Raw genomic sequence first — 113,624 nt, 5'->3', positions numbered from 1 at the left:
TCGCTGCGTCCCGCGCGATCGCATCGCGTACGGCCCGCGCGAGTTGCCAGCCCTGTTCGAGGCCGACGACATTGTCGGTCGCGCGCGGGAACCGGTTGGCGGGATCGGGCACGACCGTGATGAAGCGCGCGGTCTCGCCACCTAGCGTTGCGTCGCTACTCCAGACGGGCGGCCGGCTGGATGAGTCGCCGGCGAGCGCGTGGAACCAGAGCGCGCCGCGGCTGAGTGTTGTGTCGCTCATGCTTGCTCCTTGCGCGCTGCGTTTTGCGTTTGCGCGTTGAACACGTCGCGCATGGATTCCGGCGTAACGCCGGCGGGATCGATTCGCGTGAGGCGCTGCAGAAAAGCCTCGACCTGCTCACTGCGATGCGCGCCCGGCACACCTTGCGCGAAGGCGGCGCGCACGGCGGTGCTGACCGCGTCGGCGTCGTCGTCGACTAGCCGGTCTGCCAGCGCGGTCGCCGCTCGCTGTTCGCCGCCGATCAGATGCCATATGCGGCGCCGGTCGCTGGAATCGAGCTCCTCGATGCCGGCTTCCTGTTCGATCACTTCGGGGCCGTTCATGCCAAGCCGGCCTTGCTTCGTCACAACCAGATACGAGCACAGCGCAGCCGCGAGCGACATGCCGCCAAAGCAACCCACCATGCCCGCAATCACGCCGACCACCGGCACATGCCGGCGCAGCGCGACAATCGCCGCCTGAATCTCTGCGATCACGGCGAGACCGAGATTGGCTTCCTGAAGCCTCACGCCACCGGTTTCGAACAGCACGACCGGGCGCACGATCTTGCCGCGTTCGCAATCGCGCAAGGCAAGCTCCAGCGCCGCGGCAATCTTGCTGCCCGACACTTCGCCGATACTGCCGCCCTGGAACGCGGACTCGATCGCCGCAACCACAGCCGGTTCGCCATCGATGGTGCCACGTGCGATCACGCAACCGTCATCCGCCTGGCAAACGATGCCTTGCAGCGGCAGCCACGGCGACTCGATCTTGTCGAACGGGCCGAGCAGTTCGCGGAAGGTCCCCGGATCAAGCAGCGCGCGGGCGCGCTCGCGCGCCGGCAGTTCGATGAAACTGTTGCGCAGCATCGATGCGGGAGAAGTGGTCATCGCAACCGTGTTCATGCGTCGCCTCCCTGTTCCGCGGCTTCGACGGCTTCGGCCAGGCGCAGCGCCACTACACCTGGCGTCGCGCCGAAGTCGTTGATTTCGATTTGCGCGGCGCCGTCGTAGCGCGTGAAAAAGCGGTCGAGCACGCTTTTCCAGATGTGGCTGTAGCCGTCCACGCTGGTGCGCACAACCACATGCGCGGACAGCGCGCCGTCCTGCGTGACGGGCGAGAGCAGCACTTCCAGGTCGCCCGAGCCCACCACGCCGACATGGGCGCGGGTCGTGACGGCGCGTTGTGCCGGATAGTCGAAGGTCAGATGTTCCATGATTCCGGGCTCCGGCCGGCGTCGTGATGCGCCAGCATGTCGAGAAAGAGAGTGGCGGCGAGCAGATCCGCTGCGCCGCCAGGCGAGGCGTTGAGCGACAGCAGTGCGTGTTCGAGTGCGGCAAGTGCGGCGCGGCCCGCGGGCGTCGAGCTTCCTCCGGCCGCGAGCACGCGTTGCGCGCCGCGCTGCCCGGCGTGCAAACCCGCCAGGCCGGCACGGTGCAGCAGGCAGGTGTCGTCGAGTGTCGCGATGATCGAGAGCAGGGCGTCGAGACGCGCGGCGTTTTCGTGGACGCCGCGTTCGCGCGCCGCGAGCAACGCGGGCAGGCCGGTATGGATGACGTGCGGGAAGCCGTCCTGCGCTTCACGGCGCGCGCCGCCTACCTGGTAGCGCTGACGCGCGCGCTCGCCGTGACTGTTGGACGGCGCGGCGAAGCGGTCCGGGAAGCAGGCGATCTGCGCGGCGCGTGCGGCGATTTGCGGCGAGGCGAGGCGCGTCACGCCGCCGGGCAGCGCCGCGCCCGCGACCAGCAAGCCGATGATCCAGATCGCGCCACGATGCGCGTTGCTGCCGCCGGTTGCGAGAAGCATGTCCTGCTCGCCGGCTCGGCCGATTTGCGCGAGCTCGGTGCGCAATACGGCGGACGGTTCGCCACGGTGCCGCGCGGCGCGTGCGAGGGCCGCAAACGTGGGTTCGAGCGCGTTCGCCGAGCGCAGCATGATGTCGAGATCGAGGTCGCGATGCGCGCCGCTGCCGCGCTGGTCGACCAGCGCGGGCTTGGGCGTGAGCCGGGCTTCTTCGATCAGCGCGGTGACGGCGTAACGGGCCAGTTGCGCGTCGCTGGGCGTGGACGCGATGTGGACGGCGCGGGCTGCAGCGTGCAGCGCGTTGGCGACGTCTGCATGTGCATCCGGCGGCGTCACGCCTAGGGGACGAGCGCACGGCGCTTGCGCACGAGAAAGCAAGGCAGCGGGCGCCATGCTTACCAGCTCCTGAAGCGCGCCGGCGGCGCGTACAGACCGCCCGACCACGTCACCAGATCGTCGATGCTGCGTGCCGCCAGCAGCGAACGCTTCGCTTCGCCGCGCCGAATGCCGAGATCCTCGGGATAAGCGACGACACCGCGCCGGCGCAGTTCCGCCGTTTTCTCCGGCTTCGCGCGCAGCCCGATCGGCGTTACGCCGGCTACGGCGGCGAGCGCCGCGCGGCGCTCGTCGACACCTTCGGCCTTGTGCAGATGCGCGATGCCTTCTTCGGTGACGACATGGCTGACGTCGTCGCCGTAGATCATGACGGGCGCTATCGGCATGCCGCTTTTTGCGCCGACCGCCACGGCGTCGAGTTCATCGACGAAAGTCGGTTCACCGCCTTTCTTGTAGGTCTCGGCCATCTGCACGACGAGCTTCTGGCCGCGCGACACCGGAGCCTGATCTTTCAGCAGCTTGAGCCACGCCTCGCTCGAATGGCGCCGGCCGCGCGGATCGTGGCCCATGTTGGGCGCGCCGCCGAAACCGGCCAGCCGACCGCGCGTGACGGTGGACGAATTCGCGTCGGCATCGATCTGCAAGGTCGAGCCGATAAACAGATCGACGCCGTATTGGCCGGCCAGTTGGCACAGCACGCGGTTCGAGCGCAGGCTGCCGTCGTTGCCGGTGAAAAAGACGTCGGGACGTGCCTCGATGTACGCCTCCATGCCGACCTCGCTGCCAAAGCAGTGAATGCTCTCGACCCAGCCCGACTCGATCGCGGGAATCATGGTGGGGTGCGGATTGAGTGTCCAGTTGCGGCAGATCTTGCCCTTCAGGCCGAGCGACTCGCCATACGTGGGCAGCAGCAATTCGATCGCGGCGGTGTCGAAGCCAATGCCGTGATTGAGCGACGTGACGCCATACGGCTCGTAGATGCCGCGAATCACCATCATGGCGGTGAGCACCTGCAGGTCGCCGATATGGCGCGGGTCGCGTGTGAACAGCGGCTCGACGGCGAAGGGCCGATCCGCCTGCACGACCACGTCCACCCACGAACCCGGAATGTCGACGCGCGGTAGTTCGTCGACGATCTCGTTGACCTGCACGATCACGATGCCGTGACGGAACGCGGCAGCTTCGGCGATGGTGGGGGTGTCTTCGGTATTCGGGCCGGTGTACAGATTGCCGTGACGGTCGGCTTTTTCCGCGCACAGCAGCGCAACCTGCGGCGTCAGATCCACGAACATGCGCGCGTACAGCTCGACGTAGGTGTAGATCGCGCCGATTTCCAGTTGACCGTCTTCGAGCAGTTGCGCGACCCGCAAGCTCTGCGGACCGGCGAACGAAAAATCGACCTTGTGCGCGATGCCGCGTTCGAACAGCGTCAGATGCTCAGGACGACTAATGCTGGAAATCAGCAGGTGCACGTCGTGAATTTTTTGCGGATCGACTTTGGCGAACGAGCGGGACAGGAAGTCGGCCTGCTTCTGGTTGTCGCCTTCGAGGGCGACGCGGTCGCCCGGTTGAATCAGCGTTTCGAGTGCGTCGACGATGCGGTTTGGCGGCAGTACGCCGTCTTCCAGCCAGGGTGCAATGGCCGCGAGGCGACGATTCTTTTCGTCGCGACGCGTAGTCCATGAGCGTGCGGCGGGCGGCGCTTCGGCGGGTCGGTTCATCGGATCAATCACTCCCGGTAGTGGTGCGCGCGCGTCTGCCGCGCGGCCTGGCTTGTTTGGCGAGCGCGGCTTCAGCCTCGGCGCGCTCGGTCAGGAAACGAAAAAGCAGATCGCCGGTGCCCAGCAGGTGCGCGGCGACCAGCGCCTGCGCGGTAGGGATGTCCTGGCGCTCGACGGCGTCGAGTATTGCCGCGTGTTCTTTGTCGGATTCGCCCTTGTGCAATGGCAAGCCGAACTTCAGGCGCAAATATCTTTCACCGCGCCGGTGCAGCGCTCCGATCATTTCCTCGAGTTGCGGCCGGGCAGCCGGCGCATACAGGCTCGTGTGAAACGCGACATTGCGCGCGACGTACAACGAGGGGTCCGCTTCGCGCTCGGCGGCGCGGCACAGACCGGCGGATTCGCTCAGCGTGGCCGCCGTGTGATTGGGAATCGCAAGCCCGATGGCGAGGCTCTCCAGCGCGGAGCGGATCTCGTAGATCTCGCGCGCTTCCTGCGCCGACAAAGGCGCGACCGTTGCGCCTTTATTCACTGCGGCTTTGGCCCAGCCTTCACTCTCGAGCTGCCGCAAAGCCTCACGCACGGGAATAGCGCTGACCGAGAAGTGCCGCGCGATGGCGTCTTGCCGCAGCGGCGCGCCTGGCTCCAGCGTGCCGTCGACAATCGCCGCCCGCAGCGCCTCCGCGATCATGCGGGACGTGCTCTCACGCGGCGCCGCCGCCGGTAAAAGCGAGCTGTGCGCCGGGGCGTCCAGGGGGAAACCATTAATTGCGTCGTTCATGATTTCAAATATTATATATAAAAATGCGCGTTTGCAAGTGAGCGAACCCGGAAGCGCCAGAACTCTGTCTGCTCCGTCTTCTCACCCGAAGGGCAAGGACACCCGATCCATAACAAGCGCGCCATCTCGTCGTTTCAGTTACGTACATCAACCGTAGGGCTGGAGGAGCATGATGAGTTCACTCACCGATCGCACGTCGGTCACGCGGCGCCGCACGCCGCTCAATGGTTCGCAGATTGCAGGGTTTTGGGGTGCCTGGGCCGGCTGGACGCTCGACGGAATGGATTCGTTCATCTACGCACTCGTGCTCACACCGGCCTTGACCGAACTGCTGCCGCGTTCCGGCTATGCGGCCACGCCGGCGAATGTCGGCCTTGCCGGTTCGATTCTATTCGCGCTGTTCCTGGTTGGGTGGGGGCTCTCGTTCATCTGGGGGCCGCTCGCCGATCGCTTCGGCCGCACCAAGGTGCTGGCCGGCACCATCTTCACGTTCGCCATTTTCACGGGGCTCGCGGCGACTTCGCACAACGTGTGGGAGCTTGGCATCTATCGCTTCATCGCGGGGGTGGGCATAGGCGGCGAGTGGGCGCTGGCTGGAACGTATGTGGCGGAATCGTGGCCGGAAGACCGGCGCAAGATGGGCGCCGGCTATCTGCAAACCGGCTACTACGCCGGCTTCTTTCTCGCCGCGGCGCTGAATTACACGATCGGCGTGCATTACGGCTGGCGCGCGATGTTCCTGACCGGAGCGGTGCCGGTAGTGGTCGCGATTCTGGTTCTGCTGCGCGTGAAGGAATCGGACAAGTGGCAGAAAGCCGAAGCGCGGGCTGAAGCGCAAACCGTGCGGGTCACACCGCTGCGCGAGATTATGGGGCCGGCCTACCGGCGCCGTACCTGGGTGGCGTGCATTCTCCTGACGATCGCCATCATCGGTTTGTGGGCCGGGGCGGTTTACGAGCCGTCCGCCGTGATTCAACTGGCGACCAAGGCCGGCATGGCCAAGGGCGAGGCGCTCAAAACCGCGTCGCTGGCAACGGGGCTGCTGTCCATCGGGACGATTCTCGGCTGCCTGGCGCTGCCGCCGCTCGCCGAGCGCATTGGCCGCAAGAAGACGCTGGCGTTCTATTTCATGGGTATGGCGGTGGCGATTGCCGGCAGCTTCGGTTGGGCGTTCTATCTGCCGAACGGACTCGCGCCGTTCATCGCGTGGCTCTTCGTGCTGGGTTTCTTCGGCGGCAACTTCGCGCTGTTCAGCTTGTGGCTGCCGGAGCAGTTCGAAACCCGTGTGCGGGCGACGGCGTTTGCGTTTTGCACCTCGTTCGGGCGGTTCGTGGGTGCCGGCGTCAACTTTCTGCTCGGTGCGGCGGTGCTCCACATGCATACGCTCGGGGTGCCGGTGGCGCTGACCGCGCTCGCGTTTGTCGCCGGCCTGTTCGTGATTCCGTTTGCACCGGAGACGAAGGGCGAAACGTTGCCGCAGTAAGGTTGGCCGTTCGGCTGAGTGGCGCGGCGGGATCTCCGCAGGCATCCTCTCTATCGGTTAGGTGACGTGTTCGGGCGTTGCCTGGGAGTGGCAATTTCGTACAGAGGATTGTACAATGATTGCCGTGTCCCAGCGTTAAGCATTCCCTGGAGCGGCGCGTCGGGTTCGTCGTCCAAGAGTGCATTCATGCAACGGCGAAATCGTCCCTAACTTTTGACAGGAGCGACTGGAGGGAAACCTCTCAGGTCGAGAAAACGAATGAACGTCCTTACTTACAGCGAGGCGCGTGCCGGCTTTAAGCAAGCGATGGACGACGTCTGCCGCGATCACATTCCCACGCTGATCACGCGGCAGAGTGGCGAAAATGTGGTCATGGTTTCGCTCGAGGATTTCAACGCGATGCAGGAGACGCTGTATCTGTTGAGCTCGTCGAAGAATGCCCAGCGGCTCGCCAGGTCTATCGCTCAGTTGAATGCCGGCGGTGCGTCCGCGCGCGAACTGCTGACCGATGAACAAACACAGAAGCCGAAACGAGGAGGCCGCCAAGGCTGACAGTATTTTTATGTTCACCGACGAAGCGTGGGACGACTATCTGTATTGGCAAGAGGCCGACCGCAAGGTCTTGCGCAAGATTAATACGTTGCTTGAGGAGTGCCGGCGCGATCCGTATCACGGCACGGGAAAACCGGAGCCATTGGCCGGCAGTCTGAGCGGGTTCTGGTCGCGTCGCATCACGCACGCCGATCGTCTGGTCTACTTGCCGAGAGACGGAAAGATCTACGTGCTGGCATGCCGCTTTCACTACGACGGCTAAAAAAAACCGGGCGCAACGCCCGGTTTTCCGTTGAGCGTGCCGGCGAGGCGCGGTGCCCGCGTCTCAGCCCGAGTCTCAGTCCGCGTGACGCCGCGCGCGCCCACCGGGACGCCACAACGACAACAGCGGCCAACCGAGATTTACTCCAAGGCTCGCGGTCACGATCAATGCCATGCCCGCGAGTTGCGGCATCGACAACGCCCGCCCGTACACCACCGCATCGACCACGATTGCCGTCAACGGATAGACGAACAGCAGAACAGCAATGATCGGCGTGCTCAGCTTGGGCAGCGCGCCGTAAATCAGCACGTACGAAAGCCCCGTATGCAGCACGCCCATGCCGATCAGCCAGAACCATTGCATCGGGCCGATATGCACGGCGGTGAGCGGCGCGATGAACGGCAGACACACCACGCCGACCGCACATTGCGCGAGCGTGAGCAGATGCGGCCGCAAATCGCCGAGCCCCTTGGCGATCAGCGTCACGCTCGCATAGAGCACCGACCCGGCCAACGCTTCGCCAATGCCGATCAGATAGCTCGTATGGCCCTGTAAATGCTCCGTGGCCGCGACACCCGACGCTAGCACGAGTCCGACGAATGCCGTCGCGATCCAGCCCAGCCGGTCCGCGCCGAGCCGCTCTTTGAAGAGCGCCGCGCCGATCAGCACGACCCAGAACGGCTGCACGTGGAACACCACCGTCGCAACCGCGATGCTGGTGCGATGGATCGCGTCGAAGAAGCCGACCCATTGCGTGACCATCAGCACACCGGAGATCAGCGCCAGCATGGCGGTGCGGCGCGTGAAATGCGCGCGCGTGAAGTAGCCCTTCCACGCGCAATACGCGGCGAGCGAGAGAAAGCCGAACAGGCAGCGAAAGAACACGAGCGTCAGCGCGCCGAGCCGCGCCTCCTCGACGAAGACGCCGATCGTGCCCATCAGCAGCCCGCCGCTGGCCAGCGTGATGGCGCCCTGTTGACGTTGGGTGAGGGACATGCAAAGCGGCTCCGTGAGGCAATGCCCCGAGTATTGCGCGGCTTGCACGCCACCGACAAACGAATTAAATTGAGAAATTCCATAAGCCGGATTGATAAATCATGCACCCCGAATTCGACGTCGATCTGCTGCGCACCTTTGTCGCGATCGTGGAAACAGGCAGTTTCACGAAGGCGTCGGCGAGCGTGCATCGCTCGCAGGCGGCGGTCAGCATGCAGATCAAACGGCTCGAGACCATGCTCGGCACCACGCTGTTCGCTCGCGACACGCGCAACCTGTCGCTCACGCGCCCCGGCAACACACTGCTCGAATATGCGCGGCGTGTGCTGGCGCTGCATGAGGAGGCGTGGTCGGCGATCGTGCGGCCCGAGGTCACCGGGCGCGTGGTGCTCGGCGCACCGGACGACTATGTGTCCTCGCTGTTGTCGCCGGTGTTGCGGCGGTTCTCGAATCTGTATCCGCACGTGGAGATCGAGATTGTTTGCGCGCAAAGCACGTCGCTCGCGCCGATGCTGGCGGATAACAAAATCGATCTCGCGTTCGTCACGCGCGACCGCAAATTGCGCGGCGAATTCGTGCGCAGCGAGCCGATGGTGTGGGTGGGAGCGTCGGTGGATACGCCGGTGCTGGCGGCGTCGCCGCTGCCGGTGGGACTCTACGAGCCCGGCTGTGTGGCGCGCCAGCATACGCTGGCCGCGCTGGACGGCGCGCGCATCCGCTATCGCGCGGCGTTCAGCAGCGCCAGCCTGATGGGCCTCGTCGCAACCGTGGATGCGGGGCTTTCGGTGGTCGCGCTCACGCGCTGTAGCGTGCCGTCGCGGCTCGCCATCCTCGGCGAAGCACAGGGCTTGCCGAAGATCGCACCGCTGGAGATCGTGGTGGCGCGCAGCGCCAAATCGGACCGGCCGACTTGCGATTACCTGGCCGCGCAGATGATGCAGGATTTGTCGTTGCCGGGGCCGATGCGTGGCGCACCGGCGGCGCCAGGTTGAGGCGTCAGCGTCGCAGTCGCTTTGATGAGAGCGTGTGGTGCCTTGAAGCGGCGCTCAGCCCGCCGCGTGAATCATCACCTGAGTCGCCGCCTGACTCGCCGCTCAACTGCGAGCGTAAGCCGTCACCTCGCCGTCCACGACAAGGCGCACCTGCTCGCCCGGTCGGGGGCAGAGATAGCCCGCCACCCTGGCACGCACGACGGTCTGCGTACCGGACTGCAAGCGCAGCGTGACGCTCGCGTCCTGCCCCTGAAAAATCACCTCCGTGACCACGGCGTCATGAGCCGCGGCGCCGTCGGTCACCGTTTCTCCAGCGCGCAGCAGGCGGATCTGCTCGGGCCGCACCATGACGTCGACAGCGCCCTGGTTCATCGGCGCCGATAACGGCAAGTCACCTAGCTCGCAGCTCACGCGATCCTGCATGACGACACCCGGCAGCAACACCGCCTCGCCGATGAACGATGCCAGTTCACGCGTGACGGGCCGGCGATAGAGCGTCTCCGGGCTCGCCGTCTGGATCAGCCGGCCATTCCACAACACCGCCACTTCATCGCCGAGCGAGAGCGCTTCGGATTGATCGTGCGTGACCAGCACGGCGGTCGCGCCGGTTGCGGCGAGAGCGCTCGCCACCGCTTGCCGGGTTTCGAGCCGCAAGGCGGCGTCGAGCGAAGAGAAAGGTTCGTCGAGCATCACCAGGTTGGGTGCCGGTGCCAGCGCGCGCGCCAGCGCGACCCGTTGCTGCTGGCCGCCCGACAACTGCTGCGGCGCGCGCTCGCCGAAGTTCGCCGGCAGGCCGACCAGTTCCAGCAACTCCGCCACGCGATGCCGTGCGCGCCGTTGCGTGCGCGGCAAGCCGAACACAATGTTATCCGCCACGGACAGATGCGGAAACAGCGCGCCTTCTTGCGGCACATAGCCGATATGGCGCAACTCGGACGGGACATGCAGATTGTCGCCGGCCACGCGGCGGCCGTCGATTTCGACGCTGCCGCCATCCGCGCGCTCGAAACCGCACAGGAGGCGCAGCAACGTGGTTTTACCGCTGCCCGAGGGGCCGAGCAGCGCCAGCAGCGTGCCGCGCTCGACGGACAGATCGATGCCGTGCAGCACCGGATGGCCGTCGAACGATTTTTTCAGCCCGCGGATACGAAGTTCGCTCATGTAGACCTAGTGATAAAAGCTTGTCAGGCCGGCCGTTTCAGCCGCGTTCGCCGAGTAGCGCCGATTTGCCGAGCAGCGCGAAAAGCAGGCCCGAGGCGAACAGCGAAATGCCGGTAAGCAGCGCCGCGTAGGGCGCCGCCGCGGCGAACGCCATGGTCGACGTGTCGGACCAGACCTGGGTGGCGAGCGTTTGCGTGTCGATGGGCGAGAGCAGCAGTGTTGCGTTCAGTTCGGTGACGACCGAGATGAACACCATCGCCGCGGCCGCGCCGAGACCCGGCCCCGCCAGCGGCAACACGACCCGCAGCAGGGTTTGCGTCCAGTTCAGGCCGAGCGCGCGGGCGGTCTCTTCGAGGCGCGGCTGCGCCTGCATGAAGGCGGCACGCACGCTGACGAGGGCCACCGGCATGAACAGCATTGCGTACGCGATCACCAGCAGCGTCGCACTCTGATAAAGCGCTTGCAGCGCGTGCACCGTGAGCGACACGACCGCGAGCGCGATTACCAGCCCCGGCACGCCTTGCGCGAGAAACACCGTGCGTTCGAACAGCGTCGCGAAACGGGTGGGGTAGCGCACCAGCAGGAACGCCAGCGGCACGACCAGCAGCGTGGTCAGCAGCGCGGCGGCGAGGCCGAAACCGAGCGACGAGAGCGTGGCGTTGAACAGCAGCTCGGGCGAGACATCGGCCGGCGTGACCGCGGCCGCGCCGGGCTGGGTCAGCCAGTAGCCGATCATGCCAAGCGGCACGCCGAGCGTCGTGATCGTCAGCAGCGCAAAACCGGCTACGACCACCCAGCGCCATGCGCCGAGTTCGTAGCGCAATACCGCGCGACGCGTGCCGCGATCGACGCGTTCATAGCGCGCCGCGCCGCGCACGCGAAACTCGAAGGCCAGCACGATCAGGCAGATCACGATCAGCAGGCACGCGAGCAGCGAGGCGCCGCCGCCGTCGAAACTGGTGCGGAATTCGGCGTAGATCTGCGTGGTGAACGTGCGAAAGCGCAGCAGCGTGAACGCGCCGAACTCCGACAGCACGCCGAGCGCGACCAGCAGCATGCCGCCGAGCAGGGCGGGGCGCAGTTGCGGCAGCACCACGCGAATGAACGTGCTCCAGCGGTTGCAACCGAGCGCGCGCGCGCTTTCTTCGAGCGCGGGGTCCATGCCGCGCAACGCGGCAGCCACCGGCAGATAGACGAGCGGAAAATACGCGCAGGTCAGCACCAGCAACGCGCCGTTGAAATCCTGCAGATCCTGGCTCAGCGACACCCACGCATAGCTGGAAATAAAGGCCGGCATGGCGAGCGGCGCGGCGCTCAACACAGCCCACGCGCGGCGCCCCGGCAAATGCGTACGCTCGACGAACCATGCGGCGGCCGTGCCGATCACGGCGCTGACCAGCGTGGTCGAGACGGTGATCATCAACGTGTTGACCAGCAGTTCGCCGACGAGCGGCCGGAACACCAGGTCGATCGCTTCGCCGGCGCCGTAGCTCGCGGCGCGCCAGAACGTAAACGCAATCGGCAGCAACACCAGCAAAGCGCTGAGTGCTGCTGCGGCAACCAATCCGCGCGGCGCGCGCGCATGGGCGCGCACCGGGGCGGTGGGGACAGCCGGTGGTCCGGCTGACAAGGCGTCGCTCATTTACAGCAGGCCTGCCTGGCGCAGCAGCTTGCCGGCCTGGCTGTCGTCGCCGAGTTGCTGGATCGTCAGTGCCGGCGGGCTCAGTTCAGCGAATGGCTTGAGGATCGGGTCCGGCGCGACGCCCGCGTGCAGCGGATATTCGAACATCACGTGACTTTTCGCCATCAACTGCTGAGCGCGCTCGCTGACCAGATAGGCGAGAAACTTCTGTGCGCCGTCCGTGTTGTGCGCGGATTTCAGCACGCCCGCGCCCGACACGTTCACCGCAGCGCCAACGTCGCCGTTGCCGAAGTGATGAATCGCGCTGCGGGTTTTCGCGTCGCCCAGTTCCGCGTGCAGGCGGTCCCAGTAGTAGTTGTTGATGATGCCGGTGGCCACGCCGCCGCGATTGACCGCGGCGACCACGCCTTCCTCGTCGTCGAAAATCTGCGCATTGGCTTTCAGGCCCTTCAGCCATTGCACGGTTTGCGCTTCGCCCTTCAGTGCGAGGACGGCGCTCACGAGCGGCAGAAAGTCGCTGTCGCTCGGTGCAATGCCGACCTTGCCTTTCCATTCCGGCTTGGCGAGGTCGAACAGCGATTGCGGCAGCTGCGATGCCTGGACCTTGGCGGTGTTGTAGGCGAGCACGTTTTCACGCGCGGTCACCGCGACCCATGCGCCAGTCGGCGAGTTGAAGCGAGCCGGCACGGTGGCGAGCGTCGCGCCGTCCACCTTGTTCAGCAGGCCTTTCTCTTCGAGCAGCATCAGTTCCGGCGAGTTTTCCGTGAAGTACACGTCGGCGGGCGTGGCCGCGCCTTCCGCGACGATCTGCGCGGCCATTGCCGGGCCTTCGCCGTTGCGGATCTTCACCGTAATGCCCGACTCCTTTTCGAAGTCTTTGGCGAGCACGTTGACGACCTGCTCGTGCTGCGCGTTATACAGCGTGATCGACGCGGCGTGGGCCGCCGACGGCAACGACGCGAAAGCGGCCAGCGTCAGCGCGGCGGCGCTGCTGAGAAGGCGCAGGCGGGTGCCAAACCAGGTATGAGCCATGATGCAGAAATCCGTTGTGATGTTGTGATTGATCGGTATTTTATGGGCTACGCGCTCACATTACGTCTCGAACAAACCCGCGCCGATATACGAACCCGGCTTCGCGCCCGGCGGCACGGCGAAAATCGCGCTGCCGACGTGCGTCGTGAACTGGTTCATCATGTCGAACTTCGCGAGCTTGTCGTTGATCGGAATGAAGCCTTTGCGCGGGTCGCTCTGGTGAGCGACGAAAACCAGCCCCGCGTCGTACTCGGTTTCCTGGCGCCACGGCGGCCAGCGCTCGATATAGAAGTCTGTGCTGTCGTTGTACGAGTAAGAACGGCGCAAGATCTGCGCACCGTTGTTGCTCGCCTGATTCGACAGACGCACGTGCGAGTTCTCCGGAATCACCGGGTTGCCGTCCTTGTCTTCTTCCTTCAGGTCCACCGGATCGAACTCGTTCTTCTTGCCGATCGGCGCGCCGCTGTACTTGTGGCGTCCAAACACCTGCTCCTGGAAGCCCACCTCGGTGTTGTCCCAGTGTTCCAGCGTGATGCGGATGCGCCGGAACACGGTGTAGGTACCACCTTCCATCCACGGCGCGTCGTCGGTGTGGCCGGCCCACACGAATTCGTTCATCAACTGCGGCTTCGCGGTGGACGGATTGTTGGTGCCGTCCTTGAAGCCCATCAGATTGCGCGGCGTCTGGCCGCGCGGACCCGACACGAATCCGGCCTGGCCCCAGCGCATGACCGCGGTGCCGGAGGCGAGGCGCGACAATTGCCGGATCGCGTGAAACGCCACTTGCTGATCGTTCGCGCAGGCCTGGATGTACAGGTCGCCGCCGGTCTTCTGGGCGATAAGCTGGTCGCCGTTAAAACGCGGCAGATCGACGAGCGCGGCGGGGCGGCGCGCGGCGAGGCCGTAGCGATCCTTGCCGTCTTTCGTGAACAGGCCCGGGCCGAAGCCAAACGTGATCGTCAGACCGCAGGGGCCGAGACCGAGCACGTCGCCGGAATCGGGTGCGGCTTTGGCGGCCTGGCTGTAGCTCTGGTTTTTGGCCTGGCTGTCGGCGTTGCCGTCGGTCAGGTTGTCGGCGGGCTGGGCGGCTTGGGCCGTTCCACCGGCCGGCAGCGGCGCGGCCGTGTTGCCCTGCGTCATCCGCGCGGCGGCGTCGGTCCAGGCACGCAGCAGCGCAATCACGTCTTCGCGCTTCTCGGTCGTGAGATCGAGCGCGGCGACATAGGTGTGGCTCTGCTGCGGTGTGACGATGCCGCCTTGATGCGTACCGTAGAACGGCTCGACAGCCATCTGCGGATCGGCGCTATGCGCGGCCGTTTTAGCGGTCGCGGCCTGGGCGGCCTGCGATGCCGCGAGACCTGCGCCCAGGCTCGCGCCTGCCGCGACCGCCGCGCCGCCGGCCTTGAGAAACCCGCGCCGTGAGGGCCGCGGGGGTTGATCGTTTGACATGGCTACTTCACCTTCATTTTTCTGTGGGGTGTTTTGCTTATTTCGCGAGCACCAGGGTGTTCACGTCGTCCTGTACGTAGTAGAAACCGTCGCCCTCGGGCGTCATGGCGAGGCCGAACAGATCACCGTTGCCGGGCGGCGATTGCGCCTTATCGGTGTCGATCCAGCGCGCGTAAAGCTGCTTGCCGCCGGCGGGATCGATTTCGACGATCTGGCCGTTCAGCGCGTTGGTCACGAGCAGGTGGCCGTTGGGCGCGCTCGCCATCGCGAGCGGCCGGTGCAGCAGGCCGTCGGCGGTCACTTGACGGCCGACGCCCGCGCTCGTGTCGCGCGTCATGGGTTCGTCGATTTCGGTGATGCGGTTGCCGATCGCGTCGGACACGTACAGCAGTTTCTGATCGGCCGAGAGCGCGAGTCCGGTCGGACCGACGAGGAACACGCCCTTGTCGGCCTGCGCGCCGAAGCCGCTGCCCACCACAGTTTCCTTCTTCACGACCGGCGGCTTGCCGGCCGGCACGTCGAGGTCCAGTCGCAGCACGGTGGCCTGCTTGAACACCGGCGGATTGCCGTCCGCGCCACCCACGCCGAAGCCGGCGTTGCTCACGAACAGCGTGGCGCTCGTGCCGTTGTCGACGACCGCCATGTTGCCCCACGGATCGTTGATGTTCGGGCTGGTGATGGTCGACGCAACCTTGCCCTGCGGATCGATCACGATCAGGCAGCCGGCGCCTTTGGTGCCGGTCGTGCCGTCGTTGCTCGGCGTGCTGCCGACGATCACGTAGCCGGACTTCAGCATCGTCATCGCGGTGGACAGGCCGATACCGCCCGGGCATTCCTTCAGATCGCGCGGCACGGTGGCGAACACCGTCATCTGTTTGGTGTCCGGATGATAGTTGATGATCGTGCTGCCGGTGCCTTGCAGATTGGTCGAATTATTGAAGTTGCCGACCAGCACGTCGCCTTGCTTGACGGTGCCCGCCGAGACCGGTGCGACCACGACCGCGTACGGGTTCTGGTCGCCGTTGTCCGGCACGGTGTTGATCAGCGTGGTGTGATGCTTGACGGTTTCGAGGAAGCCTTGCGGGTCGGCGTGCGCGCTGCCGGCCGTTGCGAAAGCAGCGGCGCTGGCGGCGACGGCGATCAGGGCCCGCGCGGTGCGCGGCGACAACTTGCGCGTGGAAAGAGTCACGATTGAGCCTCCGTGCCTGCGCACAAAGCGGTAGTGGTGGTCATGATCGAAAGCATGGAATCAGATGGGTCGATAGCGTGTGAAGTTGGTGCGAACGTCATCAGAACGTGATGTTGGTCCGCAGGCCGACCACGAACGTGTTGCGCAGCGGTTGCGTCGGGTCGCCCGGATTCTGGCCGGCGCCGGCGTTGAACGTGTATTGCGCGTCGGCTTGCAACTGCCACCACGGATTGACCTGATACTGATAGGTCGCTTCAAGCGTGGTTTCGCTGGTGCGCACACCGTACGAGCCACCGCTGAATGCCAGGTTATCCTGATCGAGCCCGTGAACGTTGTTGCCCACCTTGATGTAGGTCAGCGCGAGGCCCACGCTGTCGTTGTCGCGGCCGCGAAACGGCGCTTTCATCACGACGCCGAGGTTGGCGGCGAGGCTCACCAGGTTGCGGTCGCCGGGCGCGCCCATCACACGGGCGAACACACCGATGCTGCGCGGCTCGTCCGGGTCCGGACGCCAGACCATCTGGTCGGCCACGGCGTAGAAGCTGTAGTCGCCATGATGATTCGCGGCCACGCCGGTGGAGGCCGGGTTCGCGAGCGACAAGCCGGTGTTGTCGAAGCGCTGATCCGCAAAGCTGCCGTTGTTGTACCAGACACCGAGCTTGTAGGTGCCCGGCAGACCGCCGCCGCCCGCGCCGACCATTTCGCCGTCGGCCGGCTGATTGATCGCGTACTGCAGCTCGCCGATGAACAGCGTGCCGTTGTGCAGATTGAAGTTGGTGCCGCTCTTGTTGTTCGGGTTGTTGCCGAGCGGATCGCCGTCGAACACGCCGGCTAACGCCGTCAACGAAGGCGTGATCTGACCGCGCACGCGCACGCCGAGATCGGACAGCGGATAGGCCGGGCCGCCGGACGGCATGTCGTACGAGGGCAGGGCGGGCCAGCCGAACATCGTGTTGACGAACAGCGCCGAGTAGGTGCTGGCGATGAATTCCTGGTCGAGACTCTGCTGACCGATCTTCACGTCGACGCGCTTGTTCAGGAACGACTGCTGGTACCACAGCTCCCACAGGCGGGTGCTGTCATCCGCTTCGATACCGCTTGCCGTATTCAGCGTGCCGAGCTTGTTGGCGCTGAGATTGGCGCCGTGGATCTGCAAGCCGCTGACGTTAAACAGGCCGCCTGGCAGGCCAAACGCTTTTTGCGTGTCCACCTGCACGGTGGCGGTCGTCAGACCGTCGTAGTCCGCGCCGCGCGCCAGACCGCCACGCAGATTGGCGAGCACTTCGCTGGTTTCGGTGAGCGCGAACGTCACGCCATATTTGCCAAGCCACGGGCGCAGCCCGCCGATGTCGCCGAGCATCTGCTGGCGGTTCCAGAAGCCGGTCCACTGGTCCGTCTGGCTTGCCTTGATGTTCAGGTCGGCTTCGGGCGCTTCCGGTGCGGCGTCGGGATTGGCCTCGGCCATCGCGGTGCCGGCGGTTAGCGTTGCCCAGGCGAACGCCGTGCAAAGGACGGTGCGCCGCATGGCGGGCAGACGGGAGCGGCGTGTGGCGCCGGTGCGCTGCGCCGGGTCGCGAAACGGGCGCGCTTGAACGGCGTGGCCGCTGGAGTTGGCGAACTTCATCGAAATCCTTGTTGGTGTTGTATCGACTGTTTGAGTCATCGCGGAGCGTCGCCGCCTTTCCGCTATTTGCCGCATCGGTTCGCGACGCCAGATGCAGCACATGGCGAGATCGTACGCATGCGGAATAATTGCGTCAACACAAATGAGAACGATTCGCATCAATATTACTGCGATGTAATTCTAATTTTTACGGCCCCCAGCTAAAAGGCATTTGTGTGTAAATTAAAAATAATATTGACGTAATTAAATTGTATGGTTGTGGTCTTATCGAACGCCTTCCGGAACGGGGTGTCGAATCCGCACGAGTCCCTCGGAACGCCAATTCAGGAGAGTGAGATGAACAAACATTGGAGCAAACGCAGCCTGCTGATTTCATTGCTGGCGAGCGGCGGTTTGATGATGAGCGGCGTATCGAATGCACAGTTGAACCTCAAACAGTTCGGCATAGGCGGTGACAGCTCAGCGGGTGCCGGCGCGGCAACGTCATCGGGCGGCATGTCGCAATTGCTGCAGACCTATGTCGGCGCGAACCAGCAGGTGTTGAGCGGGCAGTCGGCGCTTGCGTCCGCCATGGGAATGAGCAGCGCCGCAGGACAGGCGCAACAGGCGGCCGGATTGCTGAGCGGTGGGACGCCCTCGGTGAGTCAACTGACGCAGGCGGGCAACACGCAGCAGTCGCTCTCGCAATCGCTGACCCAGGCCTTCGCAAACGGCGCGAGCGGCGGCGCGTCGGCCACGCCAGTCAACAAGCAGGCGTTCACCGAGGGGCTGTCGTCGCTGGGTAAAGGCGTGAGTCAGTATTCGAGCTTGCAGTCGGGGCTGGGCAGCATCGGTCAGATGAGTCCGTCGTCGCTGCTGCAGTCCGGCGCGAATCCGCAGACGGCGCAGGCTGCGGCATACATCGCGCAATCGGCGCCGGGCCAGTTGCAATCGCTGATGTCGACGCTGAGCTCGGCGGTGCAGTACGCGTCGAGTCATGGCATTAGCGTGCCGTCGATCGCGACCTCGGCATTGAAGGGCGGTCAGTGAAACCCATAGTGGATGACTACGGAAACAGGTGAAAGACACCGTCGCGAGCAGGCGGGAAAAGCGGCTATGATCGTTTTCTGACACCGCGCGGCCGCGTGCAGTCCATCGGCGTGCCGCGCCCAAAACCCTATCGGAACCCTGTCGATGTCATACACCGTGAATCTGGACAACTACTTCTCCCGCATGGGTTACGAAGGCCCGCGCGCGGCCTCGCTGGAGGTTCTGCGGGTGCTTCACGGCTTGCACCCGCGGGCCATCCCGTTCGAGAACCTGAACCCGCTCACGCGGCGGCCCGTCAAACTGGACCTCGAATCGGTCGAGCGCAAACTCGTCGCCGAGCACCGCGGCGGCTATTGCTTCGAACAGAACGCGCTGTTTGCGAACGTGCTGATGCAGTTGGGATTCAAGGTCACGCCTTTGCTCGCGCGCGTGCTGTGGGGCCGCGACTCGGACGCCATGCCGCCGCGCACGCATATGGTCCTGCGCATCGACCTCGACAACGAGGCGTGGATCGCCGACGTCGGCTTCGGCAGCGTGACGCTGACCGCACCACTGCGCCTGTCGGCGGGTCTGGCTCAGCCCACTGCGCTCGGCACGTTCCGTCTCGCCGACGCATCGCGTGGCGCGCTGTGTCTCGAAGTACAGGCGCGCGATGAAAGCTGGGCGCGCGTCTACCGGTTCGATCTGCATCCGGTCGAGTGGATCGACTATGAAACCTCGAACTGGTACACGTCCACCTCGCCGGAGGCGATTTTCGCCAGCAACCTGATTGTGAGCCGCGTACTGCCCGAAGCGCGCCTCACGCTGCTCAACGACCAGTTGAACGAGCGCGCCGCGGACGGCGAGATCATCGGCACGCAACGACTGTGCAGCGCGGGCGAACTCGCGGCGTGTCTGCGTGATCGATTCGGCCTGAATACCGGCGATATCGACATTGCCGCGATTTTCGAGCGTGTGCGCACGCCGGCGAACGCGGCATAGCAGGTAACGCCATGGTCACGCGCCTCGTCTTTCAAACGGTGGTCTGGCTGGTGTGCATGAGCGCGCTGCTGTTCGGCGCGGCGGGCACGCTCGCATGGCCGGCGGCGTGGTGGTATGTGATCGAACTGGGCGTGCTGACTCTGTGGGTGGGGCTGTGGCTCGCGCGCCATGATCCCGCATTGCTGGCCGAGCGCTTGTCACCGCTCGTGCAGCAACAGCAAAGCCGCTGGGACCGCATCTTCATGATTAGCGTCGCGGTGGCGTGGTGCGGCTGGCTGATCCTGATGGCATTCGACGCGATGCGCTTTCACTGGTCCGCGCCGCTGCCAGTGGCGCTTGTCAGCCTCGGCTCGGTTTGTGTGTTTCTTTGCATCTTCATGTGCCGCTTCGTCTTCCAGGCCAATAGTTATGCCGCGCCGGTCGTGAAGATCCAGGCGAGCCGCGGTCATAAGGTGATCGACACCGGTCTTTACGCGCACGTGCGCCACCCCATGTATGCCGCGGCGCTGCTGCTGTTTGTCGGCACGCCGTTGCTGCTCGGGTCATGGTGGGGGCTCGCCGTCGTGCCGGTCCTGGTGGCCGGCATGGGTTGGCGCGCGATACGCGAAGAGCGTCTGCTGGCCGCGCAACTCGACGGTTACACCGACTACATGGCACGCGTGCGCTACCGCTTCGTGCCGTTCATCTGGTAGGACGCACCTGCGCGCCATTGCCGCGGGTCGCTGTGTGCACCAACATGTCTAGACAAAACGAGCCACGCTGGTGCACGCGGCGGCTCGTTCCATCTCACCCCCACGCATTAAGAGCTCCCCGGAAAGCCATGCCGGACGGGATTGTCTAGGGGCTTACCCGGTATTCCGGGCGATTTTTGATAAATCCTCTTGCGACGTCTTATTGACTGATGCAGACTTGTCTATACAAATTTAGCGACGATTCAACACTCAGCTCGGCAGGTCTCTCAATCAAAGGAGTTTCGACGTGAAAGTGAAGCGCACGACGGCAGCACAAGCATTGATCGGCGCCGTTCTCGGCGCCGCGGCCATTTTCGCAGTACCGGCGCAGGCCAAAGACTGGAAGACGGTGACGATCGCGCTCGAAGGCGGTTACGCCCCGTGGAATCTGACGTTGCCGGGCGGCAAGCTGGGCGGCTTCGAACCTGAACTGGTCGCGAACCTGTGCGAGCGCATCAAGCTGCAATGCAACCTCGTCGCGCAGGACTGGGACGGCATGATTCCCGGTCTGCAAGCCGGCAAATTCGATGTCCTGATGGATGCGATCTCGATCACGCCGGAGCGTGAAAAGATCATCGCGTTTTCGAAGCCGTACGCGGCCACGCCGGCCACGTTCGCCGTGTCCGACGCGAAGGTGCTGCCCAAGGCGGCGCCGGGCGCGAGCGTCGTCAAGCTGTCAGGCGACCCCAAGGCCGATCAGCCGACCGTCGATGCACTGCGCAAGCAGTTGAAGGGCAAGACCATCGGCATTCAGTCCGGCACGGTCTACACCAAGTTCATCAATGACGGCTTCAAGGACATCGCCACGATCCGCGTGTACAAGACTTCGCCGGAGCGCGATCTGGACCTGGCCAACGGCCGCATCGATGCCTCGTTCGACGACGTGACCTATTACGCCGCCAACATCGACAAGAAGGAAACCGCCTCGATCGTCATGGCCGGCCCGAAGATTGGCGGTCCGATCTGGGGACCGGGCGAAGGCCTGGCGTTCCGCAAGCAGGACGCCGATCTGAAAGCGAAGTTCGATACCGCGATCACCGCGGCGCTCGCCGACGGCACCGTCAAGAAGCTCTCCAACAAGTGGTTCAAGACCGACGTGACGCCTTGATGCGTCAAGCGTTCGCAGAGGCCGGCATGTGCGCCGCAACGGCGGGCGTGCCGGCTGGTTTGATCCGCCGTACTGCATGAGAGGGATGAAATGGCTCTGATAGAGATGCTCGGCTTCGGGCCGGAAGGCTGGGGCGGCGTGCTGCTGCTCGCGGCATTGATGACCGTTGTGCTGACGCTGGCGGCGCTCGCGGTCGGCGCCGTGTTCGGCGCGCTGATCGCGGCGGCCAAACTGTCGCGGTATCGCACGCTGCGCGTGATCGGCGACATCTACACCACGGTATTTCGCGGCGTGCCCGAGTTGCTCGTCATCTATCTGTTTTACTTCGGCGGCTCCACGCTCGTGACCACCGTCGGCCAATGGTTCGGCGCGGAAGGTTTTGTCGGCGTGCCGCCGTTCGTGATCGGTGCGCTCGCGGTCGGCATGATCTCCGGCGCGTATCAGGCCGAGGTGTACCGTGCAGCGGTGCTCGCGGTGTCGCGCGGCGAACTCGAGGCCGCGCGCTCGATCGGCATGCCGACCCTGACCATGGCGCGCCGAATCCTGATTCCGCAAGTGCTGCGTTTTGCGTTGCCCGGCATCGGCAACGTCTGGCAATTGAGCCTGAAGGATTCGGCGCTGATCTCCGTCACGGGGCTCGCCGAATTGCTGCGCGCAAGCCAGGTGGCGGCGGGTTCCACGCACCAGTACTTCACGTTCTTCGTGGTGGGCGGGGCGCTCTATCTGGTCATGACCAGCATCTCGAACCGGGTCTTCAACCGCGCCGAAGCGCGCGTGGGCCGGTCCTTCAAGCGCAACTTTGCGCGCAACTGACGCGGCTATCATGAACTTCGACTTCGATTTTCTGTTCGACACGCTCAAGCAGCTGCTCGCGGCCGTGCCGACCACGCTCGGGCTGTTCTTCTGTTCACTGATTCTCGGCGGCTTGCTCTCGCTCGTGATCGTCACGATGCGGGTGTCGCCGCACTGGCTGCCGAACCGCTTTGCGCGTGCCTATATTCTCGTGTTCCGCGGCTCGCCGCTGCTGATCCAGATGTTCCTGGTGTACTACGGCATGGGCCAGTTCGGCGTAATCCGCGAGAGCTTCCTGTGGCCGGTGCTGCGCGAACCCTACATGTGCGCGGTGCTGTCGCTCGCGCTGTGCACGGCGGGATATACCGCTGAGATCATTCGCGGCGGCTTGATGGCGGTGCCGGTCGGCCAGATCGAAGCAGGGTATTCGATCGGGCTGTCGGGCTTCGCGCTGCTGCGCCGTGTGATCGGTCCGATCGCATTGCGTCAGTGCCTGCCGGCGTATTCGACTGAAGCCGTGCTGCTCGTCAAATCGACAGCGCTCGCGAGTCTCGTCACCGTGTGGGAAGTGACCGGTGTTGCGCAGCAGATCATCCAGCAGACCTATCGCACGACGGAAGTGTTCATCTGCGCCGCGCTGATCTACCTGTTCCTGAATTTCGTCATCGTGCGGCTGCTCGGCATGCTCGAAACGCGCCTGTCACGCCATCTGCGCGCAGCGCCCGCCACGGCCCCGGCAAGCCGCCCGGTGTCGCCGACTACCGAAGCACGCCGCGCCACGCCCTGAACGGCCGCCCCATCTGGATGAATCTGGAGAATCTCATGAACGCTACGGCTCCCGTTGCACTGTCGGTCAAGAACATTCACAAATCGTTTGGCGAACATCACGTGCTCAAGGGCATTTCGCTCGATGCTCATCAAGGCGACGTGATCTCGATTCTCGGCGCGAGCGGGTCGGGCAAAAGCACGTTCCTGCGCTGCCTGAACCTGCTTGAAACGCCGGATGACGGCTCGGTCGCGCTCGGCGGCGAAGAGCTGAAAATGAAGCGCCGCGGCGACGGCAAGCTGCAACCGAGCGATCGCCGCCAGGTGGACCGGGTCCGCTCGCAACTCGGCATGGTGTTCCAGAACTTCAATCTCTGGTCGCACATGACGGTGCTGGAAAACCTGATCGAAGGGCCAATGCGCGTGCAAAAACGCAGCCGCGCCGAGTCGATCGAAGAGGCCGAAGCGCTGCTGGCGAAAGTCGGTCTGGCGGAAAAGCGCGGCCACTATCCGGCGCATCTGTCGGGCGGCCAGCAGCAACGCGTGGCGATTGCGCGCGCGCTCGCCATGCATCCGAAAGTCATGCTGTTCGACGAGCCGACCTCGGCGCTCGATCCCGAACTGGTGGGCGAAGTGCTGCGCGTGATGCGCTCGCTCGCCGAAGAAGGCCGCACCATGCTGGTCGTCACGCACGAGATGGGTTTCGCGCGCCATGTGTCGAATCGCGTGATGTTCCTGCACCAGGGGCAGGTGGAAGCCGACGGCACGCCCGACGAGGTGTTCGTCGAATGCAAGTCGGATCGTTTCCGCCAGTTCGTGTCGAGCCACCAGGACCGCACGACCAACTGATCAGTCATCCCAGGTACTTTACAGAGAAGAGCGCTAACATGGCCGTGATCCGTTCCAACCGTCCTCTCGACTGGGCCCAGGTGGCGGCGGTCGCCGCCGGCGAGCCGCTCGAGCTTTCCGCCGACGCGCGCGCACGCATTGCGGCGGCGCGTGTGCTGGTCGAACAGATCGTCGAGCGCGGCATTCGCGCGTATGGCGTGAATACCGGCGTCGGCGCGCTGTGCGACGTGGTCGTCTCCCCGGCCGAACAGCGCGCGTTGTCGCGCAACATTCTGTTGAGCCACGCGGTGGGCGTCGGCGTGCCCCTCGGTGTCGCCGAAACGCGCGCAATCATGGCCGCGGCCGTCAACAATTTCGCGCACGGTCACTCGGGTGTTCGCCTCGAAGTCGCGGACCGTCTTGTGGCCTTGCTCAACGCGGACTGTTTGCCGGAAGTGCCGGCATTCGGCTCGGTCGGTTATCTGAGCCATATGGCGCATATCTCGCTAGTCTGCATCGGCGAGGGTTATGCGCGCTATCGTGGCGAGCGGCTCAAGGGGCGCGACGCGTTGCAGCGGCTCGGGCTCGAACCGCTGGTGCTCGAAGCCAAGGAGGGGCTGAGCCTCGTCAATGGCACGCCGTGCGTGACCGGTCTCGCCGCTCTTGCGTTGGCGCGTTCCGAACGCCTGCTCGACTGGACCGATATGGTTGCCGCGATGAGCTTCGAGAATCTGCGTGGCCAGCTCGCGGCTTTCGACGAAGATTCGCTGGCCTTGCGCATTTCGCCGGGCCTGAATCTGGTCGGCGAGCGCATGCGCACGGCGCTGGCGGGCAGCCGCATTCTGGCCGCGGTGGTCGGACAGCGCACCCAGGACCCGCTCAGCATGCGGACCATTCCGCACGTTCACGGCGCCGCGCGCGACGTATTGGCGGCGACCGCCGATGTGGTCAATCGCGAACTGGCCTCGATAACCGATAACCCGATCGTCGCCGGCACGCCGGAAGAACCGCGCGTGTATTCGCAGGCACACGCGGTGGGCACCTCCATCGCGCTGGCCATGGACAGTCTCGCGACCGCGATCGCCCAGGTTGCCGCGATGGCCGAGCGGCGCCTCGACCGCCTCGTCAATCCGCTGGTCAGCGGTTTGCCGGCGTTCCTCGCGGAGCCGGGCGGCGCCTGTTCCGGTTTCATGATCGCGCAGTACACGGCGGCCTCGCTGGTCGCGCAGAACCGGCGTCTCGCCTTGCCGGCCAGTCTCGACGGCGGCATCACGTCGGGCTTGCAGGAAGATCACCTGTGTCACGCCACGCCCGCCGCGATCAAGGCGCTGGAAATCGTCGACAACGCCGGGCGTATCGTGGCGATCGAATTGCTGGCGGCGGCGCAAGCCTACGACCTGCAGCGTATCGACGCGCCGCGCGCCCCACACACCGAGACGCTCCGGCAACGCGTGCGCGGCGTCGTGCCGACCTATCGCGACGACCGGCCGCTCGCGGACGACATGAGCCTCGCATTTCGCATGATCGCCGACGAAGCGCCGCCGCCGTTGCCAAACCCCGGTAATATGGGCCCCCGGCCGGTCACGTCCGATGAAGGCGCGGCGCTGGTTGCACGCGCTTCGGTCACGCATCTGGCCGCCGCAGGCAACGTTCGCCCAGCCGCGAGCGTGGCCGCGAATAAGCCAGTCAACGACGGGCAAGCCGCCGCCCACACGGCATGATGGAGACTACGCCGGTGAGCGGGCTTACCCGCCGGCGAACCGGTCAAGGCGTCCCTCAAGGGACTTCCGGCGGGCGAGCCAACCGGGCATAACCCGCGTACCACCCACGAGGTCGGAGTGAATACAACGATAAACGCGCAAACCGTAGAGATGCAGGATTCGCCTGATCGCAGCCGGGAGACACCTGCGAAGGCGACGCCCGCCTATGAGCAGATCAAACGCTACGTGATCCGGCGAATCAGCGAAGGGGACTGGAAACCGGGCGGTTTGATCCCGTCCGAAACCGAACTCGTCAAGGAGTTCGGCGTGGCGCGCATGACCGTGTCGCGTGCGCTGCGCGAATTGACGTCCGAACGCGTGCTGACGCGCGTGCAGGGTTCGGGTACGTTCGTCGCGCCCCGGCGCTACGAATCGACGGTACTGGAAATCCGCAATATCGCCGACGAAATCGCCGCGCGCGGTCATCGCCATTCGGCGCGCGTGCTGACGCTCGAGCCGAGCGACGACCCGCAGGCGCTCGAAGCGCTGGGCCTCGCCAGCGGCCCGGCGTTTCACTCGTGCATCGTGCACAGTGAGGAAGACGAGCCGATCCAGTACGAAGACCGCTACGTCAATCCGAAGGTGTTTCCCGATTACCTGAAGCAGGACTTCACCGTGGAGACGCCGAATCACTACATGGTGCGGCTCGCGCCGATTCAGCGCGCGGAGTTTCGCATCTACGCGCAAAAGCCCGACGCCTACGTGCGGCGGCATCTGATGATGGAAATCGGCGAGCCGTGTCTGCAGCTATGGCGCCGCACTTGGGTGGGCGACGAGGTGGCGACGTCGGTGCAGTTGTGGCACCCGGCGTCGCGATTCCATCTGGCCGGCAACGTCTAGCGCGTTTTGACGCGCACCTTGTGTGCGCGTTCTTTCAACCTTCGTTCAACCCTGGCGCTGCGACGTATCCGGGGAAAATCGGCAACCGAGCCGGTAGCGCGATCCCGGATGCACGAAACGCGCGAACGTCACCGCCACGCCGCTCGTCCACGTGCGGCGCACCAGCGTCAGGCACGGCTCCTCGGGGCGGATCTCGAGCAGATCGGCTTCGGCGTGCGTCGGCAGGCTGGCATCGACCACGTGCTCGACGTCATGAGCCGGCACGAACTCATACAGATATTCCGACGGTCTCACCACCGAAAAATCCTGCCGCAAAAAATCCGGCGCGATGGCGGGATTCACGTAGCGGTCCTCGAGCTGGACCGGCAAGCCATTTTCCCGATGCACGCAAATCACGTGAAAGACCGACGTGCCCGGCGCGAGGCCTAACGCATTCGACACAATCAGCGACGCCGTTTCGCGTTGCAACAGGACCGTGTCATAGCGGTATTCGTGGCCGCGCGAGCGGATCTCGTCGCCGATATGGGCGATCATCAGCAAGGTAGATTGCGGCTTGCTTTGCGCGACGAAGGTCCCCACGCCGGCCACGCGCGTCACGAGCCCCGCGTCAGCAAGTTCGCGCAGCGCGCGATTGACCGTCATGCGCGACATGCCGAGGGCGGTGACCAGGTCCTGTTCGGAGGGCAGCCGGTCACCCGCCCGGCGCTCGCCCGATTCGATGATCCGGCGAATATGGTTCTTGACCTGCTCGTAGAGCGCGGCCGGCGCTTCGTCGGCCGCGCGCGCGGTCTTCGCCGCCGCTGCGGCGGCGGGCTGTTTGTCGTGAGGCTGATGGCGAACGGAGGAGGACATCGGTGGCTCTTGCGCTATCGTCCGCGCGCGGCAGGCGGGAAACGGCGTGTGTTCATAGTGGTTGCGTGTCGTCGGGGCCGCGCGTCCAGAAGGCGTTGCGGTCGAAGTAATTTTGCAGGAACTGCCGCAAACGCGGCTGGCCCGCATCGTGAAAGACGTCGCGCGGTTTGCCCTGCACGGCGATACGGCCTTGATCGATGAACATGACCTTGTCCGCGACCTGCGCGGCGAAACCCATTTCGTGCGTGACCACGGCCATGGTCATGCCGTCGCGGGCAAGCTGCTTCATCACTTGCAGCACCTCGCCGACCAGCTCCGGATCGAGCGCCGAGGTGGGCTCGTCGAACAGCATGATGTGCGGCTCCATGGCGAGCGCTCGCGCGATCGCCACGCGCTGCTGCTGGCCGCCCGAGAGTTTAGCCGGATATGCATCGCCTTTGTGCGCGAGACCAACCGTCTCGAGCATCGCGTTGGCGCGGCGGCGCGCTTCGTCGCGCGACAGATGCCGCACGCGCAGCAGGGATTCCATCACGTTGCCGAGCGCTGTCATATGCGGCCAGAGATTGAACTGCTGAAACACCATGCCGACGTTGCGCCGCACGCGATTGATCTCGCTTTGCGAAGCCCGCACGCGCTTGCCGTTGCGCTCGCTGTAACCGAGCAGTTCGCCTTCGATGCGCACGTCGCCCTGATCGTAGGTTTCGAGCGCGGCAAGGCAGCGCAGCAGCGTGCTTTTGCCCGAGCCTGACGGGCCGATGATGCACACCACTTCGGAGCGCGCGATCTGCAGGTCGACGCCGCGCAGCACTTCGACTTCGCCGAAGTGTTTGCGCAGGCCGCGCACGTCGATCAGCGGTGCAGTGGGAGAGGCGTCGGCCGCAGCGTGGGACGCGGAGGAGGGCATGTCGGCGATGGCGTTCATAAGAGGGTCCAGGTTCCGTTCATGCCATGAAGCGCGCGATGCGGCTTTCGGCCCACATGCCTGCGCGCGAGGTCAGCTCGACCAGGGCGAGATAGCACACGCACAGCACCAGCAGCGTTTCGACGAAAGCAAACGTGGCCGAACCGATGCCGGTCAGCACGAACGTGAGTTCAGGCACGGTGACAATCGACAGCACGGCGGTTTCCTTGCTCAGGACGATGATCAGATTGGTCAGCGCGGGCACGATCAGCACGAGCATTTGCGGCACTTGAATGCGCAAGACAGCCTGCCAGCGCGTGAGCCCGAGACACGACGCCGCTTCGAGATGACCCGGTGGCACCGACTGAAACCCGGAGCGGAAGGCCTCCGCGAAATACGCGCTGCCATACAGGCCCAGCCCGAGCACGCCGGCTGTCATGGGTTCGAGCGTGAGGCCGATGGATGGCCCGCCGTAATACAGCAGAAAGAGCTGCACGAGAAACGGCGTGCCGCGAAACAGTTCGATATAGACGCGCAATACGCCGCGCACCCAGCGTCCGCAAAAAAGTTGCAGCACGGCGATCAGAAAGCCGAGCAGCATGCCGATCGCGACGCCCGCGGCCCAGGTGCCGAGCGTCGTGGCAAGGCCCGCGGCGATCGGCTGAAGGTTGTGGGTGATGACGGTGGGGTCGAGCGTTTGCATGACGGAGGCCCAGAGTCGGTCAGGCGTGCTGCAAGCGATATTCGGCGGCGTGCGCGACGAGCGCGAGCGCACCGCAGATCACGAAGTAAATCAGCCCGGCCGCGAGGTACGCCTCGAGCGGCCGATACGTGCTGGCGGCGATATTCTGCGCAGTGCGTGTCAATTCTGCCACGCCCACCACGGAAATGAGCGACGAGGCCTTGATGAGCAGCACCATCTCATTGACCAGCGAAGGCAGCGTCATGCGAAACGCTTGCGGCACGAGAATGCGGCGCAGCATGTCGAACGGCGAGAGCCCGAGCATGCGCGCGGCTTCCAGATGGCCCGGCGGAATGCTGAGAAAGCCGCCGCGCAGGATTTCAGCGATATACGAAGCGGAGCACAGCGACACGGCGCTGATCGCCGCCACGACCGGCGACACGTTGATGCCCGCGAACGGCAGCAGGTAGTACACCAGCAGCAGCTGCACCAGCATCGGCACGCCGCGAAAGAAGAACACGTAAGCGCCGCCGGCCATGCGCGCCGCGCGATTGGGCGACAGCCGCGCCGAGCATACGCCAATCGCGACGAAGAAACCGATCAGCAGACCCGTCAGCGAAATGCCGATCGTGGCAAGCGCCGCGTGCAGCAGCAGCGGCAAGCCCTGGATGAAAACGGTTGTGCTGAACATAACGTCGCACTCGCTAGAGCGGGGAGGGCGATGCGGCGCGTTGTGCTGGCCGCACCGCATCGCATGCATCAACCCACGCGCACCGGGATCGGAACAGTGGCGTGTGGGAACATCGAGCGGTCAATAGTTCGGCGTGGGCATGGTGGTCGGCGCATCCATTGCGACTCCGAACCATTTCTTCTGCAACGTGGCGAGGCGTCCGTCGTTGTGCATCTTGACGAGCGCGGCGTTAAACGCGTCGGCGAGTGGCTTGCTGTCCGCGTCTTTTCGCAGGCAGTACGCGAAGTACACCTTGGCGCCGAACGGCGGCTGCACCACGGCGAACGTCTCCGGACGCTGCTTCGCCACATACGCGATGTTGGTCATGGAGTTCGCCACGGCCGCGATCCGCCCGGCGGCGAGGTCGGCGTAAGCCTGATTGTTATCGACGTATTCGCGGATTTCAGGCGGTTTCGGCAACGTCGCAACGTAGCTCTTCAACTGGTCGAGCTGGGCCGAACCCTTGCCTGCACCGACTGTCTTGCCCGCGATATCCGCCGATTGCTTCACGGAAGAATCGTTCGCGCGCTTGAGCAGCGCGTCGGTCGCGTCCGCGATCGGCAGGGTGTACGTATAGCGCTCCATGCGCGCCTTGGTGACGGTGAGCGGGCCGCCCACCATGTCGAACTTGCCGGCTTCCAGGCCCGGCAGCACGCTGGGCCACGGCAGATCGATAAAGCGCACCTTCACGCCCATTTCCTTGCCGACCTCGGCGAACAGATCCTTGTTGAAACCCGCTTGCTGGCCGTTTTCAAGGAAGTCGAACGGTGCGAACTGCATCTCGGTGCCGACCACCAGTTCGCCGGCTTTCTTCACTTTGGCGAGCTGGTCTTCCGCGTGGGCGGTGACGCTTGCCGCGCACAACGCCAGCATGACCAAACGACACTTCCAGCCTGCAAGGATGCTCATGGGATTCTCCGGTTGGCAAAGCGGTGTCGCGCGAATCTGATGCACCAGCGTGCTTCGGCGCGATTCATGCGGGGCAGTATATACCGCAGTTTTCGCGCGAAACAAATAAACCCGCAAGTAGAGAAAAGCCCTGACGTGAAGTATCGCAGCGCAACTTGCGAACGCGCTTTTGGCGGTATATACAACGGCAATGCACGGCGTGAATGCTTCATCTCATGGATGAGCCATGCGTCCCTTTCGTCTGTCGATTTCGCCGGCCCTTCAGGAGCAACGCGATGCCTGTGACCCGCATTCCGATCATCGACCTCGCCGGCGTTCGCGCGGGCGACCCTCACGCCTTGCAGCGCGTGGCGCACGAGATTCGCGAAGCGTGCACGACGATCGGCTTCTTCTACATCGTCAATCATGGCGTGCCTCAAGCGGTGATCGACGCCGCCGCGCAGGCGGCGCGCACCTTCTTCGCGTTTCCGGTGGAGACCAAGCGGCGCGCGGCGGTCAATCATCGGCATCGCGGTTTCAATGCACTCGGCGACGCGACCATGTATCAGGCCAAGCGCCCCGACTACAAGGAGTTCTTCAGCATCGGCCTCGAATTGCCGGAAGACGATCCCGACGTGCAGGCAGGCCAGGCATTGCGCGGGCCGAACAACTGGCCGGACTTCATGCCGGAGTTGCGCCCCGCGCTGTATGGCTACTATGAGGCGGTCGCGGCGTGCGGCGCCGATCTGCTGCGGGCGGTGGCGGTGAGCCTCGGTGTCGACGAACATTTCTTTGCGCCGCGCTACACGAAGCGGATGCAGCGCACGCAGATGGTCTACTATCCGCCGCAGCCGCCTCAATCCGACGAAGATCAGTTCGGCGTCGCCCCGCATACCGACTACGGCTGCATCACCTTGCTATGGCAGGATCAGGTAGGCGGCCTGCAGGTGCGCGAAATCGCCAACGATACCTGGGTGGACGCGCCGCCGGTCGAGGGCAGCTTCGTGGTGAACGTCGGCGATCTGCTGGCGCGCTGGACCAACGACCGCTTCCGTTCCACCTTGCATCGCGTGATCAATGCGTCGGGGCGCGAGCGCTATTCCATCGCAACGTTTTATGATCCGACCTACGGCGCGCTGGTCGATCCGCGCGATCTCGGTACGAGCGGCGCCGATCTGAAGTATCAGCCGGTGGCCGCGGGCGACTATATTCTCGGCCGCATCAACGATTCGATGGGCTATCGGAAGAAACATGCGCAGGCAACGGGTGCCTGAAGCAACGCAAGGAACCAGGGCATGACGGACAACAGCACGGCGAGCGAGACACGGCCGCTTTCCGCAACGCTCGGCGCGCTACGCGCCGCGCTCGGCGAAGACAGCGTGCGCGTGGGCGAGCAGATTGGCGAGCGGGCCATGACAGACTGGACGCGCCACGCGCCGACGCGGCCCGCCGCGTTGCTGCTGCCGCGCAGTACGGAGCAGGTCGCGCAGGCGCTCGCCATCTGTCACGCGGCTTATCAGCCCGTGGTGCCGCAGGGCGGCATGACCGGCCTTGCTGGCGGCGCGATCGCGCGTTCGACCGATATTGCGTTATCGCTCGAACGCCTGAGCGGCGTCGAAGAAGTGGACGCTGCCTCCGCCACACTGACGGTGCGCGCCGGCACGACCTTGCAGGCCGCGCAGGAAGCCGCGGCGGACGCCGGCTTCGAGCTTGCGCTGGATCTCGGCGCGCGCGGTTCGTGCCAGATCGGCGGCAATCTCGCCACCAATGCGGGCGGCAATCGCGTGATCCAGTCGGGCACCGCGCGCGACCAGGTGCTCGGTCTCGAAGTCGTGCTGGCGAACGGCGACGTGCTGACCTCGCTTGGCAAGATGGTCAAGAACAATACCGGCTACGATCTGAAGCACTGGTTCATCGGTTCGGAAGGCACACTCGGCGTCATCACGCGCGCGGTGCTGCGGTTGCATCCGCAACGGGCCGCCCGCCATACGGCGCTGGTTGCGCTCGACGGCTATGACGCCGCCGTGAACCTGCTGCGCCGTCTGTCGACGCGGTTTGGCAACGACATCGGCGCGTTCGAGATCATGTGGCCGGACTTTTACGACCTCGGCGTGTCGTGGACCGCGACGGCACGTTCGCCGTTTGCGGATTCGCATCCGCTTTACGCGTTGATCGAACATGCGAGCTTCGATGCGGGTGACGACGGCGGCCGGTTCTCGGCCGCGCTGACCGACGCGCTCGAAGCAGGCGCGATTCGCGACGCCGTGATCGCACAGTCAGTCGCCGACGCTCGCGCGCTATGGGCGATTCGCGAATGCACCGCGGAGTTTCCGGCGCGGCTCGATCCGGTCAACTTCGATGTGAGCCTGCCGATCGGCGAGATCGGCGCGTTCGTCGATCACTGCCGCGCGGCGCTCGATCAGCGCTGGCCGGGCAACGCGTCGTATTTCTTCGGGCATATCGGCGATTCGAATCTGCATGTCACCGTGGACGGTCATTCGATTCCCGGCGTCGATCATCATGCGGTGTACGCGTTCGTGTACGAGATGCTGAGGCCGTTGCACGGTTCGGTCTCGGCCGAACACGGCATTGGCCTGCTCAAGCGCGAGTTCCTGCCGATCTCGCGCTCGCCCGCGGAATTGGCGGCAATGGCCGCGATCAAACATGCGCTGGACCCGCACGGCATTCTGAATCCGGGCAAGCTGTTCTGACCGTGTCGCGCGGCGCGAACCGGCACCGCGCGCGGTGTCAATGCGCGTCCAGGTACTTCACGATCACCGGGTACACATCCACCGCGGCGTTCTTGCCGAAGATACAGTCAATGTGCCCGTAGTCCGGAATCAGATGCCGTTCGTAGGGCTGTTCGGGGAACCGCTCAACCAGCATGTCATACGTGCGTTGCGTGCTGATCGGCAGGTAGGTTTCGTTCTTCTCGCCGTGGATAAACCCGATCGGCAGGCGCATGCCCTCCAGCCCTTTCATGCCGTTCGCGCCGGTCAGATAGACATCCTTGCCCGCGGCGTCGACCACTTTGCCCGCGCGCACCATCGCGGCCAGATGCTTGAATACTTCGACGTCGTGCACGCCGAGCAATTCCTGCAGATTCGCATGAAGCGTCTCGTTCAATTGCGCATGTTCGTAGAGCAAGCCATACAGGAAGGTTGCGCGATGGCAGATCGGGCTGCCGCAGCCTTCCTTGTGGTTGAGTGGATAGAACGGGAGCGCTTCGTCGAGCAGATTCTGCGGCCAGCATTTGTGCTCCGTATAGGCGGTCAGATCGAGTATGCCGAGATGTTCCATGATGTCAGGGATATGCAGCCCGCACTTGATCTTCTCCAGCGTGCCCGGCACCGGATGCGCCGATACCTGGGATATCACCGCCGAACGCACGCCCTCGAGCCCGGACATCAGCGACATGCTGAACGCCAGGCCGCCCAGGCAGTGCGCGAGCACCTGAATATCCGGTGCGCCGGTCAGCTTGCGGATGGTGGCGACGGCGGCCGGAATATCCTCGCGCGCTACCTTGTCGACGTTGGTCGGCACCAGCACGCTCGGCATTTCGATGCTGACACGCAGATCGACGAGCCACACGTCGTAGCCGGACGCGCAAAGATACTCGACAAGGTTGGTCGCGATCAGGTCGGTGGAGAAGATCCGGCTCGATACGCCGGAGCCGTGAATCAGCAGAACGGGGCGCGCCGCTTTGCGATCGGCGTCGAGAAAGCGCGTGAGCCTCAACTTCGTTCCGTCGGGCGTATCGAAGAACACGACTTGGGGCGCGGGTGCGCGCAGCGCGCGCTTCAAACGCGGTTGCGCATTGGGGTTATAGAACTGCAAGGGCGCGGCCACACCGCCGTATTCGTTGAACAGCACGCCCGCGAAAAACTTGCCGAATTTCAAGGTCCATTCGAGGCGCGTCGCCAGATCCGGCGCGTGGGTGACTTCGAGCGTGCGTTGCTCTTTGAGGAAATTTTCCGGGGTGACGACCAGCGTCGCCTTGCCGATCAACGGGGCATCGGCTTGCGATGATTCGCGAAGCTCCGTATAGAGCGTGTTGGTCTGCTCCCACAGATTGATCGGCGACGTGCGCGTGATGATCTTTTTCCCGCTCAGATAGTAGGTCTTGCCTTCGGTCGAATTGAGCGTCATGTGGTAAGTCATGTTGCGCTCATCCACGTCCGATTCGTCGACCACGAACAGATTGAAGGTCCCGTTGCTGATCGTCATGGGCTGCGCCGACAATGCCGGGCAGGTCAGCGTGCCGGCCGTTTGCGCCAGATGCTGCGGATTGCCGAGCATATCGGCGAGATCGTCCGATTCGACAGTCAGCGTGAATTCGATTGGACTGGTGGCGGCATCGCCCGCCACGGCCGGCGTATAGGTGCCGACCATCGTCTCCGTGAAGCGCAGGCCGATCTTCTGTGGCGGCGGCGTGCCGGCGGTGCCCTTCGCCACATAGTCGATGGTCCAGCCATGCGCGGCCGCGAGCAGCGCGCAATTGCGTTCCGCCAGCGCGGAAATCGTCAGGAGCGGATTGACGCCGAGCGACATCGGCATGACGGCGCCGTCCATCACGTACAAACCGTCGTGTACCGCGGCGCCTTCGGTGCCGCTGAAGACGCGGCCCATGTGGTCGATCACGCCGTGTGCCGCGTCGTCGGCCATGCCGCAACCGCCAAGCGGATGCACGGTAACGGTCCGGTCGCCGAGAATATCCGTGGAAATCGGATCACGCATGTATTTGCCGCCGGTGGCCACGGTCGCCTGCTTCAGGACTTCCTCGATCGACCGAAAAACCGGCTGCGTGCCGGCGTTCTTCCAGACGATGCGCGGCTGGCCTTTGCCGTCCACCCTGATCTGGCCGCTTTCGTCGTCGTGGGCCATCACGAGGTAGCTTTGCGTGTGGTTGAGCGCGCCATGATAGGGGCCGCGCAGGAAGCTCTCGAGCACGCGGGCGTCGTAAGCGACTTGCTGTTCGGCCGAACGCGGCGTGACATCGACGCCTTCCAGCGGCGCGGCGGCGCCGAGCGCGCCGACAAGCGCCGCGCCAACCGCCCCGGCGAGCGAGCCTTCCTCGATTACGTAGCCATCCTTCACATTGCCGGTATCGCGGTGATCGATGAGACCGGTGATGGTCGGGCCGACCGGCGGGATCACGCCCGGTTCGTGCGCACCCCAGCCGACGCCGTTGATCACAGGCTCGGTGTTGTATGCGAAGGCGAGCACGTCGCCGTTGCCGGTGAAGTGCTCGCCGAGCATGGCTGAGACACTCAGCCCCCGCTCACGGGAGCGCAACAGCAGGGCGCTCGATCCGATCGTGCCGGCCGACACGATGACGATATCCGCGCTGACGAACAGATCAGGCGCACCGTAGCTTTCGCGGCCGAGGCTAACCAGCTGGTAGCCCACGGTCCATTTCTGCGTGGTCGCGTCGCGCACCACCGAATGCACGGCCGCGCCCGTGAAAATCTGCGCACCGTGCGCGACGGCATCGGGCAGATAGTTCATGTGCGTCGAATTCTTCGCGTCGTAGTTGCAGCCCGAATTGCAGTCGCCGCAGCCGACGCACGCCTTTTGCTCGACGCCCGCGGCGTTCGGCCCATCGGTGAAGGTGACGGTGATCGGCGGGCGGCTGAATTGGGCGTGCAACTCCAGCCCCCGCGCCGACATTTCGAGCGCCTGCAATTTCGGCAGGACCGGATAGTCGTCAGGCACCGGCGACGGTTGCAGCATGGCTCTCGCCCGCGCATAACCCTGATCGCGGCCGGCCTTGTCGGCACGCAGCGCGGCGGGCCAGCGTTCGTCGTCCCATAGGCGCGGGTCGGCTTCGAGTGCGACGTTCGCGTTGATGAGCGAGGTGCCTCCGAGACCGCAGCCCACCACCGCATTCACGTCCTCGTTCACGTGGACTTCGAGCAGTGCGAGCGGCGAGCCGATGTGCGCCAGGGCCGTGTTGTACTGCACCTGCTCCGTGCCTTGAAACGGCGTGCGGGGAAATTCGCCGGCCATGAATTCGCGCCCGCGTTCGAGCACGCAGACGCGGCGGCCGGCACGCGCCATGCGGCTGGCGGCAATTGCGCCGCCGTAGCCTGAACCCACCACGATCACATCGTAATGCGATTGGATTGCCGTCACGGCGCTCGATAAGCGGTTCATCACGACCACCTCGTCAGGAACGGAACACAGGGAAGGGAAGACCTGGACTTCGGATGCAAGACGGCGTGCTGCTGCGGCTTTTGTATCCTAGGTAATGTCCGGCAACAAGCAAAGGTGGGACGTATGCGGCGCGTAGACCCGGCGTGCCGGGCCTACGGCGGGCGCAATCACCGCCAGCGAGCGGCGCGCGCGAGGGTGCTCGTCGAGGCGTGCTTTTAGGCGGCTACTTCATTCAACTCGCTGTCGCTCGACTCAGCGGCGAGCAGGTTCAGCGCAAGCAGGATGGCCTCCCGATTGTCGGCGGCAATCTCGATACCGAGTTCATCCGTGAGCCAGCGGCCGATCTTGGTATTGGAAAATTCAGCGGCGCCGGCCGTCTTTTTCATGGTGACGCCGAGTTTGACGGCACGATAGTGATATGAGGGGACCCGATGTTGCGCCGCGACTGCCGACAAACCGCCTTTGCCTTCGGAGCACCAGCCGAGACTGCCCGCGAGCACGATCCGCTCCGGCTCGTCGAGGCTTTCGATGAAAGCGCGTGCCGAGAGCCGCACGCGCTGTTCGTCGAGGCCGTATTGCAGCAGCACGCTTTCCACCGGATCCTCGAGCGCCTGGGCGTGCAGGTCGATTTCCTGCGCCATGCCTTCGTTTTCCATCGACACGTTGCGCTGATGGCCCGCGCTGCGCAGGCAGTCGATCAGATAGCGGCGGAAATAGGCGCACACTGCGTAGCCGTTGGACGGCGCGCTGTCGGCGCAGGCGTGAGTTTCCGTGTGGCCTGGCGCGAGACGCAGCACTTTCGCGTAAATGAACTGCGCGACCAGTTCTTCCTTGTCCTCGCCAAGCGCCTGCAATTCGAGCGGGTGATAGGTCCGCAGCGCCCGTTTGACCAGTTCGACCATCGAGACCATTTCGTCGCCGGACAGGCTGGTACGCCGGCGCCACAAATCGGGCAGGACCGCATCGTCGAGATTGCGGACGAAATCGTGGCTGGGAACTGCGCCCATGAAAACCTCCATAAGGGTTAGGCAAGGAGCGCGGTGAGCCTGGTGGGCAGGCGGGGTGTGGATGTCGGGGGTTGAAGCCGCGCTGAAATGTGAAATCAGTATGGTTTCCGGCGGCGGCTTCGCCTATATGGATTAAGTGGTAGCTGATGGGTAAACTGCCGGGTAAACCATCTGGCAAATTCGCCATCCGGCAAAAAATGCCGTCTGGCAATAAAACGCGTCTTATTCGTCTGACAATAAAGAAGGGGCTGCACCAGAACACTCAAGGAGACCGCGCAATGCGGGCCGACCCGATCCAGCGTGCCATCGACGAAGACCTGGTGCGCGTGCTGTATGCGCAAGATCCGATCGCTTTCTTTTCGCACTGGTTTTCGATTGCCGTGCTGGTGGCGATCTATTGGCCGGCGATCCCGTCGCCGCACCTGTTTATCGCGTGCTTTGGTTTCTACGCCGCGGCCAATTGCGCCGGCCTCGCGCTGTGGATCTGCAACCGCCGCTATCCGCAGCTCGTCTCGCCGCGCGGCTGGATCTATCTTCACGCGCTGCGCGGCATGCTGCTGTACAGCGCGCCGGGCCTCGCGATCTGGTTCGCGTTTCAGAGTCCGCAAACCGACTTGCCGCTCCTGCATACGGTCATGCTGGTCACGCTGGCTGCGGGCGTGTTCATGTCGAATGGTTTCGACCTGCTAAATTTTTCGACTTCGATTCCGTTTCTGCTGGTTCCGTCGATCGTGCTGCATTTCGGCACGCATACCTTCGACCGTACGATTCTCGCCATCGTCCTCGCGTTTTTCTTCTGTGCGATCAACGTCTACGCATTGAGTTATCGCAAGCTGTTCAGGCAGGTCGTGCAGGCGCGTGTCGATCAGCAATATCTGGCGGAATCGCTGGCCGCGCAAAAGCGGCTGGCCGAAGAAGCGAGCCTCGCCAAGACGCGGTTTTTCGCGGCCGCCAGTCACGATTTGCGTCAACCGCTGCATGCGATCGGCCTGCTCGCGGCCTCGCTCAACGACGCGGCGGCAACGCCCGTGCAACACGCGAAGACAGCCGAGCACATCGTCTACAACGTCGAGGCGTTGAACCAGTTGTTCAATCAGGTGCTCGATCTGGCGCGGCTCGAAAGCGGCGTGACCCAGGTGATACGGCTGCATTTCCGCTTGTCCGAACTGTTTGAACGGGTCGGCAGCCAGTACCGTCCGCAGGCCGCCGCCAAAGGACTGGCATTGCGCATCGCACCGACGGCGATGATCGTGCACGACGATCCGGTGCTGCTCGAACGCGTGTTGAGCAACCTGTTGTCGAACGCGGTGCGCTATACCGAGGAGGGCGCGATCTGGCTGGGCTTTCGCCGCGCGGGCCGGCAGGCGGGCGGCTTTATCGAAGTACGCGATTCGGGCATCGGCATTCCAGTCGAGGAGCATGAGCGCGTTTTCGAAGAGTTCTATCAGGTCGCTAATCCGCAGCGCGACGCGCGCCAGGGGCACGGACTCGGTTTGCCGACGGTGAAGCGTCTGGTCGAACTGCTTGGCGGCGAGTTGCAATTACGTTCGGCGACGGGCCGCGGCTCCGTGTTCCGCGTTCCGGTGCAGGCGGGCGAGGCCGGTGCGATCGTGGCCAGCCTGAACGAAACCGTGGTCGGTGGATTGTCCGCGCAAGGGCGGCGCGTGCTCTGCATCGACGATGAACCGTCGATTCTCGAAGGCCTTGTCAGTCTGCTTGGGCGCTGGGGTTGCAGTGTGCAAGGCGCACGCGACGAGGCCGAAGCGCTCGCGGCGCTCGCCGGCGGCTTCGTGCCGGATGCCGTGCTATGCGACTACCAGCTGGCGAATCACCGCACCGGCGCGCAGGCGCTGACAGCCGTGCGCAATGCGCTCGCGCGTGCGGGCCACGACAATGCGGTGACGCTGCTGATCACCGGCGACATGGCGTCGGCCGAGTTGGCGGCGCTCTCGTTGCAAGGGATTCCGGTGCTTCACAAGCCGGTCACGCCGGCGCGCTTGCGGCGCACGCTGGAAATACTGTGGCAGCAGGCTGGACTGAGCAAGGGGCGGGCGGCGGCCGCGCAGGAATCGCGCGTGGACCCAACGGCGCATGATGCGGGTGGCCAGGCGGGGAATGACGTGATGCGGGCCGCCGGGACTTTGGCGGATGCCGAAGCAAAAGTGGGTGCGCGCAGTCCGTCCCAAAGCGAACCGCAAAAGTAGTTGCAAGCGGGCGGCGCGCACGCCGCCTGTCGTTGGGCTCGCGTTACAGCGTTTTGCCGGCTTCGAGCCAGCCGTTGATCACGGCGATTGCGGTCGAACGGTTGTGCACGCCGAGCGCCCGGAAGATCACCGAAAGGTGCACTTTCACCGTGCCTTCCGCGACGCCAAGATCGCGCGCGATCATCTTGTTGGTCCAGCCGCGATGCACGAGCCGCATGATGTCCTGTTGACGCGGCGACAGGTTCTCCAGCAAATGCTGCTGGTGCGGCTGCAACGCCGGTATCTGCGCGAGCGGTTCGGTGAGCGCGGCGCCGGCCTGGCTGGGTGCGTGCGCGCCCGCGTGAGCCGCCGAGTGGGGCGCCAGTTCGGCGGCCACTTCGCCACGCGCGGGCGTGGCCTGGGGTGTGTCACGCGAACCCAGCAGGCTGAGGGCCTCCATCGGCACATAAGCGCCGCCTGACAGCACCAGTTCGATCGCCTTGAGCATGACGCTGGCGGGCTGGCGCTTCGGCACAAAACCGAGCGCGCCGGCGGCCAGCACGGCGCGCATTTCGTCGGGCGATTCTTCGGCGGAAAGGACGACGAGCGGCAGCGCGGGGTTCGCCTTCAACAGCACTTCGAGCGACGTCGCGCCGCTCATGCCCGGCATATGCAGATCGACGATGGCGAGATCGTGATCGGCGTCGGGCCGTGCGAGGGTGGCGAGCGTTTCCCAGTTGTCGGCTTCGTCGAACTGGGCCTCGGGATCGAGGCCGCGCAGCATGGTCTTGACGCCTTGCCGGATCAGTTCATGGTCGTCGGCCACAAGAAACTTCATGATGTCTCCGCGAGTCGGACCTGCCCGTTGTGGACTACTGCCGTTATGAGGTTTCGTTTTACGTTTCTGCTCGTGAATCGCATCATGGCCGGCTACCCCGTGATCATAGGCCCGATCGGCGGCGCGGTGCACCATTTGGCGTGTGCCCCAGCAGGGCTTGCGCCAGGGCGCCGCCTGAACGGGTTTTTATTTGTATGATCGCCGGCAGGTCCGATGCTCTGCACGATGTGTAAGGCAGGTCTCCCGCGCATAGGTTCCGGCTTGCTTGGTAGACGAGCCGCGAGGGCCAATTTTGAAGCCCGCCATGCAGGATTCCGAAGGTTATGCGCGCCAGATCGAATCGCGTTGGAACAGTGTTTATTTGACTGCAAAAAGCGTTGCATTCATCAGCAGCTTGAACGCGAAGCCGAGCGACATGGCCGAACCCACGCCGACGCACCATAGCGCGATGAACCACAGCCAGCCGGGCAGTTTGCGCGCCGGCGCGGGGGATGCGTTATGAGTTGCGCCGGGCCTGACACCGGCATCGATCTGCTTAGTGATAGTGATGTTGGTCGCCATGACGCACCTTGCCTCGAAACACCCAGTAACCCATCGTCGTATAAGCAATGATGACCGGCAGAATCACCGCTGCGCCAACCAGCGTGAACATCTGACTCGAGCGCGGCGCGGCGGCTTCCCACAGCGTCATGCTCGACGGAATCGCATACGGCCACAAGCTCACCAGCAACCCCGCATAGCCGAGCAGCACCAGCAGCAGCGCCAGCGCGAACGGCGTGTTGTGATGCCGCTCGCGTACCGCGCGATGCATGAAGAATGCGCAGACGGCCACGAGGAACGGCGCCGGCAGCAGGCGGTAGAAGAGGTTGTCGTGGAACCAGCGCTGCGCGATAGTCGGATCCTGGAGCGGCGTCCACAGGCTGACCATCGCGATGAAGCCGAGCAGCACGAGCGTCAGCGGCCAAACCACGCGATGCAGCCGGCGTTGCAGATCGCCCTCGGTTTTCGCCACCAGCCAGCAGCAGCCGAGCAGCGCGTAGGTCACGACGAGTCCGAGCCCCGTGAGCAGGCTGAACGGGGTGAGCCAGCCGAAGGCGTCGCCGGCATAGGCGCCATCGCTCACGGGGATGCCTTGCAGGAACGCGCCCAGCGCGATGCCCTGGAAGAACGCCGCGCCCGTCGAGCCGCCAATAAACGCCAGGTCCCACAGATGCTTCGTGCGGTTGGCCTTGGCGCGAATCTCGAATGACACGCCGCGAAAGATCAGACACACGAGCATGAAGATCAGCGGCAAATACAGCGCGGACAGCACGGTCGAGTAGACCGCGGGAAACACGGCGAACAGACCTGCGCCGCCGAGCACCAGCCAGGTTTCGTTGCCGTCCCATACCGGCGCGACGGTGTTCATCATCAGGTCGCGTTCTTTCTCATCGGGGAAGAACGGGAACACGATGCCGATGCCCAGATCGAAGCCGTCCAGCACCACATACATGAAAAGGCCCAGCGCGATGATCGCGGCCCACACTACGGTTACGTCCATTTTCTCTCTCGCAAGCAGCTAGTGATGCAGGGTAGGTTCAGACGGCGTCGATCATGTGATCGGCGCTCGCGAGCGGGCGGCGCGCGGCCGGGTTCGGCAGGCGCTCCGGCGCGTCATGCGGCGTGCCGTGCGGCGAGTTGTGCGGTCTATTGCCTGGCAGCGCCGGACCCGAGCGCATCAGCTTGAGCATGTAGTAGACGCCGGTGCCGAACACGAGGAAGTACACGACCACGAAGGTCATCAGCGAGACGCTGACTTGTTGCGTGGTCAGCGGCGACACGGCCTGCGCGGTGCGCATCACGCCGTACACGACCCACGGCTGACGGCCGGCTTCCGTGGTCACCCAGCCGGCCAGCAGCGAGATGAAACCGGTCGGGCCCATGGCCACGGCAAAGCGCAGGAACCACTTCGATTCAAACAGGCGTTCGCGGCGGCGCAGCGCCCACGCGGTTGCCGACAGCAAGATCATCAGCATGCCGAGGCCCGCCATGATGCGAAAGCTCCAGAACACGACCGTCGAGTTCGGCCGATCCTGCGGCGGGAATTCCTTGAGGCCGCGAATTTCGCCGTCCCAGCTATGCGTGAGGATCAGGCTGCCCAGGTGCGGAATCGACACGGCGTAGCGCGTGGTTTCCTCCTGCATGTCCGGAATGCCGAACAGGTTCAGCGCGGTGCCGCCTTTCTCGGTGTCCCACAGACCTTCGATCGCAGCGATCTTGGCCGGCTGATATTCGCGCGTATTCAAGCCATGCTGATCGCCGACGAAGGCCTGGATCGGCGTGAGAATCAGCAGCAGCCAGAGCGCCATGGAGAACATCTTCTTGACGGCCGGATCGCGCCGCCCGCGCAGCAGATGCCACGCGCCGACCGCCGAGACCACCAGCCCCGCGACGATGAACGCTGCCAGCGCCATATGCGCGAGCCGGTACGGGAACGACGGATTGAAAATGATCTTGAACCAGTCGAGCGGCACGACGTGACCGTTCACCACTTCGAAGCCTTGCGGCGTTTGCATCCAGCTATTGGAGGCGAGAATCCAGAAGGTCGAAATCAGCGTGCCGATCGCCACCATCAGCGCGGCGCCGAAGTGGGCGCGCGGACTCACGCGCTGCCAACCGAACAGCATGATGCCGAGGAAGCCCGCTTCGAGGAAGAACGCGGTCATCACTTCGTACATCAGCAGCGGCCCGGTGATGGGGCCGGCGAAACTGGAGAAGCCCGACCAGTTGGTGCCGAACTGATAGCTCATCACTACGCCGGAGACGACCCCCATGCCGAAGGCCACTGCGAAGATCTTCGACCAGAACAGGCAAAGGTCTTTGTAGTACGCCTTGCCGGTTTTCAGCCAGCGCCATTCGAGCACGGCGATGAAGCTGGCGAGACCGATGCTGAGGGCCGGGAAAACGATGTGAAACGAGACGGTGAACGCAAACTGGATGCGCGCGAGATCGAATGCCGATAGAGCGGAGTTCATGAGCGTGAAGTGCGTGATGCCCGCGAGGGCGGACTACGCGCGTCGACCGTTGTCGGTGCGCACTGCGCTGGGCAGATGGCGCAAGAGTAGGGGATGAGAGGAATTTTTGCTGCGCCGCGACGTGCGTCAAAAAACCACCTTGTTTTGCGGCGGTTTTCTATTTTGAGACGGCAAACCCTTGATGGGTATCAAGTTTTCCTGATTGCCTTGGTGCGAGGGTTTCGCGCGCTTGCTGCGCAACTGCGGCAATCGACCGCGCTGCAGCAATGCGGCCGGGTTGTTTCCTGGTTGTTTCTCTCATGCGCACGCTGAGCGGCGGTGCTGTGTGGACGTATCCATGCGCGAGGCCGCGTGTGGGCCGAACGAACCCTCAGGCAACCGGCCAGCCGATGCGCGCCGCCCGCTGCAACGACGAGCGGACCACCAGCCGGTGGAACGGTGCGATCACGAGAATGTAGAAGCGGCCGAGCGCATTGTGGCAATGCACGACGGTGGAGAGCACCAGATAGCGCGAGCGGCCTTCGCGCGTATCGCGGGTTTGCTGGAGCAGGGAGACCCGGAAGTCGAGATGGCTGTCGTCTTCGCCGAGGATGATCTCGTGCGCGCTACGGGTGTAGATCCGGAAGAAGTCGACGCGCTCCCTGGCGGCGGCCGGGTCCTGGACGCGCAACTGCGCCGCCGTTTTCAGCCCGAAGCGAGCGACGATCGCATCGCGCAAGCGCAGCAGCTTTGCGATCCAGCCCGCCTGATGCGCGAACACAAAGCGCGCCAGCAATTCCGGATCGTCGATCGCGTTTTCGGGCAGGCGCACCGCGTAGGCATCGGCTAGGTCGGGTTCGTTGTACAGGCGCGCGACAGCCGATTCAGCGGGCAGGGCGACGGATTTCACGGAGCAGTGGGCGGTGAGCATGGTGACGTGCGACGCAAAAAAGAATGGGCTGAAGAGTGCGCCTTGCCGGAGCACGATGGAAGCTCGGCTTCGGCGCAACCGAAACAAGTCTACGCGTGCTTGAGTGAGAATACTCGGGGTCGGCTGACGTGGTGCGGCGAATGGCGACTCAAGGAAACAGGCGACGTTTAAGTTATACGATGTCGCATAAATATGGAAACCCTATGCGCTTGTTTGCTAAGGAATATCCAAAATATTAGGGGCTGGAATAAGGGTAAGTGCCTAATTGAAATCGCGTCTGGCATCGGTAATAGTACGTTATCGTACAACTACGATTTTCCGACGATCCTCCAGTTCGATCGCGCTTGGCGCAGTAAAGGAACCTTATGAAGAAGATTGCTCTGAGTGGAGCCGGCGGCCAGCTAGGCTCGGTGGTGCGCGCTGCGTTGATTGCGCGCGGCACGCCGTTGCGCTCGGCCGCGGGTTCGAAGCCCCTGGTGCCGCTCGTGGAAGGCGAGGACGTGATGCACGGTGACCTGCGCGATCCCGCCGTCGTGGATCGCCTGCTGGAAGGCGTCGACGTGCTGATCCATTTCGCGGGAACGAGCGTAGAGCGCCCGCTGCCCGAAATCATCGAGAACAATCTGCGCGGGCTGGTGGAAGTGTATGAAGGCGCGCGCCGGCAAGGCGTGCGGCGCATCGTGTTCGCCAGCTCGAACCACGCGATCGGCATGTACCCCGTGACCGAGCATCTCGGCCTCGGCTGCGAGCTGCGCCCGGACGGTTTCTACGGCCTGAGCAAGGTGTGGGGAGAAGCGCTCGCCAGAATGTACTGGGACAAGCACGGCATCGAGAGTATTTGCGTGCGCATCGGCAGTTGCCTCGAGCGGCCGACCGAGCCTCGTCATTTGAGCACCTGGTTTGGTCATCAGGACCTGCTGCATTTTCTTGACCGCTGCGTCGAGGCGAAAGACGTAGGATTCCTGACTATCTGGGGCGTCTCGGCCAATACCCGCAGCTGGTGGGATAACAGCGGCGCCGAGCGTCTGGGATATCGCCCCACGCAGGACGCCGAGATTTACGCCGAGGAGATTCTCGCGCGGCCGAATCCGCTCGACGCGCTGAGCCAGCGCTTCCAGGGCGGCAGCTTTGTCGGCATTGACTATTCGCGCGACGAGGTAGGTCCCGATGGCGCGGCCGCTACCGCGGCACGACCTGTTTGAGCAGCAAAGGATTACGAGGAGACGTAGCAATGAAAGTCAAGGGCATCCGCTGGTGGATGGTCAGCCTGGTCGCAGCCGGACTCATCATCAACTATCTCGCGCGCAATACGCTGTCGGTCGCCGCGCCGACATTGATGAAGGACCTTCACATCACGACCGAGCAGTACGCGCACGTGGTGGTGGCATGGCAGCTGTGCTATGCATTCATGCAGCCGGTGGCGGGCTTCGTGCTCGATACCGTCGGCACCAAGCTCGGCTTTGCGGCCTTCGCGCTCGCCTGGTCGCTGGCGTGCGCCGCGGCGGCGTGGGCGACGGGCTGGCGCAGTCTCGCGTTCTTCCGCGGCCTGCTCGGCATCGCCGAGGCGGCCGGCATTCCGGCCGGCGTCAAGGCGACGAGCGAATGGTTTCCGGCCAAGGAGCGTTCGGTGGCGATCGGCTGGTTCAACATCGGCTCGTCCATCGGCGCGCTGCTGGCGCCGCCGCTGGTGGTCTGGGCGCTGCTGCACGGAGAGTGGCAGCTGGCGTTCGTGATCGTCGGCGTGGCGGGGATTGTCTGGAGCGTGCTGTGGATGGCGCTCTACAAGCATCCGCGCAAGCAGAAGCTGCTGGGCGACGAAGAGCGCGAGTACATTCTCAGTGGGCAGGAAACGAAGCACAGCGATCTCGGCACCGCCAAGCGCAGCTGGGTCGCCATGCTCGGCAGCCGCGACTTCTGGGCGATCGGGATTCCGCGCATTCTCTCCGAGCCGGCCTGGCAGACCTTCAACGCGTGGATTCCGCTGTACATGATGACCGAACGGCACATGAACCTGAAGGAAGTCGCGCTGTATGCATGGATGCCGTTTCTGGCCGCGGATATCGGCTGCGTCTTGGGCGGCTATCTGAGCCCGCTGTTTCACAAGTACGCGAAGGTGTCGCTCTTCACGTCGCGCAAGATGGTGTTCGTGGTCGGTGCGCTGTGCATGATCGGACCGGCTTGCGTGGGACTGGTGGCGAGTCCTTACGTGGCGGTGGCGCTGCTGTGCGTCGGCGGTTTCGCTCACCAGACCTTGTCGGGCGCGCTGTATGCGATTACCTCCGATATGTTCGGCAAGAACGAGGTCGCCACCGCGACCGGCATGGGCGGCATGGCGGGCTATCTGGGCGCGGCGGCCTTTACCGCGCTGTTCGGTGTGCTGGTTACGCAGATTGGATACAGCCCGCTCTTCGTGGTGCTGGCGGTATTCGACATTATCGCGGCGGCCGTGGTGTGCCTGCTGGCGAAAAGCGCTGACAAGATGCCCGAGCCGCATTGGAGCCCGGCGGGCGCGGTGGCGAAATAAGTTACGCACTTCTACGCGATGATTCCTGGCCGGTGATCCGGCGGGACTGGAAATGAAATGGCGGCGCCCGAGGGCGCCGCCATTTTTTTGCAGTGCTGCGGTTGTTCTGATCGTTCGTTGCCGCGAATGTCTCTTTTCACTTGACGCGTGTTGTCGAAAACCGTTGGTGGTCAGCCGCATATGCCTCACCTTTGAGGTTTGCTGTCGAGATGTCATCCTAGGTATTTGCAGCAGAACGCCACGAAGTGGGAATGAGACAGTCGCAATAGCAGGACGGCGAAGAACGCGAGCGCGCAAAAGCGCCGCTCGGTCCTACCTTTTCAGGGCAAGACAGAGCGGCGCTTCGGAGAGGAGCGTGCGGCTTAAGCCGGTTGCTGGCCGATTTCGTGATTGGCGAGCACTTCGAGCGCGCGCACCATCGCCGAGTGGTCCCATGCCTTGCCGCCGTGCGCCACGCAGGCGTTGAACAGCGCCTGGCAGGTGGCGGTATTCGGCAGCGACACGCCGAGCGCTTGCGCGGTGGAGAGCGCGAGGTTCAGATCCTTCTGGTGCAGCTCGATGCGAAAGCCCGGATCGAAGGTGCGTTTGGTCATGCGCTCGCCGTGCACTTCGAGAATGCGCGACGACGCGAACCCGCCCATCAGCGCTTCGCGCACGCGCGCCGGATCGACGCCGGCTTTGGAGGCGAGCAGCAGTGCTTCGCCGACGGCCTCGATGGTCGCGGCGACGATCACCTGGTTGGCGACCTTGCACACCTGGCCGGCGCCGACCGCGCCGACCAATGTGACGTTCTTGCCCATCATGTCGAAGAGCGGCTTGACGCGCTCAAACGTGGCCGTTTCGCCACCCACCATGATGGTCAGCGAGCCGGCCTTGGCGCCGACTTCACCGCCGGAAACCGGTGCGTCCAGGTAGTCCGCGCCGTGCTCGCGCACGCGTGCCGCGAAGTCGCGGGTCGCCATCGGCGAAATCGAGCTCATGTCGACCACCGTTTGCCCCGCGCGCAACGCGCTGGCAAGCCCCTGTTCGCCGAACAGCACGCGCTCGACGTCGGGCGTGTCCGGCACCATGACGAAAATCACATCGGCGTGCGCGGCCACCGCGGCCGGGCTGTCGCACGCCACGGCGCCCGCCTGGACGAGCTCGTCAGGCACGCCGCTGCGCGTAAACGCCGCCAGCGCGACGCCGTTCTTGAGAAGATTCGCGGCCATGGGCTTGCCCATGATGCCGAGTCCGATAAAGCCTGCTTTTTGCATGGAATGCTCCGGAGAGGTCATGGCGGCCGTGTTATTGCTGGCCAGCCTGTTTCTGCATGAAGTGTTTCTGAACCGTCTGCGCGGCGCCTTTGAGCAGCCCCATATCCGCGCAAACCGCGATGACGCGGCAGCCCATCGACATATAACGCTCCGCGTCGGCCTGCACCGGCGCGAGGATTCCGCTTGGCTTGCCCGCCGCCTGCGCGCGTTCGAAAACGTGTGCGATCGCCTGCTGCACGTCGGGATGGCCCGCGTTGCCCAGATGGCCGTACGCGGCCGCGAGATCGGACGGACCGACGAACACGCCATCGACGCCGTCCACCGCGAGAATCTCGTCGATCGCATCGACTGCCTTGCGGCTTTCGATCTGCACGATCACGCAGACGTTGTCGTTGGCGATGTCGAAGTAATCGGGCACGGTGGCATAACGATTGCCGCGCTGGCTGACCGAGACGCCGCGAATGCCTTGCGGCGGGTAGCGCGTGGCGGCGACGGCGCGGGCCGCGTCTTCGGCGCTGTCGACGAACGGCACCAGGAAATTCGAGAACCCGCTATCGAGCAGCCGCTTGATGAACACGCTGTCGTTGGCGGGCGGCCGCACGACCGGCGCGCTGGCGCTATCCTTGAGCGCCATCAACTGGGGGATCAGCGTCAGGACGTCGTTCGGCGCGTGCTCGGCATCCAGCAGCATCCAGTCGAAGCCGACCGTGCCAAGCAGTTCGGTGACGATCGGACTGGCGAGCGACGCCCAGCAGCCAATCAGGGTTTCGCCGCCGCGCACCGCTCGGCGGAAGCTATTGGGTAAGGGCTGGTAGGGCGTGACGGCTGGCATGGGCGGATTTCCTCCAACGGCGATGGGTCGGGCAGCTTTCGGCGACAACAAAATCAAGTTATAAGTTGTCGTATGTCTTGCGTGCAGATTAGCACTGGCATGGCAGGTTGTAACGGTCAGGTAAACCCGCATTCCTCACCGGGTAAGCAGTTCCGGTTGCACGCGGGCCTCGTGATGTTGTAGGATGACCTATATCTCAATCCTTCATTCAAAGGAAGCGAAATGTCCATTACCGGTGCAATGCTGATCGGTCGCAAAGCGGTACACGGCGAGGAAAAACCCCTGCGTGCGTTCAATCCTGCCACGGGAACCGACATCGCGGAGCCGGTTTTCGGCAGCGGCTCGGTGGCTCATGTCGAACTGGCCTGCGAACTGGCGCGTCAGGCGTTCGATCCGTACCGGCACCTGCCGCTCGCCGTGCGGGCCGAGTTTCTGGACCGTATCGCCGACGGTATCACCGCGCTGGGCGATGCGCTGATCGAGCGGGCGAACCAGGAGTCGGGCCTGCCGAAGGCGCGTCTGGAAGGCGAGCGCGGCCGCACCACCGGACAATTGAAACTGTTCGCGCAAGTCGTGCGCGCGGGGCAATGGCTCGCCGCCACGCTCGATTCGCCGCTGCCGGAGCGCAAGCCGTTGCCGCGTTCCGACCTGCGCATGCAAAAGATTCCGCTGGGTCCGGTCGCCGTGTTCGGCGCCAGCAATTTCCCGCTCGCGTTTTCGGTGGCGGGTGGCGATACGGCGGCGGCGCTCGCGGCCGGTTGCCCGGTGGTGGTGAAGGCGCACCGCGCTCACCTCGGTACCTCGGAGATGGTCGGCCGGGTGATCCAGCGCGTCGCGCAGGAAATGGACCTGCCGGAAGGCGTGTTCTCGCTGATCGTCGGTGCGGGCAATTCCGTCGGCGAAGCGCTGGTCGCGCATCCGGCGATCAAGGCAGTGGGCTTCACCGGTTCGCGCGCGGGCGGCACCTCGCTGATGCGCGTCGCGGCTGCGCGTGCCGAGCCGATCCCGGTCTACGCGGAAATGAGCAGCATCAACCCGGTGTTCCTGCTGCCGAGCGCGTTGGCTCAGCGCGGCGCGAGCATCGCGAGCGGTTTCGTCGATTCTCTGGTGCTCGGCGCCGGCCAGTTCTGTACCAACCCGGGCCTCGCGATTGCCGTCGACAGCGACGCGCTCAAGGATTTTGTCGCCACGGCAGCCGGCGCGCTGAGCGGCAAGCCCGCGCAGACCATGCTGACGTCCGGCATTCACGCCGCCTATGAAGAAGGCGTGGGCAAGCTGGCAGCCAACAAGGGCGTCGAGGCGGTTGCGCATGGTGTGGACGCAACCGGCCCGACGCAGGCGCGCGCAGCGTTGTTCGTGACCGACGCGCAGACGTTCCTCGCCACGCCGGCGCTGGAGGACGAGGTGTTCGGCCCGGCGTCGACCATCGTGCGTTGCAGGGACGAGGCGGAGCTGCTCGCGGTTGCCGAACACTTTGCCGGTCAGCTGACTGCTACGGTGCAGATGGATAGCGACGACCTGGCGGCGGCGAAAAAGCTGGTGCCGATTCTCGAGCGCAAAGCCGGCCGGATTCTGGTCAACGGCTTCCCGACGGGTGTCGAGGTATCGCACGCGATGGTGCACGGCGGCCCGTTCCCCGCTACGTCGGATAGCCGCGCGACCTCGGTAGGCACGACCTCGATCGAGCGCTTCCTGCGTCCGGTGTGCTATCAGGATTTCCCGGCCGGTCTGCTGCCCGAGGCGTTGGCCGATGGCAACCCGCTGGACCTGTGGCGCCGCCGTGATGGTGAGATCACGCGCAGCTAAGTGACACAACTGAGTGACGCAGCTAAGTGACACCGCCAGTCACGCAATCGCGTGACTTGGCGAAGCAGGCAGGAAAAGAAAATGGCCGGGATATCCCGGCCATTTCTCTTTGCATCCGCTTCAATGAACTGGCGAATCAGCCATTCGTCTCAGCCGTTTCATTGGCGCGCCGCAAGCGCTCGCGGCTATTGGACAGGTGCATGCGCATGGCCGCGCGCGCGCCTTCCGCGTCGTGCCGCGTGATCGCTTCGAGAATGCTTTCGTGCTCGAGATTGACGAGCGACAGATACGCGTCCGGCTCCGCGCGCGCAATGCCCGCCGAGTCGAGCCGGTTGCGCGGAATCAGCGCGCTGCCCATTTGCGTGAGGATGTCGACGAAATAGCGGTTGCCGGTGGCGCGCGCCACCGAGATATGAAACTGCAGGTCGGCGTCGACGCTGTCCAGCCCGTTGTGACGCGTGGCTTCGATCGCGTCGAGCGCGGCGCGCATGCGCGCGAGGTCGTCCGGCTTGGCGCGTTGCGCGGCGAGTCCCGCGCATTCCGTTTCGAGGCTGATACGCAGTTCCAGGATCGACAGCACGTCGCGCAACGTCGTGGCGGGCACCATGTCGATACCGAGTTTTTCTCGCTGCGGCTCCAGCACGAAGCTGCCGATGCCGTGCCGCGTCTCGATGACCTTGCCCGCCTGCAAGCGCGAAATCGCTTCGCGAATGACAGTACGGCTCACGCTCAACGTGACCATGAGCTGCGATTCGGTTGGCAGTTTGTCGCCGGGCTTCAACGCGTTGGACGCAATCTGCTCGGTGACGTAGCCGACGACCAGCTCGGCGAGATTACGAGCGCGTCGTGGCGGTGCTGCGGATGCCAGCGGTGTAGACATCGAAAACGCCCCTTGAATCAGATAGTCGCGGATATTGCGTGATTTTCATTATACCGTCGTCTGACGACTGATTATAGATACGCTATTTCAATTTCGGCGCCATAGCCATTCGGCGGCCAGTTGGGATATCAGCCAGCCAGGCGCGACTGCAGCGGCCGTTTCGCCGCCGCAGAAGTACGATAACCGCGAGCCGCTCAGCGCGGACGCAACTCGACCCGCTTGATGTCCCGCACGATCACGAGGTAGCTGAACACCGTGAGCAGGGCATTGAGACCCACGAACACGAGCGCGCCGTTGAACGAGCCGCTTTTCGCCACGAGATAGCCGATCACGATCGGCGTCACGATGCCGGCCACGTTGCCGAACATATTGAAGATCGCGCCGGACAGTCCGAGCGCTTCCTTCGGCGACGTATCGGCGACGACCGCCCAGCCGAGCGCGCCGATACCCTTGCCGAAGAACGCGAGCGACATGAGCGCGACGACGACCCAGTCGGTCGATACGTAGTTGCAGCCGATGATGCACACCGACAGCAGCATGCCGCCGACAATCGGCACCTTGCGCGCGACGGTGAGCGAATGGCCGCGCCGGATCAGGCCGTCCGAAAGAATGCCGCCGAGCACGCCGCCGGAGAATCCGCAGATCGCTGGCAGCGAAGCGACCAGACCCGCTTGCAGAATCGTCATGCCGCGCGCTTGCACGAGGTAGATCGGAAACCAGGTCAGGAAGAAGTAGGTCAGCACGTTGATGCAGTACTGCGCGAGATAGACGCCGAGCAGCATGCGGTTGCTCAGCAGCTGGCGCACCAGAAACCAGCCGCCCGCCTGTTCGATCGGCTTTTCCGTCGTTGCGGTCCGGGCCTTCGTCTGCCCATTGATCACGCCGCCGCCCTGTTCGATGTAGTCCAGTTCGGCGCGCGACACACCCGGATGATCGGCGGGGTTCTTCATCACCTTCAGCCACGTGAGCGCAAGCAGAAACCCCGTCACGCCCATCACGACGTACACCATGTGCCAGCCGAACGCATGGGTGAGCCACGCCATCAGCGGCGTGAACACGACCGCGGCGAAGTACTGCGCCGAATTGAAAATGGCCGATGCCGTACCGCGCTCGTTGGTGGGGAACCAGCTCGCCACGACCTTGGCATTGGCGGGAAACGCCGGTGATTCCGCCGCGCCCATCGCGAAGCGCAGCACGAACAGCGCGGTCACGGCGGCCGCCGCGCTGCCCAGCAAGCCGATAGCGCTTTGCAGCAGGGTAAACAGCGACCAGAAGAAAATGCTCGCGGCGTAGACGCGCCGCGCGCCGAAGCGATCCAGCAGCCAGCCGGCCGGCAATTGCGACAGCACGTACGCCCAGCTGAACGCGGAGAAGATGTAGCCCATGCGGATCGCGTCGAAGCCGAACTCGGCGCGCATGGCCGAGCCGGTCACCGAGAGCGTTGCGCGGTCCGCGTAATTGAACGTCGTGATCAGGAAGATCAGCAACAGGATCGCATAGCGGACTTTGGTGCGACGCGCGACGTGCGCGGCACTCGCGGTGCGGCTCATTTCCATGGACATCTCCTGAATTTCTTATGCAGGCCGTGGGCTGTGGATTACGCCGGCTGCGCCAGCCGCATTACTGCGGGCCGAGCGTCTTGATGAGCGCGTCGAGCTGGCTCATTTCTTCTTCCGTCAGATCGGTCAGCGGCGCGCGCACCGGACCGGCGCTGTAGCCGACGAGCTTCGCGCCCGCCTTGACGATGCTCACCGCGTAGCCCGCGCGGCGGTTGCGGATCGCCAGGTACGGCAGGAAGAATTCGTCGATCAGTTTGCCGACGGTCGCGTGGTCGTCCGCGGCGATGGCGCGGTAGAAATCCATCGCGGTCTTCGGAATGAAGTTGAACACCGCCGACGAATACACCGGCACGCCCAGCGCCTTGTAGGCCGCCGCATAGACTTCCGCGGTCGGCAGGCCGCCGAGATACGAGAATCGGTCGCCGAGACGGCGGCGGATCGTCACCATGTTCTCGATTTCGCCCACGCCGTCCTTGAAGCCGATCAGGTTCGGGCAGCGCTCGGCCAGCCCTTCCAGCATATCGGCGTTAAGCTTGGAGTTCGCGCGGTTGTAGATGATCACGCCCATGTTCGGCACGGACTTGCAGACTTCTTCGGCGTGCGCGGCGATGCCTTCCTGGCAGGCTTCGGTCAGGTAGTGCGGCATCAGCAGAATGCCGTTCGCGCCGTGGCGCTCCGCTTCGCGCGCATACTCGATTGCGACGCGCGTCGGGCCGCCCGCGCCGGCCAGAATCGGCACCTTGCCCTTGCAGACTTCGGCGGCCGTGCGCACCACGTTCGAATAGTCCTTGTGCGTGAGCGAGAAGAATTCGCCCGTGCCGCCGGCCACGAACAGGGCCGAGGCGCCATAAGGGGCGAGCCATTCGAGGCGCTCAGCATAGGTGTCGGCGCGAAACTCGCCTTGTGCGTCGAAGTCGGTGACCGGGAAGGAGAGAAGGCCTTCCGAAACGATCTGCTTGAGTTCCTGCGGTGTCGTCATGATGTGTATCCAGGGCGGCGGTATGGGTTGATTTGTCGAAATAGGTCGAAACGGAGATTTCTTATACGTCATCGTACAACAACAAATCGGCGAACTCAACGGCCATTTCACGGCATAATGCGTGCCCTAGGGTAAATACGGAACGTCCACGTAATCTTCTGTGTTGTAGGATGACGTATGAATAGCTGGCGCGGCGCGCGTGCAGCGCCATAAGGATCGATGCAATGGAACAATCTCCGCTCTACATTCGCGTTCACCCCAATGACAACGTTGCGATCGTCGTCAACGACGGCGGTCTGGGTGAGGGCGCCGTATTTCCGGACGGCCTCGCGCTGCGCGAGCGTGTGCCGCAGGGCCACAAGGTCGCGCTGGCCGATCTGGCCGAGGGCGACGAGGTCATCCGCTATAACGTGGTGATCGGCTACGCGCTCAAGGCGTTGCCCAAGGGCAGCTGGATCAACGAGCACGTGATCCGCATGCCGAGCCCGCCGGGGCTCGAAGATCTGCGCATCGCCACCATCAAGGCGCCGGAGATGCCGCCGCTCGAAGGCTTCACGTTCGAGGGCTACCGCAACGCGGACGGCTCGGTCGGCTCGCGCAACATTCTCGCCATCACCACCACCGTGCAATGCGTGGCCGACGTGGTTCAGCATGCGGTCACGCGCATCAAGGCCGAGCTGTTGCCGCGCTACCCGAATGTCGACGACGTGGTGAGCCTCGGCCATACCTACGGCTGCGGCGTCGCGATCGACGCGCCCGACGCCATGGTGCCGATCCGCACCGTGCGCAATATCAGTCTGAATCCGAATTTCGGCGGCGAGGTGATGATGGTCAGCCTCGGTTGCGAGAAGCTGCAGCCCGAGCGTCTGATGCCGCCCGGCACGATTCCGATCGCGGCCGCGGCGAATGTCGCGGAAGTCGCGGACATCGGCGACGTCACGGCCGATCTGAACGGCGACGTGGTGGTGCTGCAGGACGAAGCGCACGTCGGCTTCCAGTCCATGATCGAGTCGATCATGAGAATGGCCGAAGGTCATCTGAAGCGGCTCAACAATCGCCGCCGCGAAACCTGCCCCGCGTCCGATCTGGTGGTCGGCGTGCAGTGCGGCGGCAGCGACGCGTTCTCCGGGCTGACCGCCAATCCCGCCGTGGGCTTCGCGACCGATCTGCTGGTGCGCGCCGGCGCCACCGTCATGTTTTCCGAAGTCACCGAGGTGCGCGACGGCGTCGATCAGCTGACCGCGCGCGCAGCCAACGCGGACGTTGCCGCGGCGATCATCCGCGAGATGCAGTGGTACGACGATTATCTGAAGCGCGGCGGCGCCGACCGCAGCGCCAACACCACGCCGGGCAACAAGAAGGGCGGCTTGTCGAACATCGTCGAAAAGGCGATGGGGTCGATCATCAAGTCGGGCAACTCCGCCATTTCGGGCGTGCTGTCGCCGGGTGAGAAGGTCAGGCAGAAAGGCCTGATTTACGCGGCGACGCCGGCTAGCGATTTCATCTGCGGCACGCTGCAGGTCGCGGCGGGGATCAACCTGCACGTGTTCACCACGGGCCGCGGCACGCCGTATAGTCTCGCGGAAGTGCCCGTGATCAAGGTCGCCACCCGCTCGGATCTCGCGCGCCGCTGGCACGATCTGATGGATATCAACGCCGGCACGATCGCCACCGGCGCGGCGAGCATCGAAGAGGTGGGCTGGGAGCTGTTCCGCCTGATGCTCGACGTCGCCAGCGGGCGCAAAGAGACCTGCGCGGAAAAACTCAAACTTCACAATGCGTTGACGCTGTTCAATCCGGCGCCGGTGACCTGAGATCCGCCACGACGATCCGGCTAACTCCGCCAAATTCCGCCTGATGCGGGAGCAATGACACAACCTAGCGACATGACAGACTCGAACCTTGGCCGCGGCGCGGCACAGAAACCTTTCCATCGGCTGCTGCTGACCGGCGCGGCGGGCAATCTCGGCCGGCAGTTGCGCGGCGCGCTCGCGGCGTGGGCCGATATCGTGCGCGTGACCGATATCGCTCCGCTTGGCGACGTGGCGGCGCATGAGGAAGCGTCGATCGTGGACCTCGCGAACGAAGCGGACGTGCACGCGCTGCTCGAAGGCGTGGACGCGGTGATCCATCTCGGCGGCATCTCCGTCGAGGCACCGTTCGAAGATCTGCTCGAAGCGAATATTCGCGGCCTGTACAACCTCTATTCGGCTGCGCAGAAGCAGGGTGTGAAGCGCGTTGTGTACGCGAGTTCGAATCACGCGGTGGGTTTTCATCCGGTCACCGAAGTGGTCGATATCGACTCGCCGCTGCGTCCGGACAGCCTGTATGGCGTGACGAAGTGCTTTGGCGAATCGTTGTCGCGCTACTACTTCGATCGCTTTGGTCTGGAGACGGTGTGCCTGCGGATTGGCTCGTCGTTCGAACAGCCGAAAAACCCGCGCATGCTCGTGACCTTTCTGAGCTTTCGCGACTTCATCGAACTGGTGCGCTGCTCGCTCTTCACCAACCGCGTGGGGCATGCGATCGTCTACGGCGTGTCGGATAACCGCACCAAGTGGGTGGACAACACCAAGGCCGCATTCCTCGGCTTTCGTCCGCAGGACAGTTCGATTGAATTCGAGCACCTCTTTCCCGTCAGCGCACCCACTGCCGATCTCGACGATCCGACACAGCGCTATCAGGGTGGCCCGTTCGTGCTCGCCGGCCCGATGGAGCCGAAACGATGAGCGCAGTGGCGAACCCGCGTGCGGAACGCGTCGAGGCAGCGGGTCAGGCACCTGCATCGGTCGGCGAAAGCCCGGTGTGGCGCGCGGCGGAACAGGCGCTTTACTGGGTCGACATTCCGGCACGCCTGATCGTGCGGCTGCGGATCAATCCGGGCCGGCGCACTGAGTGGCTGCTGCCGGAGAAGGTGGCGTGCATTGCGTTCGATCGTCGCGGCACGGTGCTGGCCGGATGCGAGACGGGACTTTTCGCGCTGACGCTGCCTGAAGCGGAAAGCGCAGCCGCGTCCGGCGGCGGCCCGGTGAAGGTCGTGCCGCGCAAGCTTGCCGCGCCCACCTTCGCATTCGACGACATGCGCTTCAACGACGGCCGTTGCGACCGGCAAGGGCGCTTCTGGTCCGGCACGATCGTGCAGGACATGGCGGCAGCCGTTCCGGGCGGCGCGCTCTACCGGTTCGACGAACGCGGCGTGCTGTCCGCGCCGGTGGTCGATGCGCTCATCACGCAGAACGGCCTGGCGTGGTCGCCGGACGGTTCGACCATGTATCTGTCCGACTCGCATCCGTTGCGCCGGCTGATCTGGGCGTTCGATTACGACATCGAGACCGGCGAGCCGCGCAACCGGCGCGTGTTCGCGGATCTGCACGACTACGCGGGCCGCCCCGACGGCGCCGCCGTGGACGCCGACGGCTGCTACTGGATCTGCGCGAACGACGCGGGCCTGCTGCTGCGCTTCACGCCAGAGGGCAAGCTGGATCGGCAGATTGCCGTGCCGGCCACCAAGCCCGCCATGTGCGCGTTCGGCGGCCGCGATCTGGACACGCTGTTCGTCACGTCGATTCGCCCCGCGGCGAACGCCAGCGAGCATGACGGTCATCTGTTTGCCGTGCGGCCTGGTGTCACCGGGCTGCCCGAGCCTGAATTCGCGGGCATTCTATAAGCGAGGCTGGCTGGAGAAGGGCGCCGTGCATGCTGTCATGCACGGCGCCTTTTTGTTTTGTGTGGCACTAATATTCATCGCTTGTCGTACAACATTGTGGCGTGGAGGCCACATTCACGCCATATTTCCGCTGTGAAAAAACGGGCGTTCAAGCATCTCGCTGACTTCCTCGACGGTCTGACGCTTGCTGGCTCAAGGCCGCCGTGGGCGTGGCGGCGGTCGTAGGCGCCATGTGCCTGCGCGGTGCGGGTAAATACCGTCTGTACAACTCAAAAGGCGTTTTATAGACTTCATATGTCGTCGTACAACGTATAAGTCCAAACAAATTCCTTTCTGCGAACTAATTTTGAGATTGCAGTGCAAACATGGCCGCGTCGACGTGCGCGACGTCTCGCACACGAGATACCGGCCGATGCAGTTGAAGCAAAAGTAAAAGAGTTGAGTTGTCTGACAGGAGTGCTGAGCATCTGCGCCGGGGACGTTGCACAGGCCAGCACGGCAAAGCGTCGTTACTGAAGGTGGTGGCGGGCGCGGTGCCGGGAGACGCAGCGAAACCATGTCGCTTTGCACGCGGCCCTCCTTAAGCAGCCCTCCGCGATCGATTGGATGGTCAATTTTTAAGGAATGTCACGATGAACAAGAAGTTTGCCTCTTCCCGTATTTCGCTGATCGTCGCGGCTTCGGTGCTCGCGTTCAGCACGATGTCCGCACAGGCGCGCGTGTTCCGCGTGTCGGATGTGCACGGCGACACCTATCCGACCAATATGGCCGTGAAGTACATGGGTGACGAGATCAGCAAGGCGACCGGTGGCAAGGATTCCGTGAAGGTCTTTGGCAATAGCGCGCTGGGTTCCGAAAACGACACGATCGACCAGGTGCGCATCGGCGCGCTGGACATGGCGCGCGCCAACGGTGCCGCGTTCAACGAAATCGTGCCGGAATCGATGATTCCTTCGCTGCCGTTCCTGTTCCGCGACATCGACCATTTCCGCAAAGTGATGTACGGCCCCGAAGGCCAGAAGATTCTCGACGCGTTCAAGGCGAAGGGCATGATCGCGCTGACGTTCTACGAGAGCGGCGCACGTTCGATCTACACCAAGAGGCCGATTCACACGCCGGCTGACATGAAGGGCCTGAAGGTGCGCGTCCAGCCGTCCGATCTGATGGTCGACGAGATCAAGGCCATGGGCGGCACGCCCACGCCGATGCCGTTCGCCGAAGTCTATACGGGCCTGAAGACGGGTCTGGTGGACGCCGCTGAAAACAACCTGCCGTCGTACGAAGAAACCAAGCACTTCGAAGTCGCGCCGGTCTATTCGGAAACCCAGCATTCGATGACGCCGGAAGTCCTGGTGTTCTCCAAGAAGGTCTGGGACACGCTGACGCCGCAGGAGCAGGACATCATCAAGAAGGCCGCGGCCGACTCCGTGCCGTACTACGAGAAGCTGTGGACCGCGCGCGAAGCCGACGCGAGCAAGACGGTCACGAAGGGCGGCGCGACGATTGTCGCGGCGTCGCAGATCGATCGTGCCGCGTTCGTGAAGGCCATGCAGCCGGTCTGGGCGAAGTACGAAAAGACCCCGCAGATGAAGCAGCTCGTCGACGAAATCCAGGCAGTCAAATAACAACCGCATGAACGGCGCCGGCTCAACGGCGGGAAAGCTCGTGGCAGAAGCGCCGTGGGCTTTGCCGCCGCGCGTTTGCTGAAGCGCCGGCGTCGAACAGGAGTGCTGGCTAATGACGATAAGTCGAATGACAGACCGAACGGCAGGCTGGTCGAATGCAAGGATGGGGGCAATGCGATTTATCAAACGCCCGAATGATGTTCTGTTCCGCGTGCTGGTCGTGCTGGCGTCGATCAGTCTCGCCGCGCTGAGCCTGCTGGTGATTTACAGCGTCGTGATGCGCTATGTCTTTAGCGACGCGCCGGATTTCGTCGAGCCGATCGCCTTGCTGCTGGTGATCGTGATCGCCATGTTCGGTGCGGCGCTCAAGGTGCGCGAAGGCGGCCATATCGGGCTGGACTCGCTCGTCAAAAAGTTGCCGCCGAAAGGGCAGCTCGCGGCGATGGCGTTTCAACATCTTTGCCTGATCGCGCTGGCCGTGGCGATCTTCTCGGGTTGTCTGCAGATGGTGGAGACAACCATGGACGACCGGATTCCGATTCTCGGCTTGCCCGAGGCATTGCGTTACTGCATTCCGGTTGTGGCCAGCGTGTGCATCGCGATGTTCTCGCTCGAGAACCTGCTGGCGCTTTTTGTACCGAAACAGAACTAGAACAATCATGGAACTCGCCATCCTCTCCGTTAGTTTCCTCGTCTTTCTCGTGCTCGGCGTGCCGGTTTCGTTCGCGCTGGGGCTCTCGTGCGTGATGACGTATCTGTATGAAGGGTTGCCGGCGGCGACCGCCATGCAGTCGATGATCTCCGGCATGAACGCGTTTTCGTTCCTCGCGGTGCCGTTCTTCATCTTCTCCGGCGAGCTGATGCTGCACGGTGGCATCGCCGACCGCATCCTGCGTTTCGCGCAAGCCACGGTGGGGCATTTCCGCGGCGGTCTCGGCATGGCCAACGTGGTCGCCTGCACGTTGTTCGGCGGCGTGTCGGGTTCGCCTACCGCGGACACGTCCGCGATGGGCGGCGTGGTCATTCCGCTGATGAAGCGCGAAGGCTACAGCGCGGCCTACGCCGTCAACGTCACGACCCATTCGTCGCTGGCGGGCGCGCTGATGCCCACGTCGACCAACATGATCATCTATGCATTCGCCGCGCAGGGCATTACCGGTACTTTGCATGGACATCCGATGAGCGGTGTCTCGATCGGCGATCTGCTGTTCTCGGGTCTGCTGCCGGTGCTGTGGGTGATGGGTTTCGTTCTGATCGCCGCATACTGGCAAGCGGTCCGCCACGGCTATCCGCGTCGTCCTGACGGTTCGACCGAGCTGCCGCGCTTTCCCGGCTGGTTCGCGGTGGCGCGCACGTTCCTCGGCGCGCTGCCTGGCCTGATGGTGATCGCGATCATTCTGGTGTGCGTGGCGAAGGGCATTGCAACCGCGACCGAAGCCGCTGCCATTGCAGTGTTTTATTCGCTGGTGCTGACGATCATCGTGTATCGCTCGATGACGCTGAAGAAGCTGTTCCACGCGCTGTCCAAGGCCGCCAAAACCACCGGCGTGGTGCTGCTGCTGATCGGCGTGTCGAACATGCTGCGCTACCAGATGGCTTATCTGGAGATTCCAGACGCGATCGAACATATGCTCGACGGCGCCACCAGCCTGCCCTGGCTGATGCTGTTGTACATCAACCTGATCCAGATTTTCCTCGGCACGTTTGTCGATATGGCGGCGCACATCCTGATCACCACGCCGCTGTTTTTGCCGATGGCGATGCACGCCGGCGTGGGCCCCGTGCAGTTCGGGATCATGATTCTGCTGAATTGCGCGTTGGGCCTGGTGCACCCGCCGATCGGCTCGGTGCAGTTCATTGGCTGCGCAATTGGCAATGTGTCGATTGGTGAAACTACCAAGGTGGCGTGGCCGTATTACCTGGCTATCTTCAGCGCGATCAACATCGTGACCTATGTGCCGATGTTCTCGACATGGCTGCCCAGCCTGATCAACGGCCACCCGGTATTTTGAAGTCCTTAATCCACACTCAAAACCAGTCCCGTTTGAGGACGCTCCGCGGCAACCGAACCACGCCGCAAGCCAAGAATAATTTTTTTAGAGGAGTAAAAATGAAAAAGGTATTAGCAACCTCGGCCCTTGGGTTGGTCGCCCTTGGCGCGCACGCTCAGAGCAGCGTGACGCTGTACGGGATTGTCGACACGGGTATCGGCTATCAGAGCAGCCAGACGGGGCTCGGTTCGACGACTGGCGGCCGCTCGGTCGTGAAGATGGTCAACGGCATCTGGGCGGGCAGCCGTTTCGGTTTGAAGGGCGGCGAGGACCTGGGCGGCGGCACGAAGGCGATTTTCCAGCTGGAAGAGGGCTTTAACAGCGCGACCGGCGCACAGTCGGTTCCCGGTCTGGGCTTCAACCGCCAGGCGTATGTCGGCCTGACGAACGCCAGCTATGGGTCGTTCACGGCCGGCCGCCAATATACGTCGTACTACACGCTGCTCTCGCCGTACAGCCCGACCACGTGGCTGACGGGCGCCTACGGCGCGCACCCGGGCGATATCGATTCGCTCGACACGCTGTATCGCGTGAACAACTCGCTGGTGTACACGTCGCCGAACTTCCACGGCCTGACGGCCAGCGGCTCGTATTCGCTGGGCGGCGTGCCGGGCAGCTTCAACGCCGGTTCGACGTGGAGCGCGGCGTTGCAGTACCTGAACGGTCCGTTCGGCATCGCGGCGGGCTTCCAGCGCATCAACAACTCGACGTCGGGCGGCGGTGCGTGGGGCGCGGACTCCACGGCGTCGAACAACGGCTCGCAGCCGGGCGTGTCGGGTATCAACAACGGTTACCAGTCGGCGCAGGCGCAGCAGCGTGTGGCGGTGACGGGCGGCTACGCGTTCAGCTCGCAGTGGGACGTGTCGTTCTCGTATTCGAACGTGCAGTACGTTCCGGGCACCAACTCGGCGTTCCACCACGAGGCGATCTTCAACACGGCGGGCGCGGTGCTGCACTACAAGCCGCTGACGGCGCTGGATCTGGCCGCCGGCTTCAGCTATACGCGCGCCACGGAGTCGAATGGCATTACCAGCGCGGCGAGCTACCAGCAGTACAACCTCTCGCAGTACTACAGCCTGTCCAAGCGTACGGGTCTGTATGCGCTGGAGGCGTATCAGCGTGCGGGTGGTCAGACGCTGGTGCCGAACAAGGCCGGTACTGCCACCAGCATCATCAATGCAACGGCCGATATCGGCGACGGCCAGAACGGTGCGCCGTCGTCGTCACGCAGCCAGTTTGCTGCGGGTGTGGGCATTATTCACCGGTTCTAACCGGGTAGAGGCGTGGCGGCGTGTTGTTGCGCCGCCACGCCAAGGTCACTATTTGCAGCGCGTGACCCTGCCGGCGCGGCTCGCTCAGGCGCCGGCATCCGACCACAAACGTCCACCCGTTGCCCAGTTTTCACGCTTGACGTCGGTCAGAATAATATCCACCGAGTTCGGTTCGACACCGAGCGATTCGCAGGTGGCTTTGGTAATGGCCTCGACGAACAGGCGTTTCTGCTCCACCGAGCGGCCTTCGAAAAGTTCAATATGAAACGTGGGCATGGTGTGACTCCGTTTTAAGAATGAAGTAGGGACCGGCGCGGCGCGAACTCAATCGCGATAGCCCCGGTCGAGACGGTCGAGCTTGCGCAGCAAGGCCGGCCATTCGAGCGCGCCTTCAATCGCGCCGCCATCGTAGAGTTGTTCGGCCGTGCGAGCGGCAACGTCGTCGGCCGGCACGACGAGTTCCGCGCCGCATGCCTGCGCCTGCAGCTGGATCTCGCAAGCCTTGAGCAGCGTAGCCATCAGCACATAGGCTTCGGCGACTGTGCGTCCGGCGGTCAGCGTGCCGTGATTGCGCAACAGCATGGCGGGCTTGCTGCCGAGATGCGCGACGAGGCGCTCGCCTTCCGCGGGTGTAAAGGCGAGCCCTTCGTAGGCGTGATAGGCGAGCTGGCCGTAGAAACGCAGCGCGTGCTGCGAGGCGGGCAGCAGACCGGCCGGCTGCGCCGATACCGCCACGCCCGCCGTATTGTGCAAATGCATCACGCAGAAGGCGTCGGCGCGCGCCGCGTGAACGGCGGCGTGCAGCGCGAAGCCGGTCGCGTTCACCGGATGCTCGCTCGCGCCGACAATATTGCCTGCAATATCGATCTTCACGAGATTCGACGCGCACACTTCATCGAACGCGAGTCCGAACGGATTGATCAGGAAGTGGCCGGGCTCGCCCGGCACGCTTGCAGAGATATGCGTGTAGATCAGATCGTCCCAGTCGTTGAGCGCCGCGAGCCGGTAGGCGGCGGCCAGGTCGACGCGGGTCTGCCGCTCCGCCTCGGACAGCGGCCCAGCCTCGGCGACACGGCCGCCAGGGGTGTGAGTGAACGACATGTCTGTCTCCCGAAATTGTCTCGAAGGTGCCCGAGCGCCAAGGTGCGGCCGAGCCGCGTGCATGGCGTTACCGGTTGGCGCTAACGCACGCGTCTGGCCGGCACGGCGGTTGTCGTGGCGCGCGCGGTGCCGCTGCGTTTTTTCACGGGATGCGACATGGCGGCGTCGCGCGTCAAGCACTGCCTGGACCATTGCACGCTCCACGTCGCGATGACGAAAGGTGCCGTCATGACCGGCCAGCCAAGGTAGGCGGCCAGCGCCTGCAGTGCGACCGAAACGGCCACGCCGCCTAGCATCATGACCACGCCGCAATCGGCGAGTGCAAGCGCGGTGAGTGCGCCGTTGAATCCTAGCAGGCCGGTGTCGAATGAGCTGGCCGTCGCGCCCAGGAGCAGGTGCGCGATGCTGGCGACCCCCGCGCCGATGAGCGCCCACAGCGCATGCCGGCGTGACGCTGCGGCGATCCCGAGCAACACCAGCAAGCCGGAGAGCGCGCCCGATGCGAAGCCCGTTTGCGCCAGACCCGCGAGCACGCCGCGGCCCCATTGCGCCGCGTTCAGTGCATGCGGCCCGATCTCACTGGCCGGCGCGTTGCCGGACTTGACCAGCGGCAACCAGCACCACGTCACGATCAGGCAGGGGCTCGAGAAAAATCCGAGTCCGCGTGCGCGCAGCCAGCGCGACCACGGCGCCAGAAACCACGCCGTGCCGGTGGCGGCGAGAATCGCCACAGCGGCGGCGGTAGCATTGTCGGCGATGAAGTTGAAGGCGGCGAGGCCCGCCAGCGCGCCGTTGAAGCCGTGCAGCCCCGCGCGTGTGTCGTCCTCGTCATAGCCCGCCAATACCGCGCTGACATTGGCCGCGACCGCGCCCATCAGCGCCGCGCAGGCGAGGCGCGGGTCGTACAGCAGCCACGCGGCGACCAGGCACGCGCCAGTGAAGGCGTTCGATTGCAGCACGATCTGGCCGAGACTGCGCAACAGCGTGCGCAGGGCGGCGGATTGAGCGTGGGTCGCGGCGGCGGACATCGATCGAAGGTGGCGTGAATTCAAAGAAGCGCAAACTGGAGGGCGCGCGTCAGGACGGATAACGGCGAACCGCGAGCATAGCCCAGCTACGCGGCGCCGGGCGCGCCGTCCGTTAATGGTGGTTATTTGCGATTGCTACGTATGCCCCGCAGCCGGCCACGCGCGTGCGGCGCATGACTTGTCGGAGAACCGAAAGCTTTCGCGCTACGATATGAGACCGGTTTGGTCCGACGGAACCCGGCGCACCGGCTGCGCCACTTCACGAGGAGGCAGGCTGATGCGTGAATTACGGTGGGCATCTGAAGAGGGCGACGGCTTCGAACATCTGGCGTTCGAGGCGCATGAGGACGGTTTCACGGTGGAAAGCGTGCTGGTCGGGCAGCGTTACGGCAAGCCGTATGGGCTTCATTACACGGTGCACTGCGACGCGCAATGGCACACGCGCCATGCGTGGCTGAAGATCGTCGGCGGCCCCGAGCTGGAACTGCACGGCGACGGCGCGGGCCATTGGCACGACGGCCAGGGCCTTGCGTTGAGCGCGATTGAAGGCTGCATCGACATCGATATCGCCGCCACGCCTTACACCAATACGCTGCCGATCCGCCGTTTGCGGCTGGCCGAAGGCGAGCGTCAGCCGATATCAGTCGCGTATATCTCGACACCGGATTTGCAGGTGACGCGGGCCGAACAGGCGTATTCGTGCCTCGAGTTGCATCGCGTCTATCGCTACGAGGGCATTTTCCGCAATTTCACCGCGGATCTGAGCGTCGACGAAGACGGCCTCGTCATCGACTATCCGACGCTGTTCAGACGCCTGCCGCTCGTGCGTTGAACGTCGGTGCGGCCGAGCCGCCGGTGTCCGGCCGATGCCGCTCGACAAAGTGCTCGATGCCCGCAGCGATCAGCTCGGGCTCACGCAGCACGACCCAATGGCCGGCGTCGATCTCCGTGCGCTCGTATGCGCCGAGCCAGCGTTCCAGGCCCAGCGACAGCGCCGGTCCGACGTAACGGTCGCGCAGCGGCACGATGAATTGCACCGGCGCGTGCGCATGACGCGCGCGCGGGTGCAGCAGCTTGTCGATGAAATTGGCGCGGTAAAGGTTCAGGCCGTTGATCGCGTTGCGCATCTGCGCCGGATCGCGGGCCGGGCGCACGCGTTCGGTCAGGCGCAGCCACAGCGGCCACAGCTGCACGCCGCCGGTGCGCCACACCAGCTCCGGCAGCCACGGCAAATGAAAGAAGAAGATGTACCAGGACTTGAGCGTTTGCCGCATGCTGCTGCCGAACGGACGCTTGGCAGGCGGGTGGTCGATATGGCCGGTGTCGGCGGGCGCGCCGGCGTCGCCGCGCAATCCGAACGACGCGTGATCGAGACAGGGCCCGGAGATCGACGTGTACGAAGCAATGCGCCCTTTGAACGCCGGATCGGTCACGGCTTCCCAGCATTGAATCGAACCCCAGTCGTGCCCGACCAGATGAAACGGCCGTCCGCCGCATGTGGCATTTGCGACCGCTGCCAGATCGGCGGCGAGAAGCTCGAGACGGTAAGCGTTGCGCGCCGCCGGTGCCTCGGAGGCGCCCGCGCCGCGCACGTCGTAGGCGATCACGCGGTAGCGCGCATCCAGTTGCGCGCGCACCGGCTCCCACACGGCCGCGGAATCGGGGTAGCCGTGCACCAGCACGATCGGCGGCGCGTCGCGCGGTCCGCTCACATAGACGGCGAGCCGAACGCCGCCGGCCTCGACCGACAGCGTGTCGCGTATCACGCGGCCACCCGCACGCCGCGCCGCGTGCTCTTGTGGGCGCCCGGCGTGGCGGCCTTGCCGGCGTCGACCGCGGCTACCAGAGCGTCGATGCGCGTCAGTTGCGCACGATTGTCGTGATCCCACGGATGAAAGCCCGGCCGGAAAAAACTCAGCCATTCGCCTGCGATACGCGGAAATACACCATGGCGCGGACCGTACAGGTACTTCATGAGCCGCCACATGCCGCGGATATGTCCGCCGCGTTTGCGGTCGGCGATCAGCAGACGCACGTGGTAGTCGAACACGATGAGCCAGAACAGCACCGTGGTGGACAGCATGGTGCCCGTGCGCAGCAGATAGCGGCCAAGGCCCGGCTTGAGGACCGTGTTCCATACGTCGTAGGAAACGGCTTTGTGCTCGGTTTCTTCGAGCGCGTGCCAGGTCCACATCTGGTTATAGCCTTCGACCGAGCCGCCGATGCGCGTGGTGTCTTCCAGCAGCAGGCCCGCCAGCATAGCCGTGTAGTGTTCGAGACAGACCGTGATCGCGAGCTGATACGAATGCGGCAGGATCTTGCGGCCGAAGTTGAGGATGACCCAGAGCCGCTTGTCGAGCTTGTGCGCGGGCAGGCCGGCTTCCTGCAGCAGATCGTTGTATTCCACGTGCTCGCGCGTATGCATGGCTTCCTGGCCGATGAAGCCGAGCACCTGCTTTTTCAGCACGGGGTCGTGGATCTGATCGCGATAGTTGCGCACGCTATCCATGAAAAAACGCTCGCCGGCGGGAAAGAGCAGCGACAGGGCGTTGAAGAAGTGTGTCACATACGCGCCTTGCGCGTGCCAATCGCAGGCGCGTTCCTGCGGCAGGTTGAAACGGAGGTCGCGACGAACCGGCATCATGGCCTTTCTCCTTGTGATTCTTGACGTATTGCGCGTTGTGCTGGGTCAGCCAGGTGCATGGCGCTGTATGAGAGGCAGCGCATCACGCGCGCCTGCCGTCCACCTGGGCGGCACGCCGTGCGCGTTTTTCGGCGATGCGCTTCATCCGGCGCGTCTGCATCACGACCAGCGCCTGATAGGCCGCCGGCAGGGTGCGCGCCAGCCAGTCGGCGGCGCGCGCGTCGCGGCCGATCAGCACACGGCGCCGGTTTTTTCGCACGCCGTCGAGAATCACGCGCGCCGCTTCGTCGGCGGTGGTGATAAAAAACTTCTCGAAGTCGTCTTTGCCCTGCTGCTCGGTTTCCAGCATGAAGCCGACCATGTTCGACGAAATCCGGCTCGACTGCGCGATGCTCGTGCGAATGCCGCCTGGATGCACGCAGGTCGCCGACACGCCGCACTTCATCAAATCGAGTTCCTGGCGCAGCGCTTCGGTAAAGCCGCGCACGGCGAACTTGGTCGCGTTATAGCCGCTCATGCCAGGCTGCGAGAACAGGCCGAACACGCTCGACGTATTGACGATGTGTCCCGCGCCGGACGCCTTGAGATAAGGCAGAAACGCCTTCGTGCCGTGCACTACGCCCCAGAAGTTGATGCCGACGATCCACTCCAGATCGGCGTAATCCATGCCTTCGATGGTGCTCGACAGCGCGACGCCCGCATTGTTGAACACGAGGTTCACGCGCTGATGCTGGGCCGCCGTTTCGGCGGCCCAGTCGAACATCGCGGCGCGGTCTGCCACGTCGAGCACGCGGGTCGTGATGCGCAGCGGCGAGCCGACCACATGCGGCGACGCGGCCTGCGCGAGTTTGGCAGTTTCGGCGAGGCTCGCGGCATTGCGGTCGGCGAGCGCGAGATGGCAGCCTTCGCGTGCCAGCTGAATCGCGAGCGAACGGCCCATGCCCGAACCTGCGCCGGTAATTGCGGCAACTCTGTCTGTAAAGTTCTTCATTGCTTATCTCCTCTCTGAACAGTGCCTTATCGTTGTCGTTATGTGGTCTCAGGTTGCTTCGGCCGCCGCCGCGCTGCCGTGCGCATGCACGGGTTGCTGCGCATTCTTTGGCGCGCTTGCCGCTGCCGGCCCGGGCGAATACGCGAGGTAATCGTCCATGCTGAACGTGCTGGTGGCCTGGCGGAACTTGTACGCGAAGCCCGGCCGCAGCGTGGTGTTCTTGCCGGTTTTCGGATCGAGATACCAGCTCTTGCAACCGCCCGTCGACCAGATCGCGCGGCCGAGTTTTTGCTGGATTTTCTCGTTGTAGACACGCTCCACGTGCGGGCGCACCTCGATTGCGGCGGCGCGTTCCGCGTTCATCGTCTTCAGTGCGCGCAGGACGTATTCGACCTGCGACTCGATCATGAACACCATCGAGTTATGGCCAAGACCGGTGTTCGGTCCGACGATCATGAAGAAGTTCGGATAACCAGGCAAAGTCGTACCAAGGTACGCATGCGCGCCGTCGCGCCACGTATCGACGATATCCACGCCGCCGCGCCCGCGCACCACGCCGGCCGGAAACGGATCGGCGACCTGGAAGCCGGTGCCGAAGATCAGGCAGTCGGCCTCATGGCGCGTACCGTCGGTCGTGATCACGGCGTTTTCCTCGATGCGGGCGATGCCGGTGGTCGTCACCGACACGTTCTGGCGCGACAGGGCGGGGAAGTAGTCGTTCGAGATCAGAATGCGTTTGCAGCCCATCGTGTAGTTCGGCGTGAGCGTGGCGCGCAATTGCGGATCGCTCACCTGGCGGCGCAGGTGCCGCTCCGCGACTTTCTGCGCGGTTTTCATCAGCGTTGGATGGATCGCGAAACCGAACGCACGCGATTCGAGCATGCAGTAGAGGGCCGAGCGCATGATCTTCTGCGTGAACGGCAGATGTTTGAACAGCCACTGTTCGAGCGGCTTAACCGGGCGGTCGGCCTTCGGCATGATCCACGGCGGCGTGCGCTGGAACAAATCGAGGTGCGCAACGCGCGGCGCGATCTGCGGCACGAACTGGATCGCGCTGGCGCCGGTGCCGATCACGGCGACGCGCTTGCCTTCGAGCGGGTAGCTGTGGTCCCAGTGCTGCGAATGAAACGCCTTGCCCTTGAAGGTTTCGATGCCGGGAATGTTCGGTATCGCCGCGCGCGACAGACCGCCCATGCCCGAGATCAGCACGCGTGCCGACCATTGGCGGCCGTTCGTGAAGGTCAGTTGCCAGCGGTGGCGCGTCTCGTCGTAAATCGCGCTTGCGAGCTCATGCGCAAAACGCAGGTGCCGCTCGACACCGAAACGCTGCGTGCAGTCTTCGAGATAGGCACGGATTTCGGGCTGCCGCGCGAACATGCGGGTCCAGCGCGGATTCGGGGCGAAGGAGAACGAGTAGACGTGCGATTGGACGTCGCAGGCGCAACCTGGGTAATGGTTGTCGCGCCACGTGCCGCCCACGGAATCGGCCTTCTCCGCGACCATGAAGTCCGTCATGCCGGCTTGCCGGAGGCGGATCGCCATGCCGAGGCCCGCAAAGCCTGACCCGATGATGGCGATATCGGTTTCGATAGGCGTGGACGCGTCGGCCGGGCCAGATGCAGCGGCGTCGTGGGGCATCATGCGTGCGTTCATCCGATCCGTCTCCTTTTTCTCTCTTAACTGTTACATTGTGTGATGTAACAATAGAGGCTGACAACGGATGACGCAAGGGGGCGGTTAGATTGCCACCTCTAGGATCGGATGAACGGCGCGGCTTACTTGGCAGCGAGAGCCGACGCGACCTCGCGGTTCTGCCAGACGCTATCTTTCACGGTAATTTTCTGCGGAATCAGATGAGCGCCGTAGAACGCATCGGCAACGATCTGCTGCGAGCGCACGATTTCGTCCGTGACGGCCGTGGTGCCGTACGGATAGCGGCGCACCCAGGTTTCGACCACCTTCTGATCGAGCCCGACCTTCGGCCCGAGCAGCGCGGCGGTTTCCGCCGGATGCTCGTTGACCCAAACGCCGGCCGTGCGCAACTGTCCAAGGATCGCGCCGATCACATCGGGATGCTGCTGCGCGAAGTCGGGCGTCGCCTCATAGAAGTTCCAGGGATTGTTGAGTTCGGCATAGTCGACCAGCGTGCGTGCTTTCAGCGCGTGTTGCGCGGACGCGTAGTACGGGTCCCAGATTGCCCATGCGTCGACGCTGCCGCTTTCGAAGGCGGCGCGAGCATCGGCGGGCGGTAGATAGACCGCGTTCACGTCTTCGTAGCGCAATCCTGCTTTTTTAAGCGCTTCGAGCAGCAGGTAGTTCGCGCTCGAACCCTTTTGCAGCGCGACGCGCTTGCCCTTGAGATCGGCCACATTGCGCAGCGCCGAATCCCCTTTGACCAGAATCGCTTCCGCATGACGTCCCGATGGTTCCGCGCCCACGTAAACGAAGCGTACGCCGGCGGCCTGCGCGAACACCGCCGGCGGGGCACCCGTGTAGCCGAAGTCGATGCTGTTCGCGTTCAACGCTTCGAGCAGTTGCGGTCCGGCGGGGAATTCGAACCATTTGATGCTATAGCCGAGCGGCTTGAGTTTGTCGTCGAGTGAGCCTTGTGCTTTGAGCACCGCGAGCAAGCCCGATTTCTGATAACCGATGCGCAGTACTTTGGCGGCCTCGCTGTTCGTGTTACCGCTTTGTGCTGCGGCGCTGAAGGTCGTGAATGCCGCGAGCAATGCGGCGGCAAGGTGAAGGGAGTGACGAGGGTGGCGGGCCATGCCGTGAATCTCCAGTGCGATCGATGAGCGGGGCCGCGGCGGTAAGCGCATGCGGCGACGGTAAGGAATCGTCGCATGGACGTTCCGCCGCTCAAACGAAGCAATGCAGATTTGGATATGACGCGCGCTCGAACGCGGTGCCGCACAGGGGCACGCCGGTGGGCGTGTGGATGGGTGCGTGGACGAGCGCGCCGATTGTCGTGAGCACGCCCGCCGGCAGCGCTACTTTTTGGCTTTGTCTTTTTTTGCCGCGACCGGCTTGCTTTCGGCGTGATGGCCGAGCTTCTTTTCCATAATGGCCGCCACGCGGTCGCCGAGATAGTCGCCCGACGCTTCTTCCAGCGCGCGGTTCATTTCGCTTTCGACCAAAACCATGGCAAGCGGCCGCACGCGCCAGATGGCATCGACCAGCGCCGGCACGTCGGCGGGCGGCGGCAGTGCGTCCGCGTCGTAGCGGTCCAGCTGACGGACCACCAGATCGACCAGCGCTTTGGCGACCGCATTGAAATGGGGCCGTGCGATGTTCACGGAGTCGAGCAGATCGGCCAGCGGGATGCCTTCTTTCGCCATGGTCGCGCCGGCGGCCAGCGCCGCGCCGCTGCCCGAGACGAACGAGAGGCCGTCGCGCTCCAGCAGCCCGAGATCGACCGCTTTGCCGAGCGCGCTCGGCGAGGCCTTGTCGCCGAACATTTGCAGGAGTTCGAGCAGCGAGTATTTTTTCGGCCGCTCGCGCGACCAGGGGCCGCCGATCGCCGTTTCAAGTCCGAGGATGGAGCGCAGGTCATGGCCCTCGTCGACCGCCATGATCAGATCCTGAATGTTGGCGAGCGTGTAGCCGCGTGTGAGCAGGTGGTTGATCAGTTTGAGACGCGATACGTGCGTGTCGTCGTAGACGCCGACCCGGCCGCGCTTTTCCGGTGGCGCAAGCAGGCCGCGATCCTGATACGCACGCACGTTGCGCACGGTGGTGTCGCTGACGCGCGCGAGTTCGTCGACGGTGTATTCGTTGCGCGGCGAGGCGCCGGCCGAGGTGTGAAGGTCGGTGCGCAAGGGCGGAACGGGAGGCGGCGTGTTGGGCATGGCGGGATTCTAACGCGGCTGCGCGCACCGCCGCCAGCGCAGGGCTTCAGCCTTGCTGTTGAACTGCACCGTCCGGTGCGGTCGAGTCGCCTTGGCCGAGCGTGCGCTGCATCAGCGTCGTGTCGAGCCAGCGGCCGTGTTTGAAGCCCACCGCCTTCAGGGTGCCGGTCAATTCGAAACCCAGTTGCGCATGCAGCGACAGCGATCCGCCGCTGCCGCCATCCGCGATGACCGCCACCATCTGGCGCCACGGGCCCGACTCGCAACGCTCGATCAGCGCCTGCAGCAGCACGCGCCCCAGGCCCCGGCCGCGATAGGCGTCGTTTACGTAGATCGAATCTTCGATGGTGTTGCGATACGCGGCGCGCGGCCGGTAAGGCGTGGCGTAGCAATAGCCGGCGACTTGGCCGTCGATCTCCGCCACCATGTACGGCAGCCCATGGCTGCGCACCGACGCGAGCCGCGTGCGCAGGTCGTCGACGGAAGGCGGCGTTTCCTCGAATGAGGCCACGCCGGTCAGCACGTGATGGGCATAGATGGCCTGAATCGCGGGCAGATCGGCTTCGGTGGCGTCGCGGATCAGCGGGGCTGCTGTGGTCGATGCATGGGAGGTGGCGGGAGCGGGGTGGGTGGTGCTCATGCGTGGTCCTGTGATGGCCGTTGGTCTGCGGATACGCTTTACTATGCCCCCCGCGCGCGCGAATTTGAAGCGAGTCAAAAATCGCGGCGATTCACGGTCACTGAGTCGTCACTGAGTCATTACCGGCCTGCAAGCACGTGTGGCATGAGGCCGGCGTTGAGCCGTTCAGTTATGCGAGTACATGTCGGGCTGCTTTACATGGCCGCGATGATGCCGGTGATGCTTGGTCTTGTGTGTCGGCGTGGCTTTGGGCGGCAGCGGCGCGGGTTGTCCGGCCGATTGCTGCGGTGCCTGCTGAACCTGAGGAGCCTGAGGCGCGGGCGCGGGATGCGCATTGCCGGATTGCGGCGCGCTTTGGCCTTCGCCGAAATGGAAGGTCTGCGAGGTTTGGGCGTACGCGCCGGCAGACAGCGTCAGAGCCGCAACCGCGACGCAAACTGAAAACTTCATGGGTCCTCCTTCTGAACGAGCCGGTGAGGATACCCGTTTTTTGCCACGCCTATCGGCTACGACGCACGTCACGGGCCGCTTGCCGTGACGCGCATCAAAGGTCAGAGGTCGTCGAACTGATCGAATTCGCTTTGCAGTTCGCGGTTGCGGGCCACGCGTTCGTCGATACCCGGCCCGAGCCGTTCGACGATCGCCGAGATCAGCAGATTGAACAGGCAGGTCAGCGGCGCGAGCGAATCCCAGAACTGGCCGACGTCGGTCTTCACCTGCAGCAGATCGCCGCCGAACTCGCGTGCCCACGGGCAATAAATATCGGTGACGAGCGCGAAGGGCAGGCCGTGGCGCGTGGCGGCTTCGCAATAGCGGCGCGCCACCTTCGAATACGCGCGGGTGTCGGTCACGATCAGATACGGCGACTGGAAACCGGAGTTCAGCGAATCGACGTACGAGCCCGACATGCCGTCGGAATAGAACACGCGCGGGCGGATGTATTCGAGGTAGCTGTAGAACGCGTTGCTGATGCCGCGCGTGGACTGAATGCCGAGAATATAGACGGCATCCGCGTTCGAGATACGCTCCGCCACGCGGGCGAAGACGGGCGATTGCGCGAGTTGGTAGACATGCTGGATCGCCGCGACCTCGAGATCGAGCGAATGGGCGAGCGCGGGGTTGGGCTCGGTGGCCGGCGCGGCTTCGTCGTGCTGACCCGCAGTGCGGCGGAACGCGTCGAGCCGGTCGGTGATCAGCCAGGGACGCTCCTGCGTTCCGCGCAGTTCGCGTTTCAGATCGTCGAGATTCTGATAGCCGATGCTGCGCAGAAAGCGGCCGACCGAAATGCCGCTGGTGCCGGCCTGCTGGGCGATCTGGTCGGCGGTTTCAAGGCCGAGCCGGTCGAGATTGGCCAGCATGTAACTGGCAACACGCTTGGAGGTGGGCGTGAGTTCGGCAAAGCGGGCTTCGACGGTTTGAGCAAAAGCGGTCGGCATCGTGGTCGCGGCGAGGGCCGTGGTGGATCGATCATCGCGATGATGACATATTCAACCGGCCGCCCGTTTCGCGCGGGCCTGGAATGAGGCGCGGCGCGAGCCTGCGTGCGCGTGGGGCGGCTATCAGGTTGCCGGTCGCACCGGCGCGGTTCGCGAAAAGCGCCGCGCGCCCGCCACGCATGCGACCACCACGACGGTGACGAGGATCATCGCGGGCGGCACCTGTTCGTGCAGGAGCAATGCCGCGAGGGTCAGGCCGAAGAACGGCTGCAGCAACTGCAATTGCCCGACACCCGCAATGCCGCCGAGCGCGAGGCCGCGATACCAGAACACGAAGCCGATCAGCATGCTGAAGAGCGACACGTAGGCGAGGCCCCACAACGCAGCGTGACTGACACCGTCCAACGATGCGGGCCGTGCCCACCACGCGAGCGGCAGCATGAGTGGCAGCGACAGCACGAGCGCCCACGAAATCACCTGCCAGCCGCCGAGATGGCGCGACAGGCGCGCGCCCTCCGCATAGCCGAGCCCGCATACGACGATGGCGGCCAGCATCAGCGCGTCGCCCACCGGCGATGCATCGAGCCCTTGACGCAAGGCGAATGCCACCACCGCGCCGCTGCCGAGCGCCGAGAACAGCCAGAACGCCGCTTGCGGGCGCTCGCCGCCGCGCAGCACGCCGAAGATCGCGGTGGCAAGCGGCAACAGGCCGACGAACACCACGGCATGCGCCGAACTGACGTGGCGCAGCGCGAGCGCCGTCAACAGCGGAAAACCGACCACCACGCCGAGCGCGACCACCACGAGCGGAATTAAGTCACGACTCGCGGGGCGCGTCTGGCGAAACACGAGCAGCAGCAACAGGCCGAGCGTGCCGGCGATCGTCGCGCGGGCGACTGTCAGAAACAGCGGGTCGAGGCCCTGCACGGCAATGCGCGTGGCCGGCAGTGAACCGCTGAAAATCAATACACCGATGAGGCCGCTCAGCCAGCCGTTGGTGGTTTTGTCCATTGGAAGAATGCAGACGATGAAATAGAACGCATAGCATCTGCTATCCGGACATGGACAGTAAGGTACGGATCGGCACAAATCTAACAAACTGTACCGAGGAATGGAGCGGTACAGCCGCGGGGTGTTGCGTTGTGCTTCCTACTTGCAGAGCAGCAGCAGTCTTTCCTGATCTGTGCACGTCGCGCGCGGCTTTGCCGCCTGGGCTGCCGTCGCGCTGAGCGCCGCCCCATGGTTCGCGATGCACGCGCGCAGGTGCTTCTCGACCGGCGGATAGTATTTCCATCCGCGCACGAGCGGCGGCAACTCGAGCTTCACCTGCTTCCACTTCGGGTGTCCGTGCTCCTGCAGATTGCCGAAGTTGGCGCATAGCGAGTCGGCAAAGTGATTCAGATTGCCGACTGTATCGCGCAGACCGTAGTCATAGGTGACGAGAAAGGCCTTCACGGTGAGCGTCGGAACGTCCTCTTTCAACCAGTTCGGATAGCTGGCCGCACGAATCGTCGTGGGGAAATAGGTTTGTTTGGCGCGCGTGGTTTCAGGCGCGGCGGGATCGACCTTCAGCAGGCGAATCTGCTGAAGCAGCTCGGGGTTCATGTCGTTGAACAGTTTCGCGGGCTGCCCGACCACGATGATCGCCACGTCCACTTTCTTGACGATCAACGCAGCCAGCGCGTCCTCGTTGCTCAGGTGCTGGATATTCTGCTCGGGAATCGTCTGGCCGAACATCAGGTGGTAAAGCGTGGTGGCCGTCTGCGCGGTGCCGCTGCCGAACAGGCCGACGCTGATACTTTTGTCCTTGATATCGGCAAAGGTCTTCAAGGGCGAATCCGCGCGCACCACGACGTTAATTTCTTCGTCGTAGAGCGGCATGATGAGCCGTAGCGGCCGGATTGTCGTGCCCGCGTCGGCATTGCCCGCATTGGCCATGTCGATGTAGGCCTGATACACGTCGGATTGCACGAGTGCGAGTTTCACGCCCGCCTCGAAGCGCATGCGTTGCACGTTTTCAGCCGAGCCTTTCGACGCCACGACATCCAGATCGATGCCCGCCGGTTGTGCGACCCATTTCGACAGATCCTGGCCGATCTGGATGTACGTGCCCCGTTCCGGCCCGGTGACGATCTTGTAGTGCGCGGGTTCCGCGCCGGCGAGCGACACCACGACCATCAGGGCCAACCCCAGCCATCCCGTAAGAAGTCTCTTCAGCATGGTCCATTCACCTATCGGTCTGTTTGTATCGCTTCGCCCGTCGACCTGCGAAGCACCAGTGAGCCGGTCTGCCGTGTCATGTTCAATGCGCTGCAACTGCTACGTCCGTCTGTTACCGCTCAAACGCCGCGCGAGGATGCGTGCAATTCTCGCGATGATCGGTTAGGAGATCGGTCAGGCGATCTTTTATTTCGATTCGATATCCAAACTATTTATCACCGCCCCGGCGCTGAAGCATGCGCGTTGAGCGGCGCCCAACCTGTCTCGCGAATCACGCGTTCGAGGATGGTCTTCGCGGAGTCGCTGCCCGTATCGATCGCCAGTGCGTCGTTGGCGTGCTGGCGTGCGCAGGGCCACGCCGACTGCGCGACGCAGGCTTGCGCCGCTTGCAGCGCGGCGTCGCGGCGGGCGGTCAGGGATTTCAATTGATCGGCGAGATCCTGGGCGTCACCGTTGTCCGGCTGTAGCGCTTGCGCGGCGCCAAGCGCGGCTTGCGCCGCGGAAAGATCGTTGGTGCGCAAAGCAAGGCGCGCCACCTGCACGGCCTGCGTGGCATTGCGGAATTGCGGCACGGCGGGTTTGACCGGCGTCGCGGCAACGGACGGCGCAAGGGCGGCGGCGGGTGCCGCCGGAATCGCCTGCGCCGGCTTGGCAGAGCTTCCCTGTGCAGCGGGTTTGCCGGCAATGGCCTGATTCGTCGGCTGAGCAGGTGCGTACAGGGCGATAGTGCCGGTGGCCGTTCTGGCATCCTGAGTCGTTTCGCCAGCCTGATCGCCACTGTCGCTCTGTGAATCGCGACCACTCAATAGTGAATAACCGCCATACGCCAGGCCGATTGCGACAGCAGCCACGATGGCATACAACACCTTGCGGACCGGCAGTCCGTCGAAGCCTTTCGAATGGAGCGGTTCGGCGAGCAGCAATGGCGACGTACCTGGCGTAACGAGTGCCCGAGTGCGCGCCGCGGCTTCGGCAGGAGCAGGGGTGTCCACGTGCGCGGCACGTGTCGGGAAGTCGGATTCTACCGGCGTTTCCTGCTCGAGGCTGTTCTTCTGCATCGACGGGCTCATGGCGCTGGCGTAGTGGCCGGGAATCGCAGTGTGCTTGTGTGGATCCGCGTCGAGGGGATTGGCGGCGCCACAATACGGGCAATAGTCGACCTGCCGGTACAATGCGCCGCCACACCGTTTGCAGGGCGTCGGAAAGCTTTGCCCTGATGCTGTCTGGGTGGACATACTGTGGACCCACCTGTGGAAAACGACGCCATGACGGCATATTCCGGGGCATGCAGACGCGGGCGTAATGTCCGCGGAATCACTATCCGCATGCGCCGGAAAGTCCTCGGACGCAAGCCCACGCTTGCGGTGCCGCTGCTTGCAATATGTGGCGTTTCGATGAGAACGTCAATCGCCGTTCCTACCTATCTGATTCCGATGCGTCAGCGCACATTGGTAGGTACGACGAAATACTGCATACGTCCCCAGAACGAACGGACGGAGCCGTTTTTTCATGACGCGCTTCGGTGGAGGACTGGCGACAAAAAAGAGCGACGCCGACGCCTTCGGCGTTCGGCCTCGTCATTAAGCGCTTGCATCAAGCGCTTGAAGTGCGTGAGAAGAGAATTAATGCTTGCGCAACGGATGATCTTTCAGCAGCCATGCGAGCGCGAATGCCAGCACGACCACGCACGCGGCCGACAGATACACGGTGTGCAAGGCGCCGGCGAATGCCTGTAGGTAGTCGTCGCGCAACGCCTGCGGCAATTGGTGGATCGCGGTGGGTCCGAGCGCATGCGGCAATTCGGTGTCGGGTGGAATCAGCTTCTCGAGCCGTGCGGCGAGACCGTTCGAGAATACGGCGCCGAAACTGGCCACCCCGATCGAGCCGCCGATCGAGCGGAACAGTGTCGCGCCCGACGTGGCCACGCCCATGTGTTTGAACTCGACCGTATTCTGCACGGCGAGAATCAGCACCTGCATCACCATGCCGAGGCCGCAGCCAAGAAGCCCCATGTAGAGATACATCACATGAATTGGCGTGCTGATCTGCAAGCGCGCGAGCAGCAGCATGGCGATGGATACCAGCAACGTGCCGGCGATCGGAAACATGCGGTATTTACCGATCTTGCTGATGAGGCGGCCGGTCACCATCGACATCACGAACAGGCCGCCCATCATCGGCAGCATCTGCATGCCGGCTTCCGACGGCGTCGAGCCTTTGACCACCTGCAAGTAGAGCGGTATGAACGTCACGGAGCCGAACAGCGACACGCCGATGATGAAGCCGATCAGGCTGCTCAGCAAAAACGTGCGCTGCTTGAAAAGCTCGAGCGGCATGATCGGTTCGACCGCGCTGCGTTCTTCATGAATGAAGCCCCAGATCGCGATCAGGCCCATTGCCAGCGTGAGCCAGAGTTGCGGCGACGACCACGGCAGGATCGTGCCGCCTTGGCTCGTGAACAGAATGATGCAGGTGAGGGCGCCGGCCAGGAATGCTGCGCCCATATAGTCGATGGTGTGCTTTACCTGGCGAACGTGAGGCTTGAACACCGCGCCGATCACGACGAGCGATACGATGCCGAGCGGCAGGTTGATATAGAAAATCCAGCGCCACGTGAGGTGCTCGACGAGAAAGCCGCCGAGCAGCGGCCCGACCACGGTGGCAAGGCCGAACACGCCGCCGAATACGCCCTGGTAGCGGCCACGCTCGGCCGGTGGAATCACGTCCGCGATCGCAGCCATCGTCACCACCAGCAGCCCGCCGCCGCCCAGACCTTGCAGCGCGCGCAGCACGATCAGTTGCGTCATGTTCTGCGCGACGCCGCATAGCGCGGAGCCGGCCAGAAACACGATGATCGCTGTCTGCAGCACGATTTTGCGGCCGAACAGATCGCCGAGCTTGCCGTACAGCGGCACGACAATGGTCGACGTGAGCAGGTAGGCGGTCACGACCCATGACAGGTTGTTCAACCCGCCCAGTTCACCGACGATGGTCGGCAGCGCGGTCGAGACGATCGTCTGATCGAGCGCGGCGAGCAGCATGACCAGCAGCAGGGCCGGGAACAGCAGCCGGACCGGCGGGTGGCTGGCCGTGTGCGCGGCAGCCTGCGCATGAGGCTGCGTCAGTTCAGTGGCCAGCTCGGCGGGTTGAGTCGAACTCGTTGGGTTCATGGCGTTGCCGCATTGAAATTAATTAATTCGGAGATTAATATATGCGACATCGCAGCCCACGTCAAATTGAATGCAATGGCAAGGATTCCGTCAGACGACCGAGAGGTGAAAAGCAGCCTGCCCGGCACGGCCGCGACGAAGGTGCGCAAGGCGCGCGTCGCAGTCAGGCAGGCCCCTGAGACGCACGCCGGCACACCGGCAGCCGAGGCGCCTGCGCGGCGCCCGGGCAGGCCGTCGGGCGCCGCGCGCGGACCCCAGCAGCGCGACCGCCTGCTCGACGCCGCGCTAGCGCTGTTCGCGCGTCAGGGCATCGTCGACACCACGCTTGGGGAGATCGCGCGCGAGGCCGGTTTCACGCCGGCGATGATGCATTACTACTTCAAGACGCGTGATCAGCTGCTCGACGTGCTGATCGACGAACGTTTCGCGCCGCTGCGCGCCGGGCTTGGCGTGCCGTTTCAGGAGAATCCGGATGACCCGGTGGCGGCGATCACGCAACTCGCGCAGCGGCTGGTGCAGGTGGCGGTCGCCCATCCGTGGTTTCCGTCGCTATGGGTGCGCGAGGTCATCAGCGACGGCGGCCTGCTGCGCCAACGCATGCACGAGCGGTTCGGCAACGCGCATCAGAAGGCGTCGCTGTCAGCCATCGAGCGCTGGCAGAAGGAAGGGCGCCTGAACGCGGGCCTCGAGCCCGCGCTCGTATTTGTCACGCTGCTCGGCCTGACGATTCTGCCGCTGGCCACCTCGAAGCTGTGGCGCAACGATCCCGCGCGCCGCGATATCGGCAGCGAAGAAATCGCGCGGCATGTGGTGGCCTTGCTGGTACAGGGAATAGGTCCGAAGAAAGCCGATTGATTTCCGCGGCGACCCGTTTGGCGGCGACCCTGCCAAGGCACGCAACGTGCTGCTGATGGAGCGGATATGACTGCCGCGCGGTGCCGGCAACGATGGCGGCGCGGTATGAAAGCAGGAGTGTCAGGAACAATGCCGGGCGGGAAGAGCCATGCCAGTCAGGGTTTGCACGTGCCGCCGCGGCGTATCGGAAGTCGGCATCGGTCAGAGAGAGCGCCGGCGGCCAATTTTTCATCGGCGTGCAATTTTGGCGCGTTACCGTGCGCACGCGCTTGCGCTCGGGCCATGTTCTACAATCGTGACCCTGGTTGCAACTCGGCGCATGAAATCGAGTCGGAATCATGAACAGCAATCCCGTAGCCGCGCAAATCGGCGGCAAGCAGCAGGAAGTAAAGTTGGCCACGTCTGACGGCCTAACCGGTTTTTTAGAGCAGCATCGCAAAATGAACGGAGCATTGAGACTCGATCAGACCACGATCGTGCTCGTAGAGGACGACCCGGCCAGCCGGGAATCGCTGACCTTGTTACTCGAAGCGGAAGGCGCGCATGTGGTCGCCGTGGCGGACGCGGAAGCGGGCGTCGAAGCGGCGCTGAGGTTGTCGCCCGACGCCGTGGTCTGCGACCTCGAACTGCCCACCATGGACGGCTTTTACCTGATCCAGCGGCTGCGCGATCACGAGATTCGCGGCGATCACGCGCCGACGGTGGCCGTGGCGTTGACGGGCCACACCGGCGACGCCTATCGCCTGCGGAGTATCGGCGAAGGCTTCCAGCACTTCATGACCAAACCGGCTGTGCCGGAAGATCTCGTGACGCTGCTGCACGACGCGATCGACGCACGTAGTGCGGGTTGAAGCGGGCGGTTGCGCCAGGGTTATTTGGCGATCGCGACGGGCGCGGCCGGTTTTTTCTGGCTCGACGCCGCCGCTTCCGCGGCCTGGCAGGCGGAGCACAAACCCTTCAGTTCGATGTCATCGCTCGCGAGGCGGTAACCCGCGTCTTCGATTTGCGCAACGAGTGCCTGGCGCAGTTTGGGCTGATGCAATTCGGTGACGTTGCCGCATTGCTGGCACACCACGAGGATGCCGTGCTGGCATTGCGTCAGATCGTGGCAGACGGTGAAGGCATTGATCGATTCGATCCGATGCACGAGGCCGGCCGCGAGCAGGAAGTCCAGTGCACGGTAAACCGTGGGCGGCGCCGAACCCGGGTGAATCTGCCGCATCTCGTCGAGCAGCGAATACGCCTTGGTGGCACGCCCGGACTGCAGCAGCAATTCCAGTACTTTGCGGCGGATCGGCGTGAGTTTTTCGCCGCGTTCGCGGCAATATTCTTCCGCGAGTGTCAGCGCGGCTTCCTGCGAATTACCGTGCGTGTGCCCCGGCTCATGAGCATGAGCGGAGGTCAGTTTGTCAGCGGTCGCGGCGGGCTTGGCGGTCTTCATGCGTCGATTATAAAGGCCATCGTGCTTTGCCGTGCCGGTGGCCCGGCACCGGGCCGGGGAATCGGGCCGATAAGCGGGCCGATAAGTGGGTCGATAAGCGGGCCAATAAGCAGGCCGCCAGGCAGCGAGTCGCTAGGCGGCCGGATGGCTCAGGTCAGCGGCAAATCAACGTACTTTTTGAAGCCCGAGCGCGTCGCAAGGCGCGAATACCAGCGTTCCAGATTCGGCAGCGGCGGGCGCTCGATACCTTCGAGACCGAACCAGCGTTTCGCATAGGCACCGATCACGATGTCGGCCAGCGTGAACTTCTCGCCTTCGAGGAAGAAGCGCCCTTGCAGATGAGCATCCAGCATGCGCCAGAGTGTGCCGACCACCTCGACGTCAGCCGCGAGTTTGGCCGCGTCGCGCTCGGCGGCGCGCGTGCGCACGACGGCCCAGAACACCGGGCGCTCGGCGGGTTGCAGCGTGGAGAGCGACCAGTCCAGCCAGCGGTCGACGCTCGAGCGGAGTTTCGGCTCGGCCGGATACAGCAGGCTTGCGTCGGCGTATTGCAGAACCAGATAGCGCAAAATGGAGTTCGATTCCCACAGCACGAAGCCGTCGTCGACCAGCGTCGGAATCTTGCCGGTCGGGTTCATTGCAAGGTATTCGGGCTCGTTGTTGCGGCCGAACTTCAGGCCGGCATCAATTCGCTCGTACGGCAGCACCAGTTCTTCGCAGCACCACAAAACTTTCTGGACGTTGACTGAATTCGCGCGTCCCCAGATCGTAATCATCCGGTCGATTCCTTTCTTGGCGCCCCGCAGGCACTCCTTTGGGGCAGTTGGCAAGCCGCGCCTCGCGCGCGGCGTTCAGCCGGTAACGATACACGATGCGCGCGGCTTTGCATGTGCCGGCGTGCAACCGGCCGCGTGAAAGACAACCGCAATCCCGGCTCGAACCGGCACCCGGAGCACCGATCGGCAATACGCGCGCGTTGCGTACAATGAGCGCACCCGAATCCGACGAGGCACGCATGGCCCGCATTGTTCCCGACGACTGGAAGAGCCTCGCCGCCACCGGCGCGGCGGCCCGCGAACGCGAAACCCTTGCGTTGCTGGAAGAAGCGCTCCCCGACACCTACACCGTTTATCACGGCGTGCACTGGACGCGTTTGAACCAGAATTTTTCGGTGTTCGGCGAGGCGGATTTCGTAGTCGTCAGCCCGGCCGGGCGCGTGATGATCGTCGAACAGAAAACGGGTTTTCTGCGTGAAACGCCGAAGGGTCTCGTCAAGGTGTATCTGCAGACCGAGCGCAATGTGGCGATCGCGCTGGCCCACACCATCGAAAGTCTGCACCGGCGTTTTACCGCGGCATTTGGCGCAGGCACGTATTTCATCGAGGAACTGCTGTACTGCCCTGACCACATCGTCAAGGACGCGGCGATTGCCGGCGTGAACCCGGCCCGGATCGTCGATGCGACGCGCAAGGAGCGGCTCGCGGCGATCATTCGCGAAGCGTTGCCGGCCGATGAGCCGCGCCTCGCCTGCGCGCCGAAAATCCATCACTTCCTCGCCGACGAACTCGCACTCGCGCCCGATGCCAGCGCGCTGGTGGGACAGGCGGGCACGCTCGTCACACGTCTCGCGGGCGGTCTGGCCACCTGGGCGCGGCGTCTCGAGTTCTCGCCGTTCCGGCTGCGTGTGATCGGCACGGCCGGCTCCGGCAAGACGCAGCTTGCGCTGCAGGTTCTGAAGGATGCGGTGACGCGTGGGCAGCGGCCGCTCTATGTCTGCTTCAACCGGCCGCTGGCGGATCACATCGCGCGGGTCGCGCCGGCCGAGGCGAAAGTCGCCAACTATCACCAGCTGTGCGACTGGGTCGCGCGCGACGCGGGCCGCGAGCCGGATTTTCAGTCCGGTGAGATGTCGCCCAAGGCGGCCGCTTCCCTCGGCGCGGCATTCGATCAGCTCGAAGCGACTTTTGCCGAAACACCGATCGATTCACGCTGGCAATTCGACGTGCTGGTTGTCGATGAAGGCCAGGACTTCCAGCCGTCCTGGGTCGCCGCGCTCGAGCGACTGCTGCGCCCGGCAGGCGCATGGTGGTGGCTCGAGGATCCGCTGCAGAATCTGTATATGCGCGATCCGGTCGCGCTGCCTGGCTGGACCACGCTGACGGAAACCACCAACTATCGCAGCCCGCGTGACATTCTCGACTATGTGCGCGAGGTGGTCGGCGCGTCGGTGCCGGTTGCCGCGGCGCTCGCGTCGGGCAGTCCGTTCGACGGCTCGGATATTTCGCTGTCGGTCTACGACGAAGCGAACGCCGCCGAAAGCAGCATCGACACCACCAAGCGCGCGATCACGCAGGCGCTTTCGCTGGGTTTTCGCAAGCAGGATATCGTGGTGCTGTCGTTCCGCGGCCGCGAGGGCTCGGTGATGACCGGGCTGGATCACCTCGGACCGCATCGGCTGCGCAGCTTCACCGGCAAGTACGATCTGTTCGGCAATCCGGCATACCGCGAGGGAGATGTGCTGTTCGAATCGATCTATCGTTTCAAGGGGCAGGCGGCGCCCTGCGTGATTTTCACCGAGGTCGATTTCGATACTTTCGACGAGCGCATTGCGCGCAAGCTATTCGTCGGCGCCACGCGCGCGACCATGAAGCTGATCGTCGTCGCCTCGCAGCGGGCGGCGCGGCATCTGCATTTGCGTGACGGTAAAGCGGAAGGCAAAGGCGCGCAGTGAAGCCTGGAGGTGGAGCCTGGCGTCAAGCCTGGCCCTACTCAAGTCCAGGCACGCGCGCCGACCAGCATGCCGGTGTGCGTGAGCGCATCCCACCAGATTACGCGCAGGAGCGGTGCCTGTTGAGCGATCAGCAGCGCCTGCACCGGATCGCTCTCGACGAAATGCGTGACCCCGCCGCGCAATGCGGCTGTGGCCTTGTGAGCCGCGCTGCCGGCCGGGCTTTCGTCGTGCGTGCCGGGCGTGCGCATCACCAGTTGCAGATGGCCGAATCCGTGCCGCGCGAGCCACGCTTCGGTGCGCACGCGATCCGCCTCCGGCCGCCCGGTGATGATCGCGCGAACCCGCTGCAAGTCGATGCCGGGTAACACCTCGAACGGTTGCAGCGCGTCGCGCTCGGCAAGCGCGGCGGCCAGGTCCTCGTCATAACGCGCGAGCGGCACGTCGGGCAGCAGAATGCCGTCGAGATCGATCGCGTACGTGGCGTATTCGTGATCGTCCGCCATCGCCGGCGCGGTGCCTGCTTCGACGCGCGCCCAGTCGTCGCGATAACGCTCGGTGTAGGCCTGACGCTCCCACGGGAACAATGCGAAGTAGCCGCGTGCATCGATCGCATAGTCGGGTTGAATGCGGCTCAGGTCGTCCACGGCGCCGGTCAGCGTTCTGACTTCGAGGCCGTGCTGCTGCAGGAACGCGATGCAGTCGGCCAGCGTGAATCCGCGCCCCGCGATGTCCTCGCACAGCAGCACCGTCGCGCCCGCGGGCGGCATCGGCAGCGTCGAATCCCACGCAACCGTGCGCGCCTGGCGGTCGTAGCGCAGAAAGGCGACCGGCGTGCCGACGGCATGCGACACCATCAGCGCGAGTGGCGCCCCGCCACGCAGAATGCCGATTGCCATCGTGAAACGCTCCGCCAGCAAGGCGGGTTGCAGCGATTCGATCCAGTGATCGAGTTGTTCGTACGTCAGGGGCAAAACCGGCTTGTTCATGACTCGTGGGACGTCGCGTAGCGCGTGGGAGCGAGTGTCTTCGGTGCGGGAGCGCTGTGCTGCGTTCGGGTGTCAGCAGGGGCCCCGTTTTTGAGACAAGGAATTTTGACGATATTATGCATGCGGTTCGAAGATCGCGCGCCGGGGTGGCGCGGGCCGCCGCAGATAACGGAAATAAGAAAACAGATGACCATGTCGAGCGTAAGGGTGAAGGATGGAACACGCGCAGTCAGGGGCGCGCGCTGGGCCGCGGGCCTGATTGTCGCGCTGGCCGCGTGGAGCGCGCAGGCCCAGTCGGATGTGCCGCCTTTAACGCTCGATGTGACGGGCAAGATCAGCAAGACCACCGACGCGCCGAGTGCAACGTATCACTTCACCGAGGCCCAGCTGCTTGCGCTGCCGGTCCACTCGATCACGACCGCCACCACGTGGACGCCGCGCTCGACCTTCACAGGGCCGCTGCTGGCGGATATTCTGAAGACGGTCGGCGCGTTTGGCAGCCAGGTCGAGATCCATACGCTCGACGACTATACCTATACCATTCCGGTGTCCGACTGCGATCGCTATGGCGTGGTGGTGGCCTACAGCATGAACGGCCGGCGCCTGAAGATCAGCGACTTCGGGCCGCTTTTCCTCATGTATCCGCGCGATGCGTTCCCGGATGAACTCAAGGGCCCCTCGGGCGATTCGAAATTCGTATGGCAGATCAAGGCACTCATCGTCAAATAGTGCGCCGTCCGTGGCGCCGTGTTCTCTACGTGCTGATCTGGCTAACCGCGCTTGCCGCGCCGGCGGGCGCGATCGGCTATCTGCTGTACGCGAACCTGCTCAACCCGCGCGCCACCGAGCAGTTGACCGGTTCATATGACGGCTTCTACTGGGACGCCGCCCAACTGCAAATCGCCTACGCGCGTTTCGAGAATCAGTTACTGCTGTATCAGTCCGGCGTCGATGACGATTACCCGCGGCTGATGCTGCGCTACCAGTTGCTGCAGTCGAAGCTGCACGTGATGGAGGGCTCGACGCGCCGCCTGACCACGCAACTCTCGCTGCTGCAAAGGCAGCTGGACGAAATCCACACCCTCGATCAACTGCTCGGCGGCATCCAGCCTGAAGTCGACGCGTTGCCGAAGGACCGCCGCGGTGCTAACGAGATCGTCGCGCAACTGCGCCAGCACTGGAACGAGGTCAACGATCTGGCGCTGAGCCGCCGCTTTGCCGATGTCGCCGACCGCGAAGCGATGACTCGCGATTTCATCGACAAGCGCCGCATGCTGTTCGCGGGCGGACTGTTGCTGCTGTTGCTGTCGGCGGCGGCGACGTCGCTGCTGGTGTTGAACGGCCGGCGCCGCACGCGCCTGATGCATCAGCAGCACGCGGCGCTCGAGGCCGAGCACCAGGCGAGCCGCGCCGCGCGCGAGGCCAGTCATGCCAAGGACGCGTTTCTCGGCATGATCAGCCACGAGTTGCGCACGCCGTTGCATGCGATCGTGTCGTCGGTCGAGTTGCTGGGTTTCAACTATCACTCCGAGGCGGACCGCAAGGTGATCCAGCGGCTTGAAACCGCCGCGCGGCATCTCGAAGCGCAGATGAAGGATCTGACCGACTACGCGCGTCTTGGCGCCGGCAAGCTCGAGCTGCGCCACGAGAAATTCGATCCGCGCGAACTGCTGGCGTCGATCGTCGACGAACATGCGTTATCCGCCGCCGCGCGCGGTTTGCTTCTCGAAAGCGAGGTGAGCGGCCCGAGCGGCCTGGTGGATTCCGATCCGCATCGCATCCGCCAGATCGTCAATAACCTTGTCACCAACGCCATCCGCTACACGGAGACCGGTACGGTGCGCGTGCAATTGCGGCAGCGGCCGGCGGTGCTGATCTTCGTCGTCAGCGATACGGGGCCGGGCGTGCCGCGCGCGCAGATTCCGCTCATCTTCCAGGAGTTCACGCAACTGGACGCGTCGCGCACGCGCCGCTTCGAGGGCGCGGGGATGGGGCTGACAATCGTGCAGGGACTGGTCAAGCTGTTCGGCGGCACGGTCGATGTGGCGAGCAAGGTCGGCGAGGGCACGACCTTCACGGTGACGATTCCGGTCACGCCCGTGGCGGCAGCCGCGCCGCACGTGGCGGCACGCGCGGAGCCTGGCGGCGCGCGGCCGTGCGTGCTGATCGTCGACGACAACCGCTTGATCCGCGAGTCGCTCAGCGAAATGGTCGCGCACATGAGTTTCGATTCGCACGCGGTCGGCAATGCCGACGATGCGCTCGCCTGGCTCGACACGCGCCGCTGCGACGTGGTGCTGCTCGATCTGCATATGCCGGGGCGCGACGGCTACGCGTTTCTCGCGGATTTCGCCAAGCGCGGTGGACCGTCTTCAGGCGTGCCGGTGATCGTGGTTAGCGCGTACGCGCCGGAAGCGGGGGAGAGCGGGGAGGATGAAGCCAGGGAGGCTGGCTCGGGGCCGTATTTCGAAGCGTTATTAAAGCCGGTACATTACGAGGATCTGCGCCGTGCATTGCAGCGCGCGTTGGCTTTACGGCCGATGCGGTGACGCGGCGCCTGCGGAGTGCGGCAAAGGCAACGGCGGGCGCCTCGAGCCGTGTGTCGTGTGCCGGCGCGGTCAGGGCCGGTTGAGCCGCTTGGACAGATCGGCGACCAGGATCGCCATGCGCGCGGGCTTTTCGTAGCACGCGACGTCGTAGTTGCGGATCACCTGGCTGATCTCCGATTCGCTGGCCTTGCCGGTCAACAGTTCACCGGTCAGCACGAAGATCGGCGCGTCCGGATTTTCCGACGCGCGCACTGCGCGAATCGCGGCCGCCGAGGTCTGCGAGCCGAACAGCCAGTCGATCACGATGCCGTCGAACACCTGGGTTTGCAGCTGTTCGGTGAAGGCCGTGAGTCCGTAGATCGCAACCGCCGTGAAGCCGCTGCGCTCCAGATAGTCGCGCAGGTTGTCGGCGCTTGCCTGGTCGTCGTCGACCACGGCAATGGTCGGCTTGTCGGTTTCGGCGCGGCGCGGATAGATCTCGATCTTGTGGACCTCGTACGCGCTTTGATAAAGCGTGCCGTCGTGACGCGCCACGCGCCATTGGCCGAGCTTGCAGTACGCGACGAATTCCGGTCGGCTGCCCGCCTCGAGCGCGGCGCCGACCCAGGCGGTGCACGCCAGTTCGATCGCGCCGATGCTGAATATCGCCTCCTGGGCGATCGCGCCGACCATGCCCGGATCGAGCGATTGCGCGCCGAACAGCTGGGCGGCCGGTTCGCCAAATACTTCGGCGACTTTCTTGAGCTGCGACAGGGTCCAGGGGCTGTTGCCGCGCAACTTGCGGTGTCCCTGCGAAAAGCTCAAATCGAGGATGCGGCACAGTTCAGTGGTTTGCTGGCGCTTGCCGATTCCGTGCCGGCTCATTAACTCGCGCACACGCTCGGCAACCGCGATGGAGTCAGGTGAGTTTGTTTCGTTGGCCATGCTGCGTGAGAATCCGCCGTCTTAAAGAGTGCTAGGGAAGTGCGATACGACAGGCGCAGCGCTGCCATGCACATTCAATGCGCATTGACACGGCGGCGCAGGGGACTGCAAATGTACCGTAAAAAGTACCGCGACCTGTCGTTTTGTTTGACCGCCGGTGAGTCCGTCAGCGCAGGAGCCGGAACGGACCGCTTCGGCGAATTTTTTATGCATCAAGCATGAGTCTATTTTACCGATGAAACTGTGCCGGATAGGCAGAGAAATATGCAAAGAAATAATTCAGGCGGCCCGATCCGGCTGACCTGTTTACGTGGCCGTCATCTTGTCGAGTTTCGCCGCTGAGCTTGTCAGGCCTTTGAAGATCCGCTCCGCGACTTTGCCTGGAAAGCGCGCCGGCAACTCCGCCGAGACCCGCTCGATCACGTCGGGTGTCTGCTCGATCAGACGCTGGATCAGCGGCTCGGCGTCAGCGCCATATGAGCACTTTAGCGCCATCGTGTTGAAGTGGCGCCGCTGCACGTCGCGGAACGCGTCGTGTTTGCTGCGCGACCACATCCCCATGGCGAGCCGCGCCTTGTACCACGACCACTGGTTCGGGCCGCTGCCTTCCACCGGCCATATCGACATCACGTCGTAAAGCGGCGTCAGGCGATAGTGGCCGCCGGCCAGCAGGCGAATGCTGAAGTTCTTGGCGTGGCCGTCCGGCGCGGCCAGCATCCAGAACAGGATCTGGCTCGCCAGCAGCGTTTCGATGTCGTGCTGTGCCGCGACCGACTGCTGGAGAATCCGCGCGAGGTCGAGCACGCCCGGACCGCCTTCGTTTTCATACTTGCGATGCGACGGCACGCCGTACACCTGGCAAAAGTCTTCCTGTGGCAGGCGCAGCAGCCATTGGCCGCTCGAATGCAGATGCCGGTCGAAGCGCTCCACGCTCAACACGCGCTGCTTGCCGAACGTCATGATTTCCGCGTTCGCGACCGGCAGGCCGTAGGCCTGCAGAATTCGCAGGCACAGCCACTCGTTTTCGACCGAGGTGCTGAGGTCGGCGAGCCTGTTGCCGACGAGGCCAAGCGGCAGCTTGAAGATGTGCGTGGTGGGCGTAGCGCCGTGCGGCCGCTGCCACTTGCCCTCGTGCCAGAGCAGCGCGGTTTTCTCCTGCGCGCCTGCGAGCGAGATGCGGAAGTCGTCGGCCTCGTCCGGTGCGCCGAGCGCCGGGCCGCTGACCGTGCGCGCCAGCATGGACTCGATCTCGCTGTCCGTGAGCGGCGTGCCCTCGATCCGTTCGACGCCTTGCGGTCTGTCGTCTTCGGCGAGCAGCTGGACCGCGCCCACGCAGTCGCGGCCGATGGCTTGCAGCAGATCGAATGCGTCGAGCGTGTCGGTCTGGTAGCGTTGAGCGATGCGCTTTCTGATTGCCTCGCTGTCGGGCAGCAGATTGTCGAAATAGTTGAGGACCCGCGGTCCTTTGTGCGCGAAGTTGCCTGGTGTGAACGGCAGCGACAGCGACAGCGGCCGTCCCGCGGGCGACGCGATCCAGGGGAGGTCGTAGGTGAACTCCATGGGGCCGCGCGTGGGCAGGCGCCAGATGCCGACGCGCTCGCCATTGGCCCACACCGACAATGCGCGTGAGCGTGTTTGCCGGCTCATGCTCACCACTCGGCCACAGGCGCCGGACCGGGCAAGGGCTGGCTCCGGTCGCGCAATTGCAGTTGCAGGCCGTAGACTCCGCACAGTGCCAGCAATTGCTCGAGGGTGAGGGCGGCGGCGTCGGTTTCGAGTGCCGAAATGCGGCTCTGGCTGACGCCGATCCGCGCCGCGGCCTCGCTTTGCGTGAGACCTGCTTGCCGCCGGCTGGCGGCAAGCAGTTGGGCGACCTGATCCGAGGTGGCGATAAGGTTGAGCATGGCAAATTATCCGCGACACGAATAAATGCACTTTATTCGCCACACGAATATTTGTCAAATATTCGTGTGGCGAATATTTCACCAATATCTGCTGGACGAATAAAATGCCAATATCTGCCTTCACTGACTCCTTGTGCGATTGATGAACGAACCGACCTTGCGCCACGCCGGCGTGCCGTACTACACGCAATGGGGCAGCCCCGACTGGGTGCGCCAGATCGTCGAGCAGCACGGCGATCCGTGCGACGACCCTGACTGGCAACGCAGCGGCTTTGCCGATCCCGAGCGGTACCGTTTCTGGGCCAAACGCCTGTGCGGCCTGACGTGCCTCGAATCCGCGCTCGACTACTGGCGCATCGGGCACGCGCCGCGCGCCGTGCTGCTCGACGAAGCCTTGCGCCACGGCGTATACCGCATGCGCGACGATGGCGGCGTCGACGGTTTGATCTACCACCCGTTCGCCGCCTGGGCGGAGCGTGCTTTCGGCCTTCAGGTGGACGTGCTGCCGCAGATACCGCTGGAAGCGATCGCCGCGCGTCTCGCCCCCGAAACGCTGGCCATTGTCTCGGTGAGCCCGGAGATCCGCTATCCCGAACGGGACAATCGGCACCAGGGCGGCCATCTGATCCTGCTCCATGGGCGCGATCGCGACGGCGTGTGGTTTCACAATCCTTCGGGCATCGCGCCGCACCAGGCCGATGTGTATCTGCCGTTCGACACGATGGCGCGTTTCTATGCGGGGCGAGGCATGACGCTCACGCGTGTCGCTCGCGCGGCGCGCCGGGCGTCGTAAAATCTTGTGTTCCCACCCCCTGGATTTTTCCAGTGTCTGGAACAACCAGCTCATGACTCACACAACCACGCAGATTTTCGACGCCGCCGCGACCGCGCGGCTGATCCCGTACGCCGCGCTCGTCGGCGCGCTGAAGCGCGCGAGCATCGATTACGCGGAGCAGCGCATTGCGAGTCCCGAGCGGCTCGTCGTGCCGCTCAACCAGGGCGGCCTCATGCTGTCGATGCCGGCCACCGCGCCCGATCTCGCGATCCACAAGCTGGTCAACGTGTGCGCGAGCAATGGCGCGCGCGGCCTGCCGACCATCCACGGCCAGGTGATGGCCTGCGACGCCGATACTGGCGAGATGCTCTTCATCCTCGACGGTCCGACCGTGACGGGCCGCCGGACGGCGGCGATCTCGATGCTCGGGGTCGAGACTTTCGCCGCTGAAACGCCGCGCGAATTTCTGCTGATCGGCACCGGCACGAAGGCGGCGAACCATCTGGAGGCGATCGGCGAACTGTTTCCCCATGCGCGGGTGTGGGTGAAGGGCAGTGCGCCCGCGCGCGCCGAGGCGTTTTGCGCCGCGCATCGCGGCACGGCGCGCGATCTGCTGCCACTGGCGCAGCCGGACGCGGATATCCCCGCTTCCATCGACGTCGTGATCGCGCTGACCACCAGCAAGCAGGCCGTCTACGACGAAACCGCGCGCCCGGCGCGCCTCGTAATCGGCGTCGGCGCGTTCACGCCGGCCATGGTGGAAATCGGCGCGTGCACGATCGGCGCCAGCGCGCTGTTCGTCGACGACCTGGCCGGCGCGAAACACGAGGCCGGCGACTTCATTCAAGCCGGCGTGGACTGGGCTCGAGTGGGAGGCATCGCCAGCGTGCTCAGCGACGCCTCACGGTTGCCGTCGAATCAGCCGGTCGTCTTCAAGAGTGTCGGCTGCGCGGCGTGGGATCTCGCCGCATGCCGTGTCGCGCGCGAGGTTTTGTCAGGCGGTTGAAGGCCTGGTGAAGGACTGCGCGCGACATGCTCGCGCATGAGCCTCTCAGGAGCCGCCCGCGAATGCGGCACGCGCGGGTGACTGAGCGAAGACGGCACGTTCAGCGCAATAACTCAGCACAAAAAAATGCCTTGAAAACAGGCCCTTACCGCGCCGGGTTGGCATATTGCGCCAACCTGCGGCGCAGGTTGCCGTGCAAACAATCTCAAAACGTTGCACCATAGGTGTTTGCCAGAATAAAGTGCCGGTTGGCTGACGCCGCGCAAGACCGATGTTTTTTCTGCCGCTTGACCGATACCTTATCCATCACGACGCCGCGACCGCGCTATGACGACACAACACGCAACAGCCACTCCCGACCTCCCGCTTGACATGATCATCTTCGGCGGCACTGGCGACCTGTCGTTTCGCAAGCTGCTGCCCGCGCTCTATATGGCGCATCTGCACTGCAATCTGCCGCCTGAAACCCGCATCATCACGATTGGCCGCAAACCTTGGTCGCGCGAGCAGTACATCAGCGAGTTCATGGAGTCGAAGGCGAAGCCCTTCATTGAGAAAAAAGCGTTCGACGCCGCCGCCTGGGACAAATTTCTGGCGATCTTCGAGTACGTGCGCATGGACGTCGACTCGGCCGAGGATTACCTGCGCCTGAAGGAAGCATCGCGCGAGGGCGTGCGCCGCGTGTTCTATCTCGCGACGTCGCCGGATCTGTTCACGCATATCTGCGACAACCTCACCGCGGCAGGCCTCGTGGACGCCAATTCGCGCGTCGTGCTCGAAAAGCCGCTGGGTCACGATCTGGCGTCTGCGCAGGAGATCAACGTCGCGGTCGGCAAGCATTTCAGCGAAGCGCAGATCTACCGGATCGACCACTACCTCGGCAAGGAAACCGTGCAGAACCTGATGGTGCTGCGCTTCGGCAATCCGATTTTCGGGCCGCTGTGGCAGGCGCCATATATCAAGAGCGTGCAGATCACGGTGGCGGAGACGGTCGGCGTAGGCAGCCGCGCGGGCTTCTACGACAAGACCGGCGCGCTGCGCGACATGGTGCAGAACCACCTGCTGCAGCTGCTGTGCATCGTCGCGATGGAGCCGCCCGTGTCGCTCGACCCGGACGCGGTGCGCGACGAAAAGCTCAAGGTGCTGCGCTCGCTGCGTCCCATGACGCCCGAGGACATCGCCCGCGATACCGTGCGCGGACAATACACCGCGGGCGCGGTGGACGGCGAGACAGTCAAGGGCTATCTCGAGGAAGACAACGTGCCGGCGGGGAGCCGTGCCGAGACGTTCGTGGCGTTGCGCGCGCGTATCAACAACTGGCGCTGGGCCAACGTGCCGTTCTTCCTGCGCACCGGCAAGCGGATGCAGAAGAAGATCTCGGAGATCGTGATCGAATTCTCCGAGTTGCCGTTCTCGATCATTCCCAGCGGCGGGCACAACTACGGCAACCGCCTTGTGATCCAGCTGCAGCCGGAAGAGTCGATCCAGTTGCAGATGCTGGCGAAAGAGCCGGGCAGCGGCATGCACATGCTGCCGGTGAATCTCAATCTGGATTTGCAGCAGGCGTTCACGGAGCGTCGCGCGGAGGCGTACGAGCGTTTGCTGATCGACGTGATTCGCGGGCGCCTCACTCACTTCATGCGCCGCGACGAACTGGAAGCGGCATGGGCGTGGGCCGAACCGATTCTGGAAGGCTGGAGCAAGTCGGGCGACAAGCCGCGCGCCTATACGGCGGGCACGTTTGGGCCGGCGGCGTCGACGGCGCTGATGACACGGGAAAATGCCGTGTGGGCCGAAGAGTCGCAATAAGCGCTTCTGTTGCGCCATGAAAAAACGGCCCGATTTTTATCGGGCCGTTTTCTTGTCGATTGATCGGCGCTTAGCTACTACGGCAACGAGATCGTCAGCGTGGCCGATTGCGGGCCGAGCTTGACCACCTGCGAATACGGCGCGAGCGAGCGCAACGTTTGATCGCGCAGATACGTATTCAGGCCGAGATAGGCCAGCAGTCCAACCAGCGCGAACACCGCGCCGATCGACCACAACGGCACCTCGCGCTTGAGGCGGTGCGCGACCTGGTCGGGCAGCGGCCATTGCGGCGCGAACGGTGCGCGCTTGCCTTTCATGTGAGCGATTTCGTCGCCGATGCGCGCGGTCAGATACGCGAGCTTCTCGGGTCCTTCGAGCAGATACTTGCCCTGGAAACCGAGCAGCAGGCACATGTGAAACACTTCGAGCGACTGCAGACGCGCCGCGCCCTGCGCGCGACATTCCTCGAGATACTGGAAGAATTTCTCGCCCGCCAGCTGCTCGCCGAACAGCACCAGTTGCAGCGGCCGGCGCTCCCACTCGGTGCGGATCCTGAAGGTGGACGACAGCACCGATTCGTCGATCGCCGCGCAGAACGCAAACTTCGACGCGTAGACGTCTTCCGCCGACGCGTTGAGCTTTTTCGCGCCGCGCTCGAAATCGCCGAGGAACTGCTGGATGCGCTGGCTGAATTCCTGCGCTTCGCCAGGCTCGCGGCCGTTCTTCAACAGGAACAGCATGAAAAAGCCGTCATACAGCAGATCGAGCAGCGAGCGGACCTGATAAGTCGGCTCGGCGACCGGTGCGGGCGTCGCGGCAGGCGTGCTGCCGCCAAACAGGGAAGGCGCGTAGCTCATGATGTGACGGCAATCAGTTCGAGTTGAAGGTCGTTGATGCCCGACGGCGCGTAGATCATTGCCGACTGGGCCTGCAACATACGGTCATACAGCGCGCCACGCGATTCGAACGAGAAGTAGCATGCACCGGGGCGCACCGGAATGGCGGGCGGCACTTGGGGCGTATAGACGAGCCGCACGCCCGGCATGGCCGAGAGCACCAGCTTGTCGACGTCGTCGGGCGCGCCGACCTTGAAGCGCGCGGGCACCGCTTCGACCAGTTCGGCGGTCGGCATGTCCGCCGACACCGCGATGTAGAACATGGTCTTGTCGTCGATCTTGCCCGAGTCGAGACGGCCCGCATGGAACGACGGACGCACCTCTTCGAGTGCGATTGCGAGGTAGCGGGTGGAGATCACGGTTTCGAGCAGATCGCGCAGGATCGTGTCGAGACGCGCAAAGCCGGGGCCAGGATCGTCATGGCGGTAAGCCGGCAAATCCGACAGCGCATAGCCCTTCGAAAACGTCATCAACTGGCCGGCAAGGCGCAGCAGTTCCTGGAACAGACGCTCGGGATGCAGCGCCGAATGCTGGTACAGATGCGCAAGCGACGCGAACGCCGCGCTCGCGGTGTGCAGCAGCCAGAACGACGCGATGTCGCCCGAACGGAATTCGATGATGTTCTTGGTCGGCTCGCGGTGAAAGCCGTACAGCGCGTTGACCTTGGCCTGCAGCGCGTCGATCAGCTGGCGCAACCGCTGATGCAGGATGGGCGACGCGTCGATGGCGAGGCAGGGCGGCACGAAGCTGTCGTCGATTTCAAAACCGGAGGTGGCTGTGCGCCGCACGCGCACGAGCGGCACCGACAGCAACTGGTCGCGCGGCTCGCTATGCGCGATGAGTTTGACGCGCGTTTTCAGAAAGGTGATGTCGGCTTCGGCGGCGTCGGTGAAATGATCGGCCACCGGCGTCTGCTCGCTGACGTAACGCGACACGAAGCCCGCGTTGCTGTCTTGCGAGTAGTTCGCGCCGGTCTCGCGCAACGGATGCAGCGCGAGATAGAACGTGAATTCGTTGATGCCGTCTGGCAGCGTATCCAGCGCAATAGGCGGCGGCAGGTCGTCGGCTTGCGGCGCGGAGTAGAGCGCGCCATCGGGAAACACCAGCGACAGTTCGCTCACGCGCAACACGTTGCTGCCGAGCGCGTCACGGTCGAAACGAGCCGAGCGCACCCCCCAGTTGTACGGCTGGATCGCCTGGATCGATTCGAACAGGCGCGCCTCGTGATAGGCGTCCTGACGCTGAAAATGCTGTGGCCTGAGAAACAGGCCTTCCCCCCAAAGCACTTTTGCGGAATAACTCATCTCAAACCTGTTATATGCGTTCAGCGTGTGACGCGCCCGGAGATAACCGATTCACGCGCCGCATTGTTAATTCTCTAAAAATGTTAAATCGTATTTGACTCGCATCTTTATCCGCAACTTACCGAAGAAAGCATATTCAGCGGCTGAGCCGGTAATCCTTGCTCGGGCGGTATCACTGTGCCGTTGGTCACGGTCATTGCACAGTTATGCAGGCCGATCATTATGCCGGATTTCTCCGACTTTGCCGGGTCAAAGGCGAATTTCCAGCGCTGCATTGCCGGATCGCGGAATAGAGCGACGATACCGAATGCCTGCGCTTCACGCGAGACTTTTTCGGTAACAACGTAGCGTTGACCTGGAATCAGCGTCACCTCGCGCACGCCGAGCAAATCGCCGCCGAGCGTGGTTTTCTCTTTGGCGGGATCGGTAAATGTGTCAAATGGCGCCTGCTGGAATGAAGTGGGGTCTTTCAGGACATAAAGCCGTACCACCAGCGCCAATGGACGCTGGTCATTGGCGGCATTCAGATTCTGCGCGGCATATAACGTGAGGCCGACATTGCGCGGCGGCTTCTGCGCATCCGGCAGGTCCGGCTTGCCGAGGCCGCTTGCCTGCAAAGCCGCGTTGGCGGCCGCTCCCAGCACGGTCACGCCGGCCGCGCAGCCTCCCAGCAGCAGGCACGCGGCGGCGTTTGCAATCCATAACGACGCATGGCGAACAAGACGCGAATTCATATACTTCGACCGGCTCGGCGCCGTCCCCCGTCAAAACACCACAATAACGATTTCAATCCGGCAAATTTACAGTAATGCCATGCCGCGGAAATCCGCTTTATGCAAGGCGCATGCAACAACCGGTGCGCGGTTGATTGCATCAGGCAAGTGGAAATTTTTTCCGCTTGCCGCATTTACGCTATTGCGACAGGAAGCAATTTCTGCATGCCTCGTTTAAATCATCCGCATGCATTTTTTTTGTGCAATGCTTCTTCACACGAAAGTTGAATTATCGAAAATTGGCCTGTACTATACCCGCGCACTTGAAGCAAAGCAAAACTCCGGTTTTCCTTGAATTAAAATATTCGCACGTCGGTGAAAAACGATGAATGACCGTCTGTTAGTAAAACTATCTGGGGTTGTGTTGGCATGCGGCGTGATGGCCGGTTGCGCGACACAGGGCAACAACACGGCGACCACACCGGAGGCTTTTAATAAGCAACTCGCTGATGCCGATACGGTCGCCAAGGGCGGCGATCAGGATCGCGCCATCGCGCTTTATCAGCAATTGTCCAAAACCGATCCGACCCGCGAAGAGCCGTGGTCGCGCATCGCGCAAATCCAGTTCACGCAGGGCCACTACGGCCAGGCAATCGTCGCCGCGCAAGAAGCGCTGCAACGCGACCAGACCGACCGTCAGGCGAAGAGCGTGCTGGCTGTGGCCGGTCTGCGCGTCGCCACGCAATCGCTCGGCGAACTGCGTCAGGACGCGTCGCTCGCGGGCGATGCGAAGTCGGACGCACAGGCGCTCGCCAAGCAGTTGCGCGACACGCTGGGCGAAGCCACGCTGTTCCCGCCCGACCCGAGCGACAAGCCGGTGGTGAAGAAGAAGCGCATCGTGCGTCACGTCGCGAAGGGCAAGCCGGCATCTGACGCGGCCGAAACAACGTCTGCCAACACTGCCGCTCCTGCCGCCACGCCCGCTGCCGCTCCGGCTGCACCGGCAGCGCCTGCAGCACCGGCCAAGGCCGCGCAGAGCGGCGGCGCGTCCGATCCGTTCAGCGCGCTGCGCTGATCCATTCGCATCCGGGAGCCGACGATGGCGAAGAAGGAAAGCATTCAGAAACGTTTGCAAAAAGTGCGGCCGCCGCGCGTTCAACTGACGTATGAGGTTGAGCGCGGCGATGCGATCGAGGTGAAGGAGCTGCCGTTCGTCGTCGGCGTGGTAGCCGATCTGGCCGGGCAGTCCGAAGTCGAGCAGCCCAAGTTGCGCGATCGCAAGTTCGTCAATATCGATCGCGATAATTTCGACGACGTGATGAAGGCGATCGAGCCGCGTGCCGCTTTCCAGGTGGAAAACCGCCTGAGCGAAGCCGGCGGCAAATTCGCGGTCGACCTGCGCTTCAAGTCGATGGCGGATTTCAACCCGGATGAAGTGGTCGCGCAAATCGAACCGTTGCGGCGCCTGCTCGACGCGCGCTCGAAGCTCGCCGACCTGCGCAACAAGCTGGCCGGCAACGACAAGCTCGAAGACCTGCTGAGCGAAGTGCTCAACAACACGCAGCAGTTGCAAACGCTGGCGAAAGACCAGGGCAACGCGGCGCAGCCGCACGGCGGCGCGCCGGATCACGACAAGCAAGGCGAATAGCCACGGGGTGTGAGATGAATCAGCAAACGGCAGCAGCCCAACTCGCCACCGCACACGGCGGTACGGAATCCACGCTGCTCGACGAAATCGTCGAGAAAAGCCGCGTGGCGAAGTCCGATTCCGAACACGCGCGCGCGAAAGACCTGATCGGCGAACTCGTGAATCAGGTGCTCGACGGTACGGTGGTGGTGTCCGACAACCTGTCGGCCACCATCGACGCGCGCGTCGCGGAACTCGACCGCCTGATCTCCTCGCAACTGAGCGCGGTCATGCACGCGCCGCAGTTCCAGCGCATGGAAAGCACGTGGCGTGGCCTCGACTATCTGTGCAAGGAAAGCAACACCGGCGCAACGGTCAAGATCAAGGCGCTGCACGCGCCCAAGCGCGACCTGGTGCGCGACTTCAAGACGGCGATCGAATTCGACCAGAGCGCGCTGTTCAAGAAGATCTACGAAGAAGAGTTCGGCACTTTCGGCGGCGCGCCGTTCGGCACCATCATCGGCGACTTCGAAGTGACGCGCCAGCCGGAAGACGTGTACTTCATCGAGCAGATGTCGCATGTCGCGGCGGCCGCGCATGCGCCGTTTATCGCGTCGGCGTCGCCTGAATTGCTCGGGCTCGAGACGTTCGCCGACCTCGGCCGGCCGCGTGACCTCGGCAAGGTGTTCGACACGGTCGAATACGCGAAGTGGAAGTCGTTCCGCGACGCTGAAGATTCGCGTTACGTCGGTCTCACGCTGCCGCGTTTTCTCGGCCGCCTGCCATTCAATCCGAAAGACGGCGCCACGGCGGAGGGTTTCAACTTCGTCGAAGACGTGGACGGCACGGATCACAGCAAATACCTGTGGTGTAACGCGGCGTGGGCGTTCGCCGCTCGCCTGACGGCAGCATTCGACGACTTCGGCTGGTGCGCGGCGATTCGCGGCGTGGAAGGCGGCGGTCTGGTGGAAGATCTGCCCACCCATACGTTCAAGACCGACGACGGCGAAGTCGCGCTGAAATGCCCGACCGAAATCGCGATTACCGATCGCCGTGAAAAGGAACTGAGCGACCTCGGTTTCATTCCGCTCGTGCATTGCAAGAACTCCGACTACGCCGCGTTCTTCGCCGCGCAATCGGTGCAGAAGCCCAAGAAATACAGCACCGACAGCGCGAACGCGAATGCCGTGTTGTCCGCGCAGTTGCAGTACATCTTCTCGGTATCGCGCGTCGCGCACTACCTGAAGGCGATGATGCGCGACAAGATCGGCAGCTTTGCGTCGGCACAGAATGTCGAAGTATTCCTGAACCGTTGGATTTCGCAGTACGTGCTGCTGGACGACAACGCGACCCAGGAGCAGAAGGCGCAGTTTCCTCTGCGGGAGGCATCGATCCAGGTCTCGGAGATTCCAGGCAAGCCCGGCGCGTATCGTTCGGTCGCATTCTTGCGCCCGCACTTTCAGCTGGACGAACTGTCGATCTCCTTGCGGCTCGTCGCTGACTTGCCGAAACCGGCTAATTCATAAAGCAACTCAGAAAACCCGGGCTGGCCGCCCGGGTTAGCTGCTAAAACCACCTCTTTGGGGAGTCGATGAGTTATGAAGGACATCTATTTAAAATTCGGCAATCCGGCGATCAAGGGCGAGTCTGCCGATAAGGATCATGCTGGTTGGATCGAAATCGATTCGTGGAGCCATGCGATCACGCAGCCGCGTTCAGCAACGGCTTCGACCTCAGGCGGTCATACGTCCGAGCGCTGCGAACACGCTGACATGCAGTTCACGAAAGACATCGACGTGGTCAGTCCGCTGCTCTATCAACACGCATCGGGCGGCACGACGTTCGACGAAGTCACGATCGACTTCATGCGTTCGGACGGCGAAGGCAACCGCATCAAGTACCTGGAAGTAAAGCTCAAGTACGTGATCATCTCGAGCGTGACGCCGAGTGTGGTAGGCGAAGGCCTGCCGAGCGAACAGTTCTCGCTGAAGTACGCGGCGGTGCAGTGGAAGTACACGCAGCAGAAGATCGGCGGCAACCAGGGCGGCAACGCGCAAGGCGCGTGGAGCCTGACGAAGAACGACAAGACGTACGCGGTCTGATGTTCGGGCGCACGCGGCGCGCCGCCTGAAAGGGCCGGTGCGCGCCGTGCGCGCCTCGCATCGATCCGTTTCTTCGGATACTGATGAAACGCTTCGAACCGAGTTTTCTCGACAAGCTGTTCGACGACGAACCGCATCTGCCGGCTTCCCCGGCGATGCGGCAATTGTCGTTGGACGAATTGAAGAGCACCGTGGCGCGCGACGTCGAGGCGATCCTGAACACCCGCATCGCCCTGACCGAGCACGAACTGGCGGCGCTGCCTGAATGTCAGCGCTCTGTGCTCACGTACGGTCTGAACGATTTCGCGGGCTTGAGCCTCGCGAGCCACTATGACCGCACGTTCATCTGTAAATCGATTCAGCAGGCGATTGCCCGGCATGAGCCGCGCTTGCAGCAAGTGGCGGTCACGCTCGAACTGAACGAACAGTCGACCAACGCGCTGAACTTTGCGATTCAGGCGCTGCTGGTCGTGCATCCGGCGGAAGAACCGGTGAGTTTCGACGCGATGCTGCAGCCTTCCACGCTGCAATACTCCGTGACGCGCGCACGCGCGAAGCTGTAGAAGTTTATTGACCCGTCGCGCCTCGGTTGCACCTGAGTCGCAGTGGTTTGAGTCGTTGAGTTGTGGTTGTTTCAGTACCGCTTTGCTGCTGCCGTCACGCGCAACGGTGGCGATAGATTGGGCGGAAAGGCTTCAGGTTCGGGGAAAGATCGATGGAAGAATTGCTGCCGTATTACGAGCGCGAGTTGTCATTTCTGCGGCGCTATTCGCGCGACTTCGCCGAGCGCTACCCGAAAATCGCGGCGCGCCTCGCCATGTCCGGCGAGCACTGCGAGGATCCGCACGTCGAGCGGATGATCGAATCGTTCGCGCTGCTTGGCGCGCGCATCAACAAGAAACTCGACGACGACTACCCCGAATTCACCGAAGCGCTGCTGGAAGTGCTGTATCCGCACTATCTGCGGCCGTTTCCGTCGTGCTCGATTGCACAGTTGGGCACGTCCGCGGCGCTCAGTCACCTGACCGAACCGGTGCGAGTCGAACGCGGCACCGAACTCAAGTCGCGGCCCATTCGCGGCGTGCAATGCCGCTTTCGCACCGCCTACGACGTTACGCTGGCCCCGATCCGCATCTCGGAGGCGAAGTATACGTCGGTGGCGATGGCGCCGAGCGCCACGGTCTTGCCGGGCAATGCCACGGCGATCGTGTCGATCACCTTTGAATCGACGGCCCCGCAACTCGACCTGGCCGCGCTGAAAGTCGGGACGCTGCGCACGCATTTGCACGGCGAGCAGTCGTTTATCGCCGCGTTGGCGGACTGTCTGTTCGTCAATGCAATGGCGACCTATGTCGAGCCCGACCGGCGCGGTGTGTGGACGCAATTGCGCACGTCGCCGCTCGTCCAGGCAGGCTTCGACGAGCAGGACGCGCTGATCGACTATCCGTCCAAATCGCATCCGGCGTACCGGCTGTTGACCGAATACTTCGCGTTCCCCGAGAAATTCAATTTCGCCGACTTCGACCTGGCCGCGATGACGCGCGCGAGCGGCCGCTGCCAGCGTCTGACGCTGCATGTCGTGCTCAAGGAAGTGCGCAGCGATTCGCATGTCGCGCGCCTGCTGGATGCATTGTCCGCGCATCATTTCCGGCTGTTCTGCACGCCGGTGGTGAATCTGTTCGAGCAACACGGCGAACCGATCCGCATCAGTCATCAGGCGATTTCCTATCCGGTGATCGCCGAAGCGCGCCGTGCGTTTGCATACGAGGTCTATTCGATCGACTCGGTGAAGCTCGTCAGACAGCAGGCGCACGAGGAATCGGTGATCGAGTTCCGGCCGTTCTATTCGCTGCATCACGGTGAAGCGGCGCGTGCGGGACATTACTGGTTCGCGCGCCGCAATGACTGGGTCGCGCAGAAAAGCCCCGGCTACGAGACTGAAATCTCGATTGTCGATATCGGCTTCGAACCGGCCGCGCCGCAAACCGATACGCTGAGCCTCGACCTGACCTGCACCAATCGCGACTTGCCCGCGGGGCTCGCCGTGGGTCTGGAAGGCGGCGATCTGTTTCTGGAGGGCGGCTCGCTCACCGGCAGTATCTCGATGCTGCGCCGGCCCACACCGAGCGTGCGTTTCGAGCGCGGGCGCGCCGCGCATTGGCGGCTGATCTCGCATCTGGCGCTGAATCACGTATCGCTCGCGAACAGCGGTTTGTCGGCACTCAAGGAAATGCTCGTGCTCTACGATTTGCGGCGCACGGCGGTGTCGGCGCGGCATATCGACGGTCTGGTGGGCATCGAGCAGCGTGCCGCCGTGCAATGGCTGCCGGGCAAGCCGTTCGCCACGTTCGTGCGCGGCATCGAGATTCGTTTGACGATCGACGAAGAACATTTCGTCGGCACGAGTCTCGCCTCGTTCGTGCGGGTGATCGACACGTTTTTTGGGCTGTACGTGCATCTGAACAGCTTTGTGCAACTGGTCGTGGTGTCGAAGCGCACCGGCGAGGAGATTCTGCGATGCAAACCGCGCAGCGGCGAATCGATCCTGGCGTAGTCGAACAGCTTCTCGACGAGCCGCATCGCTTTGAATTTTTTCAGGCAGTGCGGATTCTCGAGAAGTGGTTCGCCCAGCAGGCGCCTTCCCAGCCCGGACGTCCCGGCGAGATCGTCGCGCAGCGGATTGCCTTTCGCAATTCGCTGTCGATGTCGTTCCCACCGAGCGAGATCCACGGCGCGCAGTCTTACGACGAGGCAGGCGCGCCGCTGAAAGAGAAAGCGCAACGCACGGCCGCGCTCGCAGACGGCACGCTGGAGAAAGTGGATATCACGCCCGCGTTCTTCGGTTTGCTTGGCGGGCAGGGCGCGTTGCCGCTGCATTACACCGAGCAGATTATCGCGCGCGAGCAGATCAAGCGCGACCGCGCCGCGCGTGAATTCTTCGACGTGTTCTCGAACCGCGCGACGGCGCTGTTCTACGCGGCGTGGAAGAAATACCGCCTGCCGTTTCACTACGAACTGGATCGCGACGAACGCTATTTGCCGTTGCTGCTCGCGCTCGCCGGCGTCGCCGATGATGACACGCGCAACAGTCTGCAAGACGGCGAAGGTGCGTTGTTCGACGAGGCGATTGCCGGGTATGCACTGGCCGCGCGGCATCGGCCGGTGTCGGCGGCCTATTTGCAGCGCACGCTGTCTGAGTACTTCAAGGTGCCGGTGCGCGTCGAGCAGTTCATCGGCAAATGGTACGACGTGCCGCGCGATCAGTTGACCTTGCTCGGCAGCGTCAACGCGACGCTCGGCGCCACCGCGCTGGCGGGCGAGCGCGTCTGGCAGCGCGACATGCGCGCCCGGCTCGTGATCGGACCGCTCGACAAAGCGGACTACGAAGCGTTTTTGCCCGGCGCCGACCGTGCGATCGCGCTCGAACGCATGCTGACCCTGCTGGCCGGCGTCACGCTCGAATACGAGGTGTCGCTGGTGCTGCGCCGCGAGGCAGTCGGGCCGAGCCTGTTGAGCCAGGGCGCGCGCCTCGGCTGGGACGCGTTCCTCTGCACGAAGGAAGCCGACAGCGACCGCGCGGACGCGCGCTATGAATTGCACGTGATTCACTGACTAAAACGATAGAACCTGGACCCGGATCGCACGACATGAGCACGTCCCTCAATACCCTGATCGCCAAACTGAATCCGACCTGCCGGCAGGCGGCTTTGCTGGCGGCGAACAACTGTCTGGCGCGTGGTCACTACGAGGTCGACCTCGAGCATCTGCTGCTGGCGCTGCTGGACGAACCGGCGAGCGATGTCGCGCTGGTGCTGCGCGCAAGCAGGATCGACGTGCACGCGTTGCGGGCGGATATCGAACGCGAATTGCAGCGCCTGAAGACCGGCAATACGCGCACGCCGGTATTCTCGAAGCATCTGATTGAACTGCTTGAACAAGCGTGGCTGATTGCCTCGCTCGATTCGCAGATCGGACGGATTCGCTCCGGGCATTTGCTGCTGGCGCTGCTGACCGCGCCGGATCTCGCGCAATTCGCCGAGCGTATGTCGCCGTTACTGCGCGAAGTGCGCGTGACCGACCTGAAGCACAAGTTCGACGAACTGACGGCGGGCTCGCGCGAAGTCGAGCGCAGCACGGCGGCGCAAAACGATGCGCAGGGCGCGGCTGATCCACTGGAGACCGACGCCGCGCCGGGCGGGCCGTCGAAAACGCCGGCGCTCGATACGTACACCAGCAATCTCACGCAGCGCGCGCGCGAAGGCAAGATCGACCCGGTGATCGGCCGCGAAGGCGAGATCCGCCAGACCATCGACATTCTGATGCGCCGCCGGCAGAACAATCCGATCATGACCGGCGAAGCGGGGGTTGGTAAGACAGCGGTGGTCGAAGGGCTCGCGCTGCGCATTGCCGCGGACGACGTTCCCGCGCCCCTGAAAGGCGTGGCGCTGCACGTGCTCGATATGGGGCTGCTGCAAGCGGGCGCGAGCGTGAAAGGCGAATTCGAGAACCGCCTGAAGAACGTGATCGACGAGGTGAAGAAGAGCCCGCATCCGATCATTCTGTTTATCGACGAAGCGCACACCATCATCGGCGCAGGCGGCCAGGCCGGGCAGAACGATGCGGCGAACCTGTTGAAGCCGGCGCTGGCGCGCGGCGAATTGCGCACGATCGCGGCCACCACGTGGAGCGAGTACAAGAAGTACTTCGAGAAAGACGCGGCACTCGCGCGGCGTTTTCAGGTCGTGAAGATCGAGGAGCCGAGCGAGACGCTCGCGGCGGCCATGCTGCGCGGCATGGCCGCGCTGATGGAAAAGCACTTCAACGTCCGCGTGCTCGACGACGCGATCACCGAAGCGGTGCGCCTGTCGCATCGCTACATTAGCGGCCGGCAACTGCCCGACAAGGCGATCAGCGTGCTCGACACCGCGTGCGCGAAAGTCGCGCTGGCGCACAGTTCCACACCCGCCGCCATCGACGATACGAAGAAACGCCTCGAGCGCATCGACGCGGAGATCGCCGCGCTGGAACGCGAGGTAGCGAGCGGCGCGCTGCACGACGAGCGGCTCGGCGAGTTGCGCGGCCTGCGCGAAGAAGACCTCAAGAATCTCGCGGAAGATGAAGTGCGCTACGACAAGGAGCGTGCGCTGGTGACGGAGATAGTCGGCTTGCGCTCGGAGATCGACGCCGCGCGTGTCAGCAGTGCCGATGCAGAGCAAGCGGGGAGGGCACAGCAGGCGCGCGAAATGCTCGCGGCGCGCGTGGCCGAATTGCAGACGTTGCAAGGCGGCCAGCCGATGGTCCCGTTGCAGGTCGACGGCCACGTGGTCGCTGAAATCGTTGCTTCGTGGACCGGCATTCCGCTTGGCCGTATGGTCAAGGACGAGATTCAGACCGTGTTGAATCTGCAGTCGCTGCTGGCCGCGCGCGTGATCGGCCAGGATCACGCGCTCGACGCGATCGCGCAGCGTGTGCGTACCGCCAGCGCGAATCTCGAAGACCCGAACAAGCCGCGCGGCGTGTTCATGTTCGTCGGGCCGTCGGGCGTCGGCAAGACCGAAACCGCATTGGCGCTGGCCGATGTGCTTTATGGCGGCGAGCGCAAGATGGTCACGATCAACATGAGCGAGTATCAGGAAGCGCACAGCGTCTCCGGACTGAAAGGCTCGCCGCCGGGCTATGTCGGTTACGGCGAAGGCGGCGTGCTGACCGAAGCCGTGCGTCGCAATCCGTATTCGGTCGTGCTGCTCGACGAAGTCGAAAAGGCCCACCCCGACGTGCTTGAAATGTTCTTCCAGGTCTTCGACAAAGGCACAATGGACGACGCCGAAGGCCGCGAGATCGATTTCCGCAATACGTTGATCATTCTGACCTCGAACGTTGGCTCGCAGGCGGTGATGCAAGCCTGTCTGAACAAGAGCGCCGAAGAGTTGCCGGACGCGGACGAACTTGCCGAGACCCTGCGCCCGCAGCTGTACAAAGCGTTCAAACCGGCGTTCCTTGGCCGTATGAAGGTGGTGCCGTACTACCCGATTTCCGACGACGTGCTCGCCGACATCATCGAGCTGAAGCTCGAGCGGATTCGCCGCCGCATCGAGTCGAATCATAAGGCGGTGTTCGAGTGGGACGAGTCGCTGGTCGATGCGGTGCTCGCGCGCTGCACGGAAGTGGATTCCGGCGCGCGCAACGTGGATCACATTCTGAATGGCACGCTGTTGCCCGAGGTGGCGCAGCAGGTGCTGGAGCGCGTGGCGAACGGCGCCGCGATCGAACGCATTTCGGTGCGCGCGAGCGAGGCGGGTGAGTTCGACTACAGCGTGGTGTGAGCGGACGCGCCCACGCGTTCGCCTATCTTTTTTAATGACGTATCGAACCCTTATCGCATTCAGTCATGCCGATTAACCTGAACACGCTGCTGGCGCCGCTCAGCGAAACCTCGTCCTGCGGCGAGGATCTGCTGTTTTCCGCCGACTTCGACGCCATCCTGCATGCGCGCCGATTCGAAGACCCGTCGCTGGATCAGGGCGAATGGGTCACGGATGTCAAGGAGGCCGACTGGTCCTTTGTCGTCGAGCGCTCGGGCAGCCTGCTGCAAACGCAGACCAAGGATTTGCGCCTGGCCGTCTGGCTCACCGAAGCTCTCGCGATCGAAGAAGGCATTGGCGGCCTCACGCAAGGTTTTGCGTTGCTCACGGGCCTCTGCGAGCGTTACTGGGATCACGTGCATCCGCTGCCGGAAGGCGACGACACCGAGTACCGCCTCGGTAACGTCGCGTGGCTGGTCGGGCGCACGGGTGAGCTGCTGCGCGCCATGCCGCTTACGTCATCGCCAGGCAGTTCGTATAGCACGATCGATTGGGATGTGGCCACGCATGTCGCGCAAGCCGTCAAGCGCGACCCGGATCATGCCGACGACATTGCGCGAGGCAAACCCTCGATTGATCAGATCGAGGCGTCGAAGCGTGCCACAGCACCGGCGTTTTACTCGGCATTGCTGATCGATCTGAAGGCATTCGAGGCCGCGATGCTCGCGCTTGAACAGGAGCTGGACCGGCGCGCCGCGGACTCGGCGCCAAGCTTCCGTCAGGCGAAGGACGCGTATCAAAGCGTCTATCGGTTGGCCGAGCGCTTCGCGCGCGAACTGGGCGTGAACGCGGATGCGCCGCCGCCCGCGCAAACGCCCGCGCCGGACCCGCACGAACGGGCCGAGCCCACCTTCAAGACCTCACAGCAACGCGAGGAACCCGTGTTGACGAGCATGCCCACCAGCCCGATCGCGGGAATTCAGAGCCGTGCACAGGCCGTCGCGCAATTACGGGCGGTCGCCAAATTCTTTCGCGCCACCGAGCCCCATAATCCGGCGGCCTATTTTGCTGACAAGGCTGCAGAAGCCGCGGACATGCCATTGCATCAATGGCTTTCGATGGTGGTGAAAGACGATGGGTCGCTCGCGCATATTCGCGAGTTGCTAGGCGTGAAGCCGGAAGAGAGCAGCTAAAACAGGCGTCGGCTAGAAAGCGAAAAGCCTGACCTCGGTCACCACCGAGGTCAGGCTTTTTTATGTGCGCTACGTGACCAACAACTCAGGAGCCCGCACGAAACTCGATGCGCCGGTTCCGCGCCCGGCCGTCGGCCGAGTCATTCGATGCGATCGGCTGATCCGGGCCGACGCCGGTCGTCGTCATCTGTTGCGGCGGAATACCCTTGGCGACCAGATAACCCTTCACCGCATCCGCGCGTGCCTGGCTCAATGCGATATTCGACGTGCGATTGCCCGAGTTGTCGGTGTGCCCGATGATCGCGACGGTCCTGGTCGTCATTTTTGCCATGGCGGCGGCCATCTGGTCGAGAATCGCGCGGCCTTGCGGCGTGAGCGTCGCGCTGCCGGTTTCGAATTCAATCGTGCGGTTCGCGAGCGTCTGGTCGAGCAGCCCTTGCTCCGACGTGCTCACGCGCAGGCCGTTCCTGATCGTGTAGGTTGGGTTCAACGCGTTCGCCATGTCGCTTGCAAGCTGCTGACGCTGCGATTCGTTGTGCACTTCGCCCTTCACGTCGATCTGCGTGCCGTCGATTTTCAACTGGCCTTTGCTGATCTGCTTCAGTTGCGGGCCGATCAGCTTCTGCACGTTGGCCGACCAGTTCGGCGGCGTCGCCACGTCGGCGACTTCGATCTGATCGACGACGTTGGCCGCGCCGTACGTATCGCGCAGACGCGCGAGCACGGCCGCCTTGGTCGCTTCATCCGGCACCTTGCCGCCGACCACCACCTGGCCCGGTGTGGCGTTGGCGGGCGGGGGCGCCGCCGTGATCGCGCCGGTGCCGGCGCCGGTCGTGCTGCTCGCGAGTCCCGCCTGATTCACCGCGGGGCCGGCATTGCCCGCCTGCGCGGACGAAGCCGGCGGCAGGACGGTGGTACGAATCGACATGCCGCTGTTGTCGACCGGCGTGACGCGCGCGGGACCGTCGTTGTCGGCATGCGCGCAGACGCTGACCAGAAGGCCCGTGAGCAACACGGCCATGCGGGCGGAGGTATTCAGCATCGTGTCACGCTCCCGTGAATGCTTCGCGGAACGTGTCGATGCTGACGCGCAGCGACAGTTGCGGTTGGTCGAGGTAGCTGACGAGCTTGCTGATGCCATGATCGTTCTGTGCGTGTTCGTCGATCCACTCGGGGTCGTCGATATCGATGTTGTGTGCCGCGTAGGTCTGCGGATCGACCACGCTATGCAGCGTTTTGGCCGACGCGCCGTTAAAGCCGATGATGAGCCGCTCGCGCTCGGCGATCGTGCCGATGAAAATCGCCAGTTCGAAATCCGCCTGCGCGACGAACGGCGCGATCAGTTCGAGCCAGAATGCGGCAACCAGGCTGCGGTAGAACGGATCGTTCGGCAACGGCAAGGTCAGCCCGCGTTCGAGATGCGACGAACCGCTTTGCATCACCGGACGCAGCAGCGAGCCGAGCGCCAGCATCGCGCCACGCAGGCGCACCGGGTGGCCGCTCGCGAGCAGCATCTGTTCGAGACCCGAGAGCGTCTGATGCTCGACGAAATCGTTGAAGGTGCCGTCGTGCGGATTGCCGGGGCCGCCGCCGATCTCGATCGGCACCTGCGTTTCGCCGAGCGCCTGCAATGCGCCGGGTGGCTCGCTCGCACCCAGCAGCGGTTTCATCTGCGTCGCGACGCGTGACCACAGGCGCGCGAAGGCAAGCGGACTGTGCGCGAGGAACGTGAGCGGCTTTTCGACTTCGAGCGCGGTTGCGGCAAGAAACGGAAAACGCCGCGACGACTGATCCTGACTCGCCACCATGTGTCCAGCGATCGCCAGCCTGCTGCGCGAGCCGAGGAACGCAAAGTGCATCGGCTTGGCGTTTTCGTAGACGATCTTCCAGCGCGGGTCGTCGGTGAGCAGCTTCATGGCTTCCGCAATCCAGCGGTCGAGCGTGGCCAGCAACTGCGGATTGTGCGCGCTCTTCACAAAGTCGCCGCGCGACGGGATCTTGCCGAAGTAGGCGACTTGCGCCTGCACGGTTTGCGTCATTGCGCACCCCCTGTGTTCGAAACCGCGGCGGCGGCCGTGGCCGGCCGTACCGCTGGTGAAGCCGGCGCAATCGCCGGCGCTTGCGCGGGCACGGCGCCCGGTGCGCCCGCGGCTGTCGCGTTGACCGAATTCGCCGCCGCGCTCACGTCCGCCACCGAAGACGGCAGCCGCAAGCCGCGCAGGCTCTGTTGTTGTGGCGCATCGCTGCTGCCGCTCGAAGCCTGCGACGTGCTGATGATGCGCATGCTGACCGCCACCGTCACGTTGCCCTGCGTCCACGACAGATCGAAGGTGCCGTCCGGGCGGCGCTTGCGTTGCGCCGAGTTGATCAGCTTCTCCAGACCGTAGCGGCCCGGTTCGTTGACCAGTTGCAGCGTGCGCCCGTCGAAGGTCGTCGCGTTCAAGGTGGCGCCCGGCGAACCCGACGGATTCGGCCACACGAAGTTGGTCCATTGCGGCGGCGTATTGCGGTAGCGCATTTGCTGACCGTCGATCGCCAGCGTGTATTCCGTCGTGCCGCTGCTCGGCTGCGGCAGGATCTGGAACACGGTCTGCGGCTCGGACGAACTCTGGCCCGCCGCGCTGCCTGCCGCACCGCCGGCAAGCGGCGCCACCCAGCGCGCGAAGCCACTGGTGAAGTCAGGCGTGAGCGCGAGCCCCATATCACCCCAAGTGCGTGCCGTCAGTGTGTCGCCGCGACGCACCGCGAGCGGTCCGAGCGTGGTGCCGACAAACTTGGCGATCGCGCCATCCGGGCCAAACACCTGGGCGATCTCGCCGGCGCCGGCTTCGACCTTGGCGTCGCTGGCGAACGGATACTTGTTCGCGAGCGAACCCTGGAAGGTCTGGTAGACCTGCGCGTTCCACACCTTGTTGACTTCGACGCTGGCGGGCTGGATCACCACCGCATACGCGGCCATCAGCGGACGCACCAGCAGCGGACGCAGAGCCTTGCGCTGCGAGTCGGTGAGGCCCGTGAGCATCTGTTCGTCGACGTACTTCAGCGAATCGGCGAGTTCGGAGCCGCTGCCGTCGAGCGTCTGCTGCATCAGCTGACGCGCGCCCGGTCCCGGATCACCCTGATTCTTGATGACGTTGAAGCGGGTGCGGACTTTCGACAGCGTGTCCATATAGCCTTTGAGCATCGAACCGTTGTCGCCGGTGACGACAATGCGGCCCAGCGCAGAAAACTCCTGGCCGATCGGACCCATCGGCATTTCAACCGGATTGCCGTTGATGTCGATGTTCGCGTTGAGCTGGCCGGTCGGCGCGCGCGAGAACCAGTTCTTGAACCAGCTGGTGACACCGGTTTGCGCGCGCTTCAGGTTCGCATTGAAGAGCGACGGGTTGTCCCACGAAGTCTGGTCGTACGCGGTTTCGAGCACCTTGCGGATCGGCGAATCCTGCGGATCGCCCAGACGGTTCATCGCGTCCACGGCCTGGCCGAAGCTGCCGAAGCTCTGCACCGCAATGCCCTGCATGAACTTCTGCCAGTGCATCGCGTACTCGGTCTTGTACATCGTGACGAGCGCCTTCTGGATCTGCTCGGGGCTGCCTTCCAGCGTCAGATCGTCGTGTGCGGACGTGTTGAGCACCCAGTCCTTCGCCTGCAGTTCCTTGGTGGCGGCGTCGCGAATCGCGGGCTGCACATACTGGAACCAGGCCTCACGCGTGAAGGTGCCGGGGATCGCATAGCTGCCTGCCACCAGCGCCGTATTGTTTTCGCCGACGATGCGCGCAATCGTCATCGGCGCGAAACGGGTCGAGGCACGCGCCTTGATTTCTTCGTAGACGCGCTGACGTGCCGGCATGCCACGCACCACGCGGCGCAGATTTTCACGTGTCTGGTCGACGAGGCCGAGGTTCTGGTCGATCATCGGCCAGTCGTCGTCCGACACGCGCGAGAGGTAGAACGTAATCATGCGTTCGGCGCTGCGGATCATCTCGTCGCGGGGCATGTTGCCGCGATTCGTTTCGAGCCAGCCGCGCCAGAAGCGGGCCACCTGGTCGGTGAGGTGGGCCGTTTCCACGTGACGCTTGTCGCCCAGCATCAGATAGGTCTTGAGCGCGTTATACGCGTCTTCGACGTTGGTCGGCGAGGCATCGCTATACAGGCCGCCCTGGCTGTTCGCCGCCATCGCCGAATGCGCGGACACCGGCATGGCGGCGGCGTCCGGCGTACGGTTCAACGGCGCGAGCTGATCGGGATGCGCGTTGACGTCTTTCAGGAACGACGCGAGATTCTGCGAAACCGGGTCGAGCAGGATCTGACGCACGCCGTTGTAGTACTCGGTGAGCAGGCGCTGTTCGAGGCGGTCGCCCTGATAAAGGCCAAGCGACACGGCGAGCGGCCGGTCGCGGCGGAACTGCTCGAGCTGGTCGATGCGGTCCTCGAGCACGTCCATGGCCTGCAGGCGCGATTGCAGGTCGTTGCGGTTCTGCTGCAGGCGCACCACGTTGTCGAGGTCGGCCTTCACGTTGGCCGTGAGCTGTTCGTTGTTGACCGTCGACCAGGTCCAGCCGCCGAGCGCCAACGCAAGCACTGCCACGAAACCGAAGAAGGTTGCATAGCGCATGCGCGTCTTGGCAGGGCTGGCGAATTGCCTGACCGTTTGCCGGTCGGCAAAGATGACCTTCGAGAACAGATCACGCAGGAAAAAACCGTTCTTCGAGAACGCGCTATGCGGCTTGGGCAGGCT

Annotated in this window: 101 protein-coding genes and 1 pseudogene (2 of these 102 running past the window's edge); 44 read left to right on the top strand and 58 right to left on the bottom strand. The window is 63.9% G+C overall.

Annotated elements, in window-relative coordinates; translation table 11 throughout:
* The 6 genes in view from mdcE to A6V37_RS35620 are tightly spaced (at most 4 nt apart) and all read right to left on the bottom strand, a layout consistent with a single transcriptional unit that may run on beyond the window.
* A protein-coding gene (mdcE, locus tag A6V37_RS35645) for a biotin-independent malonate decarboxylase subunit gamma (RefSeq protein ID WP_064286855.1) crosses the window boundary here: on the bottom strand, nt 1–241 show its 5' portion. Its footprint begins 578 nt before the window's first position; only the first 241 of its 819 coding nucleotides appear in the window; the start codon lies at nt 239–241; the stop codon falls past the left edge of the window.
* Nucleotides 238–1,125 carry a biotin-independent malonate decarboxylase subunit beta gene (locus A6V37_RS35640; protein ID WP_064271801.1) on the bottom strand — a complete coding sequence of 296 codons (888 nt, stop codon included), beginning with the start codon at nt 1,123–1,125 and terminating at the stop codon, nt 238–240. The genes mdcE and A6V37_RS35640 overlap by 4 nt, the downstream gene beginning before the upstream one ends.
* Nucleotides 1,122–1,436, bottom strand: a complete 315-nt coding sequence (locus A6V37_RS35635) for a malonate decarboxylase subunit delta (protein ID WP_064271802.1) — start codon at nt 1,434–1,436, stop codon at nt 1,122–1,124. Before A6V37_RS35635 ends, A6V37_RS35640 begins: the two co-directional genes overlap by 4 nt.
* A complete protein-coding gene (locus A6V37_RS35630) occupies nt 1,424–2,416 on the bottom strand; it encodes a triphosphoribosyl-dephospho-CoA synthase (RefSeq protein ID WP_075643611.1) in 993 nt (330 codons plus the stop codon). Before A6V37_RS35630 ends, A6V37_RS35635 begins: the two co-directional genes overlap by 13 nt.
* A gap of 2 nt (nt 2,417–2,418) precedes the next feature.
* A complete protein-coding gene (gene mdcA, locus A6V37_RS35625) occupies nt 2,419–4,080 on the bottom strand; it encodes a malonate decarboxylase subunit alpha (protein WP_064271803.1) in 1,662 nt (553 codons plus the stop codon).
* 4 nt (nt 4,081–4,084) lie between these two features.
* Nucleotides 4,085–4,861 (bottom strand): GntR family transcriptional regulator, encoded by a 777-nt coding sequence (locus tag A6V37_RS35620; protein ID WP_064271804.1) that lies wholly within the window; start codon nt 4,859–4,861, stop codon nt 4,085–4,087.
* A gap of 172 nt (nt 4,862–5,033) precedes the next feature.
* Between A6V37_RS35620 and A6V37_RS35615 the strand changes: the two genes are divergently transcribed.
* The 3 genes from A6V37_RS35615 to A6V37_RS35605 all read left to right on the top strand — a co-directional run bounded on the left by A6V37_RS35615 (nt 5,034) and on the right by A6V37_RS35605 (nt 7,158).
* Nucleotides 5,034–6,344: an MFS transporter gene (locus A6V37_RS35615; protein ID WP_064271805.1), complete on the top strand. Its 1,311-nt coding sequence runs from the start codon at nt 5,034–5,036 to the stop codon at nt 6,342–6,344.
* A 258-nt stretch (nt 6,345–6,602) separates the two neighbouring features.
* Nucleotides 6,603–6,896 (top strand): type II toxin-antitoxin system Phd/YefM family antitoxin, encoded by a 294-nt coding sequence (locus tag A6V37_RS35610; RefSeq protein WP_064271806.1) that lies wholly within the window; start codon nt 6,603–6,605, stop codon nt 6,894–6,896.
* A gap of 10 nt (nt 6,897–6,906) precedes the next feature.
* On the top strand, nt 6,907–7,158 hold the full coding sequence (locus A6V37_RS35605; protein ID WP_064271807.1) for a Txe/YoeB family addiction module toxin: 252 nt from the start codon (nt 6,907–6,909) through the stop codon (nt 7,156–7,158).
* A 75-nt stretch (nt 7,159–7,233) separates the two neighbouring features.
* On the opposite strand, the gene A6V37_RS35600 is transcribed toward A6V37_RS35605, so the two are convergent.
* Nucleotides 7,234–8,154: a DMT family transporter gene (locus A6V37_RS35600; protein WP_064271808.1), complete on the bottom strand. Its 921-nt coding sequence runs from the start codon at nt 8,152–8,154 to the stop codon at nt 7,234–7,236.
* 101 nt (nt 8,155–8,255) lie between these two features.
* On the opposite strand from A6V37_RS35600, the gene A6V37_RS35595 reads away from it, so the two are divergent.
* Nucleotides 8,256–9,146, top strand: a complete 891-nt coding sequence (locus tag A6V37_RS35595; RefSeq protein ID WP_064271809.1) for a LysR substrate-binding domain-containing protein — start codon at nt 8,256–8,258, stop codon at nt 9,144–9,146.
* 102 nt (nt 9,147–9,248) lie between these two features.
* Here A6V37_RS35595 and A6V37_RS35590 read toward each other — a convergent pair whose 3' ends face one another.
* The 6 genes from A6V37_RS35590 to A6V37_RS35565 form a co-directional block, all read right to left on the bottom strand.
* Entirely contained in the window at nt 9,249–10,307 is a 1,059-nt protein-coding gene (locus A6V37_RS35590) for an ABC transporter ATP-binding protein (RefSeq protein WP_064271810.1), read from the bottom strand.
* A 37-nt stretch (nt 10,308–10,344) separates the two neighbouring features.
* Nucleotides 10,345–11,949, bottom strand: coding sequence for an ABC transporter permease (locus A6V37_RS35585; protein ID WP_064271811.1), 1,605 nt, complete (start codon nt 11,947–11,949; stop codon nt 10,345–10,347).
* Nucleotides 11,950–12,981, bottom strand: coding sequence for an iron ABC transporter substrate-binding protein (locus tag A6V37_RS35580; protein WP_064271812.1), 1,032 nt, complete (start codon nt 12,979–12,981; stop codon nt 11,950–11,952). It lies immediately after the preceding gene.
* 60 nt (nt 12,982–13,041) lie between these two features.
* Nucleotides 13,042–14,430, bottom strand: coding sequence for a Dyp-type peroxidase (locus A6V37_RS35575; RefSeq protein ID WP_064271813.1), 1,389 nt, complete (start codon nt 14,428–14,430; stop codon nt 13,042–13,044).
* A 37-nt stretch (nt 14,431–14,467) separates the two neighbouring features.
* Nucleotides 14,468–15,619 (bottom strand): NHL repeat-containing protein, encoded by a 1,152-nt coding sequence (locus A6V37_RS35570; protein ID WP_100249456.1) that lies wholly within the window; start codon nt 15,617–15,619, stop codon nt 14,468–14,470.
* A gap of 100 nt (nt 15,620–15,719) precedes the next feature.
* The gene (locus A6V37_RS35565; RefSeq protein ID WP_064286854.1) at nt 15,720–17,243 is read right to left on the bottom strand and encodes a carbohydrate porin; all 1,524 of its coding nucleotides are present in this window, start codon (nt 17,241–17,243) and stop codon (nt 15,720–15,722) included.
* Between the two features lie 336 nt (nt 17,244–17,579).
* On the opposite strand from A6V37_RS35565, the gene A6V37_RS35560 reads away from it, so the two are divergent.
* From A6V37_RS35560 to hutC (A6V37_RS35520), 9 genes are all read left to right on the top strand, one after another.
* On the top strand, nt 17,580–18,272 hold the full coding sequence (locus A6V37_RS35560; protein WP_064271815.1) for a hypothetical protein: 693 nt from the start codon (nt 17,580–17,582) through the stop codon (nt 18,270–18,272).
* A 144-nt stretch (nt 18,273–18,416) separates the two neighbouring features.
* Complete coding sequence (locus A6V37_RS35555) at nt 18,417–19,253, top strand: arylamine N-acetyltransferase family protein (RefSeq protein WP_064271816.1); 837 nt, start codon at nt 18,417–18,419, stop codon at nt 19,251–19,253.
* 11 nt (nt 19,254–19,264) lie between these two features.
* The gene (locus tag A6V37_RS35550) at nt 19,265–19,945 is read left to right on the top strand and encodes a methyltransferase family protein (RefSeq protein ID WP_064286853.1); all 681 of its coding nucleotides are present in this window, start codon (nt 19,265–19,267) and stop codon (nt 19,943–19,945) included.
* Between the two features lie 286 nt (nt 19,946–20,231).
* Entirely contained in the window at nt 20,232–21,092 is an 861-nt protein-coding gene (locus A6V37_RS35545) for a transporter substrate-binding domain-containing protein (RefSeq protein ID WP_064271818.1), read from the top strand.
* Between the two features lie 90 nt (nt 21,093–21,182).
* On the top strand, nt 21,183–21,905 hold the full coding sequence (locus A6V37_RS35540; protein ID WP_064271819.1) for an ABC transporter permease: 723 nt from the start codon (nt 21,183–21,185) through the stop codon (nt 21,903–21,905).
* A gap of 10 nt (nt 21,906–21,915) precedes the next feature.
* The gene (locus tag A6V37_RS35535; protein WP_064271820.1) at nt 21,916–22,671 is read left to right on the top strand and encodes an ABC transporter permease; all 756 of its coding nucleotides are present in this window, start codon (nt 21,916–21,918) and stop codon (nt 22,669–22,671) included.
* Nucleotides 22,672–22,706: 35 nt separating this feature from the next.
* Nucleotides 22,707–23,498, top strand: coding sequence for an ABC transporter ATP-binding protein (locus A6V37_RS35530; RefSeq protein ID WP_064271821.1), 792 nt, complete (start codon nt 22,707–22,709; stop codon nt 23,496–23,498).
* A 38-nt stretch (nt 23,499–23,536) separates the two neighbouring features.
* Nucleotides 23,537–25,198, top strand: a complete 1,662-nt coding sequence (locus A6V37_RS35525; protein WP_064286852.1) for an HAL/PAL/TAL family ammonia-lyase — start codon at nt 23,537–23,539, stop codon at nt 25,196–25,198.
* A gap of 150 nt (nt 25,199–25,348) precedes the next feature.
* Entirely contained in the window at nt 25,349–26,077 is a 729-nt protein-coding gene (hutC, locus tag A6V37_RS35520) for a histidine utilization repressor (protein ID WP_064286851.1), read from the top strand.
* Between the two features lie 45 nt (nt 26,078–26,122).
* Here hutC (A6V37_RS35520) and hutC (A6V37_RS35515) read toward each other — a convergent pair whose 3' ends face one another.
* The 5 genes from hutC (A6V37_RS35515) to A6V37_RS35495 all read right to left on the bottom strand — a co-directional run bounded on the left by hutC (A6V37_RS35515) (nt 26,123) and on the right by A6V37_RS35495 (nt 30,151).
* Nucleotides 26,123–26,929 carry a histidine utilization repressor gene (gene hutC / locus A6V37_RS35515; RefSeq protein WP_064271824.1) on the bottom strand — a complete coding sequence of 269 codons (807 nt, stop codon included), beginning with the start codon at nt 26,927–26,929 and terminating at the stop codon, nt 26,123–26,125.
* Nucleotides 26,930–26,981: 52 nt separating this feature from the next.
* On the bottom strand, nt 26,982–27,851 hold the full coding sequence (locus A6V37_RS35510; protein WP_064271825.1) for an amino acid ABC transporter ATP-binding protein: 870 nt from the start codon (nt 27,849–27,851) through the stop codon (nt 26,982–26,984).
* A gap of 19 nt (nt 27,852–27,870) precedes the next feature.
* Nucleotides 27,871–28,533: an amino acid ABC transporter permease gene (locus A6V37_RS35505; protein WP_064271826.1), complete on the bottom strand. Its 663-nt coding sequence runs from the start codon at nt 28,531–28,533 to the stop codon at nt 27,871–27,873.
* 19 nt (nt 28,534–28,552) lie between these two features.
* Entirely contained in the window at nt 28,553–29,203 is a 651-nt protein-coding gene (locus tag A6V37_RS35500; protein WP_064271827.1) for an amino acid ABC transporter permease, read from the bottom strand.
* 120 nt (nt 29,204–29,323) lie between these two features.
* A complete protein-coding gene (locus tag A6V37_RS35495; RefSeq protein ID WP_064271828.1) occupies nt 29,324–30,151 on the bottom strand; it encodes a transporter substrate-binding domain-containing protein in 828 nt (275 codons plus the stop codon).
* 275 nt (nt 30,152–30,426) lie between these two features.
* Between A6V37_RS35495 and A6V37_RS35490 the strand changes: the two genes are divergently transcribed.
* Together A6V37_RS35490 and A6V37_RS35485 are read left to right on the top strand one after the other, a co-directional pair.
* On the top strand, nt 30,427–31,404 hold the full coding sequence (locus A6V37_RS35490; RefSeq protein WP_064271829.1) for an isopenicillin N synthase family dioxygenase: 978 nt from the start codon (nt 30,427–30,429) through the stop codon (nt 31,402–31,404).
* A 21-nt stretch (nt 31,405–31,425) separates the two neighbouring features.
* Nucleotides 31,426–32,841: an FAD-binding oxidoreductase gene (locus tag A6V37_RS35485; RefSeq protein ID WP_064286850.1), complete on the top strand. Its 1,416-nt coding sequence runs from the start codon at nt 31,426–31,428 to the stop codon at nt 32,839–32,841.
* A gap of 37 nt (nt 32,842–32,878) precedes the next feature.
* Here A6V37_RS35485 and A6V37_RS35480 read toward each other — a convergent pair whose 3' ends face one another.
* Complete coding sequence (locus A6V37_RS35480; protein WP_064286849.1) at nt 32,879–36,286, bottom strand: GMC family oxidoreductase N-terminal domain-containing protein; 3,408 nt, start codon at nt 36,284–36,286, stop codon at nt 32,879–32,881.
* A gap of 215 nt (nt 36,287–36,501) precedes the next feature.
* Nucleotides 36,502–37,293, bottom strand: coding sequence for a hypothetical protein (locus A6V37_RS35475; protein ID WP_064271832.1), 792 nt, complete (start codon nt 37,291–37,293; stop codon nt 36,502–36,504).
* A gap of 278 nt (nt 37,294–37,571) precedes the next feature.
* On the opposite strand from A6V37_RS35475, the gene A6V37_RS35470 reads away from it, so the two are divergent.
* Nucleotides 37,572–39,497 (top strand): ATP-binding response regulator, encoded by a 1,926-nt coding sequence (locus tag A6V37_RS35470; protein ID WP_064286848.1) that lies wholly within the window; start codon nt 37,572–37,574, stop codon nt 39,495–39,497.
* 43 nt (nt 39,498–39,540) lie between these two features.
* On the opposite strand, the gene A6V37_RS35465 is transcribed toward A6V37_RS35470, so the two are convergent.
* From A6V37_RS35465 to A6V37_RS35445, 5 genes are all read right to left on the bottom strand, one after another.
* Complete coding sequence (locus A6V37_RS35465; RefSeq protein WP_064271834.1) at nt 39,541–40,314, bottom strand: response regulator transcription factor; 774 nt, start codon at nt 40,312–40,314, stop codon at nt 39,541–39,543.
* Between the two features lie 357 nt (nt 40,315–40,671).
* The gene (locus A6V37_RS35460; protein WP_064271835.1) at nt 40,672–40,875 is read right to left on the bottom strand and encodes a hypothetical protein; all 204 of its coding nucleotides are present in this window, start codon (nt 40,873–40,875) and stop codon (nt 40,672–40,674) included.
* A complete protein-coding gene (gene cydB, locus A6V37_RS35455) occupies nt 40,850–41,854 on the bottom strand; it encodes a cytochrome d ubiquinol oxidase subunit II (protein WP_064271836.1) in 1,005 nt (334 codons plus the stop codon). Before cydB ends, A6V37_RS35460 begins: the two co-directional genes overlap by 26 nt.
* 37 nt (nt 41,855–41,891) lie before the next feature.
* Entirely contained in the window at nt 41,892–43,328 is a 1,437-nt protein-coding gene (locus tag A6V37_RS35450; protein ID WP_064286847.1) for a cytochrome ubiquinol oxidase subunit I, read from the bottom strand.
* 370 nt (nt 43,329–43,698) lie between these two features.
* Nucleotides 43,699–44,238 carry a DUF2867 domain-containing protein gene (locus A6V37_RS35445; protein WP_064272036.1) on the bottom strand — a complete coding sequence of 180 codons (540 nt, stop codon included), beginning with the start codon at nt 44,236–44,238 and terminating at the stop codon, nt 43,699–43,701.
* A gap of 365 nt (nt 44,239–44,603) precedes the next feature.
* Here A6V37_RS35445 and A6V37_RS35440 point away from each other — a divergent pair, with 365 nt between their 5' ends.
* Complete coding sequence (locus A6V37_RS35440; RefSeq protein WP_064271838.1) at nt 44,604–45,440, top strand: NAD-dependent epimerase/dehydratase family protein; 837 nt, start codon at nt 44,604–44,606, stop codon at nt 45,438–45,440.
* A gap of 29 nt (nt 45,441–45,469) precedes the next feature.
* Nucleotides 45,470–46,762 (top strand): MFS transporter, encoded by a 1,293-nt coding sequence (locus tag A6V37_RS35435; RefSeq protein WP_064286846.1) that lies wholly within the window; start codon nt 45,470–45,472, stop codon nt 46,760–46,762.
* A gap of 362 nt (nt 46,763–47,124) precedes the next feature.
* Here the strand turns inward: A6V37_RS35435 and A6V37_RS35430 are convergent, their stop codons facing one another.
* Together A6V37_RS35430 and garL are read right to left on the bottom strand one after the other, a co-directional pair.
* Nucleotides 47,125–48,018 carry a 2-hydroxy-3-oxopropionate reductase gene (locus tag A6V37_RS35430; RefSeq protein WP_064286845.1) on the bottom strand — a complete coding sequence of 298 codons (894 nt, stop codon included), beginning with the start codon at nt 48,016–48,018 and terminating at the stop codon, nt 47,125–47,127.
* Between the two features lie 31 nt (nt 48,019–48,049).
* Nucleotides 48,050–48,850, bottom strand: a complete 801-nt coding sequence (gene garL / locus A6V37_RS35425; RefSeq protein WP_064271841.1) for a 2-dehydro-3-deoxyglucarate aldolase — start codon at nt 48,848–48,850, stop codon at nt 48,050–48,052.
* A 222-nt stretch (nt 48,851–49,072) separates the two neighbouring features.
* Here garL and A6V37_RS35420 point away from each other — a divergent pair, with 222 nt between their 5' ends.
* Entirely contained in the window at nt 49,073–50,656 is a 1,584-nt protein-coding gene (locus A6V37_RS35420) for an aldehyde dehydrogenase (NADP(+)) (RefSeq protein WP_064271842.1), read from the top strand.
* Nucleotides 50,657–50,792: 136 nt separating this feature from the next.
* Here the strand turns inward: A6V37_RS35420 and A6V37_RS35415 are convergent, their stop codons facing one another.
* The 3 genes from A6V37_RS35415 to kdgD all read right to left on the bottom strand — a co-directional run bounded on the left by A6V37_RS35415 (nt 50,793) and on the right by kdgD (nt 54,074).
* Nucleotides 50,793–51,536: a FadR/GntR family transcriptional regulator gene (locus tag A6V37_RS35415; RefSeq protein ID WP_064271844.1), complete on the bottom strand. Its 744-nt coding sequence runs from the start codon at nt 51,534–51,536 to the stop codon at nt 50,793–50,795.
* Between the two features lie 194 nt (nt 51,537–51,730).
* On the bottom strand, nt 51,731–53,092 hold the full coding sequence (locus tag A6V37_RS35410) for an MFS transporter (protein WP_064271846.1): 1,362 nt from the start codon (nt 53,090–53,092) through the stop codon (nt 51,731–51,733).
* 64 nt (nt 53,093–53,156) lie between these two features.
* On the bottom strand, nt 53,157–54,074 hold the full coding sequence (gene kdgD, locus A6V37_RS35405; protein ID WP_064271848.1) for a 5-dehydro-4-deoxyglucarate dehydratase: 918 nt from the start codon (nt 54,072–54,074) through the stop codon (nt 53,157–53,159).
* 224 nt (nt 54,075–54,298) lie between these two features.
* On the opposite strand from kdgD, the gene garD reads away from it, so the two are divergent.
* From garD to A6V37_RS35370, 7 genes are all read left to right on the top strand, one after another.
* Nucleotides 54,299–55,888 carry a galactarate dehydratase gene (gene garD, locus A6V37_RS35400; protein WP_064286844.1) on the top strand — a complete coding sequence of 530 codons (1,590 nt, stop codon included), beginning with the start codon at nt 54,299–54,301 and terminating at the stop codon, nt 55,886–55,888.
* Between the two features lie 72 nt (nt 55,889–55,960).
* Nucleotides 55,961–56,803 carry an NAD-dependent epimerase/dehydratase family protein gene (locus A6V37_RS35395; protein WP_064271852.1) on the top strand — a complete coding sequence of 281 codons (843 nt, stop codon included), beginning with the start codon at nt 55,961–55,963 and terminating at the stop codon, nt 56,801–56,803.
* Entirely contained in the window at nt 56,800–57,741 is a 942-nt protein-coding gene (locus tag A6V37_RS35390) for an SMP-30/gluconolactonase/LRE family protein (protein ID WP_064286843.1), read from the top strand. Before A6V37_RS35395 ends, A6V37_RS35390 begins: the two co-directional genes overlap by 4 nt.
* 632 nt (nt 57,742–58,373) lie before the next feature.
* Nucleotides 58,374–59,366 (top strand): TRAP transporter substrate-binding protein, encoded by a 993-nt coding sequence (locus tag A6V37_RS35385; protein WP_064271855.1) that lies wholly within the window; start codon nt 58,374–58,376, stop codon nt 59,364–59,366.
* 172 nt (nt 59,367–59,538) lie between these two features.
* Nucleotides 59,539–60,018: a TRAP transporter small permease gene (locus tag A6V37_RS35380; protein WP_064271856.1), complete on the top strand. Its 480-nt coding sequence runs from the start codon at nt 59,539–59,541 to the stop codon at nt 60,016–60,018.
* Between the two features lie 7 nt (nt 60,019–60,025).
* Nucleotides 60,026–61,378, top strand: coding sequence for a TRAP transporter large permease (locus A6V37_RS35375; RefSeq protein WP_064271857.1), 1,353 nt, complete (start codon nt 60,026–60,028; stop codon nt 61,376–61,378).
* 98 nt (nt 61,379–61,476) lie between these two features.
* Nucleotides 61,477–62,688 (top strand): porin, encoded by a 1,212-nt coding sequence (locus A6V37_RS35370; protein ID WP_064271858.1) that lies wholly within the window; start codon nt 61,477–61,479, stop codon nt 62,686–62,688.
* A gap of 84 nt (nt 62,689–62,772) precedes the next feature.
* Here the strand turns inward: A6V37_RS35370 and A6V37_RS35365 are convergent.
* From A6V37_RS35365 to A6V37_RS35355, 3 genes and pseudogenes are all read right to left on the bottom strand, one after another.
* Nucleotides 62,773–62,970, bottom strand: a pseudogene (locus A6V37_RS35365) (4-oxalocrotonate tautomerase); the annotation flags it as partial.
* Nucleotides 62,971–63,012: 42 nt separating this feature from the next.
* Complete coding sequence (locus A6V37_RS35360; protein WP_064271860.1) at nt 63,013–63,789, bottom strand: class II aldolase/adducin family protein; 777 nt, start codon at nt 63,787–63,789, stop codon at nt 63,013–63,015.
* A gap of 80 nt (nt 63,790–63,869) precedes the next feature.
* Nucleotides 63,870–64,817, bottom strand: a complete 948-nt coding sequence (locus A6V37_RS35355; RefSeq protein ID WP_064271861.1) for an urea transporter — start codon at nt 64,815–64,817, stop codon at nt 63,870–63,872.
* 277 nt (nt 64,818–65,094) lie between these two features.
* On the opposite strand from A6V37_RS35355, the gene A6V37_RS35350 reads away from it, so the two are divergent.
* The gene (locus tag A6V37_RS35350) at nt 65,095–65,649 is read left to right on the top strand and encodes a putative glycolipid-binding domain-containing protein (RefSeq protein WP_064271862.1); all 555 of its coding nucleotides are present in this window, start codon (nt 65,095–65,097) and stop codon (nt 65,647–65,649) included.
* Here the strand turns inward: A6V37_RS35350 and A6V37_RS35345 are convergent.
* From A6V37_RS35345 to A6V37_RS35285, 13 genes are all read right to left on the bottom strand, one after another.
* The gene (locus A6V37_RS35345; protein ID WP_064271863.1) at nt 65,624–66,583 is read right to left on the bottom strand and encodes an alpha/beta fold hydrolase; all 960 of its coding nucleotides are present in this window, start codon (nt 66,581–66,583) and stop codon (nt 65,624–65,626) included. The genes A6V37_RS35350 and A6V37_RS35345 overlap by 26 nt on opposite strands.
* Entirely contained in the window at nt 66,580–67,461 is an 882-nt protein-coding gene (locus A6V37_RS35340) for a metal-dependent hydrolase (RefSeq protein WP_064271864.1), read from the bottom strand. The genes A6V37_RS35345 and A6V37_RS35340 overlap by 4 nt, the downstream gene beginning before the upstream one ends.
* An 82-nt stretch (nt 67,462–67,543) precedes the next feature.
* Complete coding sequence (locus A6V37_RS35335; RefSeq protein ID WP_064271865.1) at nt 67,544–68,452, bottom strand: SDR family NAD(P)-dependent oxidoreductase; 909 nt, start codon at nt 68,450–68,452, stop codon at nt 67,544–67,546.
* A gap of 48 nt (nt 68,453–68,500) precedes the next feature.
* Complete coding sequence (locus A6V37_RS35330) at nt 68,501–70,105, bottom strand: flavin-containing monooxygenase (RefSeq protein ID WP_064286842.1); 1,605 nt, start codon at nt 70,103–70,105, stop codon at nt 68,501–68,503.
* A gap of 122 nt (nt 70,106–70,227) precedes the next feature.
* The gene (locus A6V37_RS35325) at nt 70,228–71,223 is read right to left on the bottom strand and encodes a sulfonate ABC transporter substrate-binding protein (RefSeq protein WP_064286841.1); all 996 of its coding nucleotides are present in this window, start codon (nt 71,221–71,223) and stop codon (nt 70,228–70,230) included.
* A 222-nt stretch (nt 71,224–71,445) separates the two neighbouring features.
* Nucleotides 71,446–72,303: a MerR family transcriptional regulator gene (locus tag A6V37_RS35320; RefSeq protein ID WP_064286840.1), complete on the bottom strand. Its 858-nt coding sequence runs from the start codon at nt 72,301–72,303 to the stop codon at nt 71,446–71,448.
* Between the two features lie 46 nt (nt 72,304–72,349).
* Nucleotides 72,350–72,943 carry a GNAT family N-acetyltransferase gene (locus A6V37_RS35315; protein ID WP_064271869.1) on the bottom strand — a complete coding sequence of 198 codons (594 nt, stop codon included), beginning with the start codon at nt 72,941–72,943 and terminating at the stop codon, nt 72,350–72,352.
* Between the two features lie 165 nt (nt 72,944–73,108).
* Nucleotides 73,109–73,393 carry a hypothetical protein gene (locus A6V37_RS35310; protein ID WP_064271870.1) on the bottom strand — a complete coding sequence of 95 codons (285 nt, stop codon included), beginning with the start codon at nt 73,391–73,393 and terminating at the stop codon, nt 73,109–73,111.
* A 101-nt stretch (nt 73,394–73,494) separates the two neighbouring features.
* On the bottom strand, nt 73,495–74,379 hold the full coding sequence (gene sapR, locus A6V37_RS35305) for a sap1 transcriptional regulator SapR (RefSeq protein WP_064271871.1): 885 nt from the start codon (nt 74,377–74,379) through the stop codon (nt 73,495–73,497).
* Between the two features lie 123 nt (nt 74,380–74,502).
* On the bottom strand, nt 74,503–75,390 hold the full coding sequence (locus A6V37_RS35300; protein ID WP_064271872.1) for a DMT family transporter: 888 nt from the start codon (nt 75,388–75,390) through the stop codon (nt 74,503–74,505).
* Nucleotides 75,391–75,528: 138 nt separating this feature from the next.
* Nucleotides 75,529–76,599: a TAXI family TRAP transporter solute-binding subunit gene (locus A6V37_RS35295; protein ID WP_064271873.1), complete on the bottom strand. Its 1,071-nt coding sequence runs from the start codon at nt 76,597–76,599 to the stop codon at nt 75,529–75,531.
* A gap of 215 nt (nt 76,600–76,814) precedes the next feature.
* On the bottom strand, nt 76,815–77,657 hold the full coding sequence (locus tag A6V37_RS35290) for a hypothetical protein (RefSeq protein ID WP_244174072.1): 843 nt from the start codon (nt 77,655–77,657) through the stop codon (nt 76,815–76,817).
* A 564-nt stretch (nt 77,658–78,221) separates the two neighbouring features.
* Nucleotides 78,222–79,769 (bottom strand): MDR family MFS transporter, encoded by a 1,548-nt coding sequence (locus A6V37_RS35285; RefSeq protein WP_064271875.1) that lies wholly within the window; start codon nt 79,767–79,769, stop codon nt 78,222–78,224.
* Between the two features lie 75 nt (nt 79,770–79,844).
* Between A6V37_RS35285 and A6V37_RS35280 the strand changes: the two genes are divergently transcribed.
* Together A6V37_RS35280 and A6V37_RS35275 are read left to right on the top strand one after the other, a co-directional pair.
* Nucleotides 79,845–80,624, top strand: a complete 780-nt coding sequence (locus A6V37_RS35280) for a TetR/AcrR family transcriptional regulator (protein ID WP_082902911.1) — start codon at nt 79,845–79,847, stop codon at nt 80,622–80,624.
* Nucleotides 80,625–80,962: 338 nt separating this feature from the next.
* The gene (locus A6V37_RS35275; RefSeq protein WP_064286838.1) at nt 80,963–81,475 is read left to right on the top strand and encodes a response regulator; all 513 of its coding nucleotides are present in this window, start codon (nt 80,963–80,965) and stop codon (nt 81,473–81,475) included.
* 20 nt (nt 81,476–81,495) lie between these two features.
* On the opposite strand, the gene A6V37_RS35270 is transcribed toward A6V37_RS35275, so the two are convergent.
* Entirely contained in the window at nt 81,496–82,065 is a 570-nt protein-coding gene (locus A6V37_RS35270) for a Fur family transcriptional regulator (RefSeq protein WP_064271877.1), read from the bottom strand.
* A gap of 149 nt (nt 82,066–82,214) precedes the next feature.
* Nucleotides 82,215–82,841, bottom strand: coding sequence for a glutathione S-transferase family protein (locus tag A6V37_RS35265; RefSeq protein ID WP_064271878.1), 627 nt, complete (start codon nt 82,839–82,841; stop codon nt 82,215–82,217).
* Between the two features lie 239 nt (nt 82,842–83,080).
* On the opposite strand from A6V37_RS35265, the gene A6V37_RS35260 reads away from it, so the two are divergent.
* The gene (locus A6V37_RS35260; protein WP_064272038.1) at nt 83,081–84,796 is read left to right on the top strand and encodes an ATP-binding domain-containing protein; all 1,716 of its coding nucleotides are present in this window, start codon (nt 83,081–83,083) and stop codon (nt 84,794–84,796) included.
* A 38-nt stretch (nt 84,797–84,834) separates the two neighbouring features.
* Here the strand turns inward: A6V37_RS35260 and A6V37_RS35255 are convergent, their stop codons facing one another.
* Nucleotides 84,835–85,782, bottom strand: a complete 948-nt coding sequence (locus A6V37_RS35255) for a phosphoribosyltransferase (RefSeq protein ID WP_064286837.1) — start codon at nt 85,780–85,782, stop codon at nt 84,835–84,837.
* A gap of 186 nt (nt 85,783–85,968) precedes the next feature.
* On the opposite strand from A6V37_RS35255, the gene A6V37_RS35250 reads away from it, so the two are divergent.
* Together A6V37_RS35250 and A6V37_RS35245 are read left to right on the top strand one after the other, a co-directional pair.
* Complete coding sequence (locus A6V37_RS35250; RefSeq protein WP_082902912.1) at nt 85,969–86,511, top strand: putative pterin-binding protein; 543 nt, start codon at nt 85,969–85,971, stop codon at nt 86,509–86,511.
* Nucleotides 86,481–88,331, top strand: coding sequence for an ATP-binding response regulator (locus A6V37_RS35245; RefSeq protein WP_064271880.1), 1,851 nt, complete (start codon nt 86,481–86,483; stop codon nt 88,329–88,331). The genes A6V37_RS35250 and A6V37_RS35245 overlap by 31 nt, the downstream gene beginning before the upstream one ends.
* Before the next feature lie 69 nt (nt 88,332–88,400).
* On the opposite strand, the gene A6V37_RS35240 is transcribed toward A6V37_RS35245, so the two are convergent.
* The 3 genes from A6V37_RS35240 to A6V37_RS35230 form a co-directional block, all read right to left on the bottom strand.
* A complete protein-coding gene (locus A6V37_RS35240) occupies nt 88,401–89,255 on the bottom strand; it encodes a helix-turn-helix domain-containing protein (RefSeq protein ID WP_064271881.1) in 855 nt (284 codons plus the stop codon).
* A 306-nt stretch (nt 89,256–89,561) separates the two neighbouring features.
* On the bottom strand, nt 89,562–90,902 hold the full coding sequence (locus A6V37_RS35235; protein WP_064271882.1) for a type II toxin-antitoxin system HipA family toxin: 1,341 nt from the start codon (nt 90,900–90,902) through the stop codon (nt 89,562–89,564).
* A 2-nt stretch (nt 90,903–90,904) separates the two neighbouring features.
* Nucleotides 90,905–91,159: a helix-turn-helix domain-containing protein gene (locus A6V37_RS35230; RefSeq protein WP_064286836.1), complete on the bottom strand. Its 255-nt coding sequence runs from the start codon at nt 91,157–91,159 to the stop codon at nt 90,905–90,907.
* A gap of 142 nt (nt 91,160–91,301) precedes the next feature.
* Here A6V37_RS35230 and A6V37_RS35225 point away from each other — a divergent pair, with 142 nt between their 5' ends.
* The 3 genes from A6V37_RS35225 to zwf all read left to right on the top strand — a co-directional run bounded on the left by A6V37_RS35225 (nt 91,302) and on the right by zwf (nt 94,749).
* Complete coding sequence (locus A6V37_RS35225) at nt 91,302–91,952, top strand: C39 family peptidase (protein ID WP_064286835.1); 651 nt, start codon at nt 91,302–91,304, stop codon at nt 91,950–91,952.
* A 52-nt stretch (nt 91,953–92,004) separates the two neighbouring features.
* Nucleotides 92,005–92,940 (top strand): bifunctional Delta(1)-pyrroline-2-carboxylate/Delta(1)-piperideine-2-carboxylate reductase, encoded by a 936-nt coding sequence (gene lhpI / locus A6V37_RS35220; protein WP_064286834.1) that lies wholly within the window; start codon nt 92,005–92,007, stop codon nt 92,938–92,940.
* A 327-nt stretch (nt 92,941–93,267) separates the two neighbouring features.
* Entirely contained in the window at nt 93,268–94,749 is a 1,482-nt protein-coding gene (zwf, locus tag A6V37_RS35215) for a glucose-6-phosphate dehydrogenase (protein WP_064271886.1), read from the top strand.
* A 77-nt stretch (nt 94,750–94,826) separates the two neighbouring features.
* On the opposite strand, the gene icmH is transcribed toward zwf, so the two are convergent.
* The 3 genes from icmH to tssJ form a co-directional block, all read right to left on the bottom strand.
* The gene (gene icmH / locus A6V37_RS35210) at nt 94,827–95,606 is read right to left on the bottom strand and encodes a type IVB secretion system protein IcmH/DotU (protein ID WP_064271887.1); all 780 of its coding nucleotides are present in this window, start codon (nt 95,604–95,606) and stop codon (nt 94,827–94,829) included.
* Nucleotides 95,603–96,949 (bottom strand): type VI secretion system baseplate subunit TssK, encoded by a 1,347-nt coding sequence (gene tssK, locus A6V37_RS35205; protein ID WP_064271888.1) that lies wholly within the window; start codon nt 96,947–96,949, stop codon nt 95,603–95,605. Before tssK ends, icmH begins: the two co-directional genes overlap by 4 nt.
* Nucleotides 96,950–97,056: 107 nt before the next feature.
* Nucleotides 97,057–97,683, bottom strand: a complete 627-nt coding sequence (tssJ, locus tag A6V37_RS35200) for a type VI secretion system lipoprotein TssJ (RefSeq protein ID WP_064271889.1) — start codon at nt 97,681–97,683, stop codon at nt 97,057–97,059.
* A gap of 364 nt (nt 97,684–98,047) precedes the next feature.
* Here tssJ and A6V37_RS35195 point away from each other — a divergent pair, with 364 nt between their 5' ends.
* From A6V37_RS35195 to tssA, 9 genes are all read left to right on the top strand, one after another.
* Nucleotides 98,048–98,737: a tetratricopeptide repeat protein gene (locus A6V37_RS35195; RefSeq protein ID WP_064271890.1), complete on the top strand. Its 690-nt coding sequence runs from the start codon at nt 98,048–98,050 to the stop codon at nt 98,735–98,737.
* 24 nt (nt 98,738–98,761) lie between these two features.
* On the top strand, nt 98,762–99,310 hold the full coding sequence (tssB, locus tag A6V37_RS35190) for a type VI secretion system contractile sheath small subunit (protein ID WP_064271891.1): 549 nt from the start codon (nt 98,762–98,764) through the stop codon (nt 99,308–99,310).
* A gap of 14 nt (nt 99,311–99,324) precedes the next feature.
* Entirely contained in the window at nt 99,325–100,815 is a 1,491-nt protein-coding gene (gene tssC, locus A6V37_RS35185) for a type VI secretion system contractile sheath large subunit (RefSeq protein ID WP_064271892.1), read from the top strand.
* 72 nt (nt 100,816–100,887) lie between these two features.
* Nucleotides 100,888–101,391, top strand: a complete 504-nt coding sequence (locus tag A6V37_RS35180) for an Hcp family type VI secretion system effector (protein WP_064271893.1) — start codon at nt 100,888–100,890, stop codon at nt 101,389–101,391.
* 83 nt (nt 101,392–101,474) lie between these two features.
* Entirely contained in the window at nt 101,475–101,954 is a 480-nt protein-coding gene (gene tssE / locus A6V37_RS35175; RefSeq protein ID WP_007176945.1) for a type VI secretion system baseplate subunit TssE, read from the top strand.
* A 152-nt stretch (nt 101,955–102,106) separates the two neighbouring features.
* On the top strand, nt 102,107–103,945 hold the full coding sequence (gene tssF, locus A6V37_RS35170) for a type VI secretion system baseplate subunit TssF (protein WP_064271894.1): 1,839 nt from the start codon (nt 102,107–102,109) through the stop codon (nt 103,943–103,945).
* Complete coding sequence (tssG, locus tag A6V37_RS35165; protein ID WP_064286833.1) at nt 103,909–105,003, top strand: type VI secretion system baseplate subunit TssG; 1,095 nt, start codon at nt 103,909–103,911, stop codon at nt 105,001–105,003. The genes tssF and tssG overlap by 37 nt, the downstream gene beginning before the upstream one ends.
* 35 nt (nt 105,004–105,038) lie before the next feature.
* Nucleotides 105,039–107,714 carry a type VI secretion system ATPase TssH gene (gene tssH / locus A6V37_RS35160; protein WP_064271896.1) on the top strand — a complete coding sequence of 892 codons (2,676 nt, stop codon included), beginning with the start codon at nt 105,039–105,041 and terminating at the stop codon, nt 107,712–107,714.
* Between the two features lie 65 nt (nt 107,715–107,779).
* Nucleotides 107,780–108,886 (top strand): type VI secretion system protein TssA, encoded by a 1,107-nt coding sequence (gene tssA / locus A6V37_RS35155; protein WP_064271897.1) that lies wholly within the window; start codon nt 107,780–107,782, stop codon nt 108,884–108,886.
* Nucleotides 108,887–108,971: 85 nt separating this feature from the next.
* Here the strand turns inward: tssA and A6V37_RS35150 are convergent, their stop codons facing one another.
* The 3 genes in view from A6V37_RS35150 to tssM are tightly spaced (at most 4 nt apart) and all read right to left on the bottom strand, a layout consistent with a single transcriptional unit that may run on beyond the window.
* A complete protein-coding gene (locus tag A6V37_RS35150) occupies nt 108,972–109,928 on the bottom strand; it encodes an OmpA family protein (RefSeq protein ID WP_064271898.1) in 957 nt (318 codons plus the stop codon).
* Nucleotides 109,929–109,932: 4 nt separating this feature from the next.
* Complete coding sequence (gene tagF, locus A6V37_RS35145; RefSeq protein ID WP_064271899.1) at nt 109,933–110,925, bottom strand: type VI secretion system-associated protein TagF; 993 nt, start codon at nt 110,923–110,925, stop codon at nt 109,933–109,935.
* Nucleotides 110,922–113,624, bottom strand: partial view of a type VI secretion system membrane subunit TssM gene (gene tssM, locus A6V37_RS35140; protein ID WP_064286832.1) — the 3' portion only. The gene runs 1,194 nt beyond the window's last position; only the last 2,703 of its 3,897 coding nucleotides appear in the window; its start codon lies beyond the right edge, outside the window; it ends in the stop codon at nt 110,922–110,924. The genes tagF and tssM overlap by 4 nt, the downstream gene beginning before the upstream one ends.

It is taken from the genome of Paraburkholderia ginsengiterrae (assembly GCF_001645125.1).
In the GTDB taxonomy this organism is placed as follows: domain Bacteria; phylum Pseudomonadota; class Gammaproteobacteria; order Burkholderiales; family Burkholderiaceae; genus Paraburkholderia; species Paraburkholderia ginsengiterrae.
Note: the sequence above shows the minus strand (reverse complement) of the source record. Positions and strands in the feature narration are given on the sequence as shown.

Bases quoted from the DNA above. Each gene is read 5' to 3' on its own strand.
- A6V37_RS35640 (WP_064271801.1), bottom strand. From the start codon at position 1,125: ATGAACACGGTTGCGATGACCACTTCTCCCGCATCGATGCTGCGCAAC.
- A6V37_RS35635 (WP_064271802.1), bottom strand. From the start codon at position 1,436: ATGGAACATCTGACCTTCGACTATCCGGCACAACGCGCCGTCACGACC.
- A6V37_RS35630 (WP_075643611.1), bottom strand. From the start codon at position 2,416: ATGGCGCCCGCTGCCTTGCTTTCTCGTGCGCAAGCGCCGTGCGCTCGT.
- mdcA (WP_064271803.1), bottom strand. From the start codon at position 4,080: ATGAACCGACCCGCCGAAGCGCCGCCCGCCGCACGCTCATGGACTACG.
- A6V37_RS35620 (WP_064271804.1), bottom strand. From the start codon at position 4,861: ATGAACGACGCAATTAATGGTTTCCCCCTGGACGCCCCGGCGCACAGC.
- A6V37_RS35615 (WP_064271805.1), top strand. From the start codon at position 5,034: ATGAGTTCACTCACCGATCGCACGTCGGTCACGCGGCGCCGCACGCCG.
- A6V37_RS35610 (WP_064271806.1), top strand. From the start codon at position 6,603: ATGAACGTCCTTACTTACAGCGAGGCGCGTGCCGGCTTTAAGCAAGCG.
- A6V37_RS35605 (WP_064271807.1), top strand. From the start codon at position 6,907: ATGTTCACCGACGAAGCGTGGGACGACTATCTGTATTGGCAAGAGGCC.
- A6V37_RS35600 (WP_064271808.1), bottom strand. From the start codon at position 8,154: ATGTCCCTCACCCAACGTCAACAGGGCGCCATCACGCTGGCCAGCGGC.
- A6V37_RS35595 (WP_064271809.1), top strand. From the start codon at position 8,256: ATGCACCCCGAATTCGACGTCGATCTGCTGCGCACCTTTGTCGCGATC.
- A6V37_RS35590 (WP_064271810.1), bottom strand. From the start codon at position 10,307: ATGAGCGAACTTCGTATCCGCGGGCTGAAAAAATCGTTCGACGGCCAT.
- A6V37_RS35585 (WP_064271811.1), bottom strand. From the start codon at position 11,949: ATGAGCGACGCCTTGTCAGCCGGACCACCGGCTGTCCCCACCGCCCCG.
- A6V37_RS35580 (WP_064271812.1), bottom strand. From the start codon at position 12,981: ATGGCTCATACCTGGTTTGGCACCCGCCTGCGCCTTCTCAGCAGCGCC.
- A6V37_RS35575 (WP_064271813.1), bottom strand. From the start codon at position 14,430: ATGTCAAACGATCAACCCCCGCGGCCCTCACGGCGCGGGTTTCTCAAG.
- A6V37_RS35565 (WP_064286854.1), bottom strand. From the start codon at position 17,243: ATGAAGTTCGCCAACTCCAGCGGCCACGCCGTTCAAGCGCGCCCGTTT.
- A6V37_RS35560 (WP_064271815.1), top strand. From the start codon at position 17,580: ATGAACAAACATTGGAGCAAACGCAGCCTGCTGATTTCATTGCTGGCG.
- A6V37_RS35555 (WP_064271816.1), top strand. From the start codon at position 18,417: ATGTCATACACCGTGAATCTGGACAACTACTTCTCCCGCATGGGTTAC.
- A6V37_RS35550 (WP_064286853.1), top strand. From the start codon at position 19,265: ATGGTCACGCGCCTCGTCTTTCAAACGGTGGTCTGGCTGGTGTGCATG.
- A6V37_RS35540 (WP_064271819.1), top strand. From the start codon at position 21,183: ATGGCTCTGATAGAGATGCTCGGCTTCGGGCCGGAAGGCTGGGGCGGC.
- A6V37_RS35535 (WP_064271820.1), top strand. From the start codon at position 21,916: ATGAACTTCGACTTCGATTTTCTGTTCGACACGCTCAAGCAGCTGCTC.
- A6V37_RS35530 (WP_064271821.1), top strand. From the start codon at position 22,707: ATGAACGCTACGGCTCCCGTTGCACTGTCGGTCAAGAACATTCACAAA.
- A6V37_RS35525 (WP_064286852.1), top strand. From the start codon at position 23,537: ATGGCCGTGATCCGTTCCAACCGTCCTCTCGACTGGGCCCAGGTGGCG.
- hutC (WP_064286851.1), top strand. From the start codon at position 25,349: ATGCAGGATTCGCCTGATCGCAGCCGGGAGACACCTGCGAAGGCGACG.
- hutC (WP_064271824.1), bottom strand. From the start codon at position 26,929: ATGTCCTCCTCCGTTCGCCATCAGCCTCACGACAAACAGCCCGCCGCC.
- A6V37_RS35510 (WP_064271825.1), bottom strand. From the start codon at position 27,851: ATGAACGCCATCGCCGACATGCCCTCCTCCGCGTCCCACGCTGCGGCC.
- A6V37_RS35505 (WP_064271826.1), bottom strand. From the start codon at position 28,533: ATGCAAACGCTCGACCCCACCGTCATCACCCACAACCTTCAGCCGATC.
- A6V37_RS35500 (WP_064271827.1), bottom strand. From the start codon at position 29,203: ATGTTCAGCACAACCGTTTTCATCCAGGGCTTGCCGCTGCTGCTGCAC.
- A6V37_RS35495 (WP_064271828.1), bottom strand. From the start codon at position 30,151: ATGAGCATCCTTGCAGGCTGGAAGTGTCGTTTGGTCATGCTGGCGTTG.
- A6V37_RS35490 (WP_064271829.1), top strand. From the start codon at position 30,427: ATGCCTGTGACCCGCATTCCGATCATCGACCTCGCCGGCGTTCGCGCG.
- A6V37_RS35485 (WP_064286850.1), top strand. From the start codon at position 31,426: ATGACGGACAACAGCACGGCGAGCGAGACACGGCCGCTTTCCGCAACG.
- A6V37_RS35480 (WP_064286849.1), bottom strand. From the start codon at position 36,286: ATGAACCGCTTATCGAGCGCCGTGACGGCAATCCAATCGCATTACGAT.
- A6V37_RS35475 (WP_064271832.1), bottom strand. From the start codon at position 37,293: ATGGGCGCAGTTCCCAGCCACGATTTCGTCCGCAATCTCGACGATGCG.
- A6V37_RS35470 (WP_064286848.1), top strand. From the start codon at position 37,572: ATGCGGGCCGACCCGATCCAGCGTGCCATCGACGAAGACCTGGTGCGC.
- A6V37_RS35465 (WP_064271834.1), bottom strand. From the start codon at position 40,314: ATGAAGTTTCTTGTGGCCGACGACCATGAACTGATCCGGCAAGGCGTC.
- A6V37_RS35460 (WP_064271835.1), bottom strand. From the start codon at position 40,875: ATGGCGACCAACATCACTATCACTAAGCAGATCGATGCCGGTGTCAGG.
- cydB (WP_064271836.1), bottom strand. From the start codon at position 41,854: ATGGACGTAACCGTAGTGTGGGCCGCGATCATCGCGCTGGGCCTTTTC.
- A6V37_RS35450 (WP_064286847.1), bottom strand. From the start codon at position 43,328: ATGAACTCCGCTCTATCGGCATTCGATCTCGCGCGCATCCAGTTTGCG.
- A6V37_RS35445 (WP_064272036.1), bottom strand. From the start codon at position 44,238: ATGCTCACCGCCCACTGCTCCGTGAAATCCGTCGCCCTGCCCGCTGAA.
- A6V37_RS35440 (WP_064271838.1), top strand. From the start codon at position 44,604: ATGAAGAAGATTGCTCTGAGTGGAGCCGGCGGCCAGCTAGGCTCGGTG.
- A6V37_RS35435 (WP_064286846.1), top strand. From the start codon at position 45,470: ATGAAAGTCAAGGGCATCCGCTGGTGGATGGTCAGCCTGGTCGCAGCC.
- A6V37_RS35430 (WP_064286845.1), bottom strand. From the start codon at position 48,018: ATGCAAAAAGCAGGCTTTATCGGACTCGGCATCATGGGCAAGCCCATG.
- garL (WP_064271841.1), bottom strand. From the start codon at position 48,850: ATGCCAGCCGTCACGCCCTACCAGCCCTTACCCAATAGCTTCCGCCGA.
- A6V37_RS35420 (WP_064271842.1), top strand. From the start codon at position 49,073: ATGTCCATTACCGGTGCAATGCTGATCGGTCGCAAAGCGGTACACGGC.
- A6V37_RS35415 (WP_064271844.1), bottom strand. From the start codon at position 51,536: ATGTCTACACCGCTGGCATCCGCAGCACCGCCACGACGCGCTCGTAAT.
- A6V37_RS35410 (WP_064271846.1), bottom strand. From the start codon at position 53,092: ATGGAAATGAGCCGCACCGCGAGTGCCGCGCACGTCGCGCGTCGCACC.
- kdgD (WP_064271848.1), bottom strand. From the start codon at position 54,074: ATGACGACACCGCAGGAACTCAAGCAGATCGTTTCGGAAGGCCTTCTC.
- garD (WP_064286844.1), top strand. From the start codon at position 54,299: ATGGAACAATCTCCGCTCTACATTCGCGTTCACCCCAATGACAACGTT.
- A6V37_RS35395 (WP_064271852.1), top strand. From the start codon at position 55,961: ATGACAGACTCGAACCTTGGCCGCGGCGCGGCACAGAAACCTTTCCAT.
- A6V37_RS35390 (WP_064286843.1), top strand. From the start codon at position 56,800: ATGAGCGCAGTGGCGAACCCGCGTGCGGAACGCGTCGAGGCAGCGGGT.
- A6V37_RS35385 (WP_064271855.1), top strand. From the start codon at position 58,374: ATGAACAAGAAGTTTGCCTCTTCCCGTATTTCGCTGATCGTCGCGGCT.
- A6V37_RS35380 (WP_064271856.1), top strand. From the start codon at position 59,539: ATGCGATTTATCAAACGCCCGAATGATGTTCTGTTCCGCGTGCTGGTC.
- A6V37_RS35375 (WP_064271857.1), top strand. From the start codon at position 60,026: ATGGAACTCGCCATCCTCTCCGTTAGTTTCCTCGTCTTTCTCGTGCTC.
- A6V37_RS35370 (WP_064271858.1), top strand. From the start codon at position 61,477: ATGAAAAAGGTATTAGCAACCTCGGCCCTTGGGTTGGTCGCCCTTGGC.
- A6V37_RS35360 (WP_064271860.1), bottom strand. From the start codon at position 63,789: ATGTCGTTCACTCACACCCCTGGCGGCCGTGTCGCCGAGGCTGGGCCG.
- A6V37_RS35355 (WP_064271861.1), bottom strand. From the start codon at position 64,817: ATGTCCGCCGCCGCGACCCACGCTCAATCCGCCGCCCTGCGCACGCTG.
- A6V37_RS35350 (WP_064271862.1), top strand. From the start codon at position 65,095: ATGCGTGAATTACGGTGGGCATCTGAAGAGGGCGACGGCTTCGAACAT.
- A6V37_RS35340 (WP_064271864.1), bottom strand. From the start codon at position 67,461: ATGATGCCGGTTCGTCGCGACCTCCGTTTCAACCTGCCGCAGGAACGC.
- A6V37_RS35335 (WP_064271865.1), bottom strand. From the start codon at position 68,452: ATGAAGAACTTTACAGACAGAGTTGCCGCAATTACCGGCGCAGGTTCG.
- A6V37_RS35330 (WP_064286842.1), bottom strand. From the start codon at position 70,105: ATGAACGCACGCATGATGCCCCACGACGCCGCTGCATCTGGCCCGGCC.
- A6V37_RS35325 (WP_064286841.1), bottom strand. From the start codon at position 71,223: ATGGCCCGCCACCCTCGTCACTCCCTTCACCTTGCCGCCGCATTGCTC.
- A6V37_RS35320 (WP_064286840.1), bottom strand. From the start codon at position 72,303: ATGCCCAACACGCCGCCTCCCGTTCCGCCCTTGCGCACCGACCTTCAC.
- A6V37_RS35315 (WP_064271869.1), bottom strand. From the start codon at position 72,943: ATGAGCACCACCCACCCCGCTCCCGCCACCTCCCATGCATCGACCACA.
- A6V37_RS35310 (WP_064271870.1), bottom strand. From the start codon at position 73,393: ATGAAGTTTTCAGTTTGCGTCGCGGTTGCGGCTCTGACGCTGTCTGCC.
- sapR (WP_064271871.1), bottom strand. From the start codon at position 74,379: ATGCCGACCGCTTTTGCTCAAACCGTCGAAGCCCGCTTTGCCGAACTC.
- A6V37_RS35300 (WP_064271872.1), bottom strand. From the start codon at position 75,390: ATGGACAAAACCACCAACGGCTGGCTGAGCGGCCTCATCGGTGTATTG.
- A6V37_RS35295 (WP_064271873.1), bottom strand. From the start codon at position 76,599: ATGCTGAAGAGACTTCTTACGGGATGGCTGGGGTTGGCCCTGATGGTC.
- A6V37_RS35290 (WP_244174072.1), bottom strand. From the start codon at position 77,657: ATGCAGAAGAACAGCCTCGAGCAGGAAACGCCGGTAGAATCCGACTTC.
- A6V37_RS35285 (WP_064271875.1), bottom strand. From the start codon at position 79,769: ATGAACCCAACGAGTTCGACTCAACCCGCCGAGCTGGCCACTGAACTG.
- A6V37_RS35280 (WP_082902911.1), top strand. From the start codon at position 79,845: ATGGCAAGGATTCCGTCAGACGACCGAGAGGTGAAAAGCAGCCTGCCC.
- A6V37_RS35275 (WP_064286838.1), top strand. From the start codon at position 80,963: ATGAACAGCAATCCCGTAGCCGCGCAAATCGGCGGCAAGCAGCAGGAA.
- A6V37_RS35270 (WP_064271877.1), bottom strand. From the start codon at position 82,065: ATGAAGACCGCCAAGCCCGCCGCGACCGCTGACAAACTGACCTCCGCT.
- A6V37_RS35265 (WP_064271878.1), bottom strand. From the start codon at position 82,841: ATGATTACGATCTGGGGACGCGCGAATTCAGTCAACGTCCAGAAAGTT.
- A6V37_RS35260 (WP_064272038.1), top strand. From the start codon at position 83,081: ATGGCCCGCATTGTTCCCGACGACTGGAAGAGCCTCGCCGCCACCGGC.
- A6V37_RS35255 (WP_064286837.1), bottom strand. From the start codon at position 85,782: ATGAACAAGCCGGTTTTGCCCCTGACGTACGAACAACTCGATCACTGG.
- A6V37_RS35250 (WP_082902912.1), top strand. From the start codon at position 85,969: ATGACCATGTCGAGCGTAAGGGTGAAGGATGGAACACGCGCAGTCAGG.
- A6V37_RS35245 (WP_064271880.1), top strand. From the start codon at position 86,481: ATGGCAGATCAAGGCACTCATCGTCAAATAGTGCGCCGTCCGTGGCGC.
- A6V37_RS35240 (WP_064271881.1), bottom strand. From the start codon at position 89,255: ATGGCCAACGAAACAAACTCACCTGACTCCATCGCGGTTGCCGAGCGT.
- A6V37_RS35235 (WP_064271882.1), bottom strand. From the start codon at position 90,902: ATGAGCCGGCAAACACGCTCACGCGCATTGTCGGTGTGGGCCAATGGC.
- A6V37_RS35230 (WP_064286836.1), bottom strand. From the start codon at position 91,159: ATGCTCAACCTTATCGCCACCTCGGATCAGGTCGCCCAACTGCTTGCC.
- A6V37_RS35225 (WP_064286835.1), top strand. From the start codon at position 91,302: ATGAACGAACCGACCTTGCGCCACGCCGGCGTGCCGTACTACACGCAA.
- lhpI (WP_064286834.1), top strand. From the start codon at position 92,005: ATGACTCACACAACCACGCAGATTTTCGACGCCGCCGCGACCGCGCGG.
- zwf (WP_064271886.1), top strand. From the start codon at position 93,268: ATGACGACACAACACGCAACAGCCACTCCCGACCTCCCGCTTGACATG.
- icmH (WP_064271887.1), bottom strand. From the start codon at position 95,606: ATGAGCTACGCGCCTTCCCTGTTTGGCGGCAGCACGCCTGCCGCGACG.
- tssK (WP_064271888.1), bottom strand. From the start codon at position 96,949: ATGAGTTATTCCGCAAAAGTGCTTTGGGGGGAAGGCCTGTTTCTCAGG.
- tssJ (WP_064271889.1), bottom strand. From the start codon at position 97,683: ATGAATTCGCGTCTTGTTCGCCATGCGTCGTTATGGATTGCAAACGCC.
- A6V37_RS35195 (WP_064271890.1), top strand. From the start codon at position 98,048: ATGAATGACCGTCTGTTAGTAAAACTATCTGGGGTTGTGTTGGCATGC.
- tssB (WP_064271891.1), top strand. From the start codon at position 98,762: ATGGCGAAGAAGGAAAGCATTCAGAAACGTTTGCAAAAAGTGCGGCCG.
- tssC (WP_064271892.1), top strand. From the start codon at position 99,325: ATGAATCAGCAAACGGCAGCAGCCCAACTCGCCACCGCACACGGCGGT.
- A6V37_RS35180 (WP_064271893.1), top strand. From the start codon at position 100,888: ATGAAGGACATCTATTTAAAATTCGGCAATCCGGCGATCAAGGGCGAG.
- tssE (WP_007176945.1), top strand. From the start codon at position 101,475: ATGAAACGCTTCGAACCGAGTTTTCTCGACAAGCTGTTCGACGACGAA.
- tssF (WP_064271894.1), top strand. From the start codon at position 102,107: ATGGAAGAATTGCTGCCGTATTACGAGCGCGAGTTGTCATTTCTGCGG.
- tssG (WP_064286833.1), top strand. From the start codon at position 103,909: ATGCAAACCGCGCAGCGGCGAATCGATCCTGGCGTAGTCGAACAGCTT.
- tssH (WP_064271896.1), top strand. From the start codon at position 105,039: ATGAGCACGTCCCTCAATACCCTGATCGCCAAACTGAATCCGACCTGC.
- tssA (WP_064271897.1), top strand. From the start codon at position 107,780: ATGCCGATTAACCTGAACACGCTGCTGGCGCCGCTCAGCGAAACCTCG.
- A6V37_RS35150 (WP_064271898.1), bottom strand. From the start codon at position 109,928: ATGCTGAATACCTCCGCCCGCATGGCCGTGTTGCTCACGGGCCTTCTG.
- tagF (WP_064271899.1), bottom strand. From the start codon at position 110,925: ATGACGCAAACCGTGCAGGCGCAAGTCGCCTACTTCGGCAAGATCCCG.